The organism is Microbulbifer rhizosphaerae, from assembly GCF_014191725.1.
In the GTDB taxonomy this organism is placed as follows: Bacteria; Pseudomonadota; Gammaproteobacteria; order Pseudomonadales; family Cellvibrionaceae; genus Microbulbifer; species Microbulbifer rhizosphaerae.
In genome coordinates this window covers 56,751-170,183 of sequence record NZ_JACHWZ010000006.1, presented here as the reverse complement: position 1 = coordinate 170,183, position 113,433 = coordinate 56,751, and the positions used below count along the sequence as shown (strand labels likewise).

The window sequence follows — 113,433 nt, the reverse complement described above, 5'->3', positions numbered from 1 at the left end:
TTCCCTGTGACTAAAGGTATATGCTGGTTTACCGAAATACAACTCGCCTCTTAGATCGGTTGGTTATCGCTGGCCTAGCTTTTGATCACAATGGTGGCGCTGGTATAGTTTGCCCGCGCTGATTTCTACGCCGGAGCGAATCTTGCCAGCCCTATCCATTACCGAAGCGGAATACCCAGTCACGGAGCGTATTGCCGGGGTGTTCAACCGCTGTTTTGCCGCTGCGCTCAATACCCGCCTGTGCGGGGGCTTCGAGGAGCCCTACTACCGGCCGGCGGGAGCGGCGTGCCCGCACCATCGCATCGAGTTCACCCGGGACTACCCGGCCAGTGCCCTGCACGAGGCAGCCCACTGGTGCGTGGCCGGGGAGCGGCGGCGCCAGTTGCCGGACTACGGCTACTGGTACGCCCCGGACGGGCGCAGCGCCGAGCAGCAGCGGGAGTTCGAGCGGGCGGAAGTGAAGCCCCAGGCGCTGGAGTGGATCTTCGCCCGCGCCTGCGGCCTGCGGTTCCGCGCCAGCGCCGACAACCTGCACAGCGGCCTCGGCCCCAGCGACGCCTTCAAGGAGAGCATCTGGCGGCAGGTGCGGAGGTATTGCGAGGAGGGGATGAACAGCCGGGCCCGGGGATTCGCCCTGGCCCTGGCGCGGGAGTTCGGGCGGCCGGACCCGATGGACCCGCGGCACTACCAACTGGCGGAGCTGGCATGAGCGCCACCTATCTGATCGACGCCTCCGTCTATATCTTCCGCTACTATTTCGCCCTGCCGCCTAACTGGGTGAGTCGCTCCGGTTATGCCACCGAGGCGGTCTACGGCTTCAGCAACTTCCTGCTCGAACTGGTGGCGCGGCGTCCGACGGCAATCGCCTGCGCCTTCGACGAATCCCTGGGCAGCTGCTTTCGCAACGAACTCTACCCGGACTACAAGTGCAGCCGGGCCCTGCCGGACGAGGCTTTGGCTTTCCAACTGGCGGCCTGCCGGGAGATGGCGGAGGCCCTGGGCATCGCCAGCTTTGCGAGTTCGCGCTTTGAAGCGGACGATATCCTCGCCACATTGACCCGGATCTGCCGCGAGCAGCGTCCGGTGATCGTCAGCCGCGACAAGGACCTGGGCCAACTGCTGGCCAGAGGCGCCTCCACGCTTTGGGACTTCGCCGCGGACAAGCAGATGGGGGAGGCCGATATCCTGGCTAAATTCGGTGTGCGGCCGGGGCAGATCGCCGACTACCTGGCCCTGGTGGGCGACAGCAGCGACGATATTCCCGGCGTGCCCGGCATCGGGCGCAAGACCGCCGCACGCCTACTGGAGGCTTTCGGCGACGTGGAATCCCTGCTCGCCCGACCGCGGGAGGTGGCGGCGCTGCCCCTGCGCGGCGCCACCGGTATCGCAGCGCGGCTTGAGGAACACGCGGCACAGATCCGGCTGGCCCGGCGCCTGGCCAGCTTGGAAGAATATGTACCGCTGGATATCGGCGCAGGGGCGCTGGTGTGGAAGCAGCCGGATATCGGGTTGGCCTGCGCCCTGGCGGAGGAATTCGGTATCGGCGGCCTGAATGGCAAAATCCGGCGCCTGGCGTCAGTGGAAATGGAGGCGGTGTGAGCGGACTGAAGATAGTCGCCGATGAGAATATCCCGGCGCTGGAGGAAACCTTCTCCGACCTGGGCGAGACAGTGCGCGTCCCCGGGCGCGGCCTGGAGCGCGGGCAGTTAAAGGATGCGGATATCCTGCTGGTACGCTCCGTCACCCGGGTGGACGAGGCGCTGTTGGCCGGCACCCCGGTGCGCTTCGTGGGCAGTTGCACCATCGGCACCGATCACCTGGATACGGACTGGCTGGAAGCCCAGGGCATCGCCTGGAGCGCCGCCCCCGGGTGCAATGCCAATTCGGTGGTGGAATACGTCTTCTGCGCGCTGGCGGCGCTGGGGGTCGACTGGGCGCCGCGGCTCAATAATAAAGAGGGGCGCCGCTTCGGCATCGTCGGCTGCGGCAATGTGGGTGGCCTGCTGCAGCGGCGCCTGCACGCGCTGGGCATCCCCTGCGCCGTCTACGATCCCTGGCTGCCGGACAATCCCGACAGTGCGGACCTGGAAACCGTACTGCGCCAGGAGGTGATCTGCCTGCACGCACCGCTGGTCAAAGGCGGTCCCCATCCCAGCCTGCACCTGATCGGCGCCGAACAGCTGGCGCAAATCGGGCAGGACGCGGCGTTGATCAGCGCCGGCCGCGGCGCGGTGGTGGACAATCGCGCACTGCTGCGGGAACTGCGGCGCGGCAAGCGCTTCCGGACGGTGCTGGACGTCTGGGAAAACGAGCCGGATATCCATACCGAATTGCTGGAGCTGGTGGATATCGGCACGCCGCATATCGCCGGGTACAGCCTGGATGGCAAGCTGGCGGGGACGCGGATGGTGCGGGAGGCGTTGGATCGGTCTGGCCTCGGTGTTGGGGAGCCTCTCCCTCCTGTAGGAGCGGCCGCTGGCCGCGATCGATGCAGCGAGAAGTTGCAAGTCCGATCGCGGCCAACGGCCGCTCCTACAGGGGTAGTCATCCACTCCCGGGTCGAGAACCTCCTGCTGCAAATCTACGACCCCCGCGCCGACGACCGCCGCCTGCGCGCCGCGGCACAGGGTGATCTGCCGATGGCGAAAGCCTTCGACCAACTGCGCCGGGAATACCCGGAGCGGCTGGAATTCTCCCACTACCGAATCGAAGATTCCGCCCTCAGCGAAGACGAACGGCGCCAACTGGCGATACTGGGGCTGCAGTGAAACTCAAGAGACTCGGACTGATCATCAACCCCTGGGCCGGTGTCGGCGGTCCGGCGGGGCTCAAGGGCAGCGACGGGGCGGAAACCGTCGAGCAGGCCCTGGACGCCGGCGCCGAGCCCCAGGCGCAGAAGCGCGCAGCGACAGCGCTGGAGGCCCTGCAGCCTTTCCGCGGTCAACTGGAAATCCTCTGCTTCTCCGGTGTCATGGGTGAAACGGTAGCCCGGGACCTGGGCTTTCAGCTCACCGTATTGGGCGGAGCCGAATCCGATCCCTCCACTGCGACCGACAGCGAGCGCGCCGCGCGGGCGATCCGCGACGCCGGTGCGGACCTGATTATCTTCGCCGGCGGCGACGGCACCGCGCGCAATATGGTCAACGCCCTGGGCAGCGATTTTCCGGTGCTGGGTATTCCCGCCGGGGTGAAGATGCACTCCGCCTGCTTCGCGATTTCCCCGAGTGCCGGCGGCGAGGTGTTGCGGCGGCTGATGGCCGGGGAACTGGTGGACCTGCAGGAGCGGGAAGTGCGCGATATCGACGAGAAATCCTTCCGCGAGGGCCGGGTGAGCACCCGCTACTACGGCGAATTGCTGGCGCCGGAAGAGGGACATTTCCTGCAGGCGGTGAAAAATGCCGGCCGCGAGGTGGAGGAGCTGGCGGTGGCGGATATCGCCGCGGAGGTGGTGGAGGAGCTGGATCCGGACACCCTCACTATCGTTGGTCCCGGCTCCACGACCCTGGCGGTACTCGGGGAACTGGGCTGCGAGGGCACCCTGCTGGGGGTGGACCTGCTGCGCGGGGGCGAGGTGATTGCCGCGGATGTGAGCGCGGCGGATATCGAGAAGGCGCTCGCCGAACACGGTGGTCCGGCAAAAATCATCCTCACCGCCATCGGCGGCCAGGGCCACCTGATCGGCCGCGGCAACCAGCAATTCTCCCCCGCGGTACTGCGCGCGGTGGGCAGGGACAATCTGGTGGCGGTGGCCACTAAGACCAAGATTACCGAACTGAATGGCCGCCCGTTGTTGATCGACAGTGGCGACGCGGCTCTGGACGAGAGCTGGAGCGGCTTTATCCGCGTGATCACCGGTTACCGGGATGCGATTCTCTACCCGCTCAGCAATGGGGAGCTGTAATGAATTGGGGACTATTGCTGGAAGAAGTGGGAGCAAAGCTGGCGGAGGCGGGCGCGGACAGCCGGCGCCTGTTTCACGGCCGCGGCCGTTGTTATCCGGGGCTGGAGCAGGTTTGCGTGGACAGCTTTTCCCCGGCGCTGCTGGTTACCTTTTTCGAAGAACAGGAGAGGGAGGCGGAGCTGTGCGAGCAGCTCTGGCAACTGGCTGAGCCCCGCGGCTATCTCGGCCTGGCAACGCAGCGACGCTACCTGCCGGGCGCACCGGTGGACTGGCCCTGTGGCCAGCCGGTGGTGGAACCGGTGGCGCGCCGCGGCGATCTCAAATTTCCGCTGACCTTCGCGCGGCAGAATGTGGGCTTTTTCCTCGATATCGAGCCCGGGCGCCGCTGGCTGGAGCAGCGGATACGGGAGCGCGTCGGCGGGGAAGGCGGCCTCAAACTGCTCAACCTGTTCGCCTTCACCTGCGCCTTTTCCGCGGTGGCGCGTGCCGCCGGCGAAGTGGAGGTGGTGAATATCGACGTGAATCGCGGCGTGCTCAAGCGCGGCCGGGAAAATCACCTGTTCAACAAGCTGCCTTTGAAGGGGATCAAATTTCTGCAGTTGGATGCCCTGCGTGATTTCAACCGCTTCGACCGCCGCGGTCCCTTCCAACTGGCGGTCGTCGATCCGCCCACACGGCAGAAGGGCCGCTTCGACGTGAGCGAGAATTACGAAAAACTATTGAAGCAACTGCCTGGTTGCCTGGCGCAGGAGGCGGACCTGCTGGTGGTGCTCAACTCGCCCCGCCACAGCGAAGCGCATTTCCGCGAGTTGATCGGGCGGGCGGACAGCCGCTATGAGGTGGTGGAGCGCCTGCCGCAGAATCCGGATTTTTCCGACAGCGACCCGGATGCGGCTTTGAAGATGCTGCACGTCAAATTCCGCAAATAACCCTCCCCGGCACTTTACTTTGTAGGAGCGGCCGCTGGCCGCGATCGGCGGTGGTTATATATTCTGGGCTGATCGCGGCCAGCGGCCGCTCCTACAGGGTGTGAAACTCCCGCATCAAATGCTCCATCAGTTCCTGCAACTGCGGCGAGGAACCGTTGCGCACGGTAGTGTGCAGCAACTGTGCATTACTCTGGCCGCCGCCGTCCTGGCTGACCAGCAGCAAAAATCCCCGGTGGCTCAGCACCGCTTCCTCCACCGCCTCCTGGCGCACCAACTGGGAGAAGTGGATATACCCGTACTGCTTCAGCCAGCTGAGCGCCCCGAGGCAGGCCAGGTGACGGGGGGAGTGCAGCCCGAACTCGTCGGGGGCGTCCGGGCCGGCGATGTCCTCCACATAGACGGTGGCCGGGGCGGGGAACTGGTTGTACAGCGCCAGCAGTATCCGCCCGGCATCCTTGTAGAAGTCGTGGATATGCAGATCGTCCATCATCGGGCTGAGTAGCGCTCCAGGAATTCCCCCAGGCGGCCGATGGCGTGGGACAGGTCGTCGACCCGGGGCAGGAAGACGATGCGCAGGTGGTCCGGTGCGTCCCAGTGGAAGGCGCTGCCCTGCACCAACAGGATTTTTTCCTGGCGCAGGAATTCCAGCACGAAGTGTTCGTCGTCGTCGATGCGGTGCCTGTCCAGGTGCAGTTTCGGGAACAGGTAAATGGCCCCGCTGGGTTTGACGCAGCTGACCCCGGGGATATCGTTCAGCATTTGGCAGGCCAGGTCCCGCTGCTCTCGCAGGCGGCCGCCGGGGAGCACCAGGTCCCTGATGCTCTGGTAGCCGCCGAGGGCCGTCTGCACCGCGAACATCGCCGGTACATTGCCGCACAGGCGCATGGAGGAGAGGATATCCATGCCCTCCACGAAGCCGCGGGCGCGGTGCTTGGCGCCGCTGACAATCATCCAGCCGGAGCGGAAGCCCGCCAGCCGGTAGGACTTGGAGAGACCGTTGAAGCTCAGGCAGAGCACATCCTCCGCCAGTTTGGCCATGGGGGTGAACTCCGCGTCGTCGTAGAGGATCTTGCTGTAGATCTCGTCGGCGAAGATCACCAGGTCGTGCACCCGTGCGAGTTCTACAATTTCCTCCAGCAGCGCGCGGGGATACACGGCGCCGGTGGGATTGTTGGGATTGATGACCACGATGCCGCGGGTGCGCGGGGTGATCTTGGCCTTGATATCGTCGATATCCGGCAGCCAGTCAGCCTGCTCGTCGCAGTGGTAGAGTACCGGGTGTGCGCCGGTGAGGTTGGTGGCGGCCATCCACAGGGGATAGTTGGGCATCGGCAGCAGCAGTTCGTCGCCGTTGTTGAGCAGTGCCTGGGTGGCCATGGAGATCAGCTCGGAGACGCCGTTGCCGAGGTAGATATCGTCGATATCCACACCCTCGATGCCCAGGGTCTGGCACTCCTGCATAATGGCCTTGCGCGCGGCGAACAGGCCCTTGGATTCCACGTAGCCCTGGGCCCGGGACAGGTTGTGGATCACATCCTGGATAATCTCATCCGGGGCGTTGAAACCGAAGGGGGCCGGATTGCCGATATTCAGCTTGAAGATGCGGTGGCCCTCCTCCTCCATGCGGTAGGCCGCCTCCATGACCGGGCCGCGGATTTCGTAACAGACGCCGTGCAGCTTTTCCGATTTGAGAATGTCCTTCATAGTGGCTGTGATATTCCTGGGCACTACTTTGTAGGAGCGGGGGGGGGGGGGGGGGGGGGGGGGGGGGGGGGGGGGGGCGGGGGGGGGGGGCCCCCCCCCCCCCCCCCCCCCCCCCCCCCCCCCCGCTCCTACAGGTGGGGTTAAATAGAGGGAGGAGTATGTCAAAAGAGAAAGGCGATAACTACTGGCGCGACAAGCTTTCACCGGAAGAATTTCAGGTGTGTCGCGAGGCCGGCACCGAGCGGCCATTTTCCGGCGAGTACTGGGATCTCTTCGAGGACGGCAGCTATCGCTGCCGCTGTTGCGGCGAGGTGTTGTTCGAGTCCGAATCCAAGTTCGATGCCGGTTGCGGCTGGCCCAGTTTCGACGCGGAAGCCCGCCAGGGCGTGGTGGAAGAGCGGGTGGACAACACCCTGGGAATGCAGCGCACGGAAATCGTCTGTGCCAACTGCGGCTGCCATCTGGGGCATGTATTTCCAGACGGCCCCACAGAGACGGGATTGCGTTACTGTGTGAACTCGCTATCGGTGAAATTCGACCCCGATCAGGGAGAGGAAACATGACAGAGGGACACTGGAGCCGCTGGCTGGTGGGCATTCAGGTGCTGCTGCTGACGATCATCCTTCTTGCGGGCCTGGCCCTGCGCCTGGAACTGGTGCACTTCCGCCTGGTGTTCCAGGTATTCAGGTACGCCGGCCTGGCGGCCCTGGCGGTGGCGCTGCTGTGCATGCCGGTGTTTATCTGGGGGCTGGTAAAGCGCCACCCGGAGAGTCGCCGCGCGGCGCTCTGGGGTGTGGTGCTGGGGCTGTTGCCGGTGGCGGTGCCGCTGCTCACCGTGGGCAAGAACAACTTCGACGTGCCGCCCATCCACGATATCACCACCGATACCAGGGACCCGCCCCGGTATGAAATGGTGCCGTCCCTGCGCGAGGAGGGCGACAACAGTGCCGAATACGCCGGGCAGCCGGTGGCGGACCAGCAGCGCGAGGCGGATATCTATTCAGATATCCAGCCGCTGCAACTGGCCCTGCCGGTGGAACAGGCCACCCAGCTGGTGGCTGACGTAGCCGGAGATATGGGCTGGCGGGTGGTGGCACAGGACAACCGTCGCGGCCACCTGGAAGCGGTGGACAGGACCCCATTGCTGGGATTCAAGGACGATATAGTGGTACGGGTACGGGCGGAAGGAGAGGGCAGCCGGGTGGATGTGCGCTCCAGCTCCCGTGTGGGCAAGAGCGACCTGGGGACCAACGCCAGGCGCATTCGGGAGTTTCTTTCGGAGGTGGAGGCCCGGGGCAAATCCCAGGCCGGGTGAAGCGGGTAAGTGCCTGACTTAGAAAGAAAAAAATACAGCAAAAGTTATCCCGCGGGTGTTGACAGCCCCCGGGGTGCTACATAGAATGCGCCCCACTTCTGACGCAGTGCTGATCTTTGAGACGCCAGCGGGCGGCAGAGGAGTTCCGGGTCCCCTTCGTCTAGAGGCCTAGGACACCGCCCTTTCACGGCGGTAACAGGGGTTCGACTCCCCTAGGGGACGCCACGCGGGAATAGCTCAGTTGGTAGAGCGCAACCTTGCCAAGGTTGAGGTCGCCGGTTCGAACCCGGTTTCCCGCTCCATTTACCTACGTTTTGTTAAAAAACATCCATGTTTTTAACAAAACGTCGCAGCGAAAAAGCTGGCGCACAAAATCGCCGGGAGCGATTTTGGTCAGCCGTAGGCTGACCCGCAGGGCAAAGCCCAGGACGGGTTTTGCAAAAATGTGATTTTGCTGGTTTTTCGCTGCTCGCGCCGGCAAGCCGGCGGCGGTGTATCTGACCGCCATGGATGGCGGAATGCCGCCCAGCGAAAATGCCGATTTTGCAGGAGCAAAAATCGGCCATGCACCGCAGGGTGCCACTGAGATATCTAGTGGCGATGCCACCGGCAGTGTGGCAGCATTGGTTCTGAAGGGCCAAGTGCAAGTTTTCTGTCCCCATCGTCTAGAGGCCTAGGACACCGCCCTTTCACGGCGGTAACAGGGGTTCGACTCCCCTTGGGGATGCCATTTAAGGCGGGAATAGCTCAGTTGGTAGAGCGCAACCTTGCCAAGGTTGAGGTCGCCGGTTCGAGCCCGGTTTCCCGCTCCAAATAAAAAAGCCGCTCAATCGAGCGGCTTTTTTTTCGTGTTCGATTTACTCGATTTGGGCAGTGTCCCCCCTGTAGGAGCGGCCGTTGGCCGCGATCGGAGTAAGGGGAGCTGAAGTCCCGGTTCGTCCGCAAACTTTGTCCGGTTGAAATATACCGGCCATGGGCGTTGAATAGGCGCTCGTTTCCAGGAGGCAGTAATGACAGCCGCGCTCTCCATCCGCAATCTGCAAAAAACCTACGACAATGGCTTTCGGGCGCTGAACGGCATCAGCTTCGACGTGCAGCCGGGGGACTTTTTCGCTCTGCTGGGCCCCAATGGCGCCGGCAAGTCCACCACCATCGGCATTATCTGTTCGCTGGTGCGCAAGACCGCGGGCCAGGTGTCTATCTTCGGTATCGATATCGACGAGAATTTCCCCGCGGCCAAGCAGATGCTGGGCGTGGTGCCGCAGGAGTTCAATTTCAGCCAGTTCGAGAAGGTCTACGATATCGTCGTTACCCAGGGCGGTTTCTACGGCATGCCGCGCAAGCTGGCGGAGGAGCGCACGGAAAAATATCTCAAGCAGCTGGGGCTGTGGGACAAACGCGGCACCCAGGCGCGTATGCTTTCCGGCGGCATGAAGCGCCGGCTGATGATCGCGCGGGCGCTGATTCACGAGCCCAAACTGCTGATTCTCGACGAACCCACCGCCGGAGTGGATATCGAACTGCGCCGCTCCATGTGGACTTTTTTACAGGAGATCAACCGGGAGGGTACAACGATTATCCTCACCACCCACTACCTGGAGGAGGCGGAAAGCCTGTGCCGCAATATCGCCATTATCGACAAGGGCGATATCGTGGAGAACACCTCGATCAAATCGTTGCTGAAAACCCTGAATAAGGAAGTCTTTATTCTCGATTCCCGCGATACCCTGGATGAGTGCCCGGACCTGAAAGGCTTCGAGGGGCGCCTGCTAGACGACCATAGCCTGGAGGTGACGGTGGAGAAGGGCCAGTCGCTTACCGAGCTGTTCGCCGCACTCGGGGAGCAGGGCATCAGCATCGTCAGTATGCGCAACCGCGCCAACCGCCTGGAGGAGTTGTTTGTCTCCCTGCTCGCGGAAAACAAGCAGCTTGAGGGGGAAGAGTAGTGAACAGCAACGCCGTCTGGACTTCCTTTTCGACCATCATCCGACGGGAGGTGCGCCGCTTTATGCGCATCTGGCCGCAGACCCTGGTGCCGCCGGTGATCACTATGTCGCTCTACTTCGTGATCTTCGGCTCGTTGATCGGCAGCCGCATCGGTGAGATGGGCGGCTATTCCTATATGGAGTTTGTGGTGCCGGGCCTGATCATGATGGCGGTGATCACCAACTCCTACGCCAATGTGGTGTCCTCCTTCTACAGCGCCAAATTCCAGCGCAACGTGGAGGAGCTGCTGGTTTCGCCCACCCCGAACTGGGTGATCCTGGCCGGATATGTGCTGGGGAGCGTCACCCGGGGCCTGATCGTGGGGCTGGTGGTAACACTGATCGCACTATCTTTTACCTCGCTGAGCGTGCAGCATATCGGTATCACCATCGCCATCGTGCTGCTGACGGCGGTACTGTTTTCCCTGGCGGGGTTTATCAACGCCATCTTCGCCAACAGTTTTGACGATATCTCCATTATCCCGACCTTTGTGCTGACGCCGCTGACCTATCTCGGCGGGGTTTTCTATTCCATAGAGTTGCTGTCACCTTTCTGGCAGGGGCTGTCCAAGCTCAACCCGATCTTGTATATGGTCAACGCTTTTCGCTACGGCGTGCTGGGCGTGTCCGACATCAATGTGGTCTGGGCTTTTGCCGGTGTACTCTCATTTATCGTCCTGCTGTTTGCCTGGGGGCTGCACCTGATGACCCATGGCAAGCGCTTGCGACATTAACTTTTTCGCCTGCAAGCAGGCTCCTACAAGGTGCTCTGTAGGAGCCTGCTTGCAGGCGAAAAACCACGGAGTTCAAGAAATCCTATGAACCGTGAAGACTGGAAAGACCTTCCTCTCGGCCGGGCAACCCGCTACGAGTCCACCTACAACCCGCAGCTGCTGCACCCCATCAATCGCTCGATCTCCCGCGCGCACCTCGGGCTGGGCGACAGCGAGCTGCCGTTCTGCGGCGTGGACGAGTGGTGGGGCTTCGAACTCTCCTGGCTCGATCCCAAAGGAAAGCCACAGGTGGCCGTCGGACGCTTTACCTTCCCCGCGCAGAGCCCGGCGATGGTGGAATCCAAGTCGTTCAAACTGTACCTGAACTCGTTCAACCAGACACCGTTCGACTCCTGGAATGTGGTGCAGGAAATTCTGGCAAAGGACCTGAGTGCCGTTTCCGGCGCCGAGGTGTCAGTGGCGCTGTACCAGGTGGAGGAAACTGCACTGGCGGTGGAAAAACCCCAGGGCTTTTGTCTCGACCAACTGGATATCGCCATTCACCACTACCAGCCCGACGCGGCGCTGCTGAATCTGGAGGAGAGCCGCGGCCAGGTGAGCGAAACCCTCTACAGCCACCTTCTGCGCAGCAACTGCCCGGTTACCGGCCAGCCGGACTGGGCAACGGTCTGCGTGGAGTACAAAGGCACCGCCCTGGACCGGGAAGCGCTGCTGGCCTATATCATTTCCTTCCGCGAGCACCAGGACTTCCACGAGCACTGCGTGGAACGGATCTTCTGCGACCTGCAGCGACTGACCAGTTTCAAGGAGTTGACCGTCTGTGCGCGCTATACGCGCAGGGGAGGGCTGGATATCAACCCGTTGCGCAGCACTCTCCCGGACAAAAAGCTGCCGCCAAGATTTAGCCGTCAGTAAGTGAAAAGGTAAGTGTCACACTGGAATAAACCCTGAAAGCCGGCTGTCCGTGCGCCCGGCGACCGCCGTCGGGCGCATGGGCAGTAGCTTTTCTGTTCTTTAGGCACCTCTAAAATCCGCTTCGTAGGGTGCGCCGTGCGCACCGATACCGCCAGAGCCCGCACTAGGGCGGGTTGGCGCGCACGGCGCACCCTACGCTGGTTGGGAAATTGGCACAGCTCCGCTGTGCCGCATCCTGCAGAAATCATCCACTGCTCAATCTTCCCACTTGTATCCCATCGCATAAATGGAGTGAATCAACTCCAGCTCCGGCACCACGCTGGCGATTTTCTTGCGGATGGACTTGATATGGGTATCGATGCTGCGCTCGGTCACGGCGCGGTAGTCGCTGTAGGCCAGGTCCAGTAACTGGCTGCGGGTGTAGATGCGCCCCTTGTGGTCGTAGAGCGGGCGGAGAATGCGGTATTCCGTAGCGGTCAACTCCACCGGCCGACCCATTAGCAGTAGGCGATTGTCGTTTTCCAGCAACTGTGCCGGGGGCTCGCCCACCTCCGGGCTCTGGCCTTCAAACTTTATCCGCCGCAGCAGTGCCGCCACCCGGGCGGCGACGTTTTTCAGGTTGAACGGCTTGCAGATATAGTCGTCTGCGCCCAGCTCCAACCCCAGCAACTGGTCCACTTCCTCCACTCTGGCGGTGAGCATGATGATGGGCATGGTAGAGCGCTCGCGCACCGCGCGGCACACTTCCATACCGTCCATGCCCGGCAGCATCACATCCAGCAGCATCACGTCGGCGTGGTTGTTTTTTAGCCAGTCCAGCACCAGGTCGCCGCGGTCCAGCAGAGTGCACTTGTAGCCCTGGGCCTGCAGGAAATTTTTCAGCAGCCGGGCCACCTTGGCCTCGTCCTCGACGATCAGCAGTCGTGCGCCTTCAGTCATAAACTCTTCTCCCCTGTCAGGTCATCAGCGGCAGACGGCAGGTGATCGCCAGGCCGCCCAGCTTGCTATGTCCGGCTTCAATGACGCCGTTCTGTGCCTCGACGATACTTTTGCAGATGGACAGCCCCAGGCCCGATCCGCCCGTTGCACGGTTGCGCGAACCCTCGACCCGGTACAGCCGCTCGAACAGTTTCGGCAGGCTCTCCGCCGGCACGCCGGGGGCGCTGTCCTGCCAGCACAGAACCAGTTCCCGTTCGTCCTGATGCAGCGAGAGCTGCACCTTGCCGCCTGCATCCGTGTAGCGCCGGCTGTTCTGCAGCAGGTTGTCCAGCAGTTGCTTGAGACGGCCTTTGTCGGCAAACAGACTGAGTTTTTCATCGAGTTCAATATCCGGTTCCAGGCTGAGACCGTGGGGGACCAACTTGCTTTTAGCCTTGTGTGCATAGTCCTCGAAGAAGCGCCGCACCGGTATGCGTTCGCGCTGGAAAGAGAGGCCACCCAGGTCCGATTGGGTCAGCGTGCGCAGATCGTTGATCAGGGTATTCAACTGATGGATCTCCTCGCCCATGGACTCGAGCATGTCGTCGGAGGAGCCCTGGATACCGTATTGGGCCGACTCCACCTCGGCGCTCAGTACCGTTAGCGGCGTGCGCAGCTCGTGGGCGATATCGCTGATCCAGCGCTGTCGCGCCTGCTGGTTCTGCTGCAGGGCGTTGGCGAGGAAATTCACATCCTCCGCGAGCACGGCGATTTCGTCCTCGCCGTAGATCCTGGCCCTCTGGCTGAAGTCGCCGCCGGCCAGGTTGTGCACCTTTTCCGAGAGATGGTGCACCGGTTTCAGCAGCCGCCGGGCCAGCAGCAGTGCTGCGGCCAGCGCCAGCAGTGTTGCCACCAGCGCGCCGGCGACCATGGTCCAGAGGGCGGCGCCGGTAAATCCGGCCTCCACTGTGCGGCGCAGTTCGCGCCCGGCCGGGAAACCCAGGTAGCCGACAACCTCGCCATGGGCTCTCACCGGCACCATGGGAAACTGCAGTTCGGGCGGGAAGGGGCCGCCCGGGTTCAGTACCCGCTCATCGGCGTCCAGCAGGCGGATATTGGGGAAGGGCGGTGGCCTCCGCCCCCGGCGTCTTTCCGGGGGGCCCGCAAAACGATAGGCCTCCCGAGGCTGCCCCGGGAACAGGCTGCGCAGCCAGCGGTCGTCGGCCAGCAGCGCGTCCCATCCCCGGTGGATTTCGTAGAGGCTGCCGACCCGGCCGGCGAAACTGTCGAGGTGGCGGCGATGGAGCTGTTCGGTGATACCGGCGAGACCGGAGCGCACCGCAAAGTAGCCACTGGCATAGATGGCCGCGGCGGCAATCAGGGTTACCCCGATTATCGTCGCCATCAGTTTGTGGGAGATTTTCTTGAGCATAGGAGGTGGCCAGTATGTGGAGCACTATAAGGTTGTGACGTCTTCCACCAGCCTGAACTGCTGGTCCCGGCGGGCCACGGAAGTGATTTTGCCTTTTGTCACCCGGATGAAAAAGGCGCCTTATTACCAATCCTCAAATTTTCCTCAAATTTGCCTGATAGCCTCTACAAAAATGTAAACCTGTACGAGGAATGGGCTATGTCCTGGGAAGATTGGTATAAAAAATCGCCGTTCTGTACCTGCTGGTACCCTGCTGCCTGAGCTCAGCCTGGTCGCCTGCGGGAATATTGAGATAGAGCGTGAAAACTTCTACGACGATCTGGCCGGGCCGGTTACCTGGCGGCATAGACCTGGGGTCCGGCAATGGAACAGAAGAATACCACGGCAAAGGGTTTCCTTGGGTGCTGCCTGGCTGCCAGCTTCAGGTGATAGAAGGTTACCGTGCGTTCCGGTAATAGCTGCCCAAGGTGCTGGATGTAAAATGAACCGTGAAAAGAGAGGAATACAATCAACTCGTGGAGACTTTGATATCAGTTTGTCGTATCTGGTTGAGCGGACGTGGTTTTAACAAATGGCATCCTTCGAAGTGGATGCTGCCGACTGAGTAAATCTTGGAACTACAGGACAAGGAGAGAAAAATGAGCACTTACCTGGTACGGGCCGAATGGGCAATCGATCATGTTAAAAATACCGTGCGTATTAAAGCGGGCAATCGGGCAGAAGGAATCAATCGAAGGCAGGATGAAAGAGTCGGTACGAACGATTGGATCACCCGAGGCAGAAAGTTTGCCCGCCAACAGTTTGCACAACGCAACTTGCAACCCGGTCTCGGCGAGGCGGATATCAGAGCCCAGGTGGCAGCATTTTCCAAGTGCGGTAATTGTACCGAACAATCGGCTCTCGCCTTCGAGTATCTTCGCGGTCGCGGTGAGCGCGGACTGGCGTGGATGGGCTTGCCGGACCAGGATCACATGTTTGTGGTGATGGGGCTGCACACGCAGCCGCGGGACAATGCTTTTTTCAGTATCGGTGGCGGCACTCCCCAGGGTTGGGGACCCAATGCCGTGGTCTGCGACCCCTGGTATCACGAATGGTTTCTGGTCCGGGACGACTGGAACCGGAAGATTCGCCATATCCTGAATGAATCGGGCGGTGCTCTGCTACCGGACGGAACATGGTGCAAAATCCAGTGCCGCGCTTATGTTTGATAAAAGTTATAGATTGGTCAATGCAGGAAGCATCCAGAAGGACGGCGACCACGTATATATAGGCAGAGCAGGATCTGTAAGGGTGGACGGCAGCTGCCGGAGCGCAGCATTTGTGAAAACCGCTTTAGGTTAGGGCCCGCTAAATAATGACCTTGCTTTTCAAAGTCGCCGCCGCCTTCTCCAGCGACTGCAACACTTTGTCCTTGTCGTAATTGCGGATCTTGTCCAGATCCAGATGCATGGAGAAACCGGGTGCGTGATCTTCCATATAGCTTTGCTGGCCGCCGAGATTCTTGCGCAGGTCGGTGACCTGGTAGACCTTCACCGGGGTGCTGAAGCCTTTTACGGTGACATGGCCCTTGTCGCGGCACATGACCGAGTGCTTGATCATCGCCCAGGTTTCGTGGCTGATCAGTATCTCCCCTGGTTCCGCGGCGCCCTCCAGGCGGGCGGCCAGGTTTACGTGGGTGCCCATCACCGTGTAGGACTGGTGGCTGGCGGTGCCGAAGATGCCCACGGTGCAATAGCCGGTATTGATCCCCATGCGCACTTGCAAAGGCCGGGCTATGCCCTTGTTGTACCACTCCTGTTTCATTTCCCGGACCCGCTTGCGCATGGCCAGGGCCATGGCCACGCAGCGCAGGGCGTCCGACTTGGGGCCTTTGCTCGCGTCGTCGCCAAATACCACCATCACCGCGTCGCCGATAAACTTGTCGATAGTGCCGCCATACTGGCTGGCGATACGCGACATCTCGGTGAGGTAGCTGTTGAGCAGGTTGGTAAAGACTTCAGCCTCCAGTTCCTCGGTGAGCTGGCTGAAATCCTTGATATCCGAAAAAAACACTGTGAGGAGTTTGCGTTCGGTGACCAGCTCTCCCTCTTGGCCGGTGGTCACCGCGCGCCACAGGCGCTGGGGCAGGTATTTGGACAGCTTGTAGGTGCGCATCTTGCTCACGTGCTGGTCCGTGGTGAGGGTGCGGTTGGTGCTTCTGAGATTGGCGATCTGCTTGTGGGTGTAGAAGGCGTAGGCGCAGAAGTAAGTGAACACCCCGATCAGGCTGGCGGCGCTGATGTTCAGGTCCGCGTTCACCACCAGTGCCGGGCGGTATATCAGGTAGCCGACGCCCACTCCGAGCAACAGCCCGGTGTTGTGCTCGAACCAGCGGCGGCCTCCTCCCTCGGTCAGCGCGTTGAATTGCACCATGGTGACAAACAGCAGGCTGGGGAGCAGGCTGAAATTCGCCATTGCGATGGCGCCGCCGATCAGCCCAGCGTCGCTGAAAGACAGCCAGCGGCGCACAGTGGTGGCATTTTCCGGGTGGGCGCGCCGGCCAATTTGATAGGCGATGGCGGTGTATACCAGCAACAGCGCGGCCATGGCCAGGGGCAGCAGTTTGTCGGTGTTCCAGGGGGCTGACCAGTTGACGGCGTTGAGCAGAGTCCCCACCGCGGCAAAGCAGATCAGGGTACGGAAATAGAGCGGGTAGCGGGAATCGACCGCGAGCCCGGTAGTCCCCTCAGGCTGGTCCTGCATGTGTGGTTGTCTTTATTCAGTGAACAGAAAAGTTGGCACCGATCCATCGGCTTCTTCCTATTGAGTGGCCGGATGCTCGCGCCTGGTAACGCTAAAGTGTACTCCGGGAGGGGGCGGATTGCGAAGACTCTCTGTGGCGCCCGTGGAAACAACGGGCCTGTAATAGGATAGAATTCCCCTCTGCTGTTTTATTGGAGAGCGCTATGGACGCCCTGTTCGCACTGCACAACCGAGTATCCACCGGATTGCTCACTGAACCGGCTCCCGGGGATCGGCAGCGTAGGAATATTTTTCGCGCAGCGCTGCGCGCCGCGGACCACGGTTGCCTGCGTCCCTGGCGCTTCCTTCTTGTGGAGGGAGAGGCCCGCCATCGCCTTGGGGAGTTGTTCCTGAAAGCCGGCGAGCAAGCGGAACCCGCGCCTCTGGCGAAAATCCAGAGAGAACGCTTTCTCGCCATGCCCCTGCGTGCACCGCTGATCGTGGTGGCGGTCACCCGTCTGGTGGAGAATCCCAAGGTCCCGTCTATCGAACAGAGGATGTCCACCGCCGCCGCCGTACAGGCCATGCTGACTGCCGCCTTTGCCGAGGGAGTAGGGGCCTACTGGCGCACCGGTGCCCTGGCTGCCAACCCGCTGGTCGCCGGCGGCCTGGGTCTGGCGGAAAATGAGAGGATCGAGGGCTTCATCTACCTCGGCACCCCCCAGAAACCGCCTCGCGCGGCGCCGGAGCTGGCAGTGAGCGACTACTTCGCCACCTGGGAGGGGTAGTAACGCTTGCACAGCGGACTTCCTTTGTGTAGAGTGCGCGCTCGCTGAAGAGGCTATGTGCCTGATTTGGTGGAACAATTTGCTTCAGATGGTCCGGAATACAGAGACTGGATGAAGTGACGAACACGCAGGCATGCGGACTGGAAGCTCTTAAAAAAGCCGGTCAAAACGCAACAATCAGAATTTGGTGAGGTGTCCGAGTGGCTGAAGGAGCACGCCTGGAAAGTGTGTATACCGAAAGGTATCGAGGGTTCGAATCCCTCCCTCACCGCCATCTTTAAAAGAACCCGGCTTTGTGCCGGGTTTTTTTATGGTGCCGAGGGGGTTGAATGAGAGCCCCGGTTCGAGCTGGAGTGCGGAGACCAGCGAGCGCAGCGAAGCTATCCCTCCCTCACCGCTAACCCCTACTCTCTGAAGTTGTGTTCGTCTACCAGCAGTTTATTGGGCTTACGTATACTGCTTTTCAGATAGCAGCCAGAATATTCAAGTGTTGCCACTACCTGCTGATTGCCGCCACCCACATGCTGGGTCGACAGGCTCAAGGCACAGCTGCGCGCTTGAGAAATATGGTGGGGGAATCCGGCAGGATCGATAAAACTGTCGCAATACTGGGTCTGCTTTTGTGCCACAAAACTAACGGGAATATACGTGTGGCTCCAAGAGTAGTTGCCTCCGGGCATATGGCCCGCTGCCGTTGCGTGAATGGAGAATATCTGGCTGACATCCATATCCATTTGTACCCAGTGATAGGGTTCGTTATTCACTGGCGCAAACCCGCCGCACCTGTCCAGCTCCGCGGGTAGTTCCTGCACGGGTAGCGGCCCGGCAATAGCGGAAAAAGACAGGGCGGCGCCCACAACAATCAGGGCGGTGAGTGATTTTTTTTGCGGTAGGGTAATCATGATTATTCCTCTCTATTGATGACTTCACCCTTGGGTCGCGAGAGATGGCATAAGGGTTCAAATTTTTACCCTGCCGCGGCAATGGCGGCGGACACTCCTTGATACGGCACGGCGCTCTTCGCAACTACCCCGGCTCAGGGATATAGTTGTCGTCTTTCCGTCCTGGTAAAAAGGCATCAACTATGAACAAGACAGCCCTGTTTACCTGCTGGTTGCTTTCCCTGTGCTTTTGCCTGTCTCTGCAGGCAGAGGAATCACCGATTGCCATCGTCATCCACGGCGGCGCCGGCACCATCGAGAAAAGCAAACTCAGCCCAAAGCAGGAACAGGCCTACCGCGACAAACTCACCGAAGCGGTAAATACCGGCTATGCGGTGCTCGATAAAGGCGGCAGCAGCCTGGATGCGGTCACCGCGGCGATCCAGGTGCTGGAGAATTCACCCCTGTTCAACGCAGGCAGGGGCGCGGTCTACACCTACGATGGTCAGCACGAGCTCGACGCGTCGATTATGGACGGCAGGACCCGTCAGGCCGGCGCCGTGGCCGGAGTCAGGCGTATCGCCAATCCGATCAGCCTCGCGCGTATGGTGATGGAAGATTCGCCCTTTGTAATGCTCGCCGGCGAGGGCGCGGAAGACTTTGCACAGGCCCGCGGGGTGGCGCTGGTGGACAACCGGTCCTTCGATACCGAGCAGCGCTTGCAGCAACTGCACAAAGCCAGGGAAAAGCTGCAAGAAGAATTACAGCGGGACGGGGACTACCGGGCTGCGGTAGGGAGCCTGCCGCCGGCGCTCAAAATGGGTACCGTCGGTGCCGTCGCCCTGGACAAGCGGGGTGACCTCGCCGCCGGCACGTCCACCGGCGGCATGACCGCCAAGCGTTACGGCCGTATCGGCGATTCCCCGGTGATCGGCGCCGGCACCTTCGCCGATAACCGCTCCTGCGCCGTATCCGCCACTGGCCACGGCGAGTACTTTATCCGCTATGGCGTGGCTGCGGATATCTGCGCGCGGGTGCAGTACCAGAATAAGTCGGTGGGGCAGGCGGCGGATGAGGTGATCAATCAGGTGCTGTTGCCTGTGGGAGGCACCGGTGGGGTGATTGTGCTCGACACCGGAGGCGATATTGCCATGGTCTTCAATACCAAGGGCATGTACCGGGGCAGCCGCACCGCCCGGCAGCCCACCCGGGTGGAGATCTTCAAGAAGTAGCGCCCGGCACGGACTCGGTGCTAAATTTCGCGATGAAACCTGTAAAAAGGACCTTCAGCCATGAAAAGAGCCAAAAAGAACCGCCGGCAACTGGAGCGCTCAGTGCAGATTTTTTGGGGCTGGGTATTGCTGGTGGGGTTGTTTGCGGTGGTGCTTATGTACACCGCCCTCGCCTGAGTTTCCTCGGGAGAAGAGTGAATGGCGCCCCCGGGTGGACTCGAACCACCAGTCCGGACTTAGGAGGTCCGTGGTTTATCCTGTTAACCGACGGGGGCGTGTCGACTCGGACGCCGAAAGAGCGCGGTATTCTAACGGCTAGCGCGCCCCGCGCAAAGCGCGCCGGCTGATTTTTCCGGCCGCCCCGGCTGCAGGCCTCTCCCTCGCAACCATCGGACCTTTCTCTGTCTTCCAGTCCGGATGTCACTCGCGGTAACATTCCGGTTACTCTGTTTCCACCTCGTTTCCCCTGTTTGCAGTCATCGATCTTTCGAAAAACTGTCGCGAGTTGGTCACCATTAACCGCTATTTTGGGGCCGCCGCCGCCGATTGTTGAGTACAATTTTTCACCTGTTGCGAGGTGCCAAAAAGGCGTGAAAAAAACTTGTTTACGGGGGCAAAGTTTTTCTTGACCGGGGTCGGCGAAGCTGGCTAATCTCGGCGGCACAACAACAAGAAACGTGTACGGCAACCCCTTGTGGGGCGCTGTAGATAGGGTGTTTTCTGCGCTCGCAGATCGAGATTGTGGAGTTTCGTATGAGCGGCAACGTTAGCGAACATGACCTTGATTTTGATAACGAGGACATCCCCCAAATAGCCACAGAGGTACTCAAGCAAGCCTCGTCACAGGCTCCCCGCGATGCCCGCCGAATGGTCGAGGACAAGTTGGAGGAAATGCGGCTGCGGCGGGAACTGATGGACTACGATTACGACTTTTAGCATCCTGCCATACCTCTAATGGCGCATTCAGGGGTATGACAGGCACCGGACCAAAAGGCGCCGGGGATGGCGTCTTTTGTCGTTCCGGTGGCCCGGGAATCGCGGACGGCACCTCTTTACCTGATGAGGCGAACGCTCTATTGTTCGTCCCTGTAGGTAGGCGGTTTAGTTCTTTTTGACTTGGAACCGGTACCTGCCGATGGTGGTCTGGCAAGGTATAGCGCGGCAACTTCAGTTTGAGTTGAAAAGGAATTTCGCGATGATGGTATCCGAAAGAAGCAGGGCACGAGTGTCCTCTGAACTATCCGAGAGCGGCGAGGTGCTGACCATCAGGGTCTCGGGCAGCTTTGATTTCAATATGCACCGTGAATTCCTGCGCGCCTACCAGAACTTCTCTCCAGCGCCCAAACTCTACTGTATCGACCTTTCCGAAACTCTCCATCTGGACAGCGCCGCTCTCGGAATGCTGCTGCTGTTGCGGGATCACTGCCTGGATACTGCCGAAGACGGACTGCCCTGCATCGAACTGCAAAACGCCAACGAGCATGTGGCCAATATCCTCGCGGTGTCCAATTTCGACAAGATTTTCAAAGTCCGCTGAGGATTCGGCGTGCCCGGACCATACCGTGTACTGGTGATCGAGGCCGACATACGGGAAGCCGGGCGGCTGCTGCGGCTGCTGCGGACCTGCGCTGGCGGCGAGCCCGGAGCCGGGGCACTGGAACTGGCTGTGCGGCCAGACACCGCCACCGCCCTCGCCGATTATCTTCAACTGCGTCCCGACCTGGTAATCTACGGTCCCGCGGCGGCTCGGGATGCGGCAGCCGAGGACCTGCAGCAATTGCGCGGCAGGGCGGGTACCGATCCGGTGCCCATCCTGTTTGTAAGATCCGACCGCGAAACCCTCTCCTCCGCCTGCCTGAAAACCGGCTGTGACGACATATTGTTCACCCCCTACAACCCGATTCTGGTGCAGTTGAAGCTCGCGGCCCTGCGACGTTTCAGTCACTTCAACCGCGCCCTGCAGGCCCAGCGCATCCGCATACGGCGCAGCCACGCGGACCTGCTGCAGGAGCAGGCCAGTGCGCGGCAGATTTTCGACAAGCTGGGGCACGAGAGCTGCCTGGACCAGGCTTCCGCCATCCGTTACCACCTGTCCCCGCGCGCAGTACTCAACGGAGACGTGCTGGCGGCGGCCTACGCCCCCGGCGGCAAACTGATGCTGCTGTTGGGGGACTTTACAGGGCATGGCCTCGCCGCCGCCGTAGGGGCGGTACCGCTCACCGCCAGCTTTTACTCCATGGTGCCCAAGGGCTTTTCCCTCGGTCATATCCTGCGGGAGATCAACGCCAAGCTGCACCGCATACTGCCATCCAATATGTTCTGCTGTGCAGTGGTGTTCGAACTGGACCCGCACAAGCGCCATATCCGCCTGTTCAACGGTGGTATGCCCCGGGCCTGCCTGCGCCGGCGTTCCGGTGATCTGCGCCTGCTGGAATCCCGGCACCTGCCCCTGGGGGTGCTGGAAGAGGCCTGGGTGGAAGAGGCCATAGTACATATACCGGTGGAAGCGGGAGATCATCTCTATCTGTGGAGCGATGGCATCCATGAGGCGCACAATCAGCGGGGCGAACTGTTCGGCGAAGAGCGGCTGCTGCAGGCCGTGATCGAGCCGCTGGCGGAGGGGAGGCGCTTCGACCACCTCCTGAATACGGTCAACGCCTACAGTGCCGACCAGCACGATGATCTCTCGCTGGTGGAGGTGGCCCTGGACGAAGTGTCGCCTGTCACGAACGCGGCAGAGGTGGCTGTGGATACCGCTGCGCAGAGAGGGGGGATCGGCGACTGGTCGCTCAACTTCACCCTCGGCCCCGAGGAATTGCGCGACGCCGACCCGCTGCCGCTGCTGCACAGCGTGCTGGCGCAGGTACCCGGTGCCTGCAGTTTTCACGACCATCTCACCATCGTCCTCGGCGAACTGTTCCGCAACGCCCTGGAGCACGGCCTGCTGCGGTTGGACAGCGGGCTCAAGCAGACGGACCGGGGCTTCACCGAATACTACCGGCAGTTGGAGGAGGGGCGCCGTCGGCTGCGCGAGGGTTGGATTCGTATCCAACTGCGCTGCCGCGACCGCGGTGCCAGCGGCGAGCTGGAGGTGGTAGTGGAGGACAGCGGCATCGGTCTGCGGGGCGCGAGCGGGAGCGACAACGCCTACTCCGGGCGCGGCCTGCCGCTGCTGAAAGCCATTTGTCGGGAGGTGGAGATACAACCGGGCAGCAGCCGGGTGAGGGCGACACTCAACTGGGGCGAAGCTGTATCCACTGAATCTCTCCATCCCTAGGGGCGGTCCACATCGGGATCAGAAGTACGGCTAATCCATTCCGGTCAATGTGGAATTCCATGCAATTGCCGCCAGCCCCGGTATAATGCCGCTCAGTTTTTCATCAGTTGCGGCGTTTTCGGCACTATGTCAGTTACCCCCGAATCCCACAGTCTGCTAGAAGTGCGCCAGCTGTCCTGCGAGCGGGACGGCCGCCGCCTGTTCGCGGGCCTGGACTTCGAGCTGGTTCCCGGCGCGGCACTACAGATCGAGGGCGCCAACGGCGCCGGCAAGACCACCCTGTTACGCACCCTGATCGGCAGCGCCGGCGATTTCAGCGGTGATGTACGCTGGAACGGGCTGCCGTATCCCCGGGCCCTGCCGCAACTGCGCGAGGCCCTGCTGTATATCGGCCACCAGGCCGGCGTGCGCCGCGGCCTGACCCCGGCGGAAAACCTCGCCTGGTACGGTGCGGGGAGAGGCGAGGCGCTGCTGGCGTTGGAACAGCTGGATCTCTACGGTTTCGAGGACACCCTCTGCCAGCGGCTCTCCGCCGGGCAGAACCGCCGTGTGGCCCTGGCGCGGTTGTTCCTGCCCAAGGCCCCGCGACTGTGGATACTGGACGAGCCCCTGGCCGCGCTGGACACCGCCGGTGTGTCCCGCCTGCAGGGACAGATGGCCTTCCATTTGAGTCGCGGCGGTAGCCTTCTGTTTACTTCTCACCAGGCGGTGGCGCTGGCGCAATTGCAGCGAATCGACCTGGCCGCCTACGTCCCGACCGAAACGGAAGAACCCTTCGCGGGGGGTGCTTATGCCGGCTGAAACCGCTCCCACTGTGTTTCGTGCCGGCCCCGGCTTTGCGGCCCTGCTGCGGCTGGAATTGCTGCTGGCCCTGCGCCGCAGCGCGGATATCGCCAACCCGCTGCTGTTCTTCGTTACCGTGCTGGCCCTGCTGCCACTGGGGGTGGGGCCGGAACCGGAACTGCTGGCACGAATGGCGCCGGGGCTGATCTGGGTGGTAGCCCTGCTGGCGACGCTGCTGTCCCAGGAAAGCCTGTTTCGCAGCGATTTCGAGGACGGCTCCCTGGAGCAACTGGCGCTTTGCCCGCAACCACTGTATTTCGCGGTGATGGCAAAGGCGGCGGTGCATTGGCTGGTGACCGGCTTGCCGCTGGCGCTGCTGTCGCCGCTGTTGGGGCTGATGCTCAGCCTGCCGGCGGAGGGCTATTTATGCCTGTTGATTTCACTGTTGCTGGGGACCGCCAGCCTGAGCCTGATCGGCGCCGTGGGCGCGGCTCTCACCGTGGCGCTTCGGCGCGCCGGGCTGTTGCTGGCGCTGATTGTTATGCCGCTCTATGTGCCCGTGTTAATCTTCGGCACCGGTGCGGTGCAGGCGGCTGTCGACGGCTACGCCTACGGCGCGCAGCTGGCGGTACTGGCGGGGCTGTTGGCCGCGGCGGCGGCGCTGGCGCCGCTGGCGGCGGCGGGTGCGATCCGTATCAGCCTGGATAATTGATGGGGAGGTCCCGTTTGGCTTGGGAATGGTTTCACCGCTTGGGTTCACCGCGCTGGTTTTACCACAAGACCGGCGCCTGGCTGCCGTGGCTGGCGCTGGCGAGCCTGGTACTGCTGGCCGTCGGCAGCGCCTGGGGCCTGGGTTTCGCGCCGCAGGACGCCAAGCAGGGCAACAGCTACCGGATTATCTATATCCATGTGCCCGCCGCCTTCCTGGCCCTGGCCGGCTACTACATCATGGCGGTGAGCGGTGCCATCGGCCTCATCTGGAAAATGAAACTCTCCTTCGTGGTGATGCGCGCAGCGGCGCCCATCGGCGCGGCGCTCACTTTTATCGCACTGTTCACCGGCGCCCTCTGGGGCAAACCCACCTGGGGCACCTACTGGGTGTGGGATGCGCGCATCACTTCCATGCTGATCCTGCTGCTCCTGTATATCGGCGTGCTGGCGCTGTCTCGCGCCTTCAGCCGCGAGCAGGTGGGGGACAGGGCCTGTGCGCTGCTGGCGCTGGTGGGTACGGTGAATATTCCGATTATCTACAAGTCGGTGGACTGGTGGTTTACCCTGCACCAGCCGGCCAGTATCAAGTTGACACAGTCCAACAGCATAGACCCGAGCATGTTCTATCCGTTGCTCACCATGATTGCCGGTTTTTACTGTTTTTATGCCTGGACCCTGATCGCGCACACCCGCAGCCTGGTGTTGCAGCGCGAGTGGCGCACCCAGTGGGTGCAGCAGGCACTGGGGGAGGGGAGCTAAGATGCAGTTCCAGTTTTCCGGCCTTGCCGATTTCCTGGCGATGGATGGCCACGGTGTCTATGTGTGGAGTTGCTACGGCGTCACCCTGTTGGTTTTGGTCGGGCTCGCGATCCAGCCGGCACTTCATCGTCGCCGGTTGCAGCGGGAGCTGCAGCGGCAGCGGCGCATTTCAGAGGCCAGAAGGCAGAGATCGGAAAACAGAGTGGCCGAACCCGTATAAGAGCGGCTGCGCGCCGCGATCGGCTTTCGCCCTCTCCCCTTATGGGAGAGGGCCGGCCTCTTTCCCTAACCCTCTCCCCACGGGGAGAGGAGACCGGGCCGGCGGGGCCCAAAATTGATTGAGACATCCGGAGCAAAACGGACACCATGCATCCAGCACGCAAACAACGCCTGATTCTTTTGGTACTCCTGGTGGCACTCTCCAGCGCCGCGGTGGGCTTTGTCACCTACGCCATGCGCAACAACATCAACTACTTTTACGCTCCCAGCGCCTTCGCCGCCGGCGATGTACCCTTCGACAGGCGCATCCGCGCTGGCGGCTGCGTGGTGCCCGATAGCGTGCAGCGCGCACCGGACAGCCTGGAGGTGCGCTTCGCGCTCACCGACGGCGAGGCGGATCTGGAGGTGATGTATGACAAGCTGTTGCCGGACCTCTTCGCCGAGGGAGAGGCCGCGGTGGTTACCGGCGTACTGATGCGAGACGGCACAGTGCGCGCCGATCAGGTGCTGGCCAAGCACGATGAAAATTACACGCCGCCGGAAGTGGCGGATTCGATGGGCGAAAACGCCAGCTGCGCGGACGGGGCAAAACTATGACCCCGGAATTTGGTCACTTCGCGCTGATTGTCGGCCTGCTGCTTTCCGTGGCGCTGGCCGCGGTGCCCATGGCCGGCAGCTATACCGCCCGCCCGCTGTGGATGGAAGCGGGCCGCTCACTGGCCCTGGGGGTGCTGGTGTTTACCGCCATCGCCTTTGTGTGCCTCACCGTCGCTTTTGTACAGAGCGATTTTTCCGTTTTGTACGTGGCGCAGAACTCCAACAGCATTCTGCCGCTGCACTATAAGATCACCGCGGTGTGGGGCGGCCACGAGGGCTCGATCCTGCTGTGGCTGCTGATGCAGGCCGGCTGGGCCGCGGCGGTGGCCCTGTTCAGCCGGCAACTGCCGGTGGAGCTGGTGGCCCGTGTACTTTCGGTGCTGGGCCTGGTGCTGGTGGGTTTCTTCCTGTTTATCCTGCTCACCTCCAACCCTTTCGACCGCAGCCTGCCGTTTCCGCCAGTGGAGGGCACCGACCTCAACCCGCTGTTGCAGGACCCGGGGATGATCATTCACCCCCCGCTGCTGTATATGGGTTATGTGGGTTTTTCCGTGGCCTTCGCCTTCGCCATCGCCGCATTGCTCGGCGGCCATCTGGACAGTGCCTGGGCCCGCTGGGCGCGCCCCTGGACCGCGGTGGCTTGGTCATTTCTCACCCTGGGCATCGCGCTGGGCAGTTGGTGGGCCTACTACGAACTGGGCTGGGGCGGCTGGTGGTTCTGGGACCCGGTGGAGAACGCCTCCTTTATGCCCTGGCTGGTGGGCACCGCACTCTTGCACTCGCTCGCGGTGAGCGAAAAACGTGGCCTGTTTAAAAGCTGGACCATCCTGCTGGCCATTTTCGCTTTCAGCCTGAGCCTGCTGGGCACTTTCCTGGTTCGCTCCGGGGTGCTCACCTCGGTGCACGCCTTTGCCACCGACCCGCTGCGCGGCGGATTTATTCTCGTCTTCCTGGCTATTGTGATCGGCCTCTCCCTGCTGCTCTTCGCCCTGCGCGCGCCGGCGGTGAGTGCACAGAGTGTTTTTTCTTTCCGTGCGCGGGAGACCTTCCTGCTCGGCAACAATGTTCTCCTGGTGCTGGTTATGGGTGTGGTGCTCACCGGCACCCTGTACCCGCTGCTGGCGGATGCGCTCAACTGGGGCAAGCTCAGCGTGGGCCCGCCGTTTTTCAATATGTTCTTCGTACCGCTGATGGCACTGCTCTGCCTGCTGCTGGGCCTGGGTATTCACGCCAACTGGAAGGACAGCCGCTGGGACAAACTGCTGCGCGCCTGGGGCCCGCCGTTTGCCGTTGCGGTGATTGCAGCGCTGGCACTACCCTTTGCCCTGGGTGGGTTCCACTGGGGCGCAGCCCTGGGGATTTTTATCGGCGTCTGGATTGTCGCGGCCAGCGTAGCGGATATTTTTGCCAAAACCCGCAACGCCGATTCTTTTGCCGCCGGACTCAGGCGCCAGCGCGCCAGCTATTACGGCATGCATCTGGCCCATGCCGGCCTGGCGGTGACGGCGCTCGGTGTGGCGCTGACCAGTGTGTACAGTGTCGAGCGCGACCTGCGTATGTCCCCGGGCAGCAGCTATGAAGTGGCCGGCTACGATTTCCGTTTCGACGGCGTGCGTTCCGTGCAGGGCCCCAACTATCGCGCCTCCGAGGGCGTGCTTTTTGTCAGCCGCAACGGCGACGCGGTGGCAGAACTGCTGCCGCAGAAACGCAATTATCTCTCCGGTGGCAATACCATGACTGAAGCGGCCATCGACACCGGCCTGTTCCGCGATCTCTACGCGGCCCTCGGCGAACCGCTGGACAAAGACAATCCCGGCGGCGACTGGGGGGTGCGCCTGCAGTACAAGGCGTTTGTGGTGTGGATCTGGCTGGGTGCGCTGTTGATGGCCATCGGCGGCGGCATCGCGGTGGCGGACAAGCGCTATCGCAAGGTGAAAGCGGCGCGGGCGACAGAAGTCAATGCTGCCGTGGCTGCGGCCTAACGAAAGGCTATGGGGCGGGTGGATGTCCTCTGATTCTTGTAACTAAAAAAAGAAACGAACTTATGCGAAAGTCGGAGTTCTTCATGGAGCTTTCGGGTGATGCCGGCGGTATGCTGCCATGGCGAACATATCGGGATTATTACGAATTTGCACGCAATCATTCGGGGTGCTCGATCGTCGAGCTGGGTACTGGGCGAGGTGCCAGTACGATCGCGCTTGCAGCCGGGTTGAAGGATTCCGGGCGAGAAGGGTTCGTTCATGCGGTCGATCAGTTTTTCCAACATGCTCCCGGTGGGCCGCATCCAGCCAGTCTCCGGGAGTACGGAGAGGCTACCGTTGATATGAATCTGACTGCGTTCCGCGACAATCTCAGCCGGTTCCATGTCAAAGACAAGGTGAAAGCCCAGGTATCGCGCACCACCGACGCCCTGATTGATCCGGCAAGCGATGGTCCCTTCGACATGCTGGTGATCGATGTAGACGGCTACGTCGACAGGGATCTGGAGAAGTATTTCGACTACCTTGAGCATGGCAGTCTCATTATCATCGATGATTACCGCGATTCCGTGAATTCTCGCGGTGTGACCAACCTGGAACGTTTCAGTCGGCTGGGGGTGGATAAGGCTGGGGAGAAGATCGATCGGTTGTCATCGTACGAACGTGGTCGACTACTGGGCAAGCATTTGCTGACCTATCGATTGATTGAAAGAATGGTGAAGCTTGGGCTGCTCGAACCCTTGAAGAATGTGCGCGGAACGCTGTTCTGTCGGAAACCCCTTGGTTCCGCAGCGTTCGAGGCAGTTTGGACCGCATCTATATCGCGTGCCGTCGAAGAATCCGTGGTTGATGATTTCATGCACCTCCTGCGCGGAGGGCGCACGGATTTCCCCCTTTCGATGCGCTACTGGCGACCTCATGCGGCACGGATCGCTCGGCGCTTCATGAACCGGATCGGGCGAGCTGAATAGAGATAATGGCCAGATTGAAACTGTTTCTACCGCTGATAATTTTCGCCGCGCTGGCGCTGTTGTTTTGGCGCGGCCTCTCCCTCAATCCCCAGGATATGCCTTCCGCCCTGCTCAACAAGCCGGTGCCGCAATTTTCCCTGCCGCAGTTGGCCGAGAGTGGAAAAGAAAAAACCATGCAACGTGGCGATTTGCCGGCGAAATCACTGTTGCTGAACGTGTGGGCGACCTGGTGCATTGCCTGCCGCGTGGAGCACCCCTTTTTAAACAAGCTGGCGGAAGAGGGCGTGCCCATCGTGGGCATCAACCTGAAAGACGACGGCGCGGAAGCGCAGAAATGGCTGGAAAAATTCCACAATCCCTACCTGTTCAGCATCGCCGACAAAGAGGGGCGCCTGGCCCTGGATCTGGGCGTATTCGGCGCGCCGGAAACCTTCCTGGTGGATGCGGAGGGGGTAATTCGCTGCAAACATGTGGGCGTGGTGGACGATCGCATCTGGCAGACCAAGCTGCAACCGCTGTATCAAAAATTGCAACAACAACCCTGGGACGAATTTGCCGGTGAGCTATCAGATTCCCTGCTCGCCCGTTGTCGCTGAGACGGAAGAAAAGAAAAGCCGTTTTATCTGCTGGCTCGGGCCGGTGCAGGACAAGGCGGCTTTCCAGCAACAGCTGGACGCCGTTCGCGCACAATACCCGGACGCCACCCACCACTGTACCGCAGTGGTAATCGGCAACCCCTCAAACCCCGAAGTGATGCAGGCGGACGACGACGGCGAGCCCGGCGGCAGCGCCGGGCGCCCCATGCTCGAACTGCTGCTCAAGCAGCGGGTGGGCAATGTGGGTGCCATCGTCACCCGCTATTTCGGCGGCACCAAACTGGGCGTCGGCGGTCTGATGCGCGCCTACCGCGGCGCAGTGGGCGCCGCACTGCAACAGGCCGATCTCAAACCCTTCGTTCCCCTGCTGCAGGTCCAGGTAACCTGCGACTTCGCCCAGGAATCGCGCCTGCGCTTTCTCGCCGGCCAACATCAGGGAACCTGCTCAGATGCTGATTACAGCGAAAAGGTCAGCATGCAGCTGAAACTGCCGCAGAACCACTGGCCGGCGCTGAAAGAGCAGCTGATAGCGGAAGGCTTCAAAATCCTCACTGACTAACCCCCCCCCGGGACCGCGGAGCTCCAGCTCCGCAAGCCCCGCAAAGCGGGGCCATATCCCAAAACTTGCCCGCCCTCCCGTATAGCGATACTTTTACTGCAGGCAATCACATCAATAACAAGCGCGGGCTATCTCATGCTACAGGCCCTAATCGCCAGAGGCGCAATCCTCAGCCTGTTCAAACTCCTTGAGCGCGGCAGAGCCCGCGACCTGAACGGCTTCGTCTTCGGAGCGACCAGTGGATAGCCACGCGGGCCTTGTTTATTTTCGCAAAACGACGGGGCACTTAAAGCCCATTACCTTCTGGCCGGCGTTGATCGGCATCCTGCTGGTTCTGGTAGCCACCGCGGTGGATAAACAAAACTTTATCCAGCTCACTTCCGCTGTCAACGCAGCGATAATCGAAAACTTTTCCTTCCTGTTTCTCTACGGCGCCCTGGCACTGCTCGCCCTGTGTATTTATATTTTCTTCTCACCCCTCGGCCGAGTGCGTATCGGTGGGGACGGCGCTGAGCCCATCTATTCTCCTTTTCGCTGGTTTTCGGTATCCCTCACCACAGTCATCGCCATGGGCATCCTGTTCTGGGCGGTGGCGGAACCGGTGGTACACCTCCATGAACCACCGCCCTTTGCCGGCGTTGAACCGGGCGGCGCAGAGGCAATGCGCTTCGCCATGTCCAGCGTGTTCGTACACTGGACTCTGGCGCCCTACGCCATCTACACCGTCGCCGCTCTGGCCTTCGCCCTGGCTTTCTACAATTGCGGCCACAGCTTTTCCGTCGGCTCTTTGTTGCGGCCCTTGCTGGGAGATCACTTGGGGGAGAAGACTGCACAGGGCATCGACGCACTGGTACTGTTCGCCGTGGTGGTGGGAATGTCCGCGGTGTTGAGTGCCGGCCTGCTGCTGATTGGCGACGGCTTGCAGGTGCTGTTCGGCATCCCCAAGTCTCCACAGGTTTACGCCGCGACGGCGGCGTTTATCGTCGCCGTCGCCCTGCTCTCCGCCGCCAGCGGCCTGCGCCAGGGTATACAGGTCCTTGCCCGTATCAATACGGTGTTGTTCGTATTGCTGATGCTGTATGTACTGGTTGTGGGGCCCAGTATCTTTATCGTCAAACTGGGCAGCCAGTCCCTGGCCGAATACCTGGCCGGCTTTATCCCGCGTCACCTGCTTTTCAATGAGCCCGCATCCAGCCGCTGGTCCGGCTGGTGGACCACCGCTTTCTTCGCCAGTTGGTTTGCCTGGGCCCCCTTGTCCTGCCTGTTTCTGGGCAAGATAGCCCGGGGTTACACAGTGCGGCAGTTTATTCTGGTCAATTTGCTACTGCCGTCCATTTTTGGCTTTTTATGGTTTTCCACCTTCGGACTCTCCGCGCTGTACTTCGATATCCAGAATGACGGTGCCATGTACGGTGTCTATCGGAGCGAGGGACTGGCAGCCATGGCCTACCAGCTGTTCAGTTATCTGCCCGGCAGCATTATGCTCAGCCTGTTTTTTATCTTCGCCTGTTTTATCTCTTTTATTACTGCAACGGATTCCAATACGGATGCGATAGGCGGGCTCTGCATGCGCTCGGTCACCGCCGAGCATATGGGATCGCCATTCGGGGTCAAGCTGCTGTGGGCCAGTGTGATTGGGATTGTGGGCTGGTGCAGTGCCACTTATCTCGGTTCCGATGGGATCAAGATGCTGGCGAATTTGGCGGGGTTGCCTGGGGTTTTGATTGTTCTGGGGAGTGGCGGAAGTTTGGGGCTTATGGCTTATCGGGCCCACCTGGTGAAGGATTACGAAGAGGAGGGAGCCAATTGAATTTTATTGGAAAGATTGTCGCCCTGCTGCTGGCTTGAACGGGATGGGACTGATGAGCGCCGTCCATGGCGCTCACCCTACGGGCGCCTTCGGCGTCCAAAATTGTTCCAGACAATTTTGTCGCACGCCGATCAAACATATACGAAAAAGGCCCACACTTTCGTGTGAGCCTTTTTCGTATATGGCGGACCGGACGGGACTCGAACCCGCGACCTCCGGCGTGACAGGCCGGCATTCTAACCAACTGAACTACCGGTCCGCGATCCCTGCTTCCCTTGTGAAAACCTGCTCGGCAGGTGAAAGGGAAGTGGTGGGTGGTACAGGGGTCGAACCTGTGACCTACGGCTTGTAAGGCCGCCGCTCTCCCAACTGAGCTAACCACCCCGCGTCAGGAGCTGCGTATCTTAATGATATTTTTTTGCCCGTCAACGCCTCCGGTGAAAAAATTTTTGTCTTTCAATAAGTTAAGCCACCTTCCCGGAGACATCGGGGCGTGTGCCCCGTCTGGTGGCGCTGCTATAATCGCGCAAATTTCCGCCGGAGCCCCCCGTGAGACAGACAAGCTGTCGAGCCCTGATTGCCGCTGCACTGTGTGCCTGCCTGTCCCTTGCCGCGCTGGCGGCAGTGGAGGTGGAGCAGTTGTCCACGCCGGAGCTGCAGGCGCGCTATGAAGTGCTGATCGAAGAGATGCGCTGCCCCAAGTGCCAGAACCAGAACCTGGCGGGTTCCGATTCGCCGGTGGCGGGGGATCTGCGCCGGGAAATCCGCCGGCTGCTGGAAGAGGGCTTCACCGATAGGGAAATATCCGACTACATGGTGGCCCGCTATGGGGATTTTGTGCTCTACCGTCCCCCACTGCAGCGCAATACGCTGGCCCTGTGGCTGGCGCCGGGGGTATTTGCGGCTATCGGGCTTGTGGTGCTGATAGTGATCGTTGCGCGCTCGCGCAGCGGCTCCGGCGCGCGCCAGGATGACGCCAGCGGCGAATTGAGCGAGGACGAGCGCCGGCGGCTGCGGCAGCTGCTGGGGGAAGACGAGAACGGCGGGAAGCGACAAGATGACTGAACTCTGGCTGGGCCTGGCGCTGCTGATTCTGCCGCTGGCCTTTGTAATTCTGTGGCCGGCGCTGCGCGGCGTTGGCGCCCGGCAGGCCTCCGACAAGCGCGCGGCGCTGGCGGCCCTGTATCGCGAACAGCGCGCGGAACTACAATCCGCCCTGGACAGCGGTTCGATCGACCGGCAGCAGTATGCGCAACTGGAAGCGGAGATGGCGCGCAACCTGCTCGCGGCGGAGGAATCCGCTGGTGCGAAGGCCTCGTCCGGCGGCGGCCGTAGTCTGCTGATCGGCCTGGCGGCGCTGGTGCCACTGTTGGCGCTGGGGCTCTACGCCTTCTCTGACCGCTACGACGACTTGGCGCTGTATCGGGATGTCGTCGCCAGCCAGCAGGGGCGCTCCGACGAGCAGGCCGAGGCGCGGATCACCCGCCAGCTGCGCGAGCGCACACAAACCCACCCGGAAGACCTTACCGGCCGCTATGTGCTGGCACAGCGCCTGCTTGTAAGTGGTGACCCGCTTGGCGCAGTGGCTGAGTATCGCGCGATAGTGGCCAGCGAGCCCCAGGCGGTGGGGATCAAGGCGGAACTGGCGCAGGCGCTGTTCTTCGCCGGCGGTTCCAGGGTCACCGAAGAGGTGCGCGAGTTGGTACACGAGGTGCTGCAGGTACAGCCGGGTAACGGCACCGCGCTTGGCCTGGCGGGCATTGCCGCCTTCGACCGGGAGGAATACCGGGCGGCGCGGGACTACTGGCGGCGCGCGCTGGACCGGCTGTCGCCTGATTCTATGGCGGCACAAGCGCTGGCCGCCGGGGTGGCCCGGGCCGAGGCTGCGCTGGCGGAACAGGGTGAACCGGTGGCGGCCAAGGCCGACGCCCCGGCTGCCGACGGCTCGGCGATTCGCGTGGAGGTGAAGCTGGGCGAAGGGGTTTCCCCCGAGCCCGCCACCCCGGTATTCATTTACGCCCGCGGCGCCGACAGTCCCATGCCGCTGGCCATCGTCAAACTCACTGCCGGCCAACTGCCCGCCGAGGTGGTGCTGGATGAATCCCGCGCGATGATGCCGGGGCGCTCCCTGAAAGGTGCGGATTCAGTGCAGTTGGTGGCGCGGCTGGCCGTCAACGGCGACGCGAGACCGGCGCCGGGGGACTGGCAGGGTGCGGTGGAATCTCTGCCCAGGTCCGAGTGGAACAAGCCGCAGGCCATCACCATCGACGACGAGCTGTAGGAGCGGCCGTTGGCCGCGATCGGTGCCTGTCCCGGCAGCAAGGCCGATCGCCCTACACAATCCTGCGAATCCCGGGGCCTGCGGCCCGTATACGGAGCTGGAGCCCGCGTTCCCAGCTTGTGAAATATGCGCTGAAACCACTGCCGCCGCCATGTACAATCGCGTATTTGGTGCGGCCACCGCTCGCCGGCATAGAACAAATACCGAGTTAACAATACATGCGTCTGAAGTGCATCAAGCTTGCGGGTTTCAAATCCTTTGTTGACCCGACCACTGTCTATTTTCCGTCCAACCTGAGCGCCGTGGTCGGCCCCAATGGCTGTGGCAAGTCCAACACCATCGATGCGGTGCGCTGGGTGATGGGCGAATCGTCCGCGAAGAACCTGCGCGGCGACTCCATGACCGACGTGATCTTCAACGGCTCCAGTGGTCGCAAGCCGGTGGGCCAGGCCTCCATCGAACTGGTGTTCGACAACTCACAAGGCAAACTGCAAGGCGCCTACGCCGCCTTCGCCGAGATCTCGGTCAAGCGCAAGGTGACCCGGGACGGCCAGAACAACTACTACCTGAACGGCGACAAATGCCGCCGCCGCGACGTGACCGACCTGTTCCTGGGCACCGGCCTGGGCCCGCGCAGCTACGCGATTATCGAACAGGGCATGATTTCCAAGCTGATCGAGGCCAAGCCGGAAGAGCTGCGCGTATTCATCGAGGAGGCCGCCGGTATTTCCAAGTACAAGGAGCGCCGCCGCGACACCGAAAACCGCATGCGCCGCACCAAGGAGAACCTGGAGCGCCTGACTGATATCCGCGACGAACTGGACCGCCAGTTGTCGCGCCTGGAGCGCCAGTCTGCAGCGGCGGAAAAATACAGCCGCTTCAAAGAGGAAGAGCGCAGCCACAAGGCCCACCTGCAGGCACTGAAGTACCGCGACCTGAACGACCAGTCCAGGGCCAAGCAGCATCAGATCGGCGAGCTGGAGCTCACCGTGGAAGAGCTGGTGACCCGCCAGGTCAGCTGCGACACCGATATCGAACAGAAGCGCGTGGGCTATCACGAGCTGTCCGACAGCTTCAACGAGGTGCAGGGCCGCTTCTACGCTGTGGGCGCGGATATCGCGCGCCTGGAGCAGAGCATCGCCCACGCCCGCGAGCGCAACACCCGCCTGCAGTCGGATATCCAGCAGAACGAACAGGAATACCGCGAGGCGGAGACCGGACTGGAGGCGGACCGGGAAAAGGCCGCCCAATTCGAGGCCGAACTGGAAGTGATCGTGCCGGACCTGGAGATGGTCCAGGCCGCCGAGGAGGAGTCCGCCCAGGCGCTGCTGAGCGCCGAAGACGCCATGCGCGACTGGCAGAACGAATGGGACCAGTTCAACCAGGGCGCTTCCGGCTCGCGCCAGAAGGCGGAAGTACAGCAGTCCCGCATCCAGCACCTGGAGACCTCCCGCCAGCGGCTGCAGGAGCGCATCAACAAGCTGCAGGCGGAGCAGGCGGGCCTCAGGGACAGCGGCGATGACGGCGAATTCGAGCAGCTGAACGAACAACTCGCCGAACTGGAACTGCAAGTGGGCGAGCGCCGCGAAGCGGTCGCCGAGAAAAATGAATCCCTCGCCGAGCTGCGCGGCCGCGAGAGCGATATCGCTTCCGAGCTGGACCAGTTGCGCCTGCAACTGCAGACCAGCCGCGGCCGCCAGGCCTCCCTGGAAGCGCTGCAACAGGCGGCGCTGGGGCAGGGCAAAGCGGTGGAGAACTGGCTGCAGCAGCAGGCGCTCGCCGACAAGCCGCGCCTGGCGGACCAGATCAGCGCCAGCCCCGGCTGGGAAAAGGCCGTGGAAACGGTGCTCGGCGCCCAACTGCAGGCAGTCTGTGTCGATCAGCTCGAGAGCCTCAGTGGCGGCCTCTCCACCCTGGAGAGCGGCCAGGCAGTGTTTATCGACGGTGCCGGCGTCAACCCCGCCACCGGCGGCAGCCTGCCGGCGCTGGCGGATGTGGTGCAGATTGAAAAAGGTCCGCAGTCCCTGGCCGGTATCCTGTCCGGTATCTACACCGCGGAAGACCTGAACGCGGCACTTTCCAGCCGGGCCCGATTGCAGGCCCACGAATCCATAGTCACCAAAGACGGCCTCTGGCTCGGCCCCAACTGGCTGCGGGTCAGCCGCGCCACCGACGCCGAGGCCGGCGTGCTGGCACGCAAGCAGGAACTGGAGGAGCTGGAAGCTTCCATCGCCGCCTGCGAGGAGCAGATCGAGCAGCAGGCGGAAGAGCGCGAGGCGCTGCGCCGCCGGGCGGTGGAGCTGGAGAGCGGTATCGAGCAATCGCGCAACGAAGTGGAGCAGTTCAGTCGCCGCGAAGCAGAGCTGCGCAGCCAGCTGTCCGCCCGCCGCGCCCGCGCCGAGCAGATGGACGAGCGCCGCACCCGCGTGGAGCAGGAAATTACCGAAGTGCGCGAGCAGCTGGAACTGGAGGGCGAATCCCTGTCGGAAGCGCGGTTGCTGTTGCAGGAGGCGGTGGAGGCCATGAGCGACGACACCGACCGCCGCGAAACTTTATTGGCGAGACGCGATGAACTGCGCGAGGCCCTGGATGCGGCGCGCCAGCGCGCCCGCGAGGACAAGGACCGCGCCCACGAACTGGCTATGCGCGAGCAGTCGGTGCGCACCCAGATGATATCCCTGGAGCGCACCCTGCAGGTGATGCGCGAGCAGCTGGAGCGCCTGCGCAGCCGCCGCGAACTGCTGCAGGAACAGATGGCGGAGACCCAGGACCCTTCCCAGGACTTTCGGGCCGAGCTGGAGGAAAAACTGGCCGAGCGCCTGGAAGTGGAGGCGGAACTGGGCGAGGCGCGCAAGAAATTGGAAGAGGTGGAGAGCGGCCTTCGCGAGCGGGAACAGGAGCGCCACAAGGTGGAATCCGCCCTGCAGGGGGTGCGCGCACAGCTGGAACAGGAGCGCCTGGCCGAGCAGACTTTAGAGGTACAGCGAAACGGCCTGGTGGAGCAGTTGCGTGAGACCGATTTCGAGGTGGAGCAACTGCTGGAGGAACTCCCGAACGACCTGACCATCGAATCTGTACAACAGGAACTGGAACTGGTCGCCGCGCGCATCTCGCGTCTGGGACCGATCAACCTGGCGGCGATCGACGAATACAAACAGGAATCCGAGCGCAAGAACTACCTGGACCGCCAGTACGGCGACCTCACCGACGCACTGGAAACCCTGGAAAACGCCATCAAGAAAATCGACCGGGAGACCCGCACCCGCTTCAAGGAGACCTTTGACCAGGTCAACAGCGGCCTGCAGGAACTCTTCCCGAAAGTGTTCGGCGGAGGCCACGCCTACCTGGAGTTGACCGGCGAGGACCTGCTGGATACAGGCATTGCGATCATGGCGCGCCCCCCGGGCAAGCGCAACAGCACCATTCACCTGCTCTCCGGTGGGGAAAAGGCGCTCACCGCCATTGCGCTGGTGTTTTCCATCTTCCGTCTCAACCCGGCGCCCTTCTGTATGCTGGACGAGGTGGATGCGCCGCTGGACGACGCCAACGTGGGCCGCTACGCGCGCATGGTGCAGGAAATGTCGGAGCATGTGCAATTTATCTATATTACCCACAACAAAATCGCCATGGAGATGGCTCACCAGTTGCTGGGGGTCACCATGCACGAACCGGGCGTATCCCGCCTGGTATCCGTGGATGTGGAAGAGGCGGCCGAACTGGCATCCGCGTAGGGAGGCGTAAAGGAGAGACGCTCAATGGGTAACTGGCTGATTACAATTCTCGCACTGGTGTTGTTGCTCGCAATACTGGACGGTGTGCGGCGGGCGATAAAAAAGCAGCGCGCGGCAATGAAGGTTTCCCGCAACCTGTCCCGGGCCATGCAGCGGGACACCTATGGTGACGGTGACGAAGAAGTGCCGCCGCCGCGCAGTGCGGGCAAAGACGCTTCCGCAGAGGAGGAAGAGGAATACCTGGACCCGGAGGAGGAGGCCAGGCGCCGGCAGATCGCCGCGGAGCTGCCGGGCCAGGTGCGCGTGGTGCAGCGCCGCGCCCTGGAGGAGGCCCTGCAGGTGAACCGCCTGGTGCAGGAGACTTTCCAGTCCTCGCGCAAACCCCTGGCCGGCAGCGGTCCCCACAGGGAAGAACCCGGGAGGGACGAACCGGAACAGGCATCCCTGAACCTGGAAGAGCAGGTGCCCACACTGATGGAGTCGGTGGGCGATGATGCGCGCCGCGAGCCGGCACTGGACGAATCCGCGAGCCTGGAAGCGCTGAACGACATGCCCGCGGCGGAGGAGATGCCGCCGCCGGGGGAGGCGCCGCTGCCCACGAAAAGGTCGCGTAAAACGGAAAAAGCGCCGGACAAGCCGAAGAAAAGACGCCAGGAGAAATCTCCGGTGGAAGAAGTACTGATCATCAACATCATGGCGCAGGAAGGGGACTTGTTCGAGGGCAACGACCTGCTGCGGGTACTGTTGGCGGCGGGGATGCGCTTCGGCGATATGAATATTTTCCACTACCACGCCGGCGGTGGGGCGGACGGCCCAGTGATTTTCAGCCTCGCCAATATGGTGGTGCCCGGCACCTTCGACCTCACCCAGATGGAGGAATTTATCAGCCCCGGGGTCAGCCTGTTCCTGGCGCTGCCCATCGAGGGCGAGGCGATCAAGGCGTTCGAAATCCTGCTCTCCACCTCGCGCCAGATTGCCGAGCAGTTGGGCGGCGAACTCAAGGACGAAAACCGCAGCGTATTCACCGCCCAGACCGCCGAGCACTACCGCCAGCGGGTGATGGAATACCAGCGCCGCAAGGCGCTGGCCAGAGCGCAGGCATAACCCGGGAGCGCGGAGCTTTGTCTCGGTGCGTTGAAGGCTCCTAACCTAGGGGCGCTGAAGGTTCCAGCAGGCCCGTCCCTGTGTAGGAGCGGCCGCTGGCCGCGATCGGACTGCCAACTGCCCGAACGATCGCGGCCAGCGGCCGCTCCTACAAGGTAAAATCCCGTCTCCGGCAATAATTCCCTATCTTTGCAAAACTACAATGACGAAAGCCACCCTTAGACAGCCTCCCACTGAAAAACATCAGCGCGCACAGGAACTCCGCGAAATCCTCCAGCGCGCCAATTACCAATATTATGTGCTGGACAATCCGGAACTGCCGGACGTGGAGTACGACCGCCGCCTGCGCGAGCTGCAGGAACTGGAGAGGGAATACCCGCAACTGGCCACCGCGGATTCCCCCACCCAGCGGGTGGGCGCCGAGCCGCTCACCGCCTTCGCCGAGGTGCGCCACGCGGTGCCGATGCTTTCACTCGACAACGCCTTCAACGAGGAGGAGTTGCTCGAATTCGACCGCCGGGTGCGCGATCGCCTGAACACCGAGAATCCGGTGGAATACGCCTGCGAGCCCAAGCTGGACGGCATCGCCGTCAGCCTGATGTATCGCGACGGCGTGCTGGAACGCGCGGCCACCCGCGGCGACGGCACCACCGGCGAGGACATCACCCGCAATGTGCGCACCATCGGCTCCGTGCCCCTGCGTCTGATGGAAGAGGGTGTGCCCCACAAGGTGCCAGAGTTGCTGGAAGTGCGCGGCGAGATCTATCTGCCCCGGGACGGCTTTGCCAAACTGAACGCCGAGGCGGCGAAGGCGGGAGAGAAAACCTTCGTCAACCCGCGCAACGCCGCCGCCGGCAGCCTGCGACAACTGGACTCGCGCATTACCGCCAGGCGCCCGCTGGAGTTGTGCGTCTACGGTGTGGGCCTGGTGGAGGGCGCCGCGCTGCCGGGCCGGCATACGGAGATATTGCAGCAGCTCAACCGCTGGGGTTTCCGCATCAATAGTGAAATGGCTGCGGCGAAGGATATCCAGGGCTGCATCGACTACTACAAGAAGCTCGGCGAAAAGCGCGAGCAACTGGCCTACGACATCGACGGCATCGTCTTCAAAGTCAACGATATCGGCCTGCAAAGGCGCCTCGGCTTCGTCGCCCGCGCGCCGCGCTGGGCCATGGCCTACAAGTTTCCTGCCCAGGAGGAAATGACCGGGCTGCTGGATGTGGAATTCCAGGTGGGGCGCACCGGCGCGGTAACCCCGGTGGCGCGTCTCCAGCCCGTATTCGTCGGCGGTGTCACCGTCTCCAACGCCACCCTGCACAACCGCGACGAGATAGAGCGCCTGGGCGTGATGATCGGCGACACGGTGGTAATCCGTCGCGCGGGCGATGTGATTCCCCAGGTGGTTTCCGTGGTGGAAAGCCGCCGCCCGAAAAATGTCCGCGCGATCGAATTTCCCACCCACTGCCCGGTGTGCGATTCACCGGTGGAGTCCACTCCCGGGGAAGCGGTGGCCCGCTGCAGCGGCGGTCTGATCTGCAGCGCCCAGCGCAAGCAGGCGATCAAGCACTTCGCCTCGCGCAAGGCCATGGATATCGACGGTCTCGGCGACAAGCTGGTGGACCAGTTGGTGGAGGGCGGACTGCTGCACTCGGTGTCGGGCCTCTACCGCCTGTCGCTGGAGCAACTGGCGGAGCTGCCGCGCATGGGGCAGAAATCCGCGCAGAACCTGCTCGACGCCCTGGAGCGCAGCAAGGCCACCACCCTGCCCAAATTCCTCTACGCCCTTGGCATTCGCGAAGTGGGCGAGGCCACCGCGCGCAACCTGGCGCGGCACTTCGGAGACCTGGAACCCTTGGCGCGGGCGGACGAGGAGGAATTGCAGCAGGTGGAGGACGTGGGTCCGGTGGTGGCGCACTTTGTGGCGGAATTCTTCCAACAGGCCCACGCCCAGGAGGAGATAGAGGCGCTGCGGCAGGCCGGAGTGCGCTGGGAACCGGAAGAGCAGGGTGGCGAAGAGCAGCCGCTTGCCGGCCAGACCTGGGTGCTCACCGGCAAACTGGAGACCCTGTCCCGCAGCGAGGCCAAGGATTATCTGCAGCGCCTCGGCGCCAAGGTGGCCGGCAGTGTGTCCGCCAACACCGCCAGTGTGATTGCCGGCCCCGGCGCCGGTTCAAAACTGAACAAGGCGCGGGAGCTGGATATTCCCATCCTGGATGAAGAACAATTCCTCGATATGCTGCGGGAGCGCGGAATCGAAATCTGATTGCTCTCCGATAATTCCCGACCCACGCGGCTCTGTGGGAGCCTGCCTTGCAGGCGAATTGCCGCGCCCGGACATTCGCCAGCGGGGCTGGCTCCCACTGTCTCGGCCCAGTCAGACTTTGATCAAAAAAATAATCGGGATTTTTCAATTGCGACCCCGGTTATAGCTTTCTCCCGGCTTCGCCGTTAAAGTGGAATGCTATGATTTGATTGCGCCGGATAATTTTTATCCAGCACTGCCGCACTGAGGAAAAGAATAGTGGTCCAGGGCGATCAGGAATCCATTGTCTACGGCTGTATCAAAGACAGCAACAGTCTCGCCGGCGGTTCGGATCGCCGGCGGGTCAACCGGGAGGCCGTGCTCAACCTGCCAAGCGCCGATGAGCGATCCCTTTTGTGCCGGGATATGTTTTCCATTCCCACGATCAAGGTGAAGCAGTCCCAGTACCAGACTGATGTGATCCATTTTGGTGCTTCCTATCGCGCGGTCGAGTACGAGTGGAGCCACTGGATCGAGAAGTTCGAGGAGCTGTTGCGGAGCATGTACTGGGTGTCCGCCACGGTGCACCTGGAAACCGAACTCTCCGGTACCCACTCCTTTACCTGGGAGGCCGCGGGGCTCTACCACGAGCCCGGCAGCGGCGAAATGCAGGTGCGCTGCGAGTGGACCCAGGAGGGCAGGGTCAGCGTGTGACCGCAATATGAATCCAAAGGGCGGATGCGCTGCGGTTATCCTTCTACTAAATTAATTAGCATCAGCAAAGGGAGTTTTTATGAAAGCTTATCAATCCGTATTCCTGGCCGGCACTTTGCTGTTTTCCCCTCTGTTGCAGGCACAGGAACAAAAGCCGCTGGAGCTGATCTCCGAGGCTCCGGAAGGTGCAGAGGTCTATATTATTTCCCCGAAAGATGGCGAAAAGGTCGGCGAAACTTTCACGGTTCGCTTCGGCCTCTCCGGTATGGGTGTGGCCCCGGCGGGTGTGAACAAGGCGGCCACCGGCCACCATCACCTGCTGATCGATCTGGAGGAAATACCGGACTTGAGCAAACCCCTGCCGTCTTCGGACAAGGTGATCCACTTCGGCGGCGGCCAGACCGAAACCCAGGTTACCCTGCCGCCGGGCGTGCACACACTGCAGCTTGTTCTGGGCAACTACCTGCACATTCCCCACAGGAAGCCGGTGGTTTCCGAGAAGGTCACCTTAGAGGTTCAATAGACACCGCGAGTGGCGCGCTCTGCGCAGGGACAGCCAGCCATGAAAAAAAAGTTCCGCACCGAAAAAGACAGCCTGGGTGACGTGCAGGTGCCACAGGGCGCGCTCTATGGTGCGCAGACCCAGCGCGCCGCCGACAATTTTCCGGTGAGTGGCTACCGGATGCCGGAAGAATTCATTCGTGCGATGGTGTTGATCAAAAAGTCCGCCGCCGAGGCCAATCGCGACCTGGGCCTTCTGGACGAACAACTGGCTGCCGCGATTGTCGCCGCCTGTGATGCCGTCAGCGGCGAGGACTTCGCCGCGCAGTTTCCCCTCGATGTTTTCCAGACCGGCTCCGGCACCAGTTCCAATATGAATGTGAACGAGGTGCTGGCCCATATTGCCGAGCGGGACAGCGGTGTGGAAGTGCACCCCAACGACCACGTCAATATGAGCCAGAGCAGCAACGATGTGGTTCCCAGTGCCATTCACGTATCCGCGTTGCTGGCGGTTCGGGACGATTTGCTGCCGGCGTTGCGCCACCTGCACCGCCAGTTGTGCGACAAGGCGGACAGCGTCACCGATGTGGTGAAAACCGGGCGCACTCATCTAATGGATGCGGTGCCCATGACCCTGGCCCAGGAGATTTCCGCCTGGGCGGATCAAGTGGAATCCTGCCGCGAGCGCATACGCGGCACCCTGCCGCGGCTGGCGCAGTTGGCCCAGGGCGGCACCGCCATCGGCACCGGCCTGAACGCCCACCCGCGCTTTGCAGAATTGTTCGCGCAGAAACTCAGTGCCAACAGCACCCAGCAGTTTCGTCCCGCGGAAAATTTGTTTACGGCGATCGCCACTCAGGACACCGCGGTGGAGGTGTCGGGCCAGTTGAAGGTACTGGCGGTGGCATTGATGAAAATCGCCAACGATCTGCGCTGGATGAACAGCGGTCCACTGGCGGGCTTCGCAGAAATCGAATTGCAGGCGTTGCAGCCGGGCAGCAGCATTATGCCCGGCAAGATAAACCCGGTGATTGCCGAGTCCGCGGCCATGGCTGCGGCCCAGGTGATAGGCAACGACACCACCATCACTGTGGCCGGGCAGAGCGGCAATTTCCAGCTTAACGTGATGCTGCCGGTGATCGCTTACAACCTGCTGGAGAGTATCCGCCTGATGGCCAACAGCGCGCGGTTGCTGGCGGACAAGGCCATCGCCACCTTTGCGGTCAAGCGCGAGAATATGGAGCGGACACTGGCGCGCAACCCGATTCTGGTAACGGCACTGAATCCCGTGATCGGCTATGCCCGGGCGGCGGAAATCGCCAAGAAGGCCTACAGCAGCGGCCGGCCGATTCTGGATGTGGCGCGGGAGATGACCGATCTGGGCGAGGACGAGTTGAAGCGGCTGCTGGATCCAAAATCAATGACCTCGAACAGTGACCACTGAGACTGTAAAGCACGGAGGGCCATTGGTTCGGGGTGAACAGGTGCCCACGGTTTTTCTGTTTTTCCGCCGATAAAGCAGTTTGCCGCCCGTGCAGCTCGCGGCGTTTGACAGAGGGAGGGCTATGCTTCACGATTTCGCGCCGCGCCGGTGCGCTACCGGGCATCGACCAGTCGTTCATCGTTCACTACTTGCAAAGCGGAAATCCCATGGCCAAGAAAAGTCGCCGCTCCTTTATCACCAGCGTACTCGCCTGTGTCGCCTTTGTCGCGGCGGCGGTGTGGAGCTGGGACCTGCCGGTGGAAGATGTGATTTCCTACCTGGTGCTGCTGCTGATTTTTTTGCTGGTGATTATCGTCGCTGCGCTGGGTTTTGGTGCTCTGCTGAGCTGGTTGCGTAGGCGCAGGAAATAGTGGACTCCTCCCACAATCTCTTGCGGGTGCGCCTGGTGGCGGCTCGCTACAGCTTTTAAGGGTGCCGGGATGAGCGTGACGGAAGAGGACATCCGCATTCCCATCGCCTACCTGGAGCGGCTGCTGGAGGAGGCGGCGCGGCGCGGCTGTGACCGCGCGGAGCTGCTGGCTTCGGTCGGTATCGAGGAGTCGGAGTTGCAGGGGCGGGCGGCGTTTTCCGCGCTGAAATACGGTCGCCTCTACCAACGGGTGATGTGGCAGGTGCAGGACGAATGGTTCGGCATGCTCAGCGGCGGCCGGGTGCGCTCCGGCTCCTTTCGCCTGCTGTGCCTCACCGTTGTCAACTGCGCAACCGTCCGCCAGGCCATCACGCTGAGTGCGGAATTCATGGAGATCTGCCGCGGTTTCAAGGTGAAACCGGTCCTGGAGCCCGCCGGTACCGGTCGCGAGCGGGTGGTAATCCGCGGTATCAGCTCCCTGGCGGAAGGCGAGTTTGAAAAACTGATCGCGCAGACGGACCCGGGAGTGGTCCGCACGACCCTGGCGGTATGGCACCGCTTCTACTGCTGGCTGGTGGGGCGCGAGATCCCGCTGGCGCGGCTGCACTTTTCCTTTCCCTGCCCGGAGGAGTTCCGCACCCTGGCCCAGAGCGAGGCGGGGGAGCTGCTGTTCGAGCAGGAGGCCAACGCCCTGGAGTACGACAGCCGCTATCTGGATTACCCGGTAGTGCAGAATCCGCAGACGGTGGAGGACTTTATCCGCACCGCCCCCTACCACCTGGTGATCAGCGACGGCAGTGCCAACAGCATCAAGACCAAGGTGAAGACCATCCTGAACCGCGATGTGAGCGAATCCATGCCCGCGGCGGAAATGGTGGCGGAGCGCCTGAATATGTCGGTAACCACTCTGCGCCGACGCCTGCAGCAGGAGGGCACTTCCTATCAGAAGCTGAAGGACGAGTGCCGCATGGAGGCTGCGTTTCACTATCTCAGCTGCCCGGACCTGTCCAATGCGCAGATCGCGGAAATGCTCGGTTTCGACGAGCCCAGCGCCTTCTTCCGCGCCTTTAAGAAATGGACCGGCGCCACCCCGGGCGAGTACCGCAGCCGCAAGGCCGGCTAAGATTTGTCACCGCTTTGGACGGATTTCGCCATAGTGACCCCCGCCGGCTTGCTACTATGATGAACAAATCGTAAATTTGAGTCACAAAATTGACCGTCCGGTCCCTGGGACCGGAGCCACAACAGCGAATTGAGGGTAGCAGGATGACCGATATCAAGATTCCACTGCGCGATATGCGCTTTGCCATGCGCGAATTGTTCGACTGGGATCAGCACTACGCCTCCCTGGGCTACGAGGAAGCCACTCCGGATCTGGTGGACGCCATCCTGGAGGAGGGCGCCAAGTTCTGCGAGAACGTGCTGGCGCCGCTGAACCAGATCGGCGACCAGCAGGGTTGTACCTGGAAGGATGGCGAAGTCATCACTCCCGAGGGCTTCAAGGAAGCCTACCAGCAGTTCGTGGAAGCCGGCTGGCCCTCCCTGGCCCACGACGTGGAGCACGGCGGCCAGGGCCTGCCCCCGTCCCTGGGCACCCTGATGAGCGAGATGGTGGGCACCGCCAACTGGTCCTGGGGTATGTACCCGGGGCTGTCCCACGGCGCCATGAATACCCTGGAGGCCCACGGCACTCCGGAGCAGAAGGAAGCCTACCTGACCAAGCTGGTGGAGGGTTCCTGGACCGGCACCATGTGCCTCACCGAGCCCCACTGTGGCACTGACCTGGGCATCCTGCGTACCAAGGCCGAGCCCAACGCGGACGGCTCCTATGCCATCACCGGCACCAAGATCTTTATCTCAGCTGGCGAACACGACATGGCCGAGAATATCGTGCATATCGTGCTCGCGCGCCTGCCCGACGCTCCTCCCGGCACGAAGGGCATTTCCCTGTTTATCGTGCCCAAGTTCCTGCCCAACGCGGATGGAACTATCGGCGAGCGCAACGGCGTGGTTTGCGGTTCCCTGGAGCACAAGATGGGTATCCACGGCAACGCCACGGCGGTGCTCAACTTCGACGGCGCCAAAGGTTTTTTGATCGGAGCGCCGAACAAGGGTTTGAACTGCATGTTCACCTTTATGAACACCGCGCGCCTGGGCACTGCCCTGCAGGGTCTCGCCCACGCAGAGGCCGGCTTCCAGAAATCCCTGGCCTATGCCAAGGACCGTTTGCAGATGCGCGCCCTGTCCGGCCCGAAAAATCCGCAGGGCCCGGCGGACCCGATTATCGTGCACCCGGACGTGCGCCGCATGCTGCTGACCCAGAAGGCCTTCGCCGAGGGCGGCCGCATGCTGATCCTGCTGTGTGCACAGCAGGTAGATCGCACCCACAAAGGTAGCGAGGAAGAGAAAAAGGAAGCCGACGAATTGCTGGCCTTCCTGACGCCGATCGCCAAGGCCTTCCTCACCGAAACCGGTTTCGAATCCGCCAACCTGGGCCTGCAGTGCTTCGGTGGTCATGGCTATATCGCCGAGTGGGGCATGGAACAGAATGTGCGCGACGCGCGTATCGCCACTATCTACGAGGGCACCACCGGGGTCCAGGCGCTGGACCTGCTGGGCCGCAAGGTGCTGATGAGCCAGGGCGAACTGCTGCGCCGTTTCACCAAAGTCGTGCACAAGTTCTGCCAGGCGGAAGTCGACAACGAGGCTCTGTCCCCGTTTATCGGCAAACTGCAGGAGCTGAACAAACAGTGGGGTGATCTCACCCTGCACGTGGGCGCCAAGGCGATGGAAAACCCGGATGAAGTGGGAGCTGCCTCCGTGGACTATCTGATGTTCTCCGGTTATGCCGTCCAGGCCTATCTCTGGGCCCGTGTGGCCAAGGTGGCCAATGACAAACTGGCCGAGGGCTCCGGCGAGGCGGATTTCTACAAGGCCAAGCTGGCCACCGCGAGCTTCTTCTACGACCGCATAGTGCCGCGCACCGCTGCCCACGCCGCGGCGATCCAGAGCGGCGCGGACAACCTGATGGAGCTGGATGCGGAGCACTTCGCTTTCTGAGTCCTGTTGCCAATAAAAAGCCGCCGCTGCCCGGCAATTTTTTATTGCACCCCTTGTAGGAGCGGCCGTTGGCCGCGATCGGACAGCGATTCAATCCACAGCCGTTGATTCGCGCGATAGCTCGGCACGTCCATGTGCCTCGGCCTTCAACCAGCTAAAGCTGTTCAAATCCACTCCTGGCGGATTTGTCCATGTGGCGCTCACCCTACGGGCGCCTTCGGCGCCCAAATTGGTTCCCGACCCATTTGTCGCGGCCAATGGCTGCTCCTACGAGGGGGAATACAAACTATAAAAAACTTTCGGAATTGACCGCCCCATGCAACTGCCGGACCAAACACTCACCCGCCTGCGGCGCCTAACTTGTTTGCACCCACTCACTCGGGTACAGTTCCGGCTACCGGATGCCAGCGATTTTTACATTCTCCTTTCGGGCCAATCCGGCGACAATGCCGCCGTGCAGAAACCGGGCCAGACGGAGGAGGCAGCGCTGGTACTGGAAATGTCCCAGAGCACACTCAGCGCGGTCATCAATGGCCGTCTCAGTGCGCGCCACGCGTTCCTGCTGGGGGAAATCCGTTATTCCGGAGACCGGGAACTGGCAGCCTCACTGGCAGACCTTTTCTGCTCTAAAGAACAATAAATAGTCCGTATTCCTCGCAGTTTGGGCGATTTCGTCTATAAAAACGGAAGGTGCGGGCAAACGACAACAATAGACTGGGAGAAGACAGTTGAACATCGAACGCAGCATACTCGAGGTATTTTCAGACGCCTGCGCCAGGTTCAGTGACAGGCCGGCATTTACCTGCCTGGGGCAGACGCTCTCCATCGGCGATATTGACAAACTGAGCGCAAAGTTTGCCTCCTACCTGCAGAACCACACCGACCTGGAGCCCGGCGATCGCATCGCCGTGCAACTGCCCAATGTGCTGCAGTACCCGGTAGTCGTGTTCGGCGCCCTGCGCGCTGGGCTGGTGGTGGTGAATACCAATCCCCTGTACACCCAGCGCGAGCTGAAGCACCAGCTCAACGACTCCGGTGCCAAGGCGCTGGTGGTGCTCGCCAATATCGCCGATACCGCTTCCCAGGTGGTTCCCGAGACCGGCGTCGAGCAGGTGATCGTCAGCGAAATCGCCGACCTGCACAGCCCGGTCAAACGCATGCTGATCAACAGCGTCGCCAAGTACATCAAGAAAATGGTGCCCGAGTTCTCCTTCACCAACCAGGTGAACTTCCGAGACGCCGTGGCCCTGGGTGGCAAGCAACCCCACAGCGACGTACAGCGGACGCCGGACGATATCGCCGTGCTGCAGTACACCGGCGGCACCACTGGTGTGGCCAAAGGCGCCATGCTCACCAACCGCAATCTGGTGGCCAATATGGAACAGGTGCGTGAGGCCCTGGGCGATTCCATGAAAGAGGGTGCGGAACTCTATGTGGCACCGCTGCCCCTGTACCATATCTACGCCTTCACCATTCACTGCATGTGCCTGTTCGCCACCGGCAACCACTCCCTGCTGATCCCCAACCCGCGGGATATTCCGGCGTTCGTGAAGACTCTCAAGGGGCTGCGCTTTACCGGCTTTGCCGGCCTCAACACCCTGTTCAATGGCCTGATGCGCAACCCGGATTTCGCCAACCTGGATTTCAGCAAGCTGCACACCACCTGTTCCGGCGGCATGGCGCTCACCCGCGATACCGCCAACCGCTGGGAAAAAATAACCGGCTGCCCGGTGACCGAGGGCTACGGCCTGACAGAAACCTCTCCGGTGGTTTCCTTCAACCCCACGGAAGCGGTGCAGATGGGTACCGTGGGTGTTCCGGTACCGGGTACCGAAGTGAAAGTGATCGACGAAAACGACAACGACCTGCCCAACAACTCCCCGGGTGAGCTGTGCGTGCGCGGCCCGCAGGTAATGAAGGGCTACTGGCAGCGCCCTGAGGCCACGGCGGATTCCATCGATAGTGACGGCTGGCTGAGGACCGGCGATATGGCGGTGATTCAGGACGACGGCTATATCAAAATCGTCGATCGCAAGAAAGACATGATCATCGTCTCCGGCTTCAACGTCTATCCCAATGAGATTGAGGATGTGGTCAGCACCCACGACAAGGTCGCCGAGGCCGCGGCCATCGGCATCCCCGACGAAAAGAGTGGCGAACTGGTCAAACTGTTTGTTGTCAAGGCCGATCCCTCCCTCACCGAAGAAGAGGTGCTCGCCTACTGCCGGGAAAACATGACTGCCTACAAGGTGCCCAAGCAGGTAGAGTTTCGCGAAGAACTGCCGAAGACCAATGTGGGCAAAATTCTGCGCCGGGCGCTGCGCGATGAGGAATTGAAAAAATCCGGGACGCCGGTAAGCGCCTGATTTTTGTTTTCCCAAATAAAAAAACCGCTGGAGACAGCGGGGTTTTTGATGAAGCTCATCCCTGTGCTTCATCCTTTGGGTCAGCTAAAGCCGACCCAAAGCGCTCCCGGCGCTTTTGTGTGGGAGAATCAACCACAGTCTTTGACCCAGCTGCATTCAGATCCGGGCAACCTCATCTCAGAGAAAAGCAAAGAGCTTGCCACCGGGCAGCCGTTCCATCGCCTGCTCAAAGGCCGGTCTTCCCTTGATGCGGTGATACCACTCCAGTACAGCGGGATAGTCGTCGAAGCTGGCCGAGGTGAGCTCGTGGGTTTGGCAGTAACTGAAGCCGATCAGATCGGCGATTGTCAGGTCATCGCCCGCCAGGAAGGAATGCGCGGACAGCTGCTTTTCAATGATGGGGAGCTGGGCGGTCAGGAACTGCGTGGCCTCCTCAACGGCGCCACCATCGGGGCTGCTGCCCAGTGCCTTCGGCTTGACCACCTCTTCAAATACCAGCACGGTCAGGTGCCGGCCGATATGCAGTGCCATTAAATCGACCCACTGATTGATCCGGGCCCGAGTCTCCGGAGAATCCGCATAGAGTCGATTACCGCTACGCTCGGCCAACAGGCGGCAGATGGCGTTGCTTTCAAAATAGTGGTTGCCGTCCAGTTCCACCGCAGGCACTTTGCCCAGCGGGTGGCGCTGCAGGTGCTCAGGTGTTTTGTGTTCGCCGGCTTGGGCATCCAGCAGATGCAACTGGTAGTCGAGGCCCAGCTCTTCGGCAGTCAGGAGCACTTTGATCAGGTTGAAAGTGGGGAAGCTGTAAATATTCACTGCAATTATCTCCTTTTGGGTTAGAACGCGAATTCATTTCGATATACTTGCATTTCACAAGTACGGTAGACGGGTTAATTGCAAAATGCAAGTATATTTCCTAAACTGATTTTATGCCCAACTGCCCTGATACCATCCCCGCTACCATGCGCTCCCGCTGTGCCCTGGCCAATGGCCTCGAAATCCTCGGCGATCGCTGGACATTGCTGATCATTCGCGACCTGATGTTTACCAACCGCCGCGAGTTTCGCCATTTCCTCGCGTCCAGCGAGGGCATTTCCACCAACATCCTCACCGACCGGCTACAGCGCCTGCAAGGCGCCGGTATTATCAGCAAACGCCCCCACCCCGACCACGGTAAAAAATTCATTTACGAACTCACCACCGCCGGCCGGGCCCTGGCGCCCACCATGATCGAATTCGCCCTGTGGGCGCTACACACCATCGAAGGCACCTTCCTGCCGCAGCCACTGCTCGACATGATGGAAAATCACCGGGATGAACTGGTCGAAAAGATCGGCAGGGGCGAGTATCTGCTGGAGCTTGATCTGCGGTGAGAGCGCGAGGGTTGTCTCCCAGGGCGCGGTAGTAGAACTTGATCGGGTAGTTGCGATCGCGCGATAAGAATTATGATGACAATGTCGAAACCTGATTGCGCTGCTCGACTATTGTGGAGACGGTCATTTGCCATTTGAATTGCATTCAATAAATTTTGACTATTACTACAGGAGAGCGGTTATGCGTTTCATGATGTTGATGATTCCCAAGGGTTACGAGAAGGCCGAGCCGGGCGCTATGCCGGAGACGGACGCCGTGGAGGCGATGATGAAGTATAACGCCGAGTTGCAGGAGGCCGGGGTGCTGCTCAGCCTGGAGGGGCTGCATCCACTCTCCATGGGGGCACGGGTGTCCTTCAGCGACGGTGTGCCCACGGTTACCGACGGCCCTTTTGTGGAAACCAACGAAGTGCTGGGTGGTTTCTGGATGATCAACGTGGCGTCCAAGGAGGAGGCGATCGAGTGGGCCAAACGCTGCCCGGCGTCCGATAACGAGATTATAGAGCTGCGCCAGGTGCAGGAGTTTGAAGATTTCCCGGAGGATGTGCAGGAGGCCGCCGCCGAGTTCAAGGCCATACAATCTTGACGATTCAATAAAAGGAGCCCATACCATGGCACGTTATATCGATGGATTTGTATTGCCGGTACCCAGGAAGAACCTGGAGGCCTATCGCAAGATGGCCGAGGAGGCGGGCGAGGTGTGGAAGGAATACGGTGCGCTGGAATATATCGAGTGCGTCGCCGACGATGTGCAGTCCGGCGAGGTCACTTCCTTCCCCCAGAGTGTGCAGCTTCAGGATGATGAGACAGTGATCTTCTCCTGGATTGTGTACGAGTCCCGGGAAAAACGCGACGAGGTCAACGAGAAGGTGATGAAGGACCCGCGTATCGCCGGTATGGATATGCAGAATCTGCCCTTCGACGGCAAGCGCATGTTCTGGGGCGGCTTCGAGACCATCGTGGAGATGTAACGGCCCGCGACCCGCTTTTGCGCTATATATTACCCTGCATGTCAATGAGCAGGGCAGGCCATGAGCGATGGCGATGAGCGATGGCGATGAGCGGCACAGGTTGATTCACGACGAGTTGCCCAAGGAGCATGAGGACCCGCTGATCCGGGTGCTGCATCTGGTGATCCGCAGCTCGGTGCGCCTGCTGGCGATACTGATGATGCTGGTGATTATTTGGGGCGTTGGCGATGTTGTATACGTCATGTACCAGCGCCTGAGTGAACCCCCGATGCTGCTGCTGGACTCCGACGACATTTTTGATGTGTTCGGTGCTTTTATGCTGGTGCTGATCGCCATCGAGATATTTATCAATATCCGCCTGTATCTCGGTTCCAATGTGATTCCGATACAACTGGTGGTGGCCACGGCGCTAATGGCGATAGCGCGGAAAGTGATCGTGCTGGACCTGGAGGATTGGACGCCGATGTATGTGCTGGGAATCGCCGCCGTGGTCCTAGCGCTGGGGATTACCTACTGGCTGATAGCCAAAAAAGACTGAGGAGCGGCCATGCAAAAAATTAGGCCATGCCTGTGGTTTGACGGCCGCGCCGAAGAGGCCACGGAGTTTTACACTTCTGTTTTTAATGATTCCCGGCAACGGCCGCTCCTACATTGGGCGGGCCTGCGGCCCGTTGCGGAGCTGGAGCCTTCAGCGCCGGATAAAAAGCTCCGCATTCCCGGGGCGAGGCCGTTTTCAACGGAGAAGTTATTTATTTCCTGGCCTCGGCACTGGCATCGCGAATCGCGCGGAATTCGTTGCCTTCATACCAGTTGGGCCAGTCGCGGCTGTTGGCCAGTTGCAGGCCCAGGTCCAGCCCCAGTTGTAGGTCCATGGCGGTGCCTTCCAGGTTCCAGTCGGGGTCGTACTCGTCCGCTGGCTTGTGGTAGGCGTGGGCGGTGTACTGCTCGGACTGCTGCTGCGCCCACTCGCGGCCGTGCTCGAAGCTGTCGCTGCCGGACTTGAAATAGAGCATGGGTACGCCCTTCTTTGCCAGGCTGAAGTGATCGGAGCGGTAGAAGTAGCCACGCTCCGGATGCTCTTCCGGCGCCAGGTAGCGGTCCTGTTGCTTGGCGGTTTTCTTCAGCATTTTTTCCAGTTCACTGTTGCCGTAACCCACAACGATCACATCGCGCATGGGCCCCAGTACGCCCAGGGCATCGAAGTTAATACCGGCAACCGTCTCGGCCAGCGGCACTACCGGGTTGGCGGCGTAGTATTTGGAGCCCAGCAATCCGGATTCCTCCGCGGTGACCGCGACGAACAGCAGTGAGCGGTCCGGCCTGTCTTCCAGCGCGGCGGCTTGGCGGGCCATGGCCAGCAGGCCGGCGGTGCCGGTGGCATTGTCCACTGCGCCGTTGAAAATATGGTCCTCGCCTCCGGCGTTTTCATTGATGCCGAGATGGTCCCAGTGGGCGGTGTAGATAATGGCTTCGTCCGGGAATTTCTCACCGGGCAGTTTGGCCACCACATTGCGGGAATCGGAAGTGCGCAGCTGGTTGCTGAGTTGCACGCTGGCGCTCAGGCCCAGGGGCTTGGCCACAAATTCTCGGGTCTTGGCCGCCTCCATCTCCCCTGCCAGATCCAGGCCCGCGGCCTTGAAGAGTTCCCCGGCGGCTTCGCCGGTCATCCAGGCCTCCACCGCCACGCGGCCGGCATTTTTGTTTTCCGCTGCCAGGCTGATCTGCGCGCCGGACCAACTGCCGCTGACCACTTCCCAGGGATAGCCGGCCGCACCGGTCTCATGAATGATGATGGCGCCATCGGCGCCCTGGCGCGCGGCCTCCTCGAATTTGTAGCTCCAGCGGCCGTAATAGGTCATGGCGTTGCCATTGAACAGGGCCTTATCCTGGGTGGCGTAGCCGGGGTCGTTGACCAGGATCACCGCGGTCTTGCCTTCCATGTCCAGACCGGCGTAGTCGTTCCAGTTGTTTTCCGGAGCGACAATGCCGTAGCCGACGAATACCAGTTCGCTGCTCTCCAGCGCGGAGGACTCTGTCTGGCGCTGGGTAAAGGCGACCATATCGGTGAGCGGCTGCAGGGGTTTCTCGAAGCCCTCGCCTTTGATCGTCAGCGGGGTGGATTCGATTTGCATTTCCACCACCGGCACCTGCTGGAACCAACTGGGGTCGCCTTCGGCGTCGACGGTACCGGGTTCCAGTCCCAGGGCTTCGAACTGTTCCGCTAGGTAGTTGACGGTCAGTTCCTCGCCGCGGGTGGCGGGAGCGCGGCCCTCGAATTTGTCGGAGGCGAGAATTGCGATGTGCTTGTGCAGGTCCGCGGCCATTTCCGCGATCTGTGATTGGCCGGCTTTCGCCTGCTCTTGCTGTTCAGCGGTCTCAGTTTGGGAGGCGGGCGTTGCGGCTTCTTTGCCACAGGCACCCAGGCCGCCGGCAATGGCTGCGGCCAGGCCCAGGCGGCGCCAGAGTTGTGGGATCTGCATAGTGCTGTCCTGTGAATCTTATTCTGAAGCGGATTAAGGTAGCAAAAAGCGCGCCGGGGGCCGAAGGATTCTGTGCTGAAATTTCCGTGTTACACAGCAGGTTTTATGGGGAGCCTGGGGTGTAGGAGCGGCCGTTGGCCTCGATCGGCTTTACTTCGTAGTTATGAATGGGCGACCCTGCTGCCGGAGGTAATTTGCGGGACACGGGCTGGGCGTCCCCCTTAAATACATCCTTGGCAGATTTTTGCTCCTGCAAAATCTGCACTTCCGCTGGGCGGCACTCCGCTGGGCGGCACTCCGCTGGGCGGTACTCCGCTGGGCGGCACCCCGCCATCCATGGCGGTCGTACGCTCTCCGCGGCCATCCATGGCCGCAGACAAAATGGCAGGACTGCCATTTTGGAAGCCGAAGGCGCCCGAAGGGCGAGGACCAGGGATAACCCGAGTCACCGTCTCGCAAATTACATCCGGCATCAGGGCCTTCGCATAGCGATCATCACTCTGGTCTAATGCTGATCGCGGCCAACGGCCGCTCCTACACGAGACAGTGCGGGCCGGCAGCCCGTTGCGGAGCTGGAGCTTCGCGGTCCCGGGTTACAGTGCCTTCAGGGTTTCGCGGATCGGGAAGAGAATATCCCGCGCCAGCTGCTGGCTGCGTGCCGGGGACCAGCCCTCGATGGGGTCGGGTAGTTCCTCGTTGTCCTTGAACGGCATTTCCAGGGTCAGCGCCAGGGTGCGGAACTGGTGGCCGCACCAGTTGGTGCCGACGGTCATGTTGGCCTTCCCGGGTTTGTCCAACTCGTAACCGCGAGCGGTCTGGAAGTCCGGGCTGGCGGCGACAAAGGCGCGCTTGAAGGTTTCCTCCAGCCTACCGTGGCGCTCGTCATAGCCGGGGATGCCCTCGCAGGCGGCCACGAAGTTGTAGGGCAGGGCCTCGTCCCCGTGAATATCCAGGAAGATATCGCCGCCCACCTCCAGCATTCTCTCCCGCACCAGGTAGACCTCCGGGCTTCTGTCCATACTGGGCTCCAGCCACTCGCGGTTGAGGTTCGCGCCCACGGCATTGGTGCGCAGGTGGCCGCGCACGCTGCCGTCCGGATTCATATTGGGGACGATGTAGAAGACGGTGTCGTCGAGCAGGTTCCGCGCCGAGGGGTTGGCCGGGTCCAGCAGTGCCTCCAGGAAGCCCTCCACAAACCACTCCGCCATGGTCTCGCCCGGGTGCTGGCGGGCGATCATCCATACCCGATGCTTCGCCGTCCCGGGGTCGCCCACGGTGAGCAGGCTCATATCACGGCCGTCCAGGGTCCGGCCCAGGGTCTCCAACTGCACCCGGTCGTCCCCCTGGGCCCAGGCCAGCAGGTCCAGGTGGCGCTCCCAGGAGAAGGGGGCGAAGTAGGCCAGGTAGATGGCCGGGCGATCCAGCTCCACAGTGAAATCCAGGGTTTTGCCGTCGTACTCTGCGCCGATACGAAACCAGTTCTGGCGATCGTAGGAAGCGCACACCCGGTAGTTCTCCCAGCCCTCGGGGTAGGCGGCCTTGCCGGCGTTGACGATGCGCAGTGGGTAGCTCGCGCCCACTTCGCCCTCCAGGCGGAAATGGAACCACTGGTAGAAGTCGGAGTTATTATCCTGACGGATCGCCAGTTCGATGGGGCTGCTGTCGATATTGACGACTTCGATATTGCCGCTGTCAAAGGCGCTGGTGATATACATGAATCCACTCCGGGTTGGGTAACGCGCGCAGGATACAGCGGTGCGAAGAATTTTTCAGTTTATGCATAGCGGTACAGGACGTACCGCCACGGCCGAAGACCGGACAAGTAGGTAAAAAGAAAAGCGGGGCACCGCTCACGCGATACCCCGCTTTCGCCATTCCATGGCGGCACCCGTTGCGACTACTGCTCCCTGAAATTTCCGGTGTCGGACCCCGGCGACTGCTTACTGCCCGGCCTGAACACAAGTGCGCAAGATCGCACCGACAGAAATTGTGTACTGCTCCCTTACATACCGCATCAGGTGCTGATTAAAGTTTAGGCAGCCGCGCGGCGGCTTGGTGGTGTGTGGCGTGAGGTTGGCGCAGATTTGGTTAAGTTTTGACCATTTTGATTCGGGAGAGTTCGTTTCCTCGCCTCACAAATACTGTCTTTGCGACCTGGGCTACATTATTAACCCGTCACCAATCTAAATTGGGTTGATAACGCGGCACAGGGCTATGCCGCCGGCGGCGCGATCCGTTAGCATTTTGTGAGAGACATCAAATAGAAGGGAAGTGACGCCACTTCCGACTTCAGGGATATACCGGTAAGCTAGCAGGTCGGTTGTACGGGCCCGTGCCCGCCATTCACGGTTGTTATATAAGAGATATATTATGAACAGAACACTCAAGCGTGGCGTTGCCGCCAGTTGCCTGTTGGCCCTGACCATCAACCTCACCGCCTGCGGCTACTTTCTCTACCCGGAGCGCAAGGGCCAGACCGGCGGCCGTGTGGACCCGGTAGTGGTGATCCTGGATGGCGCGGCCCTGCTGTTCGGCATACTACCGGGCATCGTGGCCTTTGCGGTGGACTTTACCAACGGCACTATCTACCTGCCGGCCGGCGGCAGCTCCGCCATCGACCGCCACCTGAGTGCCATCGATACCGACAAGGCGCAGACGGTGATTGATCAGGACGGCCAAGTCTGGCTGCAGCTTCCGCTGGAGGAGCTGTCCGCTGGGGGAGAAGACCTGCAACAGCTGGGAGCGGCCCTGTCCAGCTACACCGGTCGCCAGGTGGCGGTGCGGGACATCGTCTGGCTGGAAGACCTGGCCGCGTTGCGTGCGGTAACCGCCGAGGCCGGTGCCACCGCTGCGCGCTGATCGGTTCGCGTTCGCAGGGATGGTCGTTGGCCGCGATTGGTTTGTGGGACCAAACCACCGCCGATCGCGGCCAGCGGCCGCTCCTACAGAAGTATCAGGGGATTTCGCCAAACAGCGTTTTCCCCCGAAAAATCCTGATTGCTCTCTTCCTACTCATCACTCGCCTTAAAAGCTTTGGGTGACATCCCGGTCCAGCGCCGGAATGCTTTTCCGAAGGCGCTCTCGTCGCAGTATCCCAGCGCCACAGCGATTTCCGCGTTGTTCCTATCCCCCCGGCGCAGCCACTGGCGGGCGTATTGGCTGCGCACTTCATCCTGGAGTCTGCGAAAACTGGCCTTCTCTTCCAGCAGCTTGCGCCCCAGGTGGCGTGGACTGATGCACAGCCGGCTGGCCACCTGCTCGCGTGTGAGTTGGGGCTCCTGCTGCAGCAGGTGGGTCACCTGTAGTTGCAGACTTTTGCGATTGAGGGTGCTGAGCAGCGCGTCCGCCTCCGGCTTGAGACGCTCCATTACCTGTTGGTCCGCGGCCATCAGGGGAAGCTCCAGATCCTGCGGGCGCAGGCGGATGGCGGAGACCGGCGCATTGAACTGTACCTGGCACTGCAGCAACTGCTGATACTGCTGCTGCAGTGCCAGGGAGGGAGAGGGGTGGGCCAGTTGTACGCCCTGCGGGCGGAAGCGGCGCCCGGTCATACTGCGGGCCTGGGTCAGGCAGGCGGAGAGCGCCGTTTCCACCCGCAGCCGCGCGCAGCGCAGGTAGTTGTGCTGGTAGCAGAGATCCACATGATGGCCGCCGCGGCGCAGTTCGAATTGTCCGCCTTCCCCCACCAGCGGGTGGTAGGTCAGCAGCTGTTCCATGGCGGCGCCCAGGGTTTTCTGGGCCATCAGCAGGTAGCCCACCAGGCCCATCTGGCTGATCTGCATGGCCCCGCCCAGCTTGATGCCGAGCAGTGGGTCCGGATAGGCCTCCGCGAGGGCCTGCCACAGCTGTTCCTGGATTCCCATGGGCACTCGCTGATGAGCGTCCATCCCGGCCAAAACAGTTTGAGCGGCCGGAGGGAGAGGCAGTTCCAGGCTGCGCAAAGCCGCTGTGATCGCCCGGGTGTAGCTAAGTGTGACGCTTCTGGAATCGGTGGATTTCACTGCTCCTGTCCGAAATTAACCAATAATTGCCCTATTGTGACGATCTGCCCGGGGCTTGTCACGGTATCTTTAACATCGCAATTACCATAGCGGAAGAATAAGTTAGTGAAGCCCTACGCGGTGATCGGCGCGGGCCCGATGGGACTCTGCACGGTACGCAACCTGAAAAAATACGGTATTCCCTGCGTGGGTTTCGAGATCCATCGGGATGTGGGCGGCCTGTGGGACATCGACAGCCCCACCAGCAACCTATACGAATCAGCGCACCTGATTTCCTCCAAGAAGATGACCGAGTTCGCTGAATTCCCCATGGCGGAGTCGGTGGCCCAGTTCCCGCACCACCGCGAGCTGCGTGAGTACTTCCGCGACTACGCCCGGGAATTCGGGCTCTACGAACACTACGAATTCAATACCGAGGTGGTGCATTGTGAGCGGGATGGAGAAAACTGGCGGGTAACCACCCGCTGTAAAGGCGGCGAGCAGACGCGCCTGTTTGGCGGGCTGTTGATTGCCAACGGCACACTGCACCATCCAAATGTACCGGAACTGCCGGGGCAGTTCAGCGGTGAACTGCTGCATTCCAGCGACTACCGCCACCCGCAGATTTTCGACGGCAAACGGGTGCTGCTGGTGGGCTGCGGCAACAGCGGGGCGGATATCGCCGTGGACGCGGTGCACCGGGCCGCGAGCGTGGATATCAGTCTGCGCCGGGGCTACTACTTCCTGCCCAAGTTTATCGGCGGCAAACCCATCGACGCGCTTGGTAGCAGCATCAGGTTGCCGCGTTTTATCCAGCAGCGCTTGAGCACCGCGCTCAGCCGCTTTGTCCTGGGCAGGCCCGGCCGGTACGGGCTGCCGGAGCCGGATTACAAAATGTTCGAATCCCATCCGGTGATCAATTCCCTGATCCTGCACCATATAGGCCACGGCGATATCCGCCCGCGGACCGATATCGCCGCCATTGCCGGCAACACCGCGACCTTCGAGGGCGGTGGCCGCGGCAACTACGATATGATCCTGCTCGCGACCGGCTACAAGCTGCATTATCCGTTTATCGACAGCGAGCATCTGAACAGAAAGGGTTTCGCTCCCCGACTGTATCTCAACGTATTTCACCCAAAGTACGACAACCTGTTCGTGATGGGCATGGTGGAAGCGGCCGGCCTTGGCTGGGAGGGGCGCAACCGGCAGGCGGAACTGGTTGCGCTTTATATCCATCAACTGGCGGCGGGAGCGGAATCGGCCAGACAGTTGCAGGCCCTCAAGCGTAAACGTGCCGGGACGCGCGCCGACGGTGGTATGAACTACCTGCCGCTGGAGCGCATGGCCTACTACGTGCACAAGGAGACCTACCTGAAGGCAATGCGCGGCCATATCCGGGGCTTGCAGCGGGATCTGGCCTCGCGGGATACTGCCCGTTTGCCCGACAGTAATATGGAGACAGCCTAGTGGATAAGCTGGCGGCTGCTAATTTTCAGATGTCACCCGCCACACTGCTGGCGTTGAATGGGGTGCTGGCATTTATGATGTTCGGCGTCTCCCTGGGCCTGCGGCTGACGGATTTCACCGTGGTGCTGCGCCGCCCGCTGGCACCGGTCACCGGGCTGGTGGCCCAGTTCCTGTTTCTGCCGGCGCTCACCTGTCTGGCCACGTGGCTGTTGCATATCGACCCCGGATTGGCGTTGGGCATGATTCTGGTGTCCTGCTGTCCCGGCGGCACCTTCTCCAATGTCATGACCTGGCTGGGCCGCGCCAATGTGGCTACCTCGGTAAGCATGACGGCGGTCTCCAGCCTGGCCGCGGTGGTCCTGACCCCGCTCAATTTCGCCGTCTATGGCAGCCTCAATCCCTATACCCGGGAGGCTCTGCAGGCGATTGCACTACCGGCGGAGAGCATGGTGCTGCTGGTGGTACTGGTCCTGGCGCTGCCCATGCTTTCGGGCATGATGATAGGTACCCGTTTTCCCGCTTTCGCCCGCAACAGCGAGGGCTGGTTTCGCGGCGCTTCGCTGTTGGTATTTTTTCTGTTTGTGGCGATTTCTGTCGCCAAACACTGGCAGACCGCCGTACAGCTGGCCGGTGCGGTGCTGACGCTGGTGATTGCGCACAATGCGCTGGCTTTTGTCATCGGGCATTTCTGTGGCCGCCTGATGCGTCTGCCGGTTGCCGACCAGCGATCTGTGACCATGGAAGTGGGTATCCAGAATTCCGGTTTGGCGCTGGCGATTCTGTTCACCTTTTATCCCTCCGCCGGGGAAATGCTGGTGGTGGCCGGTTTCTGGGGCGTGTGGCACCTGGTGGCCGGGTTAAGTTTGGCGGGCTACTGGAATTTTTGCAGTAGGAGCGGCCGTTGCTCCCAACCGGCGATGGTTTTCCCCACCGACCAATCGCGGCCAGCGGCCGCTCCCACAGTGGAGGGCAAATCGCCGTGAGTGAAAAGCGCGTATTGATCACCGGCGCCTGTGGTTATGTGGGGCACCAGTTGGGAGAACTGCTGGTGAGGGAAATGCCGGTAGTGGGGGTGGATATCGTCCAGCGCCCTGCCTCCTTTCCGGTTTTCACCCTGGATATTTGCGACCCCGTACTGGTTGAATTGCTGCGCGCTGAGCAGATCACCCATGTAGTGCATCTCGCTTCGGCCCTGGCATCGGCCCGCGATCGGGAGCTGGAGAATCGTATCGACGTGCAGGGTACGCGCAACCTGCTCAAGGCCTGTGTTCGTGCCGGGGTGGAACACATCACCGTTATCAGCAGCGGCGCCGCCTACGGCTATCACGCCGACAGCCCTGAATGGCTCCGGGAGGAGCATCCGTTGCGCGGAAACCCGGAGTTTGCCTATTCCGACCACAAGCGCCAGGTGGAGGAAATACTTGCCGAATACCGCGAGCAATATCCCGGCTTGAAGCAACTGGTTTTTCGCCCTTGTTCCATTGTCGGCGCCGGTACTGATAACAAAATCGGCCAGCTGTTTTCCGGCCGCGCGATCCTCGATCCCGGCGGGCACAACTCGCCGTTCGTATTTATCTGGGACGAGGATGTGGTCCGCGCAATCCGGTACGGGGTATGGCGCAGCGCCCGTGGTATCTATAACCTGGCCGGCGATGGCGCGCTGACGCCGGAACAGATCGCCGCACTGCTGGGCAAACCGCTGCGCAGGCCGCCGGTATGGCTGGTGAAAATGCTTCTGGGGATCGGCTATTTGCTGTATCTGACCGACAAACAGCCCGGACAGGTGATTTTCCTGCAGTACCGACCGGTGCTCTGCAATCGCCGTCTGAAAGAAGAGTTTGGTTTTGTTCCGAGAAAAACTTCCCAGGAGGCCTTCGAATATTTCGCCCGCGAGGCGCTAAAGCTTGAATTGCAGGCACAAGCGGCAGAAGGTGCGGCGTGAGTGAAAAAGTCTTTGTGGTGACTGGCGCCGCCGGAGGTCTGGGTTGGGCCATCGTGGAAGCGCTGGCTGCACGGCACGGTGCACGCTTTGCTCTGGTGGACATAAACCGTCCGGCGCTGGAAGAGCGCGCAGCACAGCTGCACGGGCGCGGAATTGCCGTGGACACTTTTACCGCCGACTTGGCCAGCGAGGCGGCGGTTGCCGGACTGGTGGCGGAGTTGCTCGCTGGCTACGAGCGTATAGATCTTCTGGTCAACAATGCCGGCATCACCCATCGCAGTCTGTCCACCCAAACCGGCAATACGGTGATCCGGCGGGTGATGGCGGTGGACTACCACGCGCCGGTGGAACTGGCTCAGGGGCTGCTGACCCGGCTGCGCGCCGCCGGCGGCTGCGTGGTAAATATCAGTTCCATGGCCGGGTGGATGCCGGTTCTCGGCCGCGCCGGCTACTGCGCGGCGAAAAGCGCGCTGCACCAGTATTTCGAAACTTTCCGCGAAGAGGTGCGTGATGAAGGCGTACGGGTGCTGATGGTCTACCCCAGCTTTATAGCCACTGATATCGAAAGCAATGCCCTGTCCGGCGATGGCGGCCGCGCGCCCCATAAGCGGAGCACTGTCGGGCGGGTGCGCTCCGCCGGGTGGATGGCGGGGAGGATAGTAAGCGCGCTGGAAGCAGGCCGGGAGAGGTTGTTCGCGCGGGACAAATCACTGCTCGGCGCCTACCTGTATAAGTTGGCGCCAGGGCTGTTTATGAGGCAGATGGTAAAAAAATTCCGTATCGAACTGGAAGTCGGCAAAGCCCAACCATGAGGAGTTCAGTTCCAGCGCTTTCGGGCCTTGTAATAGGCGCTGGTATCCCGGAAGCCGAGCAGGTCGCACAATTGTGCTGCCGGAAGATGCCGGTGGAGGTACAACAGGCGCTGGCGCTCCTCGTCAAGCAACCTGGAAAAACTGGTTTTCTTCTCCTTGAGTTTTCGATAAAGCGTTGCTCTGCTCATACACAGTGCCTGCGCCAGGTTCTCAATACTATGGTAAGAGGCCAGATTTTCCCGCAGCAGCCGGCGGGCCCGTTCCTCGATAGAGCCATTTTCCTCCGGAAAACACAGGCTTGAAATCTTCTGTTCCAGTATGCCTTTTACATAACGGTTGCGCTGTGGCAACGGTAGAAATAAAACATCCTCATGAAGGATAAGTGTATTTCGGCTGCAATCGAAGTGAATCTCACAGCGGAACAGCCTCTGTAGAAAATCCTTATATTCCGGCTGGGGGAAGGTGAATTCAACCGAGCAGACAGGAATTTTCTGCCCGCATAGATACTCCGCCCACTTATGCAGGGCAACCATGCTGCGTTCCGTGGCGCAGCGCGGATAAAGCTTTCCCGCTGTAAAACTGAAGGTCAGCTCAATACGGTTGTCCCTGTGGCCAATTTTCCAGGATTCGGAGGCGTTGGCCAGGCTGATGTTGTTCAGGTAGGTTTCGAGTACTTCCTTCAAATTTTCGCAGTGCTGGATCAGATTGATCAACAGTCCCCGGGCCTCTGGTGAGACGGTCGCTCCTATGCGGGCGCCGACACTCGTGGCGAGAGGGTTACTGTCGGCCAGCTGCCACAGAGCGATTATCCATGATTCCGGGTACCGCCTCTCCATCAACTCAGAGATGTCCTGGTCCTCTTCCAGGGCGACAACGTACTCCGCCAGTTTTGGGTCAATATTCTGTATTTGTGTGAGATTGATAACCGCATGACGCTTGAGCTCCCTGGCCAAGTCGACAACGGCAATGGCGGTAACATGATCTCGGTCAGTGAGCATTGGAGTCAGCACTGTGTTGGTGTGCAACCATTTTCCACAAATTTGAAACCTAATTCCACGCCTGTTCCAAAAGTCAGCTTTAGTATGGTGAGCACCCGTTTTGCAGAGACGCTCACAACTTTAGGCATATCGATCTTGTTATCGTAAAGGGGGAGAAATGAATAATATTTCAATATTGCTCGCGGCTTTGGTTTTGCCTTTTGTTTTGTCCGGGTGTATGGCTGGAAATGTCAAAGCCCCGCCGCCGTCATCAGATGACGCCGCGGGTATCGTTATAAAAATTCCAAATACCTGTCTTCCGCTGACGCCCTGCGCCAACAAAACGCTCACCTTTGCCCGGCTCCACGCGGACGGGGGAGTGATTTCCGATGAGCTGTACCACACCTCGCTGGTAAAAGGCGACCATTATTATTTGTTGAATATGACGCCAGGCCAGTATGTAGCGGTAGCCGCCACTTACACCCGCAGGGTGAATAATAACACCAACCTCGGTGGGGGCGCAGTTTTAACGACGGGCAGGATGTTCGGGGAGAATATTCTGTTTTCCGACGAATTGGTCCGGCAGACTCAGGTGGAGGTCAAGCCCGGAACTCTGGCGGTGATGGGGGAGTATGATTTCAGCATCGAGGGCCGAATGGCCTTTGCCCCGAGCGTCGCGCAGTTTATGAAGCGGGCGGACCAGGTGCAATTGCATTATGCACGGAAGATCGATCCGGAAATGGAGTCCCGGGGCATAACCTCGGGGATCAAGTTTTATCGCGCAGAACTTGAATCCGGGAGCAGGGATGAGGAGACCAGACGGAAGCTGTTGGAGTCCGCTGAAAAGCATATCGGGAAGGAGGGCTGGGATAAAACTATCGTGTATGCGGAAAATTAATTCCCTATTATTACAATGCACATAATAGGGACGCGCCGATTGGTGATAGTCGGTTGCCGTCAGTAAAAACTAGGGGATGAATGTGAGCATGGGGATAACCGGGAAGATATTTCTGATATTGATTTTCTCGATAAACCTCAGCGCGTGTCTGTCGATGGCGGCGGGCATGAAGGCGGAACCCAAGGTTACCGAAGTACGTCCGGAATTGGTTCGCCTGGAAAAGATCCAGCTGGGAGAGCGTTATCTGCTGATTCAGGCAATGGCCTCGGCGGAGGAAATGCCCGAGAGGACTTTTCAATTTACATCCTGCCTGGACAGGCTGAGGTTTTCTCCCGGAGAAGGATGGGACATTGTCGATATGACCTCGCCCTCGTTCCAGTGTCCGGATGTGCTGGAAACCACCTCGCCCCTGCCTGTCGCATCGGGCGTCGATGGCTGTGTCCTGATCCGTGTTGCTGAAACTGAAATCGGCTATTCCTGCCCCGAGCCGATATTTCGCTCCGGTGCCGGCCCCGCGCGCATTGACCTGCGTTCGTCCGGTACTCAGACCGTCACTCGTGAGGGCAACCCGCTGTACTATGGTCTGCTGCCGATCACAGTGCCCGTCGATATGGTGACCTTTCCCGTACAATGGGCCTGTTCGTCTACTACCTGAACAAGTCAACGATCAACAAGGAGAAGAATAATGATTAAATTTTCCGGGATGTCGATACTGGTTATCCTGCTCACTGCCTGTGGCGGCGCACAGGTCGAGAGTGGCAAAACCATTCTTCAATCCACCGCCCCCAGCAAAAATCTGCAATTGTATGAAGGCGAAGCGCGCGCGCCAGAGGAGGTGGCACGGGTAGTAACAGCGCAATCCGCAAAGGATTACCTGTACTTTATCGGCCTCGATGGCCAGCAAATCCCCAACAATAGCCTGATCGACGGCCCGCGGGAGATCGCTGTGCTGCCAGGCAGGCATGCGCTGCGCCTGCGTTTTGTCTCACCGGGCCAGATTGCCATTCCACTCAAGCCACTTCCTCCTGTCACGTTGGAGGCGGGCAAGGTGTATATCGTCAAGGCTTCCATGACCCCGGGTCAGGGGGGATACCCGCAAAATATCATGAGCACTTCGGTCGAGGCTTGGCTGCAGGAGGTGGACAGTGGCGTGAAGTTGGCGGCGGTTACCACCAACGGCACGGGCAGGTAGGAAGTCGGGACCCGGTTAAATCCAGGATTCACCTAATCCAGCGCCATCGGCACTACGCTGGCCGCCAGCAGCAGTCCCATGGTCAGATTGAAGCGGCGCAGGTGCTTTGGCTCCGTCAACAGCCGTTTCAGTCCCACACCGAACAGCAGCCACACCACGATACACGGCCCGCCAATAGCGATAAACGCCAGCGCGATACGCGCTATCTCGGCCCACATCTCCCCGTTGGGGCTGGTAAAGGCCGCCAGTGCCCCGACAGCCATAATCCACCCCTTGGGGTTTACCCACTGGAAAGCCGCCGCCTGCAAAAAGGTAAACGGCTTTTGGGTGTCGGCCGATCCCACCTCCCGGGTACTGGCGATCACCCAGGCCAGGTACAGCAGGTAGGCGATGCCCACCCAGCGAATCACCTCGTGTAACAGCGGGAACTGGCTGAACAGGGTGCCCAGTCCGAGGCCAATGGCCACGATCATCGCCGGAAAACCCAGGCAGATACCCAGCACATGGGGCAGGGAGCGGCTGACCCCGTAATTGAGCCCGGAGGACATTATCATCAGGTTGTTGGGACCCGGAGTGATACTGGTGGAAAAGGTAAACAGCACTATCGGGAGCAGGCTTTCTAACACTGGAACCTCGGAGATCGGTGCAATCTGGCCGTGATAAGATGCGGGCAAATCCGGAGAATCACAAGTGCAATTGATCGACAGCCACTGCCATTTCGACTTCGACGTATTCGATACCGACCGCATGCAGGTCTGGCACCAGTGCCGAGATATCGGTGTGGAGCGGTTGATCATTCCCGGTGTCAGCAAACCCCGCTGGCCCGCCCTGTTTGATCTGGTCAATAAAGAGCCCGCCTGGTATGCGGCGGTGGGGCTGCACCCCTGGTGGGTGGCGGAGTCGGAAACCGAGCCGGCGCAATTGCAGCGAGATATCGCTGAACAGCTGCAGGCCAACCGCTGCGTGGCGATCGGTGAGTGCGGCCTGGACGGGGCGATAGTCACGCCCCTGGAGGAGCAGGAACCGCTGTTCCGGACCCAGCTGGCACTGGCCATCGATCTGCAACTGCCGCTGATCGTGCACGCCTGCCAATGCCATGGCGAGATGCTGCGCCTGCTGAAAGAATATCACCCCGGACGTGGCGGTGTGATTCACGCCTTCAGCGGCAGCGAGGAGATAGCGCGGGAATACTGGAAATTGGGGTTTTACCTGGGTGCGGGCGGCACCATCACCTACGAGCGCGCTGCCAAGACCCGCCGTGCCTTCGCTGCTTTACCTCTGGAATCTGTGTTGCTGGAGTCGGATGCGCCGGATATGCCCATACAGGGCCGCCAGGGACAGCGCAATAGCCCCGCCTATCTGCCGCTGATTGCCGGGGAACTGGCAAAACTGCGCGGTATATCCCTCGAGGAAATCGCCACGCAGACCCGCCGCAACACCGAGCATCTGTTTTCCCTATGAGTTTTTCCGCAGAGGAATTCAAACAACAGTTTCCGCTTTTTGCCGAGGGGGAAAACAGGGAGCTTGTCTACCTGGACAACGCTGCCACCACACAGAAGCCGCAGGTGGTTATCGACGCGGTGCGGGATTTTTACCTGCACAGCAACGCCAACACCCACAGGTCCAGCCACCGACTCGCGCGTCGAGCCACAGAAATGGTGGAGGAAACGCGCCGCAGGGCGGCGCGTTTCCTGAATGCCGCCAGCGAGCGGGAAGTGATCTTTGCCCGCGGTGCCACCGAGGCGCTGAACCTGTTGGCGTACAGTCTGTGCAACGAACTGCAGTCGGGAGACGAGATCGTACTGTCCACCGCCGAGCACCACGCCAATATCGTGCCCTGGCAAATGGCCGCGCAGCGCAGAGGCCTGACTCTGCGCTACGTGCCGCACACCGCCGGTGTTCCCCAGTTCGACCGCCTGGAAGAAGTGTTGGGCGAGCGCACAAGAATTGTCTCCCTGACCGGCGGTTCCAACGCCCTGGGCCTGCGCCCGGACCTTGAGGATATCGCCCGACAATTGCGCGGGCGGGATCTCTTCTGGATCGTGGATGCGGCGCAGTTGGCGGCGCACGAAACGGTGGATGTACAGCGGATCGGCTGCGACTTCCTTGTGTGTTCCGCGCACAAGTTCTATGGTCCCTCGGGCATCGGCCTGCTATGGGGCCGCGAGGCGCTGCTGGAAGCCATGCCGCCCTGGCAGGGCGGTGGCGAGATGATCGCGGAGGTGGATCTCTACTCGAGTACCTATGCAGAATTACCGCACAAATTCGAGGCGGGCACCTCGCCGCTGGCGGCGATTGCCGGCCTCGGTGCCGCGCTGGATTTTCTCGCCGATTGGGACCGGGACGCCATGGCGAAACATGAACAGCAACTGTTGCAGCAGCTGCACGGGGAAATTGCCTCGCTGCCGGGCCTGCGCCTGTACAGCCAGCCGCAGCACAACCTGGGAATACTGGCCTTCGCACCGGTAAGCGGCAGCGCCGCCGATCTGATGCACTGGCTGGATGAAAAGGATATCGCCGTGCGAGTGGGGCACCACTGTGCCCAGCCGCTGTTGCGCGCCGCCGGTGAAACCGCAACGGTGCGCGCCTCCCTGGCCGCTTACAATACCGAGGCGGATGTGCTGGCCTTTGTCGATGCGCTGCGGGAATACCTGGCGCTGGAGGATTCGACCGACGCATTTCCCGAGGCGCCGGCGTGGCAGGTGGATGATCTCTCGGCGCTGCAGGTCGAACTGCTGGCGTCCCAGCGCAACTGGCAGAATCGCTACCGCGAGCTGATGCGCTGGGGAAAGGCCATCGGGAGCAAGCCGGAGATTCGTCGGTCGCAGAACCTGGTGCGCGGCTGCGAGTCCGATGCCTGGCTGGTGCACCGGGTGGAGGAGGGACGACACTATTTCGCCCTGGACAGCGACAGTCGTGTGGTGAAGGGCCTGGGGGCGCTGCTGCTGTCTCAGGTAGACGGCGCAACCGCGGAGGAGATCCGCGCGCTGGACCTGAAAAAGCTGTTTGCCGAGCTGGGCCTGGCCAGGCACCTCAGCCAGTCGCGCAGCAACGGTTTCTACGCACTGTTGCGTCAGGTGACGGCACAGGTTGAGGGCGCTGGCTGATCCGGAAATCGGCCGGCGCTTCCCGCCCTGCTTCTAAAGCTGTTCCTGTATCAATCCCACCAAAGCCCCAAGGACTGGTGCTGCTTCAGCCAGCGGGCGAGGAGCTTGCGGCCGAAGTCGTCGGATTCGAAGTCGACGCCATCGACGAGTTGCCGGATATCGTCGGGCGGTTGTTTGCCCATTTCCTCGTAGTGTTCGAGCATCTCGTCCATCGCGCCGAAGTGCTGGTGGATCAAATCGGGACAGAAGTCTTCGAGTTCCTGTGCGAAGGCGTCGAGGTCGGCAGGCAGTTTTTCAAACTGGACGGTAAGGCGGTCGTGGCCGGTCTCAACCACGTGGATGCCGTAGGCGCTTTCCCATTGCGCCAGGCGTGTGACGATGGCGCCGGTGTCCAGGTCGTAGTTGGGCGCGGCGGTGCGCTGGCGGTAGAGGTCGGCGAACTTTTCGTGTTCGCCGCCGTTGCGCGCCTCCGCGGGCATGCCCCCGGCGCCTGGCTTGCCGGCTTGGTCGGCAAGCCAGGCGGCCAGTTCGTCGTGGCCCTCGTCGCGGGCGTAGTCGATAGCGGTATAGGAGGGCGAGCAGGGTAGGCCGCGGCTGATGTCGGCGCCGTGTTTTACCAGCAGCTTTGCCATCTCGAAGTCGCCTTTGCTCGCGGCGTACATCAGGCAGCTCATACCTACCTCTTCCACATTGCTGCCTTCGGGGGGGGCGCCGCGTTCCAGCAGCAGGCCAGCCACGGCGAGATGGCCGCTGCCGGCGGCCGCCCCCAGCGGGCAGAGCGGCGGGAATACGGGGCTGACGCCTTCGTCCAGCAGGCGGCGCACGCCGTCCAGGTCGCCCTTGCGGGCCGTGTCGTAGAGAGTGAATTGTTCTTCGCCTTCGCGGGAAGCGCCGGCCTCTTCCAGGATTTCCTTTATTTCCTCCTGCTCCTCGGCGACCACGCGGTCGTCCAGTCGCGAGAGACAGCCCAGCCACGGCGTGTCGCCGTTGGCGTCCACGCGGTTCGGGTCGGCACCCAGCTCCAGCAGGGTGCGCACCGCCTCGGGTTCGCCCATGCCGCCGAGAATGGCCTCGGTGAGAGGCGTGTTGCCGTTCTCGAAGCAGGCATTGAGATCTACGCCTTCCGTGTGGGCTTCGTGGATAAGGTCGACGTCGCCGAAAGCGATGCCGTTGAGCAGCTTGATTTCCGGTGTCATCACGAAGTCGTCGGTCATTCCTTTTTTACCCTGTATTGTTGTTTTCGGGGATTTTGGCATGACGCGACGCGGGTGTCGAAATTACCGACCGCTACCGCCAGCTACACCCCGAGTCGGGTGTCCCGGCGACGACAGTCGCATAGTGATAGGCGTAGTCGCCGTCGATCGGCTGCGTTTCTTCGCTGCCCGCTTCCGGGCCGATGATATAGGTCTCCGCCTTGGGCAGACCCGCGTCGGCATAAGCGGCGATATCGGTGGCCGCATTGCCGTAGGCACGGACAATATCCAGCTCCACATCCTCCAGCAGATAGCGGATATAGGCTGTCTTGTATTCCCGGGTTTGCGGCGCTGCGGGATTTTCCGCGTTGCTGTCCGTGCGCAGGTGCCAGTCGAACAAGCCTTTGCTGTTGAACCAGTTGCGGGTGGTGCTGGCCATCCAGTACTGGCGGCCGGTGAGGTAGATTATCTGGTAGCCCTTTTCAATATAATCCCACACCACTTCGGCGGCGTAGCCGTGCATCTCCGCGGTGTCGGTGCCCAGGTAGTCACCGACGGCTTCGAAGTCGTTCAGGGTGAGGGTGCCGTCGATATCGAACAGCACAGTCTTGCGATTGGGTTGGACAACAGTGAGATAGCCCGAAGCCGTAGATTGATCCCCTTCCACCACCATGCGCAGCTCGTAATCGCCTTCCGGTTTCGCCACCTCCAGATAAATTTTTCCGTCGCTGTCGGTGCGGTATTCGCCGAGGTATTCCCAGTCCTCCATACCGGTGCCGTACAGGTAGACGTGGACATCTTCAAACTCGAGATCTTTGTGGAAGATACTGGAGTAGTCGAACTTGCCGGTGAATGTTGCAGATGTTCCGGCCTTGACAATCTGGTCGTGCACCATATGAAAGGGGCGGTGCAGGGAGGAGAGCAGCTGGTTCGACCAGTTGTGAAAGGGTTGCTGTTCGGGTTTCTGCAGTTGTGGAGGATTGAGAACCCGGTCATAGTCCGGGCAGTAGTCGGCGGAGGCGTGAAAACTGAAAATTGCCACGAGTATGCCGCTGATGAATACAAGCCATTTGTCCATTGTCATTTCCTTTGCCGTGTTCATTTTTAATGTTGTTGAAACTGCATTTCACCACGCCGGCTACACCAATAGCGTGATATCGGGCAATTTTTCACATAAAAACGTTAAACTTTTATTAATTGACGGTTTGCTATTCCCTAGTTCAAGACAATTCTTTTGCGATCAGAAACGGCCGCGCCGGTCGGTAAGGGTTTCAAGCCGAACAGTGGACGCAGAATGGCGAACCTGCGAATTAAAAATTCGTGCAGCAACAGGCATCCAGCTATGGTCGCTATTAATACGAGCATTGGCTCCAGCACCGGGCCCAGCGACCATCGCGCCAGCTGGTATCCGGCGATGACAGTGATCGTCTGGTGGAGTATGTACCAGGGATACACCGCCTCGTTGGCGTAGGGCAGCCAGCGGAAGGGCCGGTTCAGGCAGTGGTGCGCCCAGGCGAGTACCGCCAGTATCCAGCACCAGCGGTTCAGGTAGACCGCGGTCCCATACCCCAGCTTTTGCACCGGCGACAGGTCCTCCGGCGACAACCTCTCCAGGGCGAGAAACACCGCGAAACAGGCCGGGGCGAGCCACAGTAGCGAGCCGCGCAATTTCCCCAGGGTTCGCCAGAGCGCGGTGTTGCCGGCCAGCAGGTAGCCGTAGACAAAAAAGGTGAAGAATTGCGCATGGCCGTACCAGTCGTCCAGCAGTGCGTGGTTGGAGTTGCCGAAGCGCGGGAACAGGGTGAAACCATAGACCAGCATCGGCAGTACAGGCAGGGCGATCAGGCCGTAGCCGTTGACGCGGGACAGCAGCCGCTGCAATGTCGCTTCGCGCTGGCGCAGCCAAATTGCGGCCGGGATCAGCACCAGGGTGTAGCACAGGAGGTAGGGCAGATACCACAAATGGTTCCAGGTGATGCCGGCGAAGTCGCTGCCGGCAAAGGCGCCATCCGGCCACGGCTGGAAAGTGAAATACTGTTTCAGGAAGGCCAGATAGCCCGGCTGCGTCGCGCCGTTGGTCAGGGCTTCCAGGTAGGCCTGGGGTGGGGCCACCACCAGCATGCCGAAAGCCAGCGGCAGCAGCAGTCGCACCAGTCTGTTGCGGGTAAACTCCCCGGCTCCCGATTTACGGAATATGAACCAAGTGGCCGTGCCGGAAATCAGGAACAGTAAGGGCATGCGCCACTGGTTGACCAGAAGCATCAACAGTTGCAGCGTGTCGCTTTGATATCGGCTCTTGATATGCCAGCCCCAGTCCGCCACATAGAACATTCCGACGTGGTAGAGAATCAGCAGGGCGAAGGCCAGCACCCGGATGGCATCGATATCGTAGCGGCGGGTACCGGTGTCCAGAGTAGGTTGCATCGTGATGGCTCCCGTTGGATATATCGTCATGCTGCCGCCGGATCGGGCCCTTCGCCAGCGCCCAGGGGCGGATCGCGGGGCATTGGGGGCGAACGGCGGAATAGGGGGGCGGACGGCGGCATCCTCGCAGAGCGTTTTGGGTAGAATGCCGGGAAGAGGAGTTTGAAATGACGTTGCAGGACTATCTTTCCCGGCGCAGGGTGTTCGAGGTCGGATTCTGGGGGCTGTTCTTTCTGGTGCAGTGGTTGGCGCAGAGCGCCGTGGTGCTGATGGAGAACGCCCGCCTGGATCTCGGGTTCGCGCCCTGGATGCCGTTGCTGTGGGAGGGCAGCAGCCTGGCCGTGCAGGCGGCGCTACTCCCCCTGGTGTTGCACTGGGACAGTCGCTTTCCGATCCGTACCGGCCATCTGAAACACGGTTTGGCCATCCACGCACTGCTGACTGTTCCCTGGTCGTTGATACACGTGCTGGGGATGGTGGCGATTCGCGAGTTGGCCTACGGCCTGCAGGGCAGTAGCTACGACTTCGGCCACTGGCCCAGCGAACTGTTTTACGAATACCTGAAAGACTTCCGCGCCTACGCCGGCTATCTGTCTTTGATTTACTTGTACCGCTTTATCCTGCTGCGCCTGCAGGGCGAGGCCAGCCTGCTGGGCCGGCCGGACGAGGGCGAACCGGTGGAGTCGGTGGAGAGGCCGGAGCGGCTGCTGGTGAAAAAGTTCGGCAGGGAGTTTCTGGTCAATGTGAAGGACATTGAGTGGGCGGAGGTGGCGGGCAACTATGTCAACCTGCATGTGGGTAACCGCATCTATCCGCTGCGGGATACGCTGAGCAATCTCTATCGGCGCCTCGACCCGGACAAGTTTGTGCGGGTGCACCGCTCCTACCTGGTCAACCTGGACTCGGTGGCCGAAATCGAACCGCTGGAAACCGGTGATGCGCGCATCCATTTGACCAGCCGGATCCAGGTGCCGGTCAGCCGGCGCTATCGGGAGTCGTTGAGAAATTGCCTGGCCTGAGCCGGATATTGCAGAGCGCCCCTCAAATCAATCCCGGTTTTGGGTTTGCAACAATCGTTCGATACCCCGCGCCGCGGCCACAAAACCGAAGGTGCCGGTAACCATGGTGGCGGCCCCGAAGCCGCCGCTGCAATCCAGTTTGACTCCGTCCTGCATGGCGCTCTTCTGCCGGCACACTTCACCTCCGGGCTGAGGATATACCATGGGTTCGTCGGAGTAGATGGCGTCCACGCCGAACTGGCGTTTGCGGGATTTCTGGAAATTGTGGAAGCGGTAGAGGTGCTGGCGCACCTTGGCCAACATGGGGTCGCTGACCGTGCGGCCCAGGTCGGCGCAGGTCACCCGGCCGGGGTCCCGTTTTCCCCCGGCGGAGCCCACGGTGACCAGGCGCAGCTTGCGGGCCTTGCAGTAGGCGATCAGGGCGGCTTTTACCCGCGCCGAGTCGATAGCATCGATTGCGATATCGATGGGCCGTTCAGGGTCGAGCAGTTGGGCCAGGTTGTCCGCGGCGATAAAGTCTTCCTCCGTGTGCACGGCGATCTCCGGATTGATTTGCCGCAACCGCTCGGCCATCACGTCGACCTTGATTTTGCCGATGGTGTCGGCCAGCGCGTGGCTCTGGCGATTGCTGTTGGTGATGCACACGTCGTCCAGGTCGATCAGGGTGATCCGCCCAACGCCGGAGCGGGCCAGGGCCTCGGCGGTCCAACTGCCCACACCGCCGATACCGATTACCGCGAAATGGGCCCGCTGTAGTTTGTCCAGGACGTCCTCGCCGTAGAGGCGGGCGATGCCGCCGAAACGTTGCAGGTACTGATCAGTCAACATCAATCTCTTCCAAAAACCTCTGCTGCTCCTCCGGGCTGGGCAATTTGCATTCTTGCCGTTTACCGAACAGCCGGTAGCGGTTGCGGGCTATGCCGTCGTATACAAGATCCCGGATCGCTCGCGGCACGAAACGCAGCCAGGCCAGGTAGCACCAGGGAGCGGGCAGTCGCGCCAATATCCGCTGGGTGGCCTCGCTCTTGTGGTAGTCCACAAAGGTGTCACCGCGGCGCTCCAGGTAGATTATGGTTTCATAGGTGTCCAGCGGAAGGCCCAGGCGGGCCAGCAGTTGCTGTCCAGCGGGGGATTGTACCCGGCACAGGGTAAAAATGGCGTTTTTGTCTCGGTGAAGAACGAAGCGGCTCCAGCCGTTGCAAAGGTTGCACAGGCTGTCGAAGAGGATGATTTTGTCCGGGAGGGCCCCTGGCATTTTCCGTCGGTAATGTTCGGTCTGGAAGCGGCCGCTGGCCGCGATCGATCCGGGATCAAGCCGTCAACGATCGCGGCCAGCGGCCGCTCCTGCTTTCCCCGATTCCAGTGGGAGGGGGATCAGTGCACGTGGCCGTGGTCGATCTCTTCCGGGGTGGCTTCGCGCACGGAAACCACCTCGATATCGAAATGTAGCTCTACACCGGCGAGGGGATGATTGCCGTTGATGGTCACCTGGTCACCGTCGATTTCGATAATCTCTACTTCGATGGGCTGGCCCTCGGTACTCTGGGCGCGAAACGCCATGCCCACTTCCAGCTTGTCAACGCCTCCAAAGGCGCTGCGCGGCAGGGTCTGGATCAGTTCGGGGTTTTGCGGGCCGTAAGCCTCTTCGGGGGGGATCACCGCGGTGAATTTGTCCCCGATACTCTTGTCCAGCATCTCCTGTTCCAGGCCGGGGATGATGTTACCCACGCCCTGGAGGTATTTCAGCGGTTCGCCATCGGCGGAGGAGTCGATGACGGTGCCGTCGGCATCTTTCAGGGTGTAGTGCATCTCCACTACGGAGTGGTTGGCAATCTTCATGGGTAATCCTAAGAAAAGGTAGGTGGATTGAGTAGCGCTTACCGTACGGTACGGAGGATAAAGGCTGTGAGTGGTCATTGTATTGAGCGGCCCGCCCGGTCGCAACCGGTGTCCTGTCCCGCCTTAATGGCGCATTCAGCAAGCCGAAAGGCGGGCATATGCACGTGAGCGCAGGGCTAGCCAGCTAGTTCAGGCGAGCGCAACGACGCAGATGGCCGCCTATCGGCTTGTCCGAAGGGAGCCGCGTCTAGGCGCCAATACTATGTTGCAGCCCTTGGGGCACGCCATTCCCGGCGGACTGCGCCTTGCCTTGGCACCTGGGGGGTGCTTTGAATGCGCCATTAGAGGCGGGACAGGGGGCGCGGAGAGGGCGGGAGGCCTCAGCAGGCGATGGAGAGATCCTGCTCACAGCTGAGATACAGGTCGCCGGCGGTTTCCACCAGGCGCCTGCTCAGCTGGCAGGTGAATCCCAGCTCGATAAGCCGGGCCTCGATGAACTCCAGCAATGCCCCAAACAGGGGGGAGTCGAGTCCCTGGGCGAGAAAGCTGGCGCGGGCTGAATGGATTGGTTCCGGCTGTGCGGACAGCGCGTGGTTGAGAAACCGGGCTTGTCGGCTTTGTTGTTTCTTGTGGTCGCAGGATTCGAAGCTGGAAAGGTGTCGGCCGATTGCCTGGTAAAACTCACTGACGGTACGGTTGACAATTCGAGAGCCGCCGACCTGATCTAACAGGCTTTGCATATCGCTTCCCCCCAAGAGAAGTTAAAGCTAAAAATAACTGGAACAGATTTTTCCGCGGAGCCTGAAAAAGGCGGCAAGGGCAAGCTGGCGAATGCCGGGCTCCATGCGTAACAACGTTATGGGGGGAGCCTAAGGCATAACATCAATACTGCCAACGGCACTCCGGAAAATTGTCATCTTGTTCGTCGGGTTGTTTTACTGCATTAAAATAGGGGTTTTGGGAAACAGGTGCGCATTGTTTCCCCGCCGCTTCTTTTTGGCTTTGCCATCAATTGGTTAGCGGGCAAAGGACGAGTGATTTGCGATTGTCTGCCAATAGCCACGGAAAGACGACACTCGCGCGGGCCTTTGCCAGCGGAGTGGAAAGGGACGACTCCGGGGCCGTGAAGCGGACAGCTGCACTTTTTCTCCAGGCTGATAGACTTGCGCAGACTGGCGGGTCGGTGGCCCGCACTCCGGAATTCATTATCTGGGCGGAAGGGAGGATGTCACCCTTCCAACCCGTTCATTAAGGGGCTGACATGGCGAGCATCTTTACTCAGATTATCAATGGCGATCTGCCCGGGCATTTTATCTGGCGCGACGAGCAGGCGGTGGCGATTATGACCATCGCGCCCATCAGGTCGGGTCACTGCCTGGTGATCCCGGTGGAGGAGGTGAATCACTGGGACGATGTGCCGGAGGAGACCGCCGCCCACCTCATGCGGGTGTCGCAGAAGGTCGCCAAAGGTCTCAAGGCGGTCTACCAGCCCAAGCGGGTGGGGGTGATGGTGGCGGGCCTGGAGGTGCCGCACACCCATATCCACCTGATTCCGGTGGAGGCGCTGGGGGATTTCGATTTCTCCAAGCAAAAGCCCGCCGACGCCGAGGCGCTCGCAGCGGAGGCGCGCAAGATACGCGAGGCTCTGGTGGACATGGGTCACAGCGAAGCGAATTGCGGCTGAATCCGGTAAAGTTGTCCCAGGCCTGCATCCAGGATGACCCGGCGGTTCGTCTATATGGCAGTGTCGGCAACTTCAGATCGAGAGGAATCCATGATCACAAAATCCTACCTGGCCGCTCCCCTGGCGGCGCTGTTGCTGTTGGCGGCAACCCTGGCCGGCGGTATCCGCGCGGAAGAGGCCCCCAGCAGGCAGTTCCCTCTGTCGGGTTTTACCCGGGTCGTCCTCGAGGGGAGTTCCAGTCTGGAACTGGTGCAGGGAGATGGCTTCGAAGTGATAGCCACCGGCTCTGAGGAGGCCATGCCCCACGTGAAGGCCGAATTGCGTGGCGAGTCCCTGGAACTGTCGGTGGAACCGGAGCGAAAGTTTTTTTTCGGCGTGATCAGCGTCAGCGATGAGTCGTCCGTTCGCTTTCGCGTCACTCTGCCGGTGGTGGATGCGGTCGTGGTCACCGGTTCCGGGGAGGTCCGTGCGGACACCCTGGAGAGTGAAAATCTTGAGCTGCGGGTCACCGGTTCCGGCACACTGAAAGTGAACAAGGTGGCCGCCGAGTCCCTCTCTGCATCCCTCACCGGCTCCGGCGACTTGCTGTTGGGAACGGTCCTGGCAGTGCGCGGTGAAACCTCTATCAGGGGCTCCGGTGACATGCGCCTGGACAGCTTTGCCGGGGAGACGCTGGCGGCGAAGATTACGGGTTCCGGCGACATGGTGGTGGGCGGCCGCGTGGGTGAATTGGACATCAGCCTGATGGGGTCCGGCGATTTTGTCGGCCGCGGCCTGCAGGCAAAGAGTGCCGGCGGATCGATCATGGGCTCCGGCGATGTGGTGCTGCGCCGCCCCGGCAGGGATTCCTTCTCGGTGATGGGCTCCGGCGACGTGGCGTTGGTGGAGTGACCCCCTCCCTATGAGCGACAGCCGCAGTGCGCGCCTGAAAGGCAAAGTGCGCCAATGGCACCGCGAGGCGCGGGAGAAGTCCCACTGGGCCGCCGAGCGGCTGCTTGACCGGCGCGTCTGTATCGGCATCACCGGTCTCAGTGGTGCCGGTAAATCCACCCTGATCACCAGTCTGATCCACCAGTTGATGCACCCGCAAAAGGCCCAGTTGCCCGGCTTCGCCCCGGCGCTGAACGGCGATCTGCTGGGCGCGGAGATCAAACCGGCACTGGACAGCGGCCTGCCGCTCTTCGAGTACGAGCAATGCCTGCAGGCGCTACTGGCGCAGCCGCCGCGCTGGCCCGAGTCCACCCGGGAGCTGTCCGCTCTGGAGCTGCATATTCACCTGCGCCGGCGGCACCGGCTGGGTCGCTCCGGTACCCGTACACTGGTCCTGGAGCTGCGTGATTACCCGGGCGAATGGCTGATGGATCTGCCGATGCTGCAACTGGACTACGATGACTGGTGCCGCCAGCAAACTCATATCATCGGCGCCGACTCCCGCGCCGGGCTGGCGCCTCAGTTGGTCTCGCAACTGGCTGGGCTGGCGCCGCGGGCGACTGCGGAACCGGGCCGGCTCGACGCCCTATGGCGGGACTACCGCCAGTTCCTACTCGACTGCCGCAGCCAGCGCAAGCTCAGTTATTTACAGCCGGGGCGCGCACTGCTCGACGGTGAAAATTACGGCGTCCTGCCGCTGCTGGACCTGCGTGGGCACAGCCGAGAGCAACTGGAGGCGCTGCCGGTAGAGAGCAACTACCAATACCTGGCACAGCGCTACCGGGATTATTTGCGCGAGCAGGTGGCCCCCTTTGCGGAGAGCCATTTCCGTCACCTGGATCGGCAACTGGTCCTGGTGGATATGATCGGAACCCTGTATGCCGGCGAGCAGGCACTGGACGACATGCGTCTCGCCTTCGGCCATATCGCCGACACTTTTCGCTACGGCCGCTCCGGCCCGCTGAGCAAACTGTGGCGGCCGCGGGTGGACCGCCTGGTATTCGCCGCCACCAAGGTGGACCAGGTGCTGGCGGCGGACCACGATGCCCTGCGCCAGCTGCTGGGGCAGCAGTTGCAGCAGGCATTCGCCGGCGCCCACCATCGCGGCTTGCCGCTCTTCTGCGAAGCCATCGCTGCGGTGCGCTGTTCGAACGAGAATCAACGGGAAGGCCGCCGCATACTGGTGGGGCACGATATGGAGGGGCACTATCTGGGGTTCGAAAATGCGGAAATCTTTGCCCATGTGCCCCGCGCCGGCGAGGAGTGGCGGCACTACGCCGGCGCCGCTCCACCGCAGTTGCGCCCGCCGGCGGGGATGGGCGCGGGCCAGGGTATTCCCCATATCCGCGTCGACGCGTTGCTGAACCTGCTGCTGGGAGACAAAGTGTGATGAATGGAGAGACCGGCGTGCGTCGGCGGACGCGTATTGAATCCCTGGATGAACCGGAATCCGTTTCCCCCCAGCGGGCCTCCACCCGGGTGGAGACGCTGGAGGAGGAGGCGGAGGAACTGCCACGTTCCATCACCACCGGCGAATCCCTGCCGGACAGGGTGTCCTTTTCCGAACTGCGTCTGCCGGTATTCCGCCTGCGCCTGTGGAAGCCGGCGCTGCTGGCGGCGCTGGGGCTCGCCGGTGGGGCGGTGGCCTGGGAGCTGCGCCAGCTGTTTACCTGGGCGATGGACAGGCACTGGAGCCTGGGAGTGCTGGCGGGCACGATAATCGCGGTTTTTGGCATCACTATTGTCAGTGCCGTGTGGGAATATTTTCGCGCCGGTCGGCCGCTGCGCAAACTGGAGAAAATCCAGGGGCGGGCCCGGGAATTGCGCGATTGCCGCAGTGCCGGGGAAGTGCCGCCGTTTCGTCGGGAACTGCAGCAGCATTTTGCCGGCGAGCCGCAGGGTGTGCTGTTGAGCCGGGTGCTGGACGAGGCGCCGGACTACTACGACAGCAGCGAGTTGCTGCAGCACTTGGAGGTGACTTTCTTCGAGGCATTGGACCAAGAGGCGCTGCGGCGCATCGTGCGCCACGCAACTACCACAGGCGCCCTGGTGGGTTTGAGCCCCTTTGCCACGATCGATGTACTGGTAGCGTTGCGCCAGTCCCTGCGCATGATCGACGACGTGGCGCAAATCTACGGCGTACGACCGTCGGTGGTGGTCCGCTGGCGGCTGTTCAAGAAAGTGCTGGCACTGGTGGCCTACAGCGGCGCCAGTGAATATGCGGTGAGCGAGTTGTGGCCGGAACTGGTGGGAGACAGCGTTCTAAGCAGTGTCTCCGCGCGCCTGGGCCAGGGAATGGGGGCCAGCCTGTTTATGGCTCGCATTGGCCTCGCGGCGATCCACGGCTGTCGGCCGATTCCGTTTTCGGAAAAACAGCGCCCGCGTCTGGGCGCTCTGACCAAACGCATCGCCAGCAGCCTGAAGGAGCGCTTCGTCGGTAGCGGCGCGGCCCTCCAGCCGGAACAAAACAAGCTTTAGAGGTTCAGGCGGTAGATTCGGTAACTAACTCACACCCCGGTGCTGCGTTGGAAAAGCCCTGCTAGTCTTGCAGTTTTTTACTTGCCCTGCGGCTGGGTGAAGAGATCGGTTAAAGAATTTATCGCCCGGACCACCGGGGTACCGTTTACCGGAACTGCTTCTTCATCAGCATGCGCGTATGATGCCGGTCCACCAGTTGCGCCAGCGTTTTATAGCGGCGCTTGATAAAGGGCGCGGGGTTGTTGTTGCCAGCGTCATCGGGGTATTCCACACCCTCACGCACATGCTGCAGCTCTTTGGCCAGGGCGTCCATCGCGGTAAATATTTTCCGGCTGATTTCGCTGCTGTAGAAAACGTTGACCTGCGCGGTGTCGGTCAGGTAATCGTCGCATTCCTTGAGCCATGCCGAGCGCTGCTCCAGGAACTGAATGGTATTGCGAATGCCCCCCCGATACGCCGGGTTGAAATTCTCATTGACATACTTGTCCAGGCTTCGCATACCAGAGCCGACAAACTGCTCCACCAGGCTCTCGCAGTATTCCGGGGTGAGGTATGAAGGGTGGGTTTTGGCGTTGCTGATACCGCTGACCATCAGAAGGCAGAGAAACCAGAAAGCTCGCTGGATAGGGAAAGTGAAGGTGTCCATTTCTGTAATCGCCTATATTTTGTTGTTTTTCGCTACCAAGCTTATTTTTGTGACAAGCATCACATGAATAGCGAAAGTGTAAGCTGAAGTCAACGACTAAAAGGTAAAAATAGTCATTATTGTACCAATTGCTTTTTGGGAAATCGTTCGTCACGTTAAATTGGATAGACCGTCGGCAGTTTGCCGGTGTTGTTTGGATGCACGAGTAACGGGAGTTCACCTTGTCGGAATTCGAATTTGATTTATTTGTGATCGGCGCGGGGTCCGGGGGCGTTCGCGCAGCCCGTATGGCAGCAGCGGCGGGGATGCGGGTGGCGGTGGCGGAGGACCGTTATATGGGGGGTACCTGTGTCAATGTGGGCTGTGTGCCGAAGAAACTATTTGTCTATGCCAGCAGTTACAGCGAGTCCTTCGAGGATTCCGCTGCTTATGGCTGGCGGGGCAAGACCGCCGACTTTGACTGGCCGATCCTTCGCGACAACAACGCAGCGGAAATCACCCGACTCAACGGCATCTATCGCAACCTGCTGGCCAATGCCGGTGTGCAGGTCGTCGACGGCCGCGCCCGTGTTGAAGGTCGCCACCAGGTTGCAGTGGACGATCGGGTGTACACTGCCGAACGCATTCTTGTGGCCACCGGCAGTTGGCCGTATGTGCCGGAGTTTCCCGGTCGCGAATACGCCATTACCTCCAATGAGATTTTTTCCCTGGAGACATTCCCGCGGCGCATCCTGGTGGTCGGCGGCGGTTATATCGCCGTGGAGTTCGCCGGGATCTTCGCCGGATTGGGAGCCGAGACCCATCTCTCCTACCGGCGCGACCTCTTCCTGCGTGGCTTTGACCGGGATATTCGCAAATTCGTGCGCGACGAGATCGGCAAGAAGGGTGTGCAGCTGCATTTCAACCACCGCATCGAGGCGATTGATAAGCAGGATGACGGCAGTCTGCTGGTGCGAGCGGACGGCGGTGGTGCCCTGGCGGTGGACACGGTGCTCTACGCCACCGGCCGAGTGGCCAACACCAGGGGGCTCGGCCTGGAGGCTCTGGGGGTGGTGCTGCATCGGGATGGCACTATCTCAGTCGACGACAACTTTCGCACCAGTGTGCCGTCGATTTACGCCCTCGGCGATGTCACCGGGGAGCCACAACTGACCCCCGTGGCGTTGGCGGAGGCGATGGCGCTGGTCAAGCACTTCCAAACCGGAAAGCCGACGGAGATCGACTACAACAACATTCCCACCGCGGTGTTCTGCCAGCCCAATATCGGCACTGTGGGACTCTCCGAAGAGGAGGCCCGCGATTCCGGTATTTCCGTGGTGGTCTACAAGTCCGACTTCAAGCCGATGCGGCATACCGTCAGCGGGCGCGATGAGCGCACCCTGATGAAGCTGGTGGTGGACGCCGACACCGACCGGGTGGTGGGCGTACATATGGTGGGTCCCGACGCCGGCGAGATTATCCAGGGGATGGCAGTCGCGTTGAAGGCCGGCGCCACCAAGGCGGTTTTCGACCAGACCATCGGCATACACCCGACGGCGGCCGAGGAGTTCGTCACCATGCGCAATCCGGTTGCTTAGTGCCTGTTTGGCGTCTTCAATCGCTCCCAGAGCCAGGTCTCATAAAAAAAGGCGGTGCTCTGCACCGCCTTTTCTGTCCCGATGTTCCATCTAGTCGACGACTGGATCCAGGCTCTGATGACGTAGCGTCTTACGGCGCTCGCTGCGCTCTTTCAGGCAGCGTTCGGCGGATTCAAACGCGCCGTTCACTGCGCGGTGAATGGATTCGCTTTCGTTGCTGATGGTGAGGGGGCTCCCGCTGAGCGCGAGTTCCACCGAAGCCTTGAACTGCTTGCCTTTGGTCTTGTGTTGATGGGGGGCTTCGAGAACCACGCGGCTTCGCATGATTTCGCCACAATAACGTTCCAGTTTATGTAACTTCTTCGATACCGTGTTGGCCAGGGTGGGGGACTTGTCGATATCGCGGAACACAATGTTATCGTTGGGCGCAGATTTCATGGGCAATTACCTCCGGTTAAGAGAAACCTTGCAGGCCGCATGTGCGGTTTGCTGAAATAAAGGTAGGGCGCCCTTGAGGGGGATGTCCAAGAGTGACAGCAGTTAACCGGATCGCCAGGGTCGCAACTAAAGATTTGCTGACTGAACAGCTGGGGATGTTTTACGCCCGGGCCGGAAACCTACTGGATTCAGGAATCCTCTCCCTATCACCCATAATGCTTGCATGAACAAAAAAATCAAGCGTTGTGATGGTAAAAATGTCACAAAAAGCTGTTGCCATGCGGCCACAGGCATATGACCTCGCCATTTATCACGTAATGGAGCCTATATGTCGGATGGTCATTGCCCACGGCGGGGCAGCTGCGTAGAATTATCCCCTCGCGAAGCGGGTTTCGCCGACGATCGGCGATTGGTGGCTAAAAAATGACCGCACGCGCTTTTTGTCTACTGATTCCAAAAAAACCGAGTAACGGGTTCTTTACTATGACGGTAATGCGGTACAGCTCGCTGATACTGGCGGGTCTTGCAATATTTTGGGGGGTGGAAGTCGCGGCGCAGAGCCAGGCATCCCTGTCGGCTGAGAAAAATCGACTGGCGCGTATGGAGCAGTCGATGGAAAACCACATGGTGGAAATCGAGGACATCGAAAACGAGCTGGTTTCCTACGAATACAAGCTGAAACGCGCCAAGGAGTCCCTCGCCGATGCCCGCAAGAACTACGAGATGAGCCGCCGCGAGCTGCAGCAGGCGGAGCGCGATCACCAGCTCAGCAAGAGCTCCGACAGTGAGCGCCAGTTCAACAAGGCCAAGCACGGCTTTTCCATGGCGGAGCGCGGAGTGGACAGCCGCAGTCGCCGCGTCGAGTTTATCCAGTCCAACTACGACGATCTGAACGGCCAGCTGAATGTTGCGCGCCAGGCCGTTGCGCGCAGCGAGAGCCGTATTGCCGAGCAGCGGATCAAAGTGGAGCAGATGGTCAATGCTATGCTGGCCAAGGCGGATGCGGAGAAGCGCGCTGCGGCGATGGCCAGGAAAGCCGCTCCTGTCAAGCCTGAAGTCCCGGCCCCCTCGGTGGCCGCGATGAAGGTAGAACCGGAGCCTGAACCGGAAGAAGAGGTGGCCGCGGAACCGCAACGGGAGGTGGATGCGGAACTGGTGGAATATGTGCGGCGGGAGAAGACCCGTCTGGACAAGCTGTTGGCGGATGGGGACAAGGGCAGGCACACCTTCCGCAGCCTGGAGCTGGAACCCTCTCACGGAGAATCGCTGTCGTTTGAATTCCTGGGCCACAACCAATACCGCCTGGTTTTAACGGTGGAGGCGGGGCGCCAGGTATACAAGATCAACACCTGGAAGTTCCGCCGCACCATTCCCAGCGACGACGACGGGGAGCGCTATGTGTTTATCTTCGATGGCCGGCGCTTGTCCCGCCCGCGCTTGGTGATGTATCCGGAGTATGTGCTGTCGCATCTGGATTGAGATTCCCGCAGGGCCCGCATTCGCGGGCCTTCTTTTTTGCTGTCGCGAAAACTTACTGATTGCCCTTCAATTGCGCCTCAAACAGGGGTACATACTGGCTGCCTCCCGGTGCCGTGTGGCTGCGATAGAGGGTGATATTGTCCAGGCCCAGGGTGAAGTCCAGCGCCAGTGGGTCCAGGTGGGCGAATCCGCGGCGACTGCGCGCCAGGGTGAAGTGGGGGCGATATACGGCGCCTTCCGGCGTCATACCCAGGCGCATCATCAGTTGACGACACTCCTCGTGCAATCTGTCCAGTTCCGGGTTGGTCAGCAGCTCTGCAGCGAGCAGTGATGAGCGGCTCTTGGGGAAGGGGTGCAGTGACACTATGCGGGCCCGGCAGGCGGGCAGCCGATCGGCGATCGCTGCCAGTTCCACCTCGATCCTCGGGATCAACTCGTCCGGGGTTTCCCCAAGGAACGCCAGGGTGAGGTGGCGGTTTGCATGGCTGGTCCAACGCACCCGCTCGGTTTTGCCCAGCTGCCGCCGGCAGCGGTCGACCACGCCGTCCAGGAAACGCTGGGTGGCTGTGTCGGGGCTGATGCCGATAAACAGGCGGGAGCTGGCTGTTTCTCCAGTGTCTTGCCCGAGGCGCATAAATTTTTATCCTCTCCCTTGAAAACGTTTTTTGCCAGCCATATTTATTATTTCAGGCGGCGGGCTCCTGTTAGGCGTCGCCCAATCAGCGCCCGGTCTGTCTTGCCCGGTCCGTCTATAGGCGGGGGCGGGCGAAAGACGGGCGAACTTTAAATATTGCTCTGAATTGAGGATATGACAATGCGTAATTTAGATTTTTCTCCCCTGTACCGCACCGCCATCGGCTTCGATCGCATGGCCAACCTGCTGGATGCACTGACCACCAGCGAGCAGAGCCAGCCCGCCTATCCACCATACAATATCGAGTTGACCGGCGAAGACAGCTACCGGATTACCATGGCGGTAGCCGGCTTTGAGCAGTCCGAGCTGGATATTCAGGTGGAGCAGAACCGCCTGTCGGTCAGTGGCAAAAAGCCGGCGGAAAGCGAGCAGCGCAATTTCCTGCATCGCGGCATCGCCGCGCGCAACTTCGAGCGCCGCTTCCAACTGGCAGACCATGTCAAAGTAACCGATGCCAGCCTGGCCAACGGCCTGCTGCATATCGAGCTGGTGCGGGAAATTCCAGAGGCGATGAAGCCGCGCAAGATCGCCATCAGCGAGAGCAACCTGCTGCAGGCAGATAAGGCGTATAGAGCCGATTCTGAAGCCGCCTGAGTTTGTCAACTCACTGCCCCCTGTGCCGCCAGACGGCGGCACAGCCCTACCATTGCGATCAATTTCGCAGCTATCGCCAGTGCGCCAACTGCGCGCTGGTTTTCGTTTGTCCCGAATACCATCTGAACCCTGCTGAGGAGCGTGCCTTCTACGACTTGCACGAAAACTCCCTGCAGGACAGTGGCTATCGCCGCTTCCTCGATCGCTGCGCGCAGCCTCTGCTGGCCGAGCTGCCGCCGGCATCCGAAGGGCTGGATTTCGGCTGTGGTCCGGCACCGCTGCTCGCGCAAATACTGCGTGAGGGCGGACACAGGGTGCACTCTTACGATATCTTCTATGCACCAGATCCACAGGTATTTGCGCGGGAGTACGATTTCATCGCGGCCACTGAAGTGGTGGAGCACCTGGTCGATCCCCGAGGTGAACTGGAACGCTTATGGGCGCGCCTGCGCCCCGGCGGCCTGCTGTCGCTGATGACCAAGCTGGTGATTTCCCGGGAGCGCTTCGCCAGCTGGCATTACATTCGCGATCCCACTCATATCTGCTTTTTCAGTTGGGAGACTTTTCGCTGGTTGGCGCAACTGTTGGATGCCGAGTTGGAATTTGTGGATCAGGATGTGATTTTTCTGCGAAAAAATAATTGAGGACCGCAGAGCGGAACTCGGCGCTCCGTCCCCGTTTGTTCAGGGTACGCACAGCACCTTGTAGCCTGCTTGCAGGGCCAGGCCGCGCGTATACAAAGCATCGCTTTGTGCGCGGTTTGGCGACCCGCCATGGATGGCGGGGCCGGGGCCAGATAGAAAGCATAGGTGTAGCGCCAAGGACGGCGAGCACAGGGCCAGATGCCGACACCATTCGCCCGCAAGCAGGCTCCTACAGGCCACAATTCCCGGGTCCCGGGTCCCGGGTCCCGGGTCCCGACTTCACGTATTCACCCGAAACAACTTCGCCCTCACCGTGGTGCGATACTCACTCGGCGTAGTGGACAGAAACTTCTTGAACAGCGCGGTAAAGTGCCCCATGTCCTGATAGCCCACCTTCTCGGCAATCTCGTTGACCGACAGGTTACTGGACTGCAGTAGTTCCCGGGCCATATCCACTCGCACATTCTGCAGGTATTGCAGGGGTGTTTGCCCGGTGGCCAGTTTGAAGCGGCGGTTGAAAGAGCGCACGCTCATATCGAAGTGGCCGGCCACCTCGCTCAGGCGAACTTCCTCGCTGCAGTGTTCCTTGAGCCAGGTTTGCGCCTGCACGATTTCTTCGTCCGGGTGCAGGTGCACGGCGCCCTCGGAGTAGGCGATTTCCTCAAAGGTGCGGCGGATTTCGTGGGAGAAGTTGCGCTCCACATGGCTGGCCACCGCCGGCCCGTAGAGCTGGCGGATCAGGTGCACGGTGACATCGGCCAGGGCGTTGACGCTGGCGGCGCAGAACAGCTTGTCCGCCTGGGTGATAAAGTATTGGCGCTTCAGTTTTACCGTGGGGTAATCGGCGGCGAAGCGGTCGAAATAGTGCCAGTGGGTTGTGGCCGGTTTGCCGTCCAGCAGTCCCGCGGCGGCCATAAAGCAGACTCCGGTGCCCACGGCGGTGATGGCGGCGCCACGCTCCGCCTGGCGCCGCAGCCATTCCAGTAATGGCCCGCTGCGCTTCAGTGCCGGGCGCGGGTTGCGCCACAGGGCAGGGAGGTAGACGATATCGCTGTCCGGCGCCTCCTCCAGGGCCAGGTCCGGCGTAAGGGGGAAGCCCGAGCGGGTCTTTACCGGGGCGCCGTCCAGGCCGACGGTCACAAGGCGGAGCGGCGTGGCGTCGCCGCTCACCCGACCGCGGCTCTCGGCACCGCGCAGCATTTCCAGCGGCAACACGGTACCGGTTGCCAGCATCTGGTCGATCAGCAGGAAGGTGACTGTACGCATTACATCTCGGGCGCTTCAGCGCTTTTGGCCAGATAATCAATTTTGCTGGCCAGTATGCCCATAACCGGGCCGAATCGCCAGCCCCTACACTGCCCTTCATACGCAATTGGTCAATTTTTCTCAGCGTCACGCTGGAGGTCAGGATGCAGCGGCTACCCGTAATAACCGCATTTGGCGGCTTCAACCCCGCCGGACGCAGCTCTTTCAACCGCGGCTACCGCCGCCTGGTACTGGACAGCCTGAGCGCCGCCGAGCGTCGGGACACCCTGTCGGACCTGGCTGCGCTGATGGGCCTGCGTAAGGGCGCCGAGGCGGACGGGCCTGTGGATGCGGAGCTGGAGCGACAGGTGTTGGATGGGACCCTGGTGCGCGAGCTGGAGCAACGTTTCTACGATTATCGTCACTGCCACTTTCACCAGGCCGCGGAACTGAAGAGTACCGAGGGCTTTACCTTTGAAATGGCCGCCCGCCAGTTGCCGGAACCCCTGCCGGCGGACTGGCAGGTGGAATCCCTCGGCGACGGTCGGGTGCGCGTGCGGGCCGGTGGCCTGTCGGTGATGCTGGACAGCTACCGGGAGATCTCCGTGGCCTCCGCCGGGCAGTTGCCCACCGGCTTCGAGCCGGGAGAGAAGTACAATTCCCGCTTTCATCCCCGGGGATTGCAGTTGGCGATCCTGGGGGCTTCCGATGCGGTTCAATCGCTGGGTATCGACTGGGACAGGGTGGTCGCGGCGGCGGGCCCGGACAGAATTTCCGTGTACGCCAGTTCCGCCATGAGCCAGTTGGACCCCTATGGTAACGGCGGCCTGCTGCAGTCGCGTCTGCGCGGTGGGCGCGTCAGTTCCAAGCAACTGGCCCTGGGATTGACCAGTATGCCGGCGGACTTCGTCAATGCCTATGTACTGGGCAGCGTGGGCACCACCGGCGCCGTGGCCGGCGCCTGTGCAACATACCTCTACAACCTGCGCAGTGCAGTGGAAGATATTCGCTGTGGCCGCTCGCGGGTGGCGGTGGTGGGTGCTGCGGAGGCCCCGCTGGTGCCGGAAGTGGTGGATGGCTATACCACCATGGGCGCGTTGGCCAATACAGACGGCCTCCGCAAGATCTTCGGTGAACAGGTCGACTACCGGCGTGCCAGCCGCCCGTTTGGCGAGAACTGCGGCTTTACCCTGGGTGAGGGCACCCAGTGGGTTGTGCTGATGGACGACGAGCTGGCACTGGAGCTGGGCGCGACCATTCACGGAGCCGTGGCCAATGTATTCGTCAATGCCGACGGTACGAAGAAATCCATTTCAGCTCCAGGTCCGGGTAACTATCTCACCGTGGCCCGGGCCATGGCCGAGGCCCGGGCCATTGTGGGGGACGAGAGCCTGCGCCGGCGAAGCTTCGTGCAGGCACACGGTTCCAGCACGCCGCAGAACCGGGTCACCGAGTCGGCGATTTTCGACCGGCTGGCAGGCGCCTTCGGCATTGAGGCGTGGCCGGTATGCGCGGTCAAGGCCTACCTGGGGCACACCGTCGCCGCGGCCAGCGGCGACCAATTGATTGCCAGCCTCGGGGTTTTCGATCGCGGCATCCTGCCGGGCATCACCACCATCGACCGGGTGGCCCACGACGTGCACCACAAGCACCTGGATATTGCCCTGCAGCACACCGAGCGGGACCCGGAATCCCTGGATGTGGCGTTCCTCAACTCCAAGGGTTTCGGCGGCAATAATGCCACCGCCAGCGTGTTGGCACCGCACCTGGTGCGGCGCATGCTGGCCAAGCGCCACGGCGAACAGGCGTTGACCGCCCACCGCAAGCGCAATGAAGGGGTGAGTGAACAGTCCGCCGCCTACGACGCGCGCGCCAGTCGCGGCGAGCTGAGTGCCATCTATCGTTTCGGCGAGGGGCTGGTGGACGAGAGCGCCATCGAAATGTCCGCCGAGCGGATCACGCTGCCGGGTCTGCCAACCGTGGAACTGCCGGACAGCAACCCTTTCGAGGATATGGTGTAAATAAGTGGCCACTGAATAGTGGCCAGTGGCCGGTGGTTTGCGGCACACTAAGCACTCGACACCAACCACTGGCCGCTAATCAGCATGGCAAGCACGGAATCGGTGATCCAGCCACCGGAAGTCAAGGGCAATGACGACGTGGGCGCGCGGCTCAAGGCGGTGCGCAAGATGCATGGTTGGTCCCAGCGGGAGCTGGCCAAGCGCGCCGGGGTCACCAACGCCACCATCTCCCTGATCGAGCAGGGGCGGGTCAGCCCCTCGGTGGGTTCCCTGAAAAAAGTGCTCGACGGCATCCCCATGTCCATGGCGGACTTCTTCACCCTGCAGTTCGACGATAACCCCCATGTTTTTTTCCGCGCGGACGAAATGCCCAACGTCGGCACCGGCCCCATCCAGTACCGCCTGCTGGGCGCGAGTAACAGCAAGCGCGCCATGTCCATCCTTTATGAAGTCTATCCACCGGGCCAGGACACCGGACCGGAGCTGTTGAGCCATGACGGAGAGGAGGGCGGAGTCGTGGTGTCCGGGCGATTGGAAGTAACTGTGGGTGCCGAAGTGGCAGTGCTCGGCCCGGGCGACGGCTACTATTTCAGCAGTCGCCGGCCGCACCGCTTTCGAAACCCCGGCGATTGCGACTGCATTCTGGTCAGTGCCAATTCACCGCCCGGCGTGTAACGGCCGGGCCATCCGAATTGTAAGAAATAGTATTCAAACAATCGTTTGAATCTGGCTATACTAGGGCTGGCTGACTGTAAGGGGTAATTGCGTCACCGCTTTTGCGAGTGGGAAACCCGACAGTCACGAAGGCAATTTTCGACCCCGGGCAGATTCCGAGCCCCGAAAAAAAGAGGTCAATTCATGTTATTCAATGGCAAGGCACTCTCGGTGCAGATGCTGGACAACGGCATCGCCGAACTCAATTTCGACCTGCAAGGCGAATCCGTCAACAAGTTCAACCGACAGGCGGTTGCGGAGTTCTCCCAGGCGCTGGACGCCATCGAGGCGGCGGACGACGTCAAAGGTGTGCTTCTCACCAGCGGCAAGGATGTGTTTATCGTCGGTGCCGATATCACCGAGTTCGGCGGCGCTTTCTCCGCTGGGCCGGAAGGTATCGCCGAGCTGATGAACAAGAACAATGAGAATATCAATCGCCTGGAAGACCTGCCGGTGCCCAGTGTGGTGGCAATCAACGGCTACGCCCTCGGTGGCGGTTTCGAAGTGTGTCTCGGCTGCGACTTCCGCGTGATGAGCGACCAGGCCAAAGTGGGCCTGCCGGAAGTGAAACTGGGCCTGCTTCCCGGCTGGGGCGGTACCGTGCGTTTGCCGCGCATCGTCGGCGTGGATGTGGCCGCCGAGTGGATCGCCACCGGCAAGGAGCAGAAAGCGGGCGCGGCGCTCACCGCCAACGCGGTGGATGCGGTGGTGCCCGCGGATAAGCTCAAGGACGCGGCGCTGAAGCTGCTCCAGCGTGCAATCGACGGCAAACTGGATTACCGCGCTGCCCGCGAAATCAAGAAATCCCCCATCCCGCTGAACGACACCGAAGCGCTGATGGCCTTTTTCACCACCAAGGCATTCGTCGGCGCGCAGGCGGGCAAGAACTATCCGTCGCCGGTGGCCGCGGTGACCTCCATCGAGCAGGGTTACAAAGTCGACCGCGACGAGGCGCTGAAGATAGAGCAGCAGCAGTTTATTCAGTGCGCGCAGACCGACACCGCCAAGTCCCTGGTGGGCTTGTTCCTCAACGACCAGACGATCGGTAAGGTGGCAAAGGGCTGGGAAAAGAAAGCCGACAAGAAAATCGAGCGCGCCGCGGTGCTGGGTGCGGGCATTATGGGCGGCGGCATCGCCTACCAATCCGCCTATAAGGGCGTGCCCATCAAGATGAAGGACATCGCCCAGGACGGGATCGACCTGGGGCTGAAGCACGCGAATCAGTTGCTTTCCAAACTGGTGGAGCGCGGACGCCTGACCGCGGGAAAAATGGGCGAAGTGCTGAACCGCATCGAGCCCACGCTCAGCTACGACGGCTTTGACGATGTCGATGTTGTGGTGGAAGCCGTGGTGGAAAATCCGAAGGTAAAACACTCTGTGTTGAAGGAAGTGGAAGGGAAGGTCACCGAAGACACGGTGATCGCCACCAACACCTCCACTATCTCCATCGACCACCTCGCTGAGCCGCTGGAGCGCCCGGAAAACTTCCTCGGCATGCACTTCTTCAACCCGGTACACAAAATGCCGCTGGTGGAAGTGATCCGCGGCGAGAAAACCTCCGAGAAGGCCATTGCCCGGGTGGTGGCCTATGCCAACAAAATGGGAAAGAAGGCCATCGTGGTGCGGGACTGCCCCGGATTCCTGGTCAACCGCGTGCTCTTCCCATATTTCGCCGGCTTTTCCATGCTGGTGCGCGACGGCGCCGATTTCCAGGAAATCGACAAGGTAATGGAGCGCTGGGGCTGGCCCATGGGCCCTGCTTACCTGATGGATGTGGTCGGTATCGATACCGGCGTGCACGCGGAGAAAGTAATGGCGGAGGGCTTCCCGGATCGTATGGGCAAGTCTTTCACCGCCGCGTCCGACGTGATGTACGAAGCCAAGCGCTACGGCCAGAAAAACGATAAAGGCTTCTACAACTACGAGGAAGACAAGAAGGGCAAGCAGAAGAAGGTGCCTACCGAGGAATCCTACGATCTGCTCAAGCCTCATGTGTCCGAGCGCCGCGAGTTCGAAAAAGACGAAATTATCGAGCGCATGATGGTGCCGATGGCCACCGAATTGTCGCGTTGCCTGGAAGAGGGCATTGTGGAGTCCCCGGCGGAAGCGGATATGGCGCTGATCTACGGTCTGGGCTTCCCGCCCTTCCGCGGTGGCATCTTTGCCTGGCTCGACAATATGGGCCTGAAGACTTTTGTGGAGATCGCCGATAAGTACGCCGACCTGGGAGAGCTGTACAAGCCCACCGAGCGCATGCGTGAAATGGCCGCCGCGAGCGAAACTTACTATTCATAGACGAATAATTTTCCTGTAGGAGCGGCCGTTGGCCGCGATAGGTTCTCTACCACGCCGCAGGCGCTGATCGCGGCCAACGGCCGCTCCTACAGCGATACTGGAGAATTGAAATGAGTTTAAATCCCAGAGATGCCGTAATCGTCGACTACGCCCGCACGGCCATGGGCCGCTCCAAGAACGGTATTTACCGCCATATCCGTGCCGACGACATGTCCGCGGAGCTGCTGAAGAAATTCCTGGAGCGCAACGACAAGCTGGACCCGGCGGAGATCGATGACCTGATCTGGGGCTGTGTGATGCAGCGGGACGAGCAAGGCTTCAACGTGGCCCGCTTTATCCTGCTGCGCGCCGGCCTGCCGCACACCATACCCGCGCAGACCGTGAACCGCCTGTGCGGCTCCTCCATGTCCGCGCTGCACACCGCCGCCGCCAGCATCCGTGCCGGCCTGGGCGATGTCTACGTGGTCGGCGGCGTCGAGCATATGGGTCACCTGAACATGATGGAACACGTGAGCCCCAACCCGATGCTGGGCCGCACTATGGCCAAGGCCGCGGGCTCCATGGGCATGACTGCGGAATATCTGGCGATGATGCACGGCATCCAGCGCCAGCAGATGGACGAGTTTGGCGCGCGCTCCCACCAGCGCGCCGCCGCGGCCACCAAGGAGGGCAAGTTCAACAAAGAGATCATTGCCATCGAAGGCCACGACGACGACGGCGTGCCCTACTTGGTGGAGAGCGACCAGACCATCCGTCCGGACACCACCGTGGAAAAGCTGGCGGAATTGAAGCCGGCGTTCGATCCCAAGCACGGCCAGGTGACCGCCGGCACCTCCTCACAGATCACCGACGGCGCCTCGGTGATGCTGGTGATGTCCGCCGAGCGCGCCCAGTCCCTGGGCCTGACGCCCATCGCCAGGGTGCGCGAGATGGCCGTGGCCGGTGTGGACCCGTCGATTATGGGTTACGGCCCAGTGCCTTCCACCCGGAAGGCACTGAAGAGCGCCGGTCTCAGTATCGGGGATATCGACAAGGTGGAGTTGAACGAGGCCTTCGCCGCCCAGGCGCTGCCGGTGCTGAAAGACTTGGAGCTACTCGACAAGATGGACGAGAAGGTGAACCTCTACGGCGGCGCCATCGCCCTGGGTCACCCCTTTGGCTGCTCCGGCGTGCGTATCACCGGTACCCTGCTGTCGGTGATGCAGAACGAGGGCGGGGACCTGGGTGTGTCCACCATGTGCATCGGCCTCGGCCAGGGTATTACCACGATTGTGGAAAGAGTGTAGGCTTTGTTGCGGCCCCCGGGTCGCATGAAAAGCCCGTAGGAGAGGCCGTTGGCCGCGATCGATAGTGGTTGGATCCACAGATCGATCGCGGCCAACGGCCGCTCCTATGTTAGTGGATACTCTGTTACGGATACCGGTCGTTTTGTTGCAAGTCGTCGATCACCCGTCCCCCGAAACCTGCCTCGACCAACTGCTGGCCGTGCGGGATCAAGCTCCCTTCTCCCTGGCGGTGCGCTTTGTCCATTGCCAGTACTACCTGCCCGGTGAGCCGGAACTGCCGCTACTGGCGCTCTTCTGGCGTGAGACCGGGGGCGGCCCGGTGTACGCCGCAGTGGGGAAGAAGACCGAACCGGGCGAGGGGGAGGACGCGTGGCAACTGGCCGAGCGACTGCAACTCCCGGTTTTCGACCTGGGTGCGCCGTTGCCGCTGCAGCCGGTATCCGTTCCGAAACCCTGGGGGCGGGAGATCTGGTACAGCGGCATAGAGCAGCGGGGTCAGTCGGGGGTGGGTGAGCTGGGGCGGCAGGTTCCGCTGCCCTGGCTGTTGGCGGCGCTGCCGCGGCGTTTCGCCGCTGGCGATGAGCGGGGTATAAACCTGCTCAAGATCCTCGACCCCTTGCCGGATGAAGTCTACGGCGACCTCTATTTCGAGATGCACGAGGAAAAGCGCGAAATCTATATCGTCACCCGGGTGGACCCGCGGGCCTGGCCCGATGGGCGCGGCGCCATTCGCTTTGGGTTCAACCAGCGCAGGCGCCGCGAGATGGGGCCCGACGAGTCGTTTCTCGCCGCCTACCGTAAGGCCGTCGTCGAGTACCGGCTGGTGCGGGAGGACGTGGATCACCGCTTCGATATCCTGCGTGAAAGGGAAGGCTACGACGCCAATGAACCGCTGCCGGCGGAACTGCTGAAGGCATGGGCGGACCAGCTTCCGCGGGAGCTGCACGAAGAAGAGGAGCGACTGCGCACGGCCATGGACAGCTTTACCGCGCTGCGCCCGCTGGAGGTCGGCGATGTGATTTCGGTCCCCACCTATACGCCACACTCGCTGCAGCACGGCGTACGCACGGTGGAGTTCCAGACCCCGGTGTACGAGCGCAAGATTCTTTCTTTTGCGCAGAAAGTGCTGACCCAGGGACATTGGGATACGGAAGAGGCGCTCGCCAAGGTGCAGTTGGATACGCCGGAGCAGGCGCCTTTCCTGGAGCTGGAAAGCGACGACCACTTTGTGCGCGAGCGCATTGTGGACTTTGCCGACTTTACCGTCGACCGCATCCGCTTCTTTGCTCCCGGCGACTATCACCTGGATGGCGGGAAGAGTTATCTGATCGCCATGGTGGTAGGTGGCGAACTGAAGTTAGGCGGCATTCCAGCAGAGGCGGAGACCGCCTGGCTGCTGGCCTCAGGGGTGGCAATGGACGTAGTTTCGGCTGTAGCGGGAGCGGCTCTGCTGGTCGCTGAACCTAAGCGTTGAGCTCGATGGCGGCCCCGCTGCCGGTGGCCGTCCGCTCAACCGCCTGATCGGCAAATGTTTCGCGAGCGGCCCCCGACAGTAGGGCCTTCGCATCAGCTGTCGGTATTCTTTCCCGGGTCCCTATATATTGAAGCCCCCCACCGCCTGTGGCACAATCTGCTCCCCTCGTCGCCGGGCCCCAGTGTGTATGCGGTAAATTGCATAGATATCAATGAGTTAGCGTCGGGGAAGTTTTTGGGGACGTGGTGGAATTGGTAGACACGCCAGATTTAGGTTCTGGTGCCGCAAGGTGTGGGAGTTCAAGTCTCCCCGTCCCCACCAAAGCGAATTCCGCAGCCCGTGCCGCCTGAGGGTGTAGGCGCGGGCTGTTTGTATTTGGCGCCCCGGCGCAAAAAGTAGAAAGAGTCTCACGAGGATCAACATGCAGGTTTCCATTGAAACAACTTCCGGCCTGGAGCGTCGCTTAACGGTTAATTTGCCGGCGGAAATCGTCGACAAGGAAGTGGACAAGCGCCTCCAGCAGGCGGCCAAAACCGTGCGCATCAACGGCTTTCGCAAAGGCAAGGTGCCATTGAAAGTGGTGCGCCAGAAGTTTGGTGCCGGTGTGCGTCAGGAAGTGCTTGGCGAAGTCATGAGCCGCTCTTTCTACGAAGCGGTGCAGAAAGAGCAGGTGAAGCCCGCCGGCCAGCCGAGCATCGAGGCCAAACAGACCGCTCCTGGCGAAAACCTGGAATACACCGCTACTTTTGAGGTGTACCCGGAAGTCGAGCTGACCGACCTGGGAGCGCTGAAAGTTGAGCGTCCCGCGGCGGAGGTCACCGACAAGGACGTGGACAATATGATCGAAGTGCTGCGCAAGCAGCAGTCCGATTGGAAGGAGACCAAGCGCAAGGCGCAGAAGGGCGACCGTGTCACCATCGACTTCGTCGGCCGCAAGGACGGCGAGGAGTTCGAAGGCGGCAAGGCGGAAGGCCAAAAGCTGGTGCTCGGTTCCGGCCAGATGATCCCCGGTTTCGAAGACGGCATTGTGGGGATGAAGCCCGGTGAGGAAAAGGATATCGAGGTCACCTTCCCTGAGGATTATCAGGCGGAAAATCTGCGCGACGCCGAGGTCACCTTCAATATCAAGGTCACTGCGTCCGAAAAGCCCGAGCTGCCTGAGCTGAATGAAGAGTTCTTCAAATCCTACGGTGTGGAAGAGGGCGGTGAAGAGAAATTCCGCGAGGAAGTGCGCGGCAACATGCAGCGCGAATTGAAAAACGCGGCGTCGAACAAGGTCAAAACCCAGGTGATGGACCAGTTGTTCGAGAAGCATCAGGTGGAGCTGCCGGCGGCACTGGTGGCGGGCGAGGTGCGCGCCCTGCGCAGCCAGATGGTCCAGCAGTTCGGCGGCCAGATCACGGCGGAAGATGCGGAGAGAATGCTTCCGGATACCATGTTTGAAGAGCAGGCCAAGCGTCGCGTGGTGCTCGGCCTAGTGGTCGGTGAGATCGTCAAGCAGAACAAAATTGCGGTGGATGCGGATCGCGTCAAGACCAAGGTCGAGGAACTGGCCTCTACCTACCAGCAGCCGGAAGAGGTTGTGGAGTACTATTACAGCAACCGCGAACTGCTGTCCGGTGTCGAGTCCGTCGTGCTGGAAGATCAGGTGGTTGATTTCGTGTTGGAGGCCGCTGAGGTCAGCGACGTTGAGAGCAACTACGACGATGTGATCAAACCCCAGCAACAGGGTTGATCCCTGCCGATCGGCGTCCGCAAGGGTGGACGCCGATTTTTTCCTTCCCCTTCCCCGGCTGGCTTTCTCGCGCCTGACCGGTTAAGCTCAGAAAGACCAATTTTTTCAATTTTGCGCCACCGGCCCGGCGTTCTCGCCTAATAGCCAAAAAAGGAAGCAACGGTACCTATGGCACGTTTCGATTATCCCCAGTCCTCTATTGATCCGACAGCCACCGGCCTGGTGCCCATGGTGGTGGAGCAGACTGCCAGAGGCGAGCGCTCCTTCGACATTTACTCCCGTCTGCTAAAGGAGCGGGTAATTTTTCTGGTTGGCCAGGTTGAAGACCATATGGCCAATCTTGTGGTCGCACAGCTCTTGTTCCTCGAGGCGGAAAACCCCGACAAGGACATCCACCTGTATATCAATTCTCCCGGCGGGTCGGTGACTGCCGGCATGTCGATCTACGACACCATGCAGTTTATCAAGCCGGACGTGAGCACCATGTGCATAGGTCAGGCCTGTAGTATGGGTGCCTTCCTGCTGGCCTCGGGGGCCAACGGCAAGCGTTATGCGACTCCAAACTCCCGGGTGATGATCCACCAGCCCAGTGGCGGCGCCCAGGGTCAGGCCAGCGATATCCATATTCACGCCCAGGAAATCCTCAAGATCCGCCACCGCCTGAACGAGCTGCTGGCGCACCACAGCGGCCGCAACGTTGAGGAAATAGAGCGGGACACAGAGCGCGACCACTTCCTGGGTGCGGATGAGGCGAAGGAATACGGCCTGGTGGACGATGTGCTGGCACACCGCTTGGTTACCGAAAAGTAAGACCATTCGGTCATTTTTGGTCGGCTGACGCGCCGATTGACCGAATCTGGCATTCGGAGCCCCGGAAGCCCTCACAAAGGGCTTGAAAATCCCGCCAAAACACAGCATCTTGCTATAGAACAAAGACCGATGATAGCCGGGCCGCCGGCTGGCTGAGACCACGGAGTATTTTGATGACCGACCAGAGCAGCGGAGAAGACAACGGCAAACTGCTGTACTGTTCCTTCTGTGGCAAGAGCCAGCAGGAAGTGCGCAAGCTGATTGCGGGCCCGTCTGTATTTATCTGCGACGAATGTGTCGAGCTCTGCACCGATATCATTCGCGAAGAAGTGCAGGAGAGTGCCGAGGGTCCCGAGGGGCGCCTGCCCACGCCGCGGGAGATTACCGAGATCCTCGACCAATACGTGATCGGCCAGGAGCGCGCGAAGCGGGTGCTGGCGGTGGCGGTGTACAACCACTACAAGCGCCTGCGCAGTAAGAGTGGCGTCAAGGGCAAGGAGGACGTCGAACTCAGCAAGTCGAACATTCTGCTGGTGGGCCCCACCGGCAGCGGCAAGACCCTGCTCGCGGAAACCCTGGCGCGGCTGCTCAACGTGCCCTTTACCATTGCCGATGCGACTACCCTTACCGAGGCGGGCTACGTCGGCGAGGACGTGGAAAATATTATCCAGAAGCTGTTGCAGAAGTGCGACTACGACGTGGAAAAAGCCCAGCAGGGCATCGTCTATATCGATGAGATCGACAAGATCTCGCGCAAGTCCGACAACCCCTCCATCACCCGGGATGTCTCCGGCGAGGGTGTGCAGCAGGCCCTGCTCAAGTTGATCGAGGGCACGGTGGCCTCGGTGCCGCCTCAGGGCGGTCGCAAGCACCCGCAGCAGGAATTCCTGCAGGTGGACACATCCAACATTCTGTTCATCTGTGGCGGCGCTTTCGCGGGGCTGGACAAGGTGATTCGCGACCGTTCGGAGAAAGGTGGTATCGGCTTCAGCGCCGAGGTGAAGTCCAAGGACAGCAAGAGCAACTTCGGCGAAGTGCTGCGCGATCTGGAGCCGGAAGACCTGGTGCGCTACGGCTTGATCCCGGAGTTTGTGGGCCGCCTGCCGGTCACCGCCACCCTGGAGGAGCTGGATCGCGCCGCATTGGTGAAGATCCTCACCGAGCCTCGCAATGCGCTGACCAAGCAGTACGCCAAGCTGTTCGAGATGGAGAGCGTGGAACTGGATTTCCGTCCCGATGCCCTGGACGCGGTGGCGACCAAGGCTATGGAGCGCAAGACCGGCGCCCGCGGACTGCGTTCCATCATGGAGTCCGTGCTGCTGGAGACCATGTACGACATCCCGTCCACCGACAACGTGGCCAAGGTGGTGATCGACGAGGCGGTCATCAAAGGGGAATCGGCGCCGCTGCTGGTCTACGAGAACAACGAGTCACAGAAGGCCGCTCCTGAGGAGTAAACGCAGGCTGCGAAGAAAAGCCCCGCTAAGGGGCTTTTTTTGTTCGTGCCGCCCACCAGATGGCTTGACCGGTCTCTCCATGTCGTATCTTCGGCCCCTGCCGTTTTTTAGGTCGGCGCAAATTCCGGTTTAGATTAGACTTGTATTCCAGTCGCCGGCCCCCAATCTTTAGCAACTAGCTGGCGGTGACCACTTGAGACTGACGGTTCTTTGACCTGCAGCCATTGAATACCGCGCCAACCCCCAGTGTTCGGGCCGAGAGGAGTTCCATGGACCAGCCATCCGATACCACACTTGAATACCCACTGTTACCGCTGCGTGACGTCGTCGTCTACCCGCACATGGTGATTCCGCTGTTTGTCGGCCGGGAGAAATCCATCGATGCGCTGGAAGCGGCAATGCGCAACGACAAACAGGTACTGCTGGTGGCACAGCGCCAGGCGTCCGAAGACGATCCCGGTGCGGAAGATATCTACCGGGTGGGCACCGTAGCCAGTGTCCTGCAGCTGCTCAAACTGCCCGACGGCACCGTCAAGGTGCTGGTGGAGGGCAGCCGCCGGGTCAATATCCTGGAGGTCACTGACGGTGACACCCACTACCGGGCCACAGTCGAACCCATGGAGACCGAAGAGCTGCCAGAGGCTGAAGCCGAAGCTCTGGTTCGCTCGGCGATGACTCAATTTGAACAGTATGTATCGGTCAGCAAGAAGGTCCCCAATGAGGTGATCACCTCCCTGTCGGGCATCGACGAGCCTGGCCGCCTGGCAGATACCATCGCCGCGCACATGTCTTTGGAGCTGCCGCAGAAGCAGGAGCTGCTGGAGACCACCAGTGTCAAACAGCGCCTGGAACACTTGCTCGGCCTGATGGATTCGGAAATTGACCTGATTCAGGTGGAGAAGCGCATCCGCGGCCGGGTCAAGAAACAAATGGAGAAGAGCCAGCGAGAGTACTACCTGAATGAGCAGATGAAGGCCATTCAGAAAGAGCTGGGTGAAATTACCGAGGAGCCCAGCGAAGTCGAAGAGCTGGAGAAAAAAATTGTCGAGTCGGGTATGTCCGCGGAGGCGGAGAAGAAAACCCGCGCAGAACTGGGCAAACTGAAAATGATGTCGCCCATGTCTGCAGAGGCGTCGGTGCTGCGCAGTTATATCGACTGGATGCTGAGTGTACCCTGGAAAAAAGCCAGCCGCGTGCGCCACGACCTGAAAAAGGCGGAGGAAATCCTGGAGAAGGACCATTACGGTCTGGAGGAAGTCAAGGAGCGCATTCTCGAATACCTGGCGGTGCAAAAGCGGGTGAAGAAGGTAAAAGGGCCCATTCTCTGCCTGGTGGGGCCGCCCGGGGTGGGTAAAACCTCATTGGGTGAATCCGTAGCCCGTGCCACCAACCGCAAGTATGTGCGCATGGCGCTGGGCGGCGTGCGCGACGAAGCGGAAATTCGCGGCCACCGGCGCACCTATATCGGCTCGCTGCCCGGCAAGCTGATCCAGAAGATTGCCAAAGTAGGGGTCAAGAACCCGCTCTTCCTGCTCGACGAAGTGGACAAGATGGGCATGGATCAGCGTGGTGACCCCGCCTCGGCATTGCTGGAAGTGCTCGATCCGGAGCAGAATAAGTCGTTCAACGACCACTATCTGGAAGTGGATTACGATCTCTCCGACGTGATGTTCGTGTGCACTTCCAACTCCATGAACATTCCCGGCCCGCTGCTGGACCGGATGGAAGTGATTCGCCTACCCGGTTACACCGAGGATGAGAAACTCAACATCGCGCAGCGTTACCTGGTGCCCAAGCAGCGCAAGGCCGCCGGTTTGAAGGACGATGAGCTGTCGCTGGGCAATGATACTGTGCGTGATATCGTGCGCTATTACACCCGTGAGGCCGGCGTGCGCAACCTGGATCGCGAGATTGCGAAGATCTGCCGCAAAGTGGTGACCAAGCATGTGCGCGAAGAGACCAGTGAAAAAATGCTCGTGAAACCAGAGCAACTGGAAGACCTGCTGGGTGTGCGCAAGTATGATTTCGGCCGCGCGGAAAAGGAAAATAAAATCGGCCAGGTGATCGGCTTGGCCTGGACCGAGGTGGGCGGCGACCTGCTCACCATTGAGGCTTCTGCGGTCCCCGGCAAGGGCCGGGTGGTAAAAACCGGCTCCCTCGGCGATGTGATGCAGGAATCGATCCAGGCCGCGCTCACTGTGGTGCGCGCGCGGGCCCAGTCTCTGGGCGTTGCCCCGGACTTTCACGAGACCCGCGATATTCATATCCATGTGCCGGAGGGAGCGACGCCCAAGGACGGTCCCTCGGCGGGTATCGGCATGTGCACCGCGCTGGCTTCGGTGCTCACTGGAATCCCGGTGCGCTCGGAAGTGGCCATGACCGGTGAAATCACCCTGAGGGGAGAAGTTCTGCGAATTGGTGGTCTCAAGGAGAAGCTGCTCGCGGCACACCGGGGCGGAATCAAGACGGTGCTGATCCCGGCAGATAATGAGCGCGACTTAAAGGATATTCCGGACAATATCCTGCAGGATCTGGTAATCAAACCGGTCAAGTGGATCGATCAGGTGTTGGAGCTGGCGCTGGAGCACAAGCCGGAGTCTCTGTCCGACGAGGAGTATTCGGCGCTGCAAAAACAGGCTGAGGAGCGCTCGCAACGCTCGATGCGCACCCACTAGGCTAAAAAATAATCTGCCGGTCACAGAAACCTGTTGGAGTTTTGTCCAACTGCCCGGAAAGCCCCGTGGTTCCTTGACCCGCTACCGGGCAGTTGGTATAAATCGTGGCTTATTGACCGGCACATAAGTGGCCGGCATTGAAGACTCGAACGCAAAGGCGTTCCGGAAGGAGGTGTTCCGGAAGGGGCGCCTGAAACATACTTAAGAAAAGAACAGAGGGATTAAGCGTGAATAAGTCCGAACTGATTGAAGCGATTGCCGCATCTGCAGATATTCCGAAAGCAGCTGCCGGCCGTGCTCTGGACGCAATGGTAGACAGCATTACCGGTGCCCTGAAAAAAGGCGATCAGGTGGCTCTGGTAGGTTTCGGCACTTTTGCCGTTAAAGAGCGCGCTGCGCGTACCGGCCGCAACCCGCGTACCGGCGATGAAATCCAGATTCCCGCCGCCAAGGTTCCGGGCTTTAAAGCAGGCAAGGCCCTGAAGGATGCGGTAAATTAAGGGTGCGGTAAATTAAGAAGCCTCGAATCAAAACGAAGCTTCAGAGAGGCGTATCACTCGGATGCGCCTTTTTTGTATCTGATACGGGAACCCCATACTTGGGCTTCAAGAATAATTTTAGAGTCAACAGTCGGAGCTGAGCATGCTTCAGTCCATGCGAGATAACCTGAAGGGCACCGCGGCAGTTATTGTGGCGGGCTTTTTTGGTTTTATTATGGTCATTGGGGGAATTGATTTTTTCACCGGTGCAAGTGGTGGGTCCGCCGACAAGGTGGCGGAGATCAACGGGGAGAAGATCACCAATCTGGATCTGCAGCGCGCGATCCAGAATCGCCGGAACATGATCATGAGCCAGTATGGCGACAACGTCCCGGCGGACCTCTTGAGCGACGAACAGTTGCGCGAGCCGGTTTTGCAGCAGCTGGTTAACAGCGCGGTTATGCGCCAGGCCGCACAGGACAGCGGCATGGTGATGAGCCCGGCGGGAGTGGACAAGGAAATCGCGCAGATCCCGGGTTTCCAGGTAAACGGCAAGTTCGACTTGCAGACCTATCGCGACGGCCTGCGCCGTATGGGTTATAGCCCGGCTGGTTTCCGCCAGATCATGGAGCGGGATATTGTCCTGCAGCAGTACGCCGACAGCGTGTCGGAAAGCGCCTTTGCCACTCGCGAGGGTGCCGAGCAGGTGGTGGCCATTTCCATGGAGGAGCGCGATTTTGACTATGTGGTGCTCCCGGTACAGGATCTGCTCGCGGAAACCACTGTTCCGGACAGTGAGATCGAAGCCTACTATCAAAACCACCAAGCCGAGTTCCAGCGCCCTGAGCAGGTGGCCATTGAATATATTGAACTGAAGCCGTCGCTGTTTGCCGACAATATCGATGTGTCGGAAGAGGACGTGCGCGCCCAGTACGAGCAGGAGGTGGCCAACTTCCAGGAGCAGACCCGACGCCGCGCGGCGCATATCCTGGTGGAAGGGGATAACGAGGAAAAAATTGCCGAAATCCAGGCTAAGCTGGACGCGGGTGAAGATTTTGCCGAACTGGCGAAAACTTACTCCGACGACATCGTCTCCCGCGAGGAGGGGGGCGATCTGGGCTTTACCACTGGCGACGTCTTTCCGAAACCCTTCGAGAAAGCCTTGGTGGGCCTGGAGGTAGGGCAGGTATCCGCACCGGTGGTCACTGACAGCGGTACCCACTTTATCAAGCTGCTGGAAGTGGCCGGCGCCGAACCCCCCAGCTTCGAGGAGCGCAAGGGGGCTATTGCCGCGCAGCTGCGCAATGCGGAAGCCGAGCGTGAATTTGTCGACGCCCTCGGGCGTCTGGCGGATCTCGCCTACAACGCCGAAACTCTGACCGGGCCGGCGGAGGACCTGGGTGTTCCGCTACAGACCACCGAGCTGTTCAGCCGCGAAGGCGGCAGCGGCATCGCCGCCAACGAAAAAGTGGCGGCCGCGGCCTTTGCTCCGGAAGTCATGGTCGATCGCAACACTTCCGACGTGCTCAATCTCAGCGAGGATCACGCCCTGGTGCTGCGTGTTACCGAACATCAGCCAGCCGGGACCTATCCCCTGGCGGATGTGCGGGAGCAGATCGTCGACCGCCTCAAGCGCGATAAGGCCAGTGCACAGTTGGCCGTCCGCGCGAAGGAATTGGAGCAACAGCTGGAGCAGGGGGGCGATTTCGCCGAGTTAGCGGAGGCACAGGAGTTGACCCTGGAGACCAGCGACAAGACCCGCCGCGGCGGTTTCGGCCAGCGCGGTGAGATTATCGAGCACGCTTTCTCTCTTCCCGCTTCGGATTCCCGCGATAGGGCGACCAGTCGTTTTGCGACTAGCGCCGGAGACCAGGTAGTTCTGCAACTACGCGACGTGCGGCCTGGAGATCTGGCCCGCCAGAGCAGTGAGCAGCGCCGTGCGCTGATGCAGCAGTTGGCATCGGTAAACGGAAGGGCGGAGCTGGCAGCGGTACAGAAGTTCCTGGCCGACAAGGCGGATATCGAGATTCAATAGTAGTGGCGAGTGGTCGGTGCGTGCTGTGCGTAGCTGATCACCCGGAAAGCAAAAAGCCCGCTTGCGCGGGCTTTTTGCTTTCTCGTTTCTTAATCAACCGTTGATTATCCGCTCGAGGCGCTGTCCACAAACAGGGTCAGACGCTGGCCTGGCTGCAGATAGCTCTTCTCGGTGATCTTGTTCCAACGCAGGATATCCTTGATTTCGAGACTGAATTTCCTGGCGATACGGTACAGGGAGTCTCCATTGCGAACACGGTAGGAGAGCTTGCGGGTGGTGCGGCTGTTGCCGCCGGTGTCGTAGGCGACCAGTTTCTGCCCGGGGCGCAGGGTGTCAGCGGGGGCCATGTTGTTCCAACTGGCCAGTTGACGGACTTCCACGCCGAGGGAGCGGGAGATTTCCCACAGGGTGTCGCCGGGGCGCACGGTGTAGCTGGTCTTACGCCCGCTTCCGGAGGACTGGCGACTGACCCGCTGGTCCAGGGTGTAGGCGTACTGCGCGCCAGCGCCGGAAGCGGTGGGAATCAGCAGTGTGTGCCCGGCGCGGATGGTATTCCCGCGCAGTTTGTTGACCTGGCGGATCGCCGCCACAGTGGTCTCGTAGCGCCGCGCGATGGTGGACAGGGTATCGCCGCGGGCAATCGTGTAGCGCTGCCAGCTTACTCTCTGGTCTTCGGGCAGTTGGCTGAGGGCGCTGAGGAAAGTGTCCCGCTTTTCTATCGGCAGCAGCAGCTGGTGCTTGCCGTTCGGGTCGGTGGCCCAGCGGTTGTAGCCGGGGTTGAGCAGTTGGAGTTCCTCGATCTCGATCCCCGCCAGGTCCGCCGCCTGGGCCAGGTCGATCTGGCTGCCCACGTCGGCGGCGGCGTAGTAAGGCCTGTTGTCGATATCGTGAAGGGGAACGCGGTAGTAGTCGGGGCGCGAAACCACCTCCGCCAGGGCCAGTAGCTGGGGCACGTAGCGCTGGGTTTCCCGCGGCAGCTTCAGGTCCCAGAAACTGGTGCCCAGGCCGCGGCGGCGGTTGCTCTCTATGGCGCGGCTTACGGTGCCTTCGCCGGCATTGTAGGCGGCCAGTGCCAACTCCCAGTCGCCGTTGAAGCGCTCGGAAAGATAACTGAAGTACTGGATCGCGGCGCGGGTGGACTCGTGAACATCCCGGCGGCCGTCGTACCACCAGTTCTGGTGCAGGCCGAAGGAGCGGCCGGTGGCGGGGATGAACTGCCACATGCCGGAGGCGCGGGCATGGGAGTAGGCGAAGGGATCGTAGGCGCTCTCAACGATGGGCAGCAGCGCCAGTTCCAAGGGGTGCCCCGCTGCTTCCAGCTGTTCCGTCACATGGAAGATATAACGGCGGGAACGCTCGGTGACCCGGGCCATATAGCCTTCGTTGCGGGAAAAGTAGGTGATGTAGTCCTTCACCTTGGGATGGTCGGTATGCCGCTGCAAGCGGAAACCGCGCCGCAGCCGGTCCCAGATGTCCACCGGTGGCAGGGCTCTCTCTCTCGGGGCCTGGGTGTAGCTTTCCGCGGTGCTGGCCGCTATATCGATCCCTTCGCCTGTGCGTTCTTGCGCAATATCGGGTTTTGGCGCTTGGGCGCAGCCCCCCACCGCCGCGGCGAGCAGCGCGATGGCAAACTTTCTGTGAACCATGTGATATCCAGGTGTCTATTATGGCTTGCGGCTCAAGGCTCTTATTCGAGATATACCTGAGCTTTTCGTTGTAATTATCTGATTCTAAAGATGGGAAGAAGTTTCGGTCAATGATAATTGACTAAAAATTGTCCTTCCAGCGGCGCAGATACGCGAAGACCTCCACTTCATCCGGGTTTTCTGCGGCCCCGTGGTTGGCTGCCTGGCGGGCCAGGGCGGGGATGTGGCAACGCAGGAAGGGGTTGGTAGCCAGCTCCTCACCGATGGTGGAGGGGAGAGTGGTCTTACCGCTGGCGCGCAGCGCCTCTACCTGCGCGAGGCGGGTGTGCACCGCCTGATTGCCGGGTTCCGCCGCAGCGGCAAAACGCAGGTTGGCGAGAGTATATTCGTGGGCGCAGTAGACGCGGGTTTCCGGCGGCAGGGCGCTGAGTTTGGCCAGGGAGTTGTACATCTGCGCAGGAGTGCCCTCGAACAGCCGGCCGCAGCCCGAAGCGAACAGGGTGTCGCCACAGAAAAGGTGGTTCTGCTCGACCCGCCCGTCATTTTCACGCAGCAGCAGCGCCAGATGGTCCAGGGTGTGGCCGGGTACGTCGATCACCGAAACCGGGAATCCGAGCACTTCGCAGTGGTCGCCGGCGGCTAGCGGGTGGGTGACTCCCCCTACGGAGCCGGGGCCGTATACCGGGCAGCGATACTCTGCCGCCAGTTCAGCGATGCCCCCGGTATGGTCCCAGTGATGATGGGTGATCAGGATACCGTCGAGTTTGCGCTCCCCCAGGGCGTTCAAAACCGGGCCCGCATCGCCGGGGTCTACCACCCAGTCCTGCTCATCTCGCTGCAGGTGCCAGATATAGTTGTCACTGAAGGCTGCTATCGGGGAGATTGTGAGCATTTCTGCGGCCCGTTACTCTTGGATGAATAACAGTATCATAGGGTGAAGGGTATTTGCCGGGAGGGGCTGCAGATATTGGTCGAATATTGCGGCTTTTTCCGGGAAAGTAAAAAATTCATACTGTCCCAGCAGATCGGGCAAAACCGACTTTCAGAGACAGGGACAAATGAGGGAATCTATGGAGCAGAAATCCATTCTGGGCCGGCGGCGGGGCGAGCAACCATCCCTTGCACAGTCCTGCCCTGCCCTCGCCAGCTGGTTTGCCAGCCGGTTGGGAGAAGAGATACTGTCACAGCAGCTCGCCCTGGCCCAGCCGCTGGTGGAGCGCCTGTTCGGCTACCACTTGATGCAGGCGGGGGTGACCAGTGCGGTGGACTTTGCCTCGTGTAGCCGTATCAACCACCGCTTCCGCTTCAGTGCCTGCCGCGGGCAGAAGGGTGCAGCCCAGGTGGAGTTCGAGCAATTGCCACTCCCCTCGGAATCGATCGATGTGGCCCTGCTGCACCACCTGCTGGATTTTTCCCCCCAGCCCCACCAGGTATTGCGGGAGGCGGCGCGGGTGCTGATCCCCGGCGGCCATATGGTGCTGATCGGCTTCAACCCCTTTTCCCTGTTGGGGCTGTCGCGATTACTGTTCTCCGGCAGTGCACACCAGCGGGGCAACCAGTTGCGTGCGGCGCGGGTGGCAGACTGGATGAACCTGCTCGACCTGCAGGCAGGGAATGTGGAGAGGGGGTTTTTCCGGCTGCCGCTGCAGCAGGGCGAACTGCTGGCCAAGACCGCCTGGATGGAGCGCTTGGGGACCCGCTGGCACTTGCCTTGGGGAGGCTTTTACATCATAGTCGCGCGCAAAGAAGTCGCGCGTATGCGCACTATCAAAATCGACTGGCGCGGGGAGCGCAAGCCCGCGATCAATGTGGTCCCTTCGAGTTCGCGGATTGCGGCGCGACGGCGCCATCAGAAACATTAGGGACAACTGAAAACTACTGAGAGCCGGCATCGCCGGCTTTTTATTGCAATACAAAAAGCACTCATCTTGAAACAAGTCACTATTTACACAGATGGCGCCTGCCGCGGCAATCCCGGGCCGGGCGGCTGGGGAGCTCTGCTGGTCCACGGCGATGCGGAGCGCGAGCTGTTCGGCGGTGAGAAACACACCACCAATAATCGAATGGAACTGATGGCGGCGATCAGGGCCCTGGGGGCGCTCAAGCAGCCGTGCCGCGTGGATTTGCACACCGACTCCCAGTATCTACGCCAGGGCATTACCAGTTGGATACACAACTGGAAACGCAATGGCTGGAAGACCGCGAATAAAAAGCCGGTAAAAAACGCTGACCTCTGGCGCCAACTGGAAGAGGGCATAGCCCACCACGAGGTGCACTGGCACTGGGTCAAGGGCCACTCCGGGCACCCCGGTAACGAGCGCGCGGACCAACTCGCCAATCGCGGCATCGATGAATTGGGAGGGTAGCAATGCGTCAGGTTGTTCTGGATACCGAAACCACGGGCCTGGACCCGAAGAGCGGTCATCGCATTATCGAAATCGGCTGCGTGGAAGTGGTGAATCGGAAGCTCACCGGGCGTCACTACCACCAGTACGTCAATCCCGAGCGGCAGGTGGACGACGGCGCTATCGAAGTGCACGGCATCACCAATGAGTTTCTGGAGGACAAGCCGGTCTTCGCACAGATCGCCGATGAGTTTATGACCTTCTGCGAAGGTGCGGAGTTGGTGATTCACAATGCGCCTTTCGATGTGGGCTTTATCAATTGGGAGCTGAAACGGCTGGGCAGCCCGCGCTGGAAGAGCGTTATCGCCCACTGTGGGGTGTTGGACACCCTGGCGTTGGCCAGGGAAAAGCACCCGGGGCAGAAGAACAGCCTGGATGCCCTGTGCAAGCGCTATTTTGTCGACAATTCCCAGCGGGATCTGCACGGCGCCCTGCTCGATGCCGAGATCCTCGCCGACGTTTACCTGACCATGACTGGCGGGCAGACAGATCTTATGCTGGCGAGCGGTGAGCGCAAATCCGATGACGAGAACGACGAGGGCGAGCAGCGTGACTCCACTCCCGGCGCTATCCGCCGGCTGTCAGCGGACAGGCCGCAATTGGCAGTGCTTCCGGCCAGCGCAGAAGAGGAGAGGGCACATCAGGAGATGCTGGCGTTGCTGGAGAAATCGGCCGGCAAGCATTTTTGGCAGTGAGGAATGGGGGAGCCGTGGCTCCCCTGAAATTGGCACGGTGGCGGCCCTGCTGTCGGGGGCTTTTTTTTGCGGGGCATACGTAAATACATCCCTGGCAGAAAACTGCTCCATGCGTTTTCTACCCTTCCGTTGGGCGGCACCCCGTCATCCCTGGCGGTCGTACGCTCTAATCGGCATCCCTGCCTCATAAGATCCCGCAGAAAGCCTCCGACAGCAGGATCTTCGCATCTTTGTCCCGAGTTTTTTCAGACCATATAAATTACGCAAACCAGCGCCACTACACTGAGCACTACGGTATAGGGCAGGGCCATAATCACCATGCGCCCATAAGACAGTCGGATCAGCGGTGCCAATGCGGAGGTCAGCAGGAACAGGAAAGCCGCCTGGCCGTTGGGCGTTGCCACGCTGGGCAGATTGGTGCCGGTGTTGATGGCGATGGCCAGCTTGTCGAAATGCTCGCGGGTGATTTCCCCAGCCGTCAGCGCCGCCTTCACTTCGTTGATATACACGGTGGCCACAAACACATTGTCGCTGATCATCGACAGTATGCCGTTGGCCAGGAACAGCATACCCGGTTGCTGTTCCGGCTCCAGCCCGAGCACGAACTGGGTCACCGGTTCGAACAGATGCTGTTCGTGGATTACTGCAACAATGGCAAAAAACACCACCAGCAGCGCGGTAAAGGGCAGGGCCTCTTCAAACGCGTGGCCGATGCGGGCCTCCTGTACCACGCCGTTGAAAGCGGTCAGCAGTACGATGATCATCAGGCCGATGATGCCCACTTCCGCCACATGAAAGGCCAGCGACAGCACCAGGATGACCGCGACTATGCCCTGTATCCAGAGTTCGGCCACGTCAGTGGAGCTGCGCTTTTTCTCTTCTTCCTGGGAAAAATTCATCAGCACTTCGCGCACTGCGCCGGGCAGCTTGGCGCCGTAGCCGCAGATGCCGGTCTTTTCCAGCAGCACGCAGGTCAGTAGGCCGGCGAAGAACGAGGGGATGGTGACCGGGGCCATATTCAGGAAGAACTGCAGGAATTCCCAGCCCGCCTTTTCCGCGATCAGCAGGTTTTGCGGCTCGCCCACCAGAGTGGTCACACCGCCCAGGGCGGTGCCTACGGCACCATGCATAATCAGGCTGCGCAGGTAGGCGCGGAACTGGTCCAGGTCTTCCCGATGGTATTCCACCACGTGGTCATCGTTGGAATGGTCGTGGTCGTGATGGTGGTGAGGCTGGTTGGAGGCCACCCGGTGGTATACCGAGTAGAACCCCACCGCGACGGCGATCAATACGGCGGTGACGGTGAGTGCGTCGAGAAAGGCGGAAAGCACTGCGGCCACAGAGCAGAACAGCACCGAGAGCAGTGTCTTGGACTTTACATTGATCAGTATTTTGGTGAATACGAATAGCAGCAGGCTCTTCATGAAGTAGATTCCGGCCACCATAAACATCAGCAGCAGGATTACTTCGAAATTTTCCGTAACCTCGTGGTACACGGCGTCGGTGCTGGTCATTCCCAGCAGCACCGCCTCCATCGCCAGCAGGCCGCCGGGTTGCAGCGGGTAGCATTTCAGGGCCATGGCGAGGGTGAAGATGAACTCGCCGATCAGCACCCACCCGGTAATAAAAGGACCGGTGGCGTACAGCAGGACCGGATTGGCGATCAGGAACAGGGTAATGGTCAGCTTGTACCAGTCGGGCGCTTCGCCCAGGAAGTTCTCTGTAAAAGCCCGGCCGAAGCCGTTGCCGGAAGCTGTGAGGGCGTTATTGTATGTGTTCATTTTAACTTTCTTGGTTAACTGCTGGCCTGGATACGCATCGTGGGCGGGGAGACCCGCGGGTACGGAGGGGAACGCTACCCAGTTTGGGGGAAAATTCAAGTAGTTTCGCCAGTCCTTGCCTCTATGCCACTCGATTTGTCGATTATTCGATAGAATTTATCCGCTTAGAGGTGGACTCTTGATGGGTTTGGTATAAATTGCTTTGTAGTTGACCGAAACCCCCTGTTCTGGTCGAATTTTGTGCAAAATAATAATACAGCGGTGTAAGTAGTGACTGAAGTGCGCGATATCAACATAACTTCCGTGAACCTGGTGAAGGAAGAGCTGGTGGCGACTGTGGACGGTGCTGCCAGTCATCTGGACCAGTTTGCGGTGGACCATAACAACAAGCAGTCCCTAACACAGTGTATGGCGGCATTGCGTCAGATCAGTGGCGTTCTGCAGATGGTACAACTGCACGCAGCGGAGCTGTTGGCCCAGGAGATGCTCAGCGCACTGGCAGACCTGCAGGAGGACCGCCAGGAGGCCACCAGCGACCTGATGGAGGCTCTGGGTACCGGGTTTTACGTGATTACACGCTATCTCGATTTTGTGCAGAACCGAAGCAGCGCGCGTCCGGAGCTACTGATTCCCTATATCAACAACCTGCGGGCGGCGCGCTCGCAACCACCGGTACCGGAGAGCCATTTCTTTCGCTGCCGCCTGGATGCCAATGTGCCCGGTGCCGTGTCCTCGGCGGTAATGTCCGAGGACCTGGGCAACTTCGTGCGCCGCTTCCGCCACATGTATCAGGTGGGGTTGCTGGCGCTATTGCAGGGCAAACCCTGCAAACCCGCCTACACCATGATGGCGCGCGCGCTGCAACGCATCGCCAGCGTTTCCGCCGGGCGTCCCAACGGCAGGTTGTGGGCGGTGGCGGGAGCAGCCTTGGGGGGAATGGCCTCGCGGGAGATGCACATCAACCGAGCTCGGGTGATGGTGTTCAGCATGTTCGACCGCCGCCTGCGCACCCTGCAGAAGCAGGGGGATTCCGCCCTGGACCAGCCGGCGCCGCCAGTGCTGCTGAAGGAGTGCCTCTACTGGCTGGCCCTGTCCGTGCCCGGTGGGCAGGGCGCCCAGGTGCTGGAGGCCTTCTCGGTGGCGCCCCTGGGCTACAGCGAGGCTGAGTTGGAGCGGGAGCGGGCCAGCCTGGGCGGTCCGGGGGCCACCGCAATCACCGCGGTGGCCGGCGCCCTGGACGAGGAACTCTCCGGCGTGCGCCGCATGCTGGACGATATCGAGATGATCGGACTCACCGGCCTGGATGACGAGGGCGGACTGGTGGGTACCCTGCAGCGCATTGCCAGCACTCTGAAACTGCTCAATTTCAGGCGGATCGGTGACGGCCTGAGCGAGGCGGTTGAGGAGTATCGCAGCGCCGCACCGGCCGGCGGCGCGACGGCGGAGTCGGCGCTGCAGAAACTCACCGGCCAGGTGCTGATGGTGGATAGCACCATCCGCGCCCTGCGCCAGAGCTCCAGTATCGACGTGGACGAGTACGGCCACGCGGACATCGCCCTGGAGCACAGCCAACTGGCAGAGGCGGAAGTGGCGGTGCTCAAGGAAGCGGAGGCGGGCCTGTCGCTGATCAAGCGCGCACTGGGCTCCTACGCGGAGTCCGGGTTCGATCACGGCCATATACGCAATGTATCCACCACTCTCAACAGCGTGCGCGGCGGCCTGGTGGTACTCAACCTGCGCCGCGCCGCGGCGGTGGTGGAGCGCCTTGTGGACTTCGTCGAGGCGGTGATGGACCAGCGGGAGGCGGCTCCCGGCCTGGAGCAGTCCCTGGATATTTTCGCCGACGCCATCATCAGCCTGGAGTACTACCTGGGCGAGGTGAAACTGCACCGCGACGCGGACATGCAGTCACTCAACCTGGCGGTGGAAAGCCTGGAGGCCCTCGGGTATCCCGTTGAGGTAGCCTGAGCCGGTGGCCGGATTGGATTTCATTCCCGCTGCCAGCGCCCGGCCACAGCCGCAGTTTTCCCTGCACATCGCTGTGGCGGAGGGGCAGTTGCTGTGCTCTGGAACAGAGTTCCTGCACAGCGATTTTCCCTTTCCCGGCAGCGCTGTTGTGTCCAGCCACTACCTGGGAGAACTGGGCGGAAGGACGTGCGGCGTGCATCTGCTGTCGGGGCGCCTGCCAGCGGGGGGCTGCGACTGGCGAGGCCTGCGCAGTTTGCTCGGGGAAGTGGATGAACTGCATTTTTCCCTGGCCGGGCGGGC

Annotated in this window: 105 protein-coding genes, 9 tRNA genes and 1 pseudogene (1 of these 115 cut by a window edge); 85 read left to right on the top strand and 30 right to left on the bottom strand. The window is 60.9% G+C overall.

Features of this window, described 5'->3' with window-relative positions:
* Positions 1-142 precede the first annotated feature (142 nt).
* The 5 genes from FHS09_RS08245 to FHS09_RS08225 are packed head-to-tail and all read left to right on the top strand — an operon-like array spanning position 143 to position 4,830.
* A complete protein-coding gene (locus FHS09_RS08245) occupies positions 143-709 on the top strand; it encodes an elongation factor P hydroxylase (protein WP_221191866.1) in 567 nt (188 codons plus the stop codon).
* Positions 706-1,599, top strand: a complete 894-nt coding sequence (locus FHS09_RS08240) for a 5'-3' exonuclease (RefSeq protein ID WP_183458646.1) — start codon at positions 706-708, stop codon at positions 1,597-1,599. The genes FHS09_RS08245 and FHS09_RS08240 overlap by 4 nt, the downstream gene beginning before the upstream one ends.
* Complete coding sequence (locus FHS09_RS08235; RefSeq protein WP_343057442.1) at positions 1,596-2,768, top strand: 4-phosphoerythronate dehydrogenase; 1,173 nt, start codon at positions 1,596-1,598, stop codon at positions 2,766-2,768. The genes FHS09_RS08240 and FHS09_RS08235 overlap by 4 nt, the downstream gene beginning before the upstream one ends.
* Positions 2,765-3,901, top strand: a complete 1,137-nt coding sequence (locus FHS09_RS08230) for an NAD(+)/NADH kinase (protein ID WP_183458644.1) — start codon at positions 2,765-2,767, stop codon at positions 3,899-3,901. Before FHS09_RS08235 ends, FHS09_RS08230 begins: the two co-directional genes overlap by 4 nt.
* A complete protein-coding gene (locus FHS09_RS08225; protein ID WP_183458642.1) occupies positions 3,901-4,830 on the top strand; it encodes a class I SAM-dependent methyltransferase in 930 nt (309 codons plus the stop codon). Before FHS09_RS08230 ends, FHS09_RS08225 begins: the two co-directional genes overlap by 1 nt.
* A 91-nt stretch (positions 4,831-4,921) precedes the next feature.
* Here FHS09_RS08225 and FHS09_RS08220 read toward each other — a convergent pair whose 3' ends face one another.
* Positions 4,922-5,320, bottom strand: a complete 399-nt coding sequence (locus FHS09_RS08220; protein ID WP_183458640.1) for a hypothetical protein — start codon at positions 5,318-5,320, stop codon at positions 4,922-4,924.
* Positions 5,317-6,534 carry a pyridoxal phosphate-dependent aminotransferase gene (locus FHS09_RS08215; protein ID WP_183458638.1) on the bottom strand — a complete coding sequence of 406 codons (1,218 nt, stop codon included), beginning with the start codon at positions 6,532-6,534 and terminating at the stop codon, positions 5,317-5,319. The genes FHS09_RS08220 and FHS09_RS08215 overlap by 4 nt, the downstream gene beginning before the upstream one ends.
* 158 nt (positions 6,535-6,692) lie before the next feature.
* Between FHS09_RS08215 and msrB the strand changes: the two genes are divergently transcribed.
* From msrB to FHS09_RS08195, 4 genes are all read left to right on the top strand, one after another.
* Entirely contained in the window at positions 6,693-7,097 is a 405-nt protein-coding gene (gene msrB / locus FHS09_RS08210) for a peptide-methionine (R)-S-oxide reductase MsrB (RefSeq protein WP_183458636.1), read from the top strand.
* Positions 7,094-7,849, top strand: coding sequence for a DUF1499 domain-containing protein (locus FHS09_RS08205; RefSeq protein WP_183458634.1), 756 nt, complete (start codon positions 7,094-7,096; stop codon positions 7,847-7,849). The genes msrB and FHS09_RS08205 overlap by 4 nt, the downstream gene beginning before the upstream one ends.
* A gap of 149 nt (positions 7,850-7,998) precedes the next feature.
* Positions 7,999-8,074, top strand: a tRNA-Glu gene (locus FHS09_RS08200).
* A gap of 1 nt (position 8,075) precedes the next feature.
* A tRNA-Gly gene (locus FHS09_RS08195) sits at positions 8,076-8,151 on the top strand.
* Between the two features lie 5 nt (positions 8,152-8,156).
* Here the strand turns inward: FHS09_RS08195 and FHS09_RS08190 are convergent.
* Positions 8,157-8,432, bottom strand: a complete 276-nt coding sequence (locus tag FHS09_RS08190) for a hypothetical protein (protein ID WP_183458632.1) — start codon at positions 8,430-8,432, stop codon at positions 8,157-8,159.
* Between the two features lie 71 nt (positions 8,433-8,503).
* On the opposite strand from FHS09_RS08190, the gene FHS09_RS08185 reads away from it, so the two are divergent.
* The 5 genes from FHS09_RS08185 to queF all read left to right on the top strand — a co-directional run bounded on the left by FHS09_RS08185 (position 8,504) and on the right by queF (position 11,483).
* Positions 8,504-8,579 (top strand) — tRNA-Glu (locus tag FHS09_RS08185).
* Positions 8,580-8,585: 6 nt separating this feature from the next.
* Positions 8,586-8,661 (top strand) — tRNA-Gly (locus tag FHS09_RS08180).
* Positions 8,662-8,859: 198 nt separating this feature from the next.
* Positions 8,860-9,795: an ABC transporter ATP-binding protein gene (locus tag FHS09_RS08175; RefSeq protein ID WP_183458630.1), complete on the top strand. Its 936-nt coding sequence runs from the start codon at positions 8,860-8,862 to the stop codon at positions 9,793-9,795.
* Entirely contained in the window at positions 9,795-10,568 is a 774-nt protein-coding gene (locus FHS09_RS08170; RefSeq protein WP_183458628.1) for an ABC transporter permease, read from the top strand. The genes FHS09_RS08175 and FHS09_RS08170 overlap by 1 nt, the downstream gene beginning before the upstream one ends.
* A gap of 84 nt (positions 10,569-10,652) precedes the next feature.
* A complete protein-coding gene (gene queF / locus FHS09_RS08165) occupies positions 10,653-11,483 on the top strand; it encodes an NADPH-dependent 7-cyano-7-deazaguanine reductase QueF (RefSeq protein ID WP_183458626.1) in 831 nt (276 codons plus the stop codon).
* Positions 11,484-11,738: 255 nt separating this feature from the next.
* Here the strand turns inward: queF and FHS09_RS08160 are convergent, their stop codons facing one another.
* Together FHS09_RS08160 and FHS09_RS08155 are read right to left on the bottom strand one after the other, a co-directional pair.
* On the bottom strand, positions 11,739-12,422 hold the full coding sequence (locus FHS09_RS08160; protein WP_183458624.1) for a response regulator: 684 nt from the start codon (positions 12,420-12,422) through the stop codon (positions 11,739-11,741).
* A gap of 16 nt (positions 12,423-12,438) precedes the next feature.
* Complete coding sequence (locus FHS09_RS08155; protein ID WP_183458622.1) at positions 12,439-13,833, bottom strand: ATP-binding protein; 1,395 nt, start codon at positions 13,831-13,833, stop codon at positions 12,439-12,441.
* Positions 13,834-14,471: 638 nt separating this feature from the next.
* On the opposite strand from FHS09_RS08155, the gene FHS09_RS08150 reads away from it, so the two are divergent.
* Positions 14,472-15,041: a hypothetical protein gene (locus FHS09_RS08150; protein WP_183458620.1), complete on the top strand. Its 570-nt coding sequence runs from the start codon at positions 14,472-14,474 to the stop codon at positions 15,039-15,041.
* A gap of 139 nt (positions 15,042-15,180) precedes the next feature.
* On the opposite strand, the gene FHS09_RS08145 is transcribed toward FHS09_RS08150, so the two are convergent.
* Positions 15,181-16,575 carry an adenylate/guanylate cyclase domain-containing protein gene (locus FHS09_RS08145; protein ID WP_183458618.1) on the bottom strand — a complete coding sequence of 465 codons (1,395 nt, stop codon included), beginning with the start codon at positions 16,573-16,575 and terminating at the stop codon, positions 15,181-15,183.
* Positions 16,576-16,778: 203 nt separating this feature from the next.
* On the opposite strand from FHS09_RS08145, the gene FHS09_RS08140 reads away from it, so the two are divergent.
* Positions 16,779-17,342, top strand: coding sequence for a nitroreductase family protein (locus FHS09_RS08140; RefSeq protein ID WP_183458616.1), 564 nt, complete (start codon positions 16,779-16,781; stop codon positions 17,340-17,342).
* A 186-nt stretch (positions 17,343-17,528) separates the two neighbouring features.
* Positions 17,529-17,616 (top strand) — tRNA-Ser (locus FHS09_RS08135).
* A gap of 130 nt (positions 17,617-17,746) precedes the next feature.
* Here FHS09_RS08135 and FHS09_RS08130 read toward each other — a convergent pair.
* Complete coding sequence (locus FHS09_RS08130; RefSeq protein WP_183458614.1) at positions 17,747-18,244, bottom strand: hypothetical protein; 498 nt, start codon at positions 18,242-18,244, stop codon at positions 17,747-17,749.
* A 182-nt stretch (positions 18,245-18,426) separates the two neighbouring features.
* On the opposite strand from FHS09_RS08130, the gene FHS09_RS08125 reads away from it, so the two are divergent.
* Positions 18,427-19,455, top strand: a complete 1,029-nt coding sequence (locus tag FHS09_RS08125; protein WP_183458612.1) for an isoaspartyl peptidase/L-asparaginase family protein — start codon at positions 18,427-18,429, stop codon at positions 19,453-19,455.
* A gap of 199 nt (positions 19,456-19,654) precedes the next feature.
* Here FHS09_RS08125 and FHS09_RS08120 read toward each other — a convergent pair.
* A tRNA-Arg gene (locus FHS09_RS08120) sits at positions 19,655-19,730 on the bottom strand.
* A gap of 478 nt (positions 19,731-20,208) precedes the next feature.
* On the opposite strand from FHS09_RS08120, the gene FHS09_RS08115 reads away from it, so the two are divergent.
* The 13 genes from FHS09_RS08115 (at position 20,209) to FHS09_RS08055 (ending at position 31,716) form a co-directional block, all read left to right on the top strand.
* Positions 20,209-20,391: a PA3496 family putative envelope integrity protein gene (locus FHS09_RS08115; RefSeq protein ID WP_183458610.1), complete on the top strand. Its 183-nt coding sequence runs from the start codon at positions 20,209-20,211 to the stop codon at positions 20,389-20,391.
* Positions 20,392-20,680: 289 nt separating this feature from the next.
* Positions 20,681-20,992 carry an STAS domain-containing protein gene (locus FHS09_RS08110; RefSeq protein WP_221191865.1) on the top strand — a complete coding sequence of 104 codons (312 nt, stop codon included), beginning with the start codon at positions 20,681-20,683 and terminating at the stop codon, positions 20,990-20,992.
* Between the two features lie 9 nt (positions 20,993-21,001).
* Entirely contained in the window at positions 21,002-22,732 is a 1,731-nt protein-coding gene (locus tag FHS09_RS22780; RefSeq protein WP_183458608.1) for a SpoIIE family protein phosphatase, read from the top strand.
* A 126-nt stretch (positions 22,733-22,858) separates the two neighbouring features.
* On the top strand, positions 22,859-23,533 hold the full coding sequence (gene ccmA / locus FHS09_RS08100) for a cytochrome c biogenesis heme-transporting ATPase CcmA (RefSeq protein WP_183458606.1): 675 nt from the start codon (positions 22,859-22,861) through the stop codon (positions 23,531-23,533).
* Positions 23,523-24,227, top strand: a complete 705-nt coding sequence (ccmB, locus tag FHS09_RS08095) for a heme exporter protein CcmB (RefSeq protein ID WP_183458604.1) — start codon at positions 23,523-23,525, stop codon at positions 24,225-24,227. Before ccmA ends, ccmB begins: the two co-directional genes overlap by 11 nt.
* A gap of 14 nt (positions 24,228-24,241) precedes the next feature.
* A complete protein-coding gene (locus FHS09_RS08090) occupies positions 24,242-24,985 on the top strand; it encodes a heme ABC transporter permease (RefSeq protein WP_183458602.1) in 744 nt (247 codons plus the stop codon).
* Between the two features lies 1 nt (position 24,986).
* On the top strand, positions 24,987-25,205 hold the full coding sequence (gene ccmD / locus FHS09_RS08085) for a heme exporter protein CcmD (protein WP_183458600.1): 219 nt from the start codon (positions 24,987-24,989) through the stop codon (positions 25,203-25,205).
* 146 nt (positions 25,206-25,351) lie between these two features.
* Positions 25,352-25,801: a cytochrome c maturation protein CcmE gene (gene ccmE / locus FHS09_RS08080; protein ID WP_183458598.1), complete on the top strand. Its 450-nt coding sequence runs from the start codon at positions 25,352-25,354 to the stop codon at positions 25,799-25,801.
* Complete coding sequence (locus tag FHS09_RS08075) at positions 25,798-27,783, top strand: heme lyase CcmF/NrfE family subunit (RefSeq protein ID WP_183458596.1); 1,986 nt, start codon at positions 25,798-25,800, stop codon at positions 27,781-27,783. The genes ccmE and FHS09_RS08075 overlap by 4 nt, the downstream gene beginning before the upstream one ends.
* A gap of 62 nt (positions 27,784-27,845) precedes the next feature.
* On the top strand, positions 27,846-28,751 hold the full coding sequence (locus tag FHS09_RS08070) for an O-methyltransferase (RefSeq protein WP_183458594.1): 906 nt from the start codon (positions 27,846-27,848) through the stop codon (positions 28,749-28,751).
* Positions 28,752-28,756: 5 nt separating this feature from the next.
* Positions 28,757-29,347 carry a DsbE family thiol:disulfide interchange protein gene (locus FHS09_RS08065; protein WP_183458592.1) on the top strand — a complete coding sequence of 197 codons (591 nt, stop codon included), beginning with the start codon at positions 28,757-28,759 and terminating at the stop codon, positions 29,345-29,347.
* Positions 29,310-29,906: a YigZ family protein gene (locus FHS09_RS08060; RefSeq protein ID WP_343057441.1), complete on the top strand. Its 597-nt coding sequence runs from the start codon at positions 29,310-29,312 to the stop codon at positions 29,904-29,906. Before FHS09_RS08065 ends, FHS09_RS08060 begins: the two co-directional genes overlap by 38 nt.
* Before the next feature lie 238 nt (positions 29,907-30,144).
* Entirely contained in the window at positions 30,145-31,716 is a 1,572-nt protein-coding gene (locus tag FHS09_RS08055; RefSeq protein ID WP_183458590.1) for a BCCT family transporter, read from the top strand.
* 182 nt (positions 31,717-31,898) lie between these two features.
* On the opposite strand, the gene FHS09_RS08050 is transcribed toward FHS09_RS08055, so the two are convergent.
* Together FHS09_RS08050 and FHS09_RS08045 are read right to left on the bottom strand one after the other, a co-directional pair.
* Positions 31,899-31,975, bottom strand: a tRNA-Asp gene (locus FHS09_RS08050).
* A gap of 49 nt (positions 31,976-32,024) precedes the next feature.
* Positions 32,025-32,100: transfer RNA gene (locus tag FHS09_RS08045), tRNA-Val, on the bottom strand.
* 165 nt (positions 32,101-32,265) lie between these two features.
* On the opposite strand from FHS09_RS08045, the gene FHS09_RS08040 reads away from it, so the two are divergent.
* From FHS09_RS08040 to FHS09_RS07980, 13 genes are all read left to right on the top strand, one after another.
* Positions 32,266-32,781 (top strand): cytochrome c-type biogenesis protein CcmH, encoded by a 516-nt coding sequence (locus FHS09_RS08040; RefSeq protein WP_183458588.1) that lies wholly within the window; start codon positions 32,266-32,268, stop codon positions 32,779-32,781.
* A complete protein-coding gene (gene ccmI / locus FHS09_RS08035) occupies positions 32,774-33,997 on the top strand; it encodes a c-type cytochrome biogenesis protein CcmI (protein WP_183458586.1) in 1,224 nt (407 codons plus the stop codon). Before FHS09_RS08040 ends, ccmI begins: the two co-directional genes overlap by 8 nt.
* A gap of 218 nt (positions 33,998-34,215) precedes the next feature.
* Entirely contained in the window at positions 34,216-37,728 is a 3,513-nt protein-coding gene (gene smc / locus FHS09_RS08030; protein WP_183458584.1) for a chromosome segregation protein SMC, read from the top strand.
* Positions 37,729-37,752: 24 nt separating this feature from the next.
* Positions 37,753-38,832, top strand: a complete 1,080-nt coding sequence (zipA, locus tag FHS09_RS08025) for a cell division protein ZipA (RefSeq protein ID WP_183458582.1) — start codon at positions 37,753-37,755, stop codon at positions 38,830-38,832.
* Positions 38,833-39,034: 202 nt separating this feature from the next.
* The gene (gene ligA / locus FHS09_RS08020) at positions 39,035-41,095 is read left to right on the top strand and encodes an NAD-dependent DNA ligase LigA (RefSeq protein WP_183458580.1); all 2,061 of its coding nucleotides are present in this window, start codon (positions 39,035-39,037) and stop codon (positions 41,093-41,095) included.
* 258 nt (positions 41,096-41,353) lie between these two features.
* Positions 41,354-41,788: a hypothetical protein gene (locus tag FHS09_RS08015; RefSeq protein WP_183458578.1), complete on the top strand. Its 435-nt coding sequence runs from the start codon at positions 41,354-41,356 to the stop codon at positions 41,786-41,788.
* Positions 41,789-41,867: 79 nt separating this feature from the next.
* Positions 41,868-42,311, top strand: coding sequence for a DUF4399 domain-containing protein (locus FHS09_RS08010; protein WP_183458576.1), 444 nt, complete (start codon positions 41,868-41,870; stop codon positions 42,309-42,311).
* A gap of 39 nt (positions 42,312-42,350) precedes the next feature.
* Positions 42,351-43,733 (top strand): class II fumarate hydratase, encoded by a 1,383-nt coding sequence (locus FHS09_RS08005; RefSeq protein WP_183458574.1) that lies wholly within the window; start codon positions 42,351-42,353, stop codon positions 43,731-43,733.
* A gap of 206 nt (positions 43,734-43,939) precedes the next feature.
* Positions 43,940-44,143, top strand: coding sequence for a hypothetical protein (locus FHS09_RS08000; RefSeq protein WP_183458572.1), 204 nt, complete (start codon positions 43,940-43,942; stop codon positions 44,141-44,143).
* A gap of 69 nt (positions 44,144-44,212) precedes the next feature.
* Positions 44,213-45,265, top strand: coding sequence for an AraC family transcriptional regulator (locus FHS09_RS07995; RefSeq protein ID WP_183458570.1), 1,053 nt, complete (start codon positions 44,213-44,215; stop codon positions 45,263-45,265).
* A 143-nt stretch (positions 45,266-45,408) separates the two neighbouring features.
* Positions 45,409-47,202, top strand: a complete 1,794-nt coding sequence (locus tag FHS09_RS07990) for an acyl-CoA dehydrogenase C-terminal domain-containing protein (protein ID WP_183458568.1) — start codon at positions 45,409-45,411, stop codon at positions 47,200-47,202.
* Between the two features lie 364 nt (positions 47,203-47,566).
* A complete protein-coding gene (locus FHS09_RS07985) occupies positions 47,567-47,842 on the top strand; it encodes an SCP2 sterol-binding domain-containing protein (protein ID WP_221191863.1) in 276 nt (91 codons plus the stop codon).
* Positions 47,843-47,930: 88 nt separating this feature from the next.
* On the top strand, positions 47,931-49,568 hold the full coding sequence (locus FHS09_RS07980) for an AMP-binding protein (protein ID WP_183458563.1): 1,638 nt from the start codon (positions 47,931-47,933) through the stop codon (positions 49,566-49,568).
* 177 nt (positions 49,569-49,745) lie between these two features.
* Here FHS09_RS07980 and FHS09_RS23230 read toward each other — a convergent pair whose 3' ends face one another.
* Positions 49,746-50,387 carry a glutathione S-transferase N-terminal domain-containing protein gene (locus FHS09_RS23230; protein ID WP_183458561.1) on the bottom strand — a complete coding sequence of 214 codons (642 nt, stop codon included), beginning with the start codon at positions 50,385-50,387 and terminating at the stop codon, positions 49,746-49,748.
* Between the two features lie 113 nt (positions 50,388-50,500).
* Between FHS09_RS23230 and FHS09_RS07970 the strand changes: the two genes are divergently transcribed.
* From FHS09_RS07970 to FHS09_RS23380, 5 genes and pseudogenes are all read left to right on the top strand, one after another.
* Complete coding sequence (locus FHS09_RS07970) at positions 50,501-50,944, top strand: winged helix-turn-helix transcriptional regulator (protein WP_183458559.1); 444 nt, start codon at positions 50,501-50,503, stop codon at positions 50,942-50,944.
* A 181-nt stretch (positions 50,945-51,125) separates the two neighbouring features.
* A complete protein-coding gene (locus tag FHS09_RS07965) occupies positions 51,126-51,530 on the top strand; it encodes a YciI family protein (RefSeq protein ID WP_183458556.1) in 405 nt (134 codons plus the stop codon).
* 25 nt (positions 51,531-51,555) lie between these two features.
* The gene (locus FHS09_RS07960) at positions 51,556-51,915 is read left to right on the top strand and encodes a DUF1428 domain-containing protein (protein ID WP_183458554.1); all 360 of its coding nucleotides are present in this window, start codon (positions 51,556-51,558) and stop codon (positions 51,913-51,915) included.
* Between the two features lie 73 nt (positions 51,916-51,988).
* On the top strand, positions 51,989-52,453 hold the full coding sequence (locus FHS09_RS07955; protein ID WP_183458552.1) for a phosphate-starvation-inducible PsiE family protein: 465 nt from the start codon (positions 51,989-51,991) through the stop codon (positions 52,451-52,453).
* A gap of 9 nt (positions 52,454-52,462) precedes the next feature.
* Positions 52,463-52,537 (top strand): annotated as a pseudogene (locus FHS09_RS23380) (VOC family protein); the annotation flags it as partial.
* Between the two features lie 127 nt (positions 52,538-52,664).
* On the opposite strand, the gene FHS09_RS07945 reads toward FHS09_RS23380, so the two are convergent.
* Positions 52,665-54,395, bottom strand: a complete 1,731-nt coding sequence (locus FHS09_RS07945) for a M28 family metallopeptidase (RefSeq protein ID WP_183458550.1) — start codon at positions 54,393-54,395, stop codon at positions 52,665-52,667.
* A gap of 593 nt (positions 54,396-54,988) precedes the next feature.
* A complete protein-coding gene (locus tag FHS09_RS07940) occupies positions 54,989-56,110 on the bottom strand; it encodes a M14 family metallopeptidase (protein WP_183458548.1) in 1,122 nt (373 codons plus the stop codon).
* Between the two features lie 655 nt (positions 56,111-56,765).
* Between FHS09_RS07940 and FHS09_RS07935 the strand changes: the two genes are divergently transcribed.
* Entirely contained in the window at positions 56,766-57,254 is a 489-nt protein-coding gene (locus FHS09_RS07935) for a hypothetical protein (RefSeq protein ID WP_183458546.1), read from the top strand.
* Positions 57,255-57,403: 149 nt separating this feature from the next.
* On the opposite strand, the gene FHS09_RS07930 is transcribed toward FHS09_RS07935, so the two are convergent.
* The gene (locus FHS09_RS07930; RefSeq protein ID WP_343057440.1) at positions 57,404-58,396 is read right to left on the bottom strand and encodes an AraC family transcriptional regulator; all 993 of its coding nucleotides are present in this window, start codon (positions 58,394-58,396) and stop codon (positions 57,404-57,406) included.
* Between the two features lie 105 nt (positions 58,397-58,501).
* Here FHS09_RS07930 and FHS09_RS07925 point away from each other — a divergent pair, with 105 nt between their 5' ends.
* The 4 genes from FHS09_RS07925 to FHS09_RS07910 are packed head-to-tail and all read left to right on the top strand — an operon-like array spanning position 58,502 to position 62,599.
* Positions 58,502-59,845 (top strand): NAD(P)-binding domain-containing protein, encoded by a 1,344-nt coding sequence (locus FHS09_RS07925; protein ID WP_183458542.1) that lies wholly within the window; start codon positions 58,502-58,504, stop codon positions 59,843-59,845.
* Complete coding sequence (locus FHS09_RS07920) at positions 59,845-60,828, top strand: bile acid:sodium symporter family protein (protein WP_343057439.1); 984 nt, start codon at positions 59,845-59,847, stop codon at positions 60,826-60,828. The genes FHS09_RS07925 and FHS09_RS07920 overlap by 1 nt, the downstream gene beginning before the upstream one ends.
* Positions 60,825-61,787 (top strand): SDR family oxidoreductase, encoded by a 963-nt coding sequence (locus tag FHS09_RS07915; RefSeq protein WP_343057438.1) that lies wholly within the window; start codon positions 60,825-60,827, stop codon positions 61,785-61,787. Before FHS09_RS07920 ends, FHS09_RS07915 begins: the two co-directional genes overlap by 4 nt.
* On the top strand, positions 61,784-62,599 hold the full coding sequence (locus FHS09_RS07910; RefSeq protein ID WP_183458540.1) for an SDR family NAD(P)-dependent oxidoreductase: 816 nt from the start codon (positions 61,784-61,786) through the stop codon (positions 62,597-62,599). Before FHS09_RS07915 ends, FHS09_RS07910 begins: the two co-directional genes overlap by 4 nt.
* Positions 62,600-62,604: 5 nt before the next feature.
* On the opposite strand, the gene FHS09_RS07905 is transcribed toward FHS09_RS07910, so the two are convergent.
* Positions 62,605-63,624, bottom strand: coding sequence for an AraC family transcriptional regulator (locus tag FHS09_RS07905; RefSeq protein ID WP_221191862.1), 1,020 nt, complete (start codon positions 63,622-63,624; stop codon positions 62,605-62,607).
* Positions 63,625-63,754: 130 nt separating this feature from the next.
* Here FHS09_RS07905 and FHS09_RS07900 point away from each other — a divergent pair, with 130 nt between their 5' ends.
* From FHS09_RS07900 to FHS09_RS07890, 3 genes are all read left to right on the top strand, one after another.
* A complete protein-coding gene (locus tag FHS09_RS07900) occupies positions 63,755-64,474 on the top strand; it encodes a hypothetical protein (RefSeq protein WP_183458525.1) in 720 nt (239 codons plus the stop codon).
* Between the two features lie 82 nt (positions 64,475-64,556).
* Complete coding sequence (locus tag FHS09_RS07895) at positions 64,557-65,129, top strand: hypothetical protein (protein ID WP_183458523.1); 573 nt, start codon at positions 64,557-64,559, stop codon at positions 65,127-65,129.
* Positions 65,130-65,159: 30 nt separating this feature from the next.
* Positions 65,160-65,666, top strand: a complete 507-nt coding sequence (locus FHS09_RS07890; protein WP_183458521.1) for a hypothetical protein — start codon at positions 65,160-65,162, stop codon at positions 65,664-65,666.
* 32 nt (positions 65,667-65,698) lie between these two features.
* Here FHS09_RS07890 and FHS09_RS07885 read toward each other — a convergent pair whose 3' ends face one another.
* Positions 65,699-66,292, bottom strand: a complete 594-nt coding sequence (locus FHS09_RS07885; protein WP_343057437.1) for a LysE family translocator — start codon at positions 66,290-66,292, stop codon at positions 65,699-65,701.
* Positions 66,293-66,356: 64 nt separating this feature from the next.
* On the opposite strand from FHS09_RS07885, the gene FHS09_RS07880 reads away from it, so the two are divergent.
* Both FHS09_RS07880 and FHS09_RS07875 read left to right on the top strand, forming a co-directional pair.
* Positions 66,357-67,127, top strand: coding sequence for a TatD family hydrolase (locus FHS09_RS07880; protein WP_183458517.1), 771 nt, complete (start codon positions 66,357-66,359; stop codon positions 67,125-67,127).
* Entirely contained in the window at positions 67,124-68,773 is a 1,650-nt protein-coding gene (locus FHS09_RS07875; protein WP_183458515.1) for an aminotransferase class V-fold PLP-dependent enzyme, read from the top strand. The genes FHS09_RS07880 and FHS09_RS07875 overlap by 4 nt, the downstream gene beginning before the upstream one ends.
* Positions 68,774-68,823: 50 nt before the next feature.
* On the opposite strand, the gene FHS09_RS07870 is transcribed toward FHS09_RS07875, so the two are convergent.
* The 3 genes from FHS09_RS07870 to FHS09_RS07860 form a co-directional block, all read right to left on the bottom strand.
* Entirely contained in the window at positions 68,824-69,987 is a 1,164-nt protein-coding gene (locus tag FHS09_RS07870) for an ankyrin repeat domain-containing protein (RefSeq protein ID WP_183458513.1), read from the bottom strand.
* Positions 69,988-70,060: 73 nt separating this feature from the next.
* Positions 70,061-71,044 carry a lipin/Ned1/Smp2 family protein gene (locus FHS09_RS07865; RefSeq protein ID WP_183458511.1) on the bottom strand — a complete coding sequence of 328 codons (984 nt, stop codon included), beginning with the start codon at positions 71,042-71,044 and terminating at the stop codon, positions 70,061-70,063.
* Between the two features lie 137 nt (positions 71,045-71,181).
* Positions 71,182-72,390 carry an acyltransferase family protein gene (locus tag FHS09_RS07860; protein WP_183458510.1) on the bottom strand — a complete coding sequence of 403 codons (1,209 nt, stop codon included), beginning with the start codon at positions 72,388-72,390 and terminating at the stop codon, positions 71,182-71,184.
* A 167-nt stretch (positions 72,391-72,557) separates the two neighbouring features.
* On the opposite strand from FHS09_RS07860, the gene FHS09_RS07855 reads away from it, so the two are divergent.
* Positions 72,558-73,409, top strand: coding sequence for a LytR/AlgR family response regulator transcription factor (locus tag FHS09_RS07855; protein ID WP_183458507.1), 852 nt, complete (start codon positions 72,558-72,560; stop codon positions 73,407-73,409).
* A gap of 27 nt (positions 73,410-73,436) precedes the next feature.
* Here FHS09_RS07855 and tcdA read toward each other — a convergent pair whose 3' ends face one another.
* The 4 genes from tcdA to FHS09_RS07835 form a co-directional block, all read right to left on the bottom strand.
* A complete protein-coding gene (gene tcdA, locus FHS09_RS07850) occupies positions 73,437-74,240 on the bottom strand; it encodes a tRNA cyclic N6-threonylcarbamoyladenosine(37) synthase TcdA (protein WP_183458505.1) in 804 nt (267 codons plus the stop codon).
* Complete coding sequence (locus FHS09_RS07845; protein WP_183458503.1) at positions 74,227-74,664, bottom strand: thiol-disulfide oxidoreductase DCC family protein; 438 nt, start codon at positions 74,662-74,664, stop codon at positions 74,227-74,229. The genes tcdA and FHS09_RS07845 overlap by 14 nt, the downstream gene beginning before the upstream one ends.
* A gap of 119 nt (positions 74,665-74,783) precedes the next feature.
* A complete protein-coding gene (locus FHS09_RS07840) occupies positions 74,784-75,248 on the bottom strand; it encodes an FKBP-type peptidyl-prolyl cis-trans isomerase (protein ID WP_183458501.1) in 465 nt (154 codons plus the stop codon).
* Positions 75,249-75,628: 380 nt separating this feature from the next.
* The gene (locus tag FHS09_RS07835) at positions 75,629-75,988 is read right to left on the bottom strand and encodes a hypothetical protein (protein ID WP_183458499.1); all 360 of its coding nucleotides are present in this window, start codon (positions 75,986-75,988) and stop codon (positions 75,629-75,631) included.
* A gap of 521 nt (positions 75,989-76,509) precedes the next feature.
* On the opposite strand from FHS09_RS07835, the gene FHS09_RS07830 reads away from it, so the two are divergent.
* The 4 genes from FHS09_RS07830 to FHS09_RS07815 all read left to right on the top strand — a co-directional run bounded on the left by FHS09_RS07830 (position 76,510) and on the right by FHS09_RS07815 (position 80,340).
* Positions 76,510-76,932, top strand: a complete 423-nt coding sequence (locus FHS09_RS07830) for an HIT family protein (protein ID WP_183458497.1) — start codon at positions 76,510-76,512, stop codon at positions 76,930-76,932.
* Positions 76,933-77,022: 90 nt separating this feature from the next.
* Positions 77,023-77,823: a GIN domain-containing protein gene (locus tag FHS09_RS07825; RefSeq protein WP_183458495.1), complete on the top strand. Its 801-nt coding sequence runs from the start codon at positions 77,023-77,025 to the stop codon at positions 77,821-77,823.
* A 10-nt stretch (positions 77,824-77,833) separates the two neighbouring features.
* On the top strand, positions 77,834-79,252 hold the full coding sequence (locus FHS09_RS07820) for a YcjX family protein (RefSeq protein ID WP_183458493.1): 1,419 nt from the start codon (positions 77,834-77,836) through the stop codon (positions 79,250-79,252).
* Entirely contained in the window at positions 79,252-80,340 is a 1,089-nt protein-coding gene (locus tag FHS09_RS07815) for a TIGR01620 family protein (protein ID WP_183458790.1), read from the top strand. Before FHS09_RS07820 ends, FHS09_RS07815 begins: the two co-directional genes overlap by 1 nt.
* 145 nt (positions 80,341-80,485) lie before the next feature.
* On the opposite strand, the gene FHS09_RS07810 is transcribed toward FHS09_RS07815, so the two are convergent.
* Positions 80,486-80,986 carry a hypothetical protein gene (locus FHS09_RS07810; RefSeq protein WP_183458491.1) on the bottom strand — a complete coding sequence of 167 codons (501 nt, stop codon included), beginning with the start codon at positions 80,984-80,986 and terminating at the stop codon, positions 80,486-80,488.
* A gap of 221 nt (positions 80,987-81,207) precedes the next feature.
* On the opposite strand from FHS09_RS07810, the gene gorA reads away from it, so the two are divergent.
* Positions 81,208-82,563 (top strand): glutathione-disulfide reductase, encoded by a 1,356-nt coding sequence (gene gorA / locus FHS09_RS07805; protein ID WP_183458489.1) that lies wholly within the window; start codon positions 81,208-81,210, stop codon positions 82,561-82,563.
* Positions 82,564-82,653: 90 nt separating this feature from the next.
* Here the strand turns inward: gorA and FHS09_RS07800 are convergent, their stop codons facing one another.
* Complete coding sequence (locus tag FHS09_RS07800; RefSeq protein ID WP_183458487.1) at positions 82,654-83,001, bottom strand: HPF/RaiA family ribosome-associated protein; 348 nt, start codon at positions 82,999-83,001, stop codon at positions 82,654-82,656.
* A gap of 483 nt (positions 83,002-83,484) precedes the next feature.
* On the opposite strand from FHS09_RS07800, the gene FHS09_RS07795 reads away from it, so the two are divergent.
* Positions 83,485-84,480 (top strand): hypothetical protein, encoded by a 996-nt coding sequence (locus FHS09_RS07795; protein WP_183458485.1) that lies wholly within the window; start codon positions 83,485-83,487, stop codon positions 84,478-84,480.
* Between the two features lie 52 nt (positions 84,481-84,532).
* Here the strand turns inward: FHS09_RS07795 and thpR are convergent, their stop codons facing one another.
* A complete protein-coding gene (thpR, locus tag FHS09_RS07790) occupies positions 84,533-85,114 on the bottom strand; it encodes an RNA 2',3'-cyclic phosphodiesterase (protein WP_183458483.1) in 582 nt (193 codons plus the stop codon).
* Between the two features lie 180 nt (positions 85,115-85,294).
* Between thpR and FHS09_RS07785 the strand changes: the two genes are divergently transcribed.
* Both FHS09_RS07785 and FHS09_RS07780 read left to right on the top strand, forming a co-directional pair.
* Positions 85,295-85,768, top strand: coding sequence for an Hsp20 family protein (locus FHS09_RS07785; RefSeq protein WP_183458481.1), 474 nt, complete (start codon positions 85,295-85,297; stop codon positions 85,766-85,768).
* Positions 85,769-85,770: 2 nt separating this feature from the next.
* Positions 85,771-86,412 carry a class I SAM-dependent methyltransferase gene (locus tag FHS09_RS07780; RefSeq protein WP_183458479.1) on the top strand — a complete coding sequence of 214 codons (642 nt, stop codon included), beginning with the start codon at positions 85,771-85,773 and terminating at the stop codon, positions 86,410-86,412.
* 279 nt (positions 86,413-86,691) lie between these two features.
* On the opposite strand, the gene FHS09_RS07775 is transcribed toward FHS09_RS07780, so the two are convergent.
* Positions 86,692-87,678 (bottom strand): GlxA family transcriptional regulator, encoded by a 987-nt coding sequence (locus FHS09_RS07775; RefSeq protein WP_183458477.1) that lies wholly within the window; start codon positions 87,676-87,678, stop codon positions 86,692-86,694.
* A 143-nt stretch (positions 87,679-87,821) separates the two neighbouring features.
* On the opposite strand from FHS09_RS07775, the gene FHS09_RS07770 reads away from it, so the two are divergent.
* From FHS09_RS07770 to FHS09_RS07715, 12 genes are all read left to right on the top strand, one after another.
* Positions 87,822-89,678, top strand: a complete 1,857-nt coding sequence (locus FHS09_RS07770) for a beta-ketoacyl synthase (protein ID WP_183458475.1) — start codon at positions 87,822-87,824, stop codon at positions 89,676-89,678.
* 84 nt (positions 89,679-89,762) lie between these two features.
* Entirely contained in the window at positions 89,763-90,353 is a 591-nt protein-coding gene (locus FHS09_RS07765) for a cupin domain-containing protein (protein WP_183458473.1), read from the top strand.
* Positions 90,354-90,536: 183 nt separating this feature from the next.
* Positions 90,537-92,687: a fatty acid oxidation complex subunit alpha FadB gene (gene fadB / locus FHS09_RS07760; protein WP_183458470.1), complete on the top strand. Its 2,151-nt coding sequence runs from the start codon at positions 90,537-90,539 to the stop codon at positions 92,685-92,687.
* Between the two features lie 110 nt (positions 92,688-92,797).
* Entirely contained in the window at positions 92,798-93,973 is a 1,176-nt protein-coding gene (fadA, locus tag FHS09_RS07755; protein ID WP_183458463.1) for an acetyl-CoA C-acyltransferase FadA, read from the top strand.
* 106 nt (positions 93,974-94,079) lie between these two features.
* Positions 94,080-95,447: a hypothetical protein gene (locus FHS09_RS07750; RefSeq protein ID WP_183458461.1), complete on the top strand. Its 1,368-nt coding sequence runs from the start codon at positions 94,080-94,082 to the stop codon at positions 95,445-95,447.
* Between the two features lie 236 nt (positions 95,448-95,683).
* Positions 95,684-95,768: transfer RNA gene (locus FHS09_RS07745), tRNA-Leu, on the top strand.
* 100 nt (positions 95,769-95,868) lie between these two features.
* Complete coding sequence (gene tig, locus FHS09_RS07740) at positions 95,869-97,182, top strand: trigger factor (RefSeq protein ID WP_183458459.1); 1,314 nt, start codon at positions 95,869-95,871, stop codon at positions 97,180-97,182.
* Positions 97,183-97,350: 168 nt separating this feature from the next.
* Positions 97,351-97,992, top strand: coding sequence for an ATP-dependent Clp endopeptidase proteolytic subunit ClpP (gene clpP, locus FHS09_RS07735; RefSeq protein WP_183458457.1), 642 nt, complete (start codon positions 97,351-97,353; stop codon positions 97,990-97,992).
* A gap of 173 nt (positions 97,993-98,165) precedes the next feature.
* Positions 98,166-99,449, top strand: a complete 1,284-nt coding sequence (clpX, locus tag FHS09_RS07730) for an ATP-dependent Clp protease ATP-binding subunit ClpX (protein WP_183458455.1) — start codon at positions 98,166-98,168, stop codon at positions 99,447-99,449.
* Positions 99,450-99,718: 269 nt separating this feature from the next.
* Positions 99,719-102,124, top strand: coding sequence for an endopeptidase La (lon, locus tag FHS09_RS07725; protein WP_183458453.1), 2,406 nt, complete (start codon positions 99,719-99,721; stop codon positions 102,122-102,124).
* A 227-nt stretch (positions 102,125-102,351) separates the two neighbouring features.
* Positions 102,352-102,624 (top strand): nucleoid-associated protein HU-beta, encoded by a 273-nt coding sequence (gene hupB / locus FHS09_RS07720; protein WP_183458451.1) that lies wholly within the window; start codon positions 102,352-102,354, stop codon positions 102,622-102,624.
* Between the two features lie 142 nt (positions 102,625-102,766).
* Complete coding sequence (locus tag FHS09_RS07715; protein WP_183458449.1) at positions 102,767-104,638, top strand: SurA N-terminal domain-containing protein; 1,872 nt, start codon at positions 102,767-102,769, stop codon at positions 104,636-104,638.
* Between the two features lie 104 nt (positions 104,639-104,742).
* Here FHS09_RS07715 and FHS09_RS07710 read toward each other — a convergent pair whose 3' ends face one another.
* Positions 104,743-106,284, bottom strand: a complete 1,542-nt coding sequence (locus FHS09_RS07710) for a LysM peptidoglycan-binding domain-containing protein (RefSeq protein WP_183458447.1) — start codon at positions 106,282-106,284, stop codon at positions 104,743-104,745.
* A gap of 121 nt (positions 106,285-106,405) precedes the next feature.
* Positions 106,406-107,176 (bottom strand): hydroxyacylglutathione hydrolase, encoded by a 771-nt coding sequence (gene gloB / locus FHS09_RS07705; protein WP_183458445.1) that lies wholly within the window; start codon positions 107,174-107,176, stop codon positions 106,406-106,408.
* Between the two features lie 178 nt (positions 107,177-107,354).
* Here gloB and FHS09_RS07700 point away from each other — a divergent pair, with 178 nt between their 5' ends.
* From FHS09_RS07700 to dnaQ, 3 genes are all read left to right on the top strand, one after another.
* Positions 107,355-108,146 (top strand): class I SAM-dependent methyltransferase, encoded by a 792-nt coding sequence (locus FHS09_RS07700; RefSeq protein ID WP_246394665.1) that lies wholly within the window; start codon positions 107,355-107,357, stop codon positions 108,144-108,146.
* A gap of 66 nt (positions 108,147-108,212) precedes the next feature.
* Positions 108,213-108,650, top strand: coding sequence for a ribonuclease HI (gene rnhA / locus FHS09_RS07695; protein WP_183458442.1), 438 nt, complete (start codon positions 108,213-108,215; stop codon positions 108,648-108,650).
* A 2-nt stretch (positions 108,651-108,652) separates the two neighbouring features.
* Positions 108,653-109,384, top strand: coding sequence for a DNA polymerase III subunit epsilon (gene dnaQ / locus FHS09_RS07690; protein ID WP_183458440.1), 732 nt, complete (start codon positions 108,653-108,655; stop codon positions 109,382-109,384).
* 245 nt (positions 109,385-109,629) lie between these two features.
* On the opposite strand, the gene nhaB is transcribed toward dnaQ, so the two are convergent.
* Positions 109,630-111,165, bottom strand: a complete 1,536-nt coding sequence (gene nhaB / locus FHS09_RS07685; protein ID WP_183458438.1) for a sodium/proton antiporter NhaB — start codon at positions 111,163-111,165, stop codon at positions 109,630-109,632.
* A 270-nt stretch (positions 111,166-111,435) separates the two neighbouring features.
* Here nhaB and FHS09_RS07680 point away from each other — a divergent pair, with 270 nt between their 5' ends.
* Together FHS09_RS07680 and nudC are read left to right on the top strand one after the other, a co-directional pair.
* On the top strand, positions 111,436-113,133 hold the full coding sequence (locus tag FHS09_RS07680) for a FimL-related protein (protein ID WP_183458429.1): 1,698 nt from the start codon (positions 111,436-111,438) through the stop codon (positions 113,131-113,133).
* A gap of 13 nt (positions 113,134-113,146) precedes the next feature.
* Positions 113,147-113,433: the beginning of an NAD(+) diphosphatase gene (gene nudC / locus FHS09_RS07675; RefSeq protein ID WP_183458427.1), read on the top strand. 511 nt of this gene lie beyond the right edge of the window; only the first 287 of its 798 coding nucleotides appear in the window; its start codon is at positions 113,147-113,149; its stop codon lies off the right edge, out of view.

What these genes read in the sequence shown, in the direction of transcription:
- FHS09_RS08240 (WP_183458646.1), top strand. Translation starts at nt 706, where the DNA reads ATGAGCGCCACCTATCTGATCGACGCCTCCGTCTATATCTTCCGCTAC.
- FHS09_RS08225 (WP_183458642.1), top strand. Translation starts at nt 3,901, where the DNA reads ATGAATTGGGGACTATTGCTGGAAGAAGTGGGAGCAAAGCTGGCGGAG.
- FHS09_RS08220 (WP_183458640.1), bottom strand. Translation starts at nt 5,320, where the DNA reads ATGATGGACGATCTGCATATCCACGACTTCTACAAGGATGCCGGGCGG.
- FHS09_RS08215 (WP_183458638.1), bottom strand. Translation starts at nt 6,534, where the DNA reads ATGAAGGACATTCTCAAATCGGAAAAGCTGCACGGCGTCTGTTACGAA.
- msrB (WP_183458636.1), top strand. Translation starts at nt 6,693, where the DNA reads ATGTCAAAAGAGAAAGGCGATAACTACTGGCGCGACAAGCTTTCACCG.
- FHS09_RS08205 (WP_183458634.1), top strand. Translation starts at nt 7,094, where the DNA reads ATGACAGAGGGACACTGGAGCCGCTGGCTGGTGGGCATTCAGGTGCTG.
- FHS09_RS08175 (WP_183458630.1), top strand. Translation starts at nt 8,860, where the DNA reads ATGACAGCCGCGCTCTCCATCCGCAATCTGCAAAAAACCTACGACAAT.
- queF (WP_183458626.1), top strand. Translation starts at nt 10,653, where the DNA reads ATGAACCGTGAAGACTGGAAAGACCTTCCTCTCGGCCGGGCAACCCGC.
- FHS09_RS08160 (WP_183458624.1), bottom strand. Translation starts at nt 12,422, where the DNA reads ATGACTGAAGGCGCACGACTGCTGATCGTCGAGGACGAGGCCAAGGTG.
- FHS09_RS08155 (WP_183458622.1), bottom strand. Translation starts at nt 13,833, where the DNA reads ATGCTCAAGAAAATCTCCCACAAACTGATGGCGACGATAATCGGGGTA.
- FHS09_RS08150 (WP_183458620.1), top strand. Translation starts at nt 14,472, where the DNA reads ATGAGCACTTACCTGGTACGGGCCGAATGGGCAATCGATCATGTTAAA.
- FHS09_RS08145 (WP_183458618.1), bottom strand. Translation starts at nt 16,575, where the DNA reads ATGCAGGACCAGCCTGAGGGGACTACCGGGCTCGCGGTCGATTCCCGC.
- FHS09_RS08140 (WP_183458616.1), top strand. Translation starts at nt 16,779, where the DNA reads ATGGACGCCCTGTTCGCACTGCACAACCGAGTATCCACCGGATTGCTC.
- FHS09_RS08130 (WP_183458614.1), bottom strand. Translation starts at nt 18,244, where the DNA reads ATGATTACCCTACCGCAAAAAAAATCACTCACCGCCCTGATTGTTGTG.
- FHS09_RS08125 (WP_183458612.1), top strand. Translation starts at nt 18,427, where the DNA reads ATGAACAAGACAGCCCTGTTTACCTGCTGGTTGCTTTCCCTGTGCTTT.
- FHS09_RS08115 (WP_183458610.1), top strand. Translation starts at nt 20,209, where the DNA reads ATGAGCGGCAACGTTAGCGAACATGACCTTGATTTTGATAACGAGGAC.
- ccmA (WP_183458606.1), top strand. Translation starts at nt 22,859, where the DNA reads ATGTCAGTTACCCCCGAATCCCACAGTCTGCTAGAAGTGCGCCAGCTG.
- ccmB (WP_183458604.1), top strand. Translation starts at nt 23,523, where the DNA reads ATGCCGGCTGAAACCGCTCCCACTGTGTTTCGTGCCGGCCCCGGCTTT.
- ccmD (WP_183458600.1), top strand. Translation starts at nt 24,987, where the DNA reads ATGCAGTTCCAGTTTTCCGGCCTTGCCGATTTCCTGGCGATGGATGGC.
- ccmE (WP_183458598.1), top strand. Translation starts at nt 25,352, where the DNA reads ATGCATCCAGCACGCAAACAACGCCTGATTCTTTTGGTACTCCTGGTG.
- FHS09_RS08075 (WP_183458596.1), top strand. Translation starts at nt 25,798, where the DNA reads ATGACCCCGGAATTTGGTCACTTCGCGCTGATTGTCGGCCTGCTGCTT.
- FHS09_RS08070 (WP_183458594.1), top strand. Translation starts at nt 27,846, where the DNA reads ATGCGAAAGTCGGAGTTCTTCATGGAGCTTTCGGGTGATGCCGGCGGT.
- FHS09_RS08065 (WP_183458592.1), top strand. Translation starts at nt 28,757, where the DNA reads ATGGCCAGATTGAAACTGTTTCTACCGCTGATAATTTTCGCCGCGCTG.
- ccmI (WP_183458586.1), top strand. Translation starts at nt 32,774, where the DNA reads ATGACTGAACTCTGGCTGGGCCTGGCGCTGCTGATTCTGCCGCTGGCC.
- smc (WP_183458584.1), top strand. Translation starts at nt 34,216, where the DNA reads ATGCGTCTGAAGTGCATCAAGCTTGCGGGTTTCAAATCCTTTGTTGAC.
- zipA (WP_183458582.1), top strand. Translation starts at nt 37,753, where the DNA reads ATGGGTAACTGGCTGATTACAATTCTCGCACTGGTGTTGTTGCTCGCA.
- ligA (WP_183458580.1), top strand. Translation starts at nt 39,035, where the DNA reads ATGACGAAAGCCACCCTTAGACAGCCTCCCACTGAAAAACATCAGCGC.
- FHS09_RS08010 (WP_183458576.1), top strand. Translation starts at nt 41,868, where the DNA reads ATGAAAGCTTATCAATCCGTATTCCTGGCCGGCACTTTGCTGTTTTCC.
- FHS09_RS08005 (WP_183458574.1), top strand. Translation starts at nt 42,351, where the DNA reads ATGAAAAAAAAGTTCCGCACCGAAAAAGACAGCCTGGGTGACGTGCAG.
- FHS09_RS08000 (WP_183458572.1), top strand. Translation starts at nt 43,940, where the DNA reads ATGGCCAAGAAAAGTCGCCGCTCCTTTATCACCAGCGTACTCGCCTGT.
- FHS09_RS07995 (WP_183458570.1), top strand. Translation starts at nt 44,213, where the DNA reads ATGAGCGTGACGGAAGAGGACATCCGCATTCCCATCGCCTACCTGGAG.
- FHS09_RS07990 (WP_183458568.1), top strand. Translation starts at nt 45,409, where the DNA reads ATGACCGATATCAAGATTCCACTGCGCGATATGCGCTTTGCCATGCGC.
- FHS09_RS07970 (WP_183458559.1), top strand. Translation starts at nt 50,501, where the DNA reads ATGCCCAACTGCCCTGATACCATCCCCGCTACCATGCGCTCCCGCTGT.
- FHS09_RS07965 (WP_183458556.1), top strand. Translation starts at nt 51,126, where the DNA reads ATGCGTTTCATGATGTTGATGATTCCCAAGGGTTACGAGAAGGCCGAG.
- FHS09_RS07960 (WP_183458554.1), top strand. Translation starts at nt 51,556, where the DNA reads ATGGCACGTTATATCGATGGATTTGTATTGCCGGTACCCAGGAAGAAC.
- FHS09_RS07955 (WP_183458552.1), top strand. Translation starts at nt 51,989, where the DNA reads ATGAGCGATGGCGATGAGCGGCACAGGTTGATTCACGACGAGTTGCCC.
- FHS09_RS07945 (WP_183458550.1), bottom strand. Translation starts at nt 54,395, where the DNA reads ATGCAGATCCCACAACTCTGGCGCCGCCTGGGCCTGGCCGCAGCCATT.
- FHS09_RS07940 (WP_183458548.1), bottom strand. Translation starts at nt 56,110, where the DNA reads ATGTATATCACCAGCGCCTTTGACAGCGGCAATATCGAAGTCGTCAAT.
- FHS09_RS07935 (WP_183458546.1), top strand. Translation starts at nt 56,766, where the DNA reads ATGAACAGAACACTCAAGCGTGGCGTTGCCGCCAGTTGCCTGTTGGCC.
- FHS09_RS07900 (WP_183458525.1), top strand. Translation starts at nt 63,755, where the DNA reads ATGAATAATATTTCAATATTGCTCGCGGCTTTGGTTTTGCCTTTTGTT.
- FHS09_RS07890 (WP_183458521.1), top strand. Translation starts at nt 65,160, where the DNA reads ATGATTAAATTTTCCGGGATGTCGATACTGGTTATCCTGCTCACTGCC.
- FHS09_RS07875 (WP_183458515.1), top strand. Translation starts at nt 67,124, where the DNA reads ATGAGTTTTTCCGCAGAGGAATTCAAACAACAGTTTCCGCTTTTTGCC.
- FHS09_RS07870 (WP_183458513.1), bottom strand. Translation starts at nt 69,987, where the DNA reads ATGACCGACGACTTCGTGATGACACCGGAAATCAAGCTGCTCAACGGC.
- FHS09_RS07865 (WP_183458511.1), bottom strand. Translation starts at nt 71,044, where the DNA reads ATGGACAAATGGCTTGTATTCATCAGCGGCATACTCGTGGCAATTTTC.
- FHS09_RS07860 (WP_183458510.1), bottom strand. Translation starts at nt 72,390, where the DNA reads ATGCAACCTACTCTGGACACCGGTACCCGCCGCTACGATATCGATGCC.
- FHS09_RS07855 (WP_183458507.1), top strand. Translation starts at nt 72,558, where the DNA reads ATGACGTTGCAGGACTATCTTTCCCGGCGCAGGGTGTTCGAGGTCGGA.
- FHS09_RS07845 (WP_183458503.1), bottom strand. Translation starts at nt 74,664, where the DNA reads ATGCCAGGGGCCCTCCCGGACAAAATCATCCTCTTCGACAGCCTGTGC.
- FHS09_RS07840 (WP_183458501.1), bottom strand. Translation starts at nt 75,248, where the DNA reads ATGAAGATTGCCAACCACTCCGTAGTGGAGATGCACTACACCCTGAAA.
- FHS09_RS07835 (WP_183458499.1), bottom strand. Translation starts at nt 75,988, where the DNA reads ATGCAAAGCCTGTTAGATCAGGTCGGCGGCTCTCGAATTGTCAACCGT.
- FHS09_RS07830 (WP_183458497.1), top strand. Translation starts at nt 76,510, where the DNA reads ATGGCGAGCATCTTTACTCAGATTATCAATGGCGATCTGCCCGGGCAT.
- FHS09_RS07825 (WP_183458495.1), top strand. Translation starts at nt 77,023, where the DNA reads ATGATCACAAAATCCTACCTGGCCGCTCCCCTGGCGGCGCTGTTGCTG.
- FHS09_RS07820 (WP_183458493.1), top strand. Translation starts at nt 77,834, where the DNA reads ATGAGCGACAGCCGCAGTGCGCGCCTGAAAGGCAAAGTGCGCCAATGG.
- FHS09_RS07815 (WP_183458790.1), top strand. Translation starts at nt 79,252, where the DNA reads ATGAATGGAGAGACCGGCGTGCGTCGGCGGACGCGTATTGAATCCCTG.
- FHS09_RS07810 (WP_183458491.1), bottom strand. Translation starts at nt 80,986, where the DNA reads ATGGACACCTTCACTTTCCCTATCCAGCGAGCTTTCTGGTTTCTCTGC.
- FHS09_RS07800 (WP_183458487.1), bottom strand. Translation starts at nt 83,001, where the DNA reads ATGAAATCTGCGCCCAACGATAACATTGTGTTCCGCGATATCGACAAG.
- FHS09_RS07795 (WP_183458485.1), top strand. Translation starts at nt 83,485, where the DNA reads ATGACGGTAATGCGGTACAGCTCGCTGATACTGGCGGGTCTTGCAATA.
- thpR (WP_183458483.1), bottom strand. Translation starts at nt 85,114, where the DNA reads ATGCGCCTCGGGCAAGACACTGGAGAAACAGCCAGCTCCCGCCTGTTT.
- FHS09_RS07785 (WP_183458481.1), top strand. Translation starts at nt 85,295, where the DNA reads ATGCGTAATTTAGATTTTTCTCCCCTGTACCGCACCGCCATCGGCTTC.
- FHS09_RS07775 (WP_183458477.1), bottom strand. Translation starts at nt 87,678, where the DNA reads ATGCGTACAGTCACCTTCCTGCTGATCGACCAGATGCTGGCAACCGGT.
- FHS09_RS07770 (WP_183458475.1), top strand. Translation starts at nt 87,822, where the DNA reads ATGCAGCGGCTACCCGTAATAACCGCATTTGGCGGCTTCAACCCCGCC.
- FHS09_RS07765 (WP_183458473.1), top strand. Translation starts at nt 89,763, where the DNA reads ATGGCAAGCACGGAATCGGTGATCCAGCCACCGGAAGTCAAGGGCAAT.
- fadB (WP_183458470.1), top strand. Translation starts at nt 90,537, where the DNA reads ATGTTATTCAATGGCAAGGCACTCTCGGTGCAGATGCTGGACAACGGC.
- fadA (WP_183458463.1), top strand. Translation starts at nt 92,798, where the DNA reads ATGAGTTTAAATCCCAGAGATGCCGTAATCGTCGACTACGCCCGCACG.
- FHS09_RS07750 (WP_183458461.1), top strand. Translation starts at nt 94,080, where the DNA reads ATGTTAGTGGATACTCTGTTACGGATACCGGTCGTTTTGTTGCAAGTC.
- tig (WP_183458459.1), top strand. Translation starts at nt 95,869, where the DNA reads ATGCAGGTTTCCATTGAAACAACTTCCGGCCTGGAGCGTCGCTTAACG.
- clpP (WP_183458457.1), top strand. Translation starts at nt 97,351, where the DNA reads ATGGCACGTTTCGATTATCCCCAGTCCTCTATTGATCCGACAGCCACC.
- clpX (WP_183458455.1), top strand. Translation starts at nt 98,166, where the DNA reads ATGACCGACCAGAGCAGCGGAGAAGACAACGGCAAACTGCTGTACTGT.
- lon (WP_183458453.1), top strand. Translation starts at nt 99,719, where the DNA reads ATGGACCAGCCATCCGATACCACACTTGAATACCCACTGTTACCGCTG.
- FHS09_RS07715 (WP_183458449.1), top strand. Translation starts at nt 102,767, where the DNA reads ATGCTTCAGTCCATGCGAGATAACCTGAAGGGCACCGCGGCAGTTATT.
- FHS09_RS07710 (WP_183458447.1), bottom strand. Translation starts at nt 106,284, where the DNA reads ATGGTTCACAGAAAGTTTGCCATCGCGCTGCTCGCCGCGGCGGTGGGG.
- gloB (WP_183458445.1), bottom strand. Translation starts at nt 107,176, where the DNA reads ATGCTCACAATCTCCCCGATAGCAGCCTTCAGTGACAACTATATCTGG.
- FHS09_RS07700 (WP_246394665.1), top strand. Translation starts at nt 107,355, where the DNA reads ATGGAGCAGAAATCCATTCTGGGCCGGCGGCGGGGCGAGCAACCATCC.
- dnaQ (WP_183458440.1), top strand. Translation starts at nt 108,653, where the DNA reads ATGCGTCAGGTTGTTCTGGATACCGAAACCACGGGCCTGGACCCGAAG.
- nhaB (WP_183458438.1), bottom strand. Translation starts at nt 111,165, where the DNA reads ATGAACACATACAATAACGCCCTCACAGCTTCCGGCAACGGCTTCGGC.